Source organism: Ferdinandcohnia sp. QZ13 (genome assembly GCF_031324165.1).
GTDB lineage: Bacteria > Bacillota > Bacilli > Bacillales > Bacillaceae_L > Ferdinandcohnia.
The window spans coordinates 2076034-2191376 of record NZ_JAVIVW010000001.1; the positions used below are offsets into that span (position 1 = coordinate 2076034).

Consider the following 115343-nt stretch of genomic DNA (forward strand, 5'->3'; position numbering starts at 1 on the left):
AATAAACTCGATATCTTCTTGAGTTAAATCGTATTCAGAGTTTCTTTGTTTATCGACGGCACGATTCGTAAACTGTTTCTTTAAAAATTGGTGATAAAATTTCATAGTATCATGAACTTCGATACTATGAATAATCTGGATATGATCCCCGTATTGCTCTTTTAAGTTTACGATTTTCGTAGAAACGGACAGTTGCGTACTATAGGAAAACTTATAATAACCGTTTGGAATTTTAAAAATTATGATATTCCCGTTTACCGGAAGTCGGGCTTCTTCCTTTTGTTTTTGCCTTTCTTGTAATTCTCGTTTTCTTCGTTCAGCTTCTCGCTCCTTTCGTTCTTGAAGCCCTTTATTATATTTTTCGATATCTTCATCGTCGTAATGATTGACAAACTCTATTATTTCATGCGCTAATTCTTTCATCATTTTACGATTCCAGATAAAACCTTCGTTATCTTGGATACAAATCCCTTTTTCAGTATTGACTCCTAGCTCTACCATACCCATATGAGGAAATTCACCATATCCTCCCATTTGATAAGATTCTCTTTTCGCCCGTTTGATTCGTTCTATAAGGCTCATAGCCTCACGTTCTGCACGATTTAAAGCGTAGTAAAGTTCATCTAACTGGATCATGTATTTTTCATCTAAAGGTAACTTCTCACTTTCGACTAATAAGTTTAAAATACTATTTACTTCTTCGATTGTTTTACTGGTCGTTTGAGCTATATTTTCGACTGTCTTTCGATGATTTAAATTATTATTAAGGTTCGTTAAAAGTCCATTTAGCACTAAAAATTCGTCAATCGATAAATCATAGTTTTTGAAATTACGTGCAAGTAAAGTAATTACGTCGCCTATATAAATCATTTTTAATCCTCCGTATTTTCGTTTATAAGCTGGTATGATAGCAGACATATGCTTCCTTCATTAATTTGATTTCAGTAATATTTATCATAGGAACACGTACTTCCATAGTTATTAATTTGTCACGGAATTGCAAAATCCTCTATTAATCTACAAAAAATGATAAATAATTATTACAAAAATATGACATTAAAAATCCCTTTAGATCCTGTAAGATTTTAGGCTTTAGAAATCAGTGACTTCTGGAGATATTTTGCGCATGTTTTAAGTGTTATTTTGCACTCCAACTTTTAAAAAAGCTATATGCAAACTTATGTAAGCATGATAAAAGGCAGCTGTATTTGCTGCCTTTTTTAATGGTTAATAAAACCGTGTCCAAATCCATAGTTCCTTGACATGTATGGAATAATAACCCCGACTATTTCAAAATCAACTTCGCGACCGCTTCCACATGGCTTGAGTAGTGTTCGCAGACATATTGATGTAGTAGTGTTTACCTTTGAAATTTACCACCTTAATATTTTGATCTATTTTTTACGGATAGACAGTTCAATATTGGAACCAACATTATCTTCCATAAAATTTTTAAATAGAAAACTGTAGCAGAGAAATTACTCTGCTACTAGTAATTAATTTAAGCATTCTGAAATACTCCCGTTTCTTCTTCCTTCAAAATACTTTGACTTTGACGGTACTCTACTGCTTTCATAGTAGTTGTAAATTCAACTGTAGGATCGATTTCCTGAACTAGTTCTTGTAACTCATTCACATTGGTATAAAAGAATTCTTTCCTTAAGTTAATTTTATTAACTCGATTCTTATCTAATATCTGATGAAGTCTTTGTTCTAAATCTACTGCATTGTCACTAAATACCATGGCGTGTACATCAAACTTAAATGGTACTGATGCATCCCCCAATTCATCAATCCGGTCTAGAGGATTTAACCGTCTAGTCATTCCAATTTTAAATGTATTATCTCCAAAGGATCCTAAATTCGAAATCACATAAACATAACCAGCTTTTCCGTTCGCCCTTTTCACAATTTCTTCTTTTTGTTCTTCTAGTTGGTCAATTTGTCCCTGTAACTCTTCAAGTCTTGCTTGGAGTGCTGCAATTTTACCTTCATCAGTTTCTTTTTCTAACTGTTCTTTGTTTTTGGCCATTTCATTCAGGTATTTCTCTTCTTCTTTTTCAATCTTTTTGCGTTCTTGTTCTAGTAATTTCCGTTCCTCAGCTTCCTGGCGCATTTGCTCTTTAATTCGACGTTGTTCTTCTTTCTCTTTTTCCTTTTGAATATAATATTTATACTCAATTTGGATCGCATTTATAAAGAGTGGCTCTAGTTCTGATAGGAAACGTGTGACAGTAGGTAGGATGCTCGCATTCCCCTCTGCGCATATTGCTAAATATTTGTTAATAAGTGCTTTAGCGTTTTCCTCTGCTTTCTCTACATTTGAATAACTAAGAGTGTATAGTATGTTCTGTAGCTCAGCCTGTAGCCCAATAACCATCAGATTGTATATTGTTAGATTGGCCTTAGTTGTGTATCTAGATTGATAGGTTTTAAGTAGGTTTCTTATCAGCCTGTTATTGGCGGTCATATCCTGTCGAAGCAACTTAGAATCTTTATGATGAAGGTCTAAGCTTACAATTGTATCTAATACGCCTTCTTTAAGTGACTCTTCTAGGGTTTCTAATTCTTTTTGTATCTCTTCATAGTTGATAGCATTAGGAAACCTTTCAATTAAATTCTTAATTCCTAAGCTTTCTGTACTAAACTTCTTTGTGTTTTTTAACAGCTTAGCAAGTTCAGTCTGTTTAGTAGTCACTTTATCATCTAGATCTGATACACTGTCCTCAAGTACCTTTTTCTTTTCTGTGAGGTCACCTAGTTCCTTCTCAGTATTTGCAAGTAAATCTGAAGCTTTCTTCTTTGCTTGTGAAAGGATCTCTTCTCTTTCACCTTGCATACTTTTTTTAACCTCAAGTGTGATTTCTTCTATGAGTTTTTGTTTATCCTGTATTTTTACTTCAAGGTTCTTTAACTCCTGTTCTTTTACTGGTAGTACCTTATTTACTGCTAAGAGTTCTTTAATTTTCTTAAACATATTTACCTCCAAATAATTTCCATTTTATAAAATAACTATAAAAAATCTCTAATAATAATGTAATCTTTTACTTTTTCCCAAATTAATGTTTTATTTGCATTTCTATTTACTTATAACAATTTTTTATCGCCTTAACAATATCCATTTTATTGGAATTTTGTTTTGTTCCTCACTAATAGTATTAAGTTTTTTTAAACAAAATAAAGTAGGATGAAACTGTTATGGTTCATCCTAATGACATCGTGGGGTATTATGTTTCTTTATATGGTGTAAAAATAATCGAACTCAACATATACCTGCAATAATTGAGTTGTGGTAATGTGGTTTGTTTAGAACAATTAAATAATATTAACTAGGTAAAATGTATAAGAAAAGCAAATAACAATTTACTATTCTTCTATCTTTGTAGCTGCTACCAGTGCCAATGTTCCATTTATTTCTTCTTCAATTAGTAATTGGAGAACATCTTTATATAGTTGCTTTAAATGGTAGTCAGACAAATCGAGAATGGGTTCAAACATAAATGAATTAAGATGAATATTTTCAGGGGTCATTATATTCACTCTCTCAAGAACCTCTATACCTCTACTATCTTCAGGAAAACGTTTTTTATATTCCCCAAATAATTTACCTGTTTGATTTTTAGTAATGCTAGAAGTGAAATCAGTGTCATTAATTTTATTAATCATATGCAATTCTACATTCAATCTGATTGCAATTGATAATACCACTTTATTTTCAAGATTAGCTATTGATTCTGTTTCTGATTCAACAATTTGATCAGCAACTTCAAAAATCATATCATAAATTTTTTTATCGCCATTAACTAATGCTAAATCTTCTGAATCTTTGAAAATACTTTTATAAATTTCTTCTAAATCCTTAAAAGAAAGATCCCTTGTTAACTCTTTTAAATGTAGTATTGACGTCAACTTATTAAAGCTTTCATTATCTCCAATATACTCAGCAATATTCCTAGCAAATGTAACGGAAGCAATTAACTTTGTTCTATCTGAAAGATCACTTTTCCAATTTTTTAGTGGATTACTTATATATTTATATTTAAGTTTTTCTAACCTTATTTCATCTTGCTCCTTTATCGCCATATAAGACCCTAAATATTTGCCATTTCCACTAATTCTTTCTTGTACTGTTCTAAAAAAGTCAAAATTGTGGGTCAATATAATCGAAAAAAAGTTATTATGTTCGGAAACATCCTTTAAATATTCAATAATAGCGTATTTATTTTTATAGTCGAAAGAATCTGCAATGTCATCTACTATATACAGGGTTTTAATTTCTTGTTTTTTTCTAGACTCAATTTCAAAAATAATATTTAATAAATATAAAGTTCTCCTTTCTCCCTGACTTAACACTTTTATCAATAAATCCTCATCTACGTTATCAGAACGGTCCTGAAAATAGTACTCAACAGATGGTGCATCGTCCTTTAATATTGAGTCTTCCTTATTTTTTATTCCTAGCCTATATGGTACATAAAATCTTCTGTTAAAAATTTCGATAACATTCTCCCAATCTGTGACCTCATTTTTAGCTTTTTCTATGATTTCTTTTAATTGCTCCTGCCCTTTTTTGTATTCTAGTAAAAGACTTAAATATATGTCCTTATTTTCTTTTAAATATGAAGTCCATACTCTTTGCCTAAAATTATTTAGATCCTCTAATTCTGTTAAAATATCCTGATTTTCAAATAAATAATCTCTAAACTCTCTTAATTGGGCATTAGAAATTTTTTTATCAATATTATTAAAAATATTCTGCAATTTAACATCTTTTAATATCTCTTCCTTAGCACTGTTAAGAATTCTTAAGAATTCCGCTTGTGTTGTTATTTCTTGTTTCGTTCCGTTAATACTTAGATTGATAGAATGTTCTGCTTTAAAAAAACCGTTGTCTTTTAAATTTTTGTGAACTGTATTAGCATGATAGTGGGTAAATTCTTTTCTGAAAATTGGTGATTCCCTTATCAATTCATCATATTTCTCTATGTATTCTTTTATTTGATTTTTAATATCATCAGTTTCTAAAAATCCTACGACTTTATCATTAAATATTTTTTTAAAATCTAAATTACTAAATTGAGGTAAACTACTATCATTAACGGCTTCTTCAAATCGCTTTAAGACACTTATGAAATTCTTTTTATCTTCACTAAATGTCTCACAAAGTGCTTCTTCAATATTATTTTTAAGTCCTGATGAAATTTTTAAAGCACGAATTAGCTTTTCTTTTTCAATATCTATTTTTTCATGAATTTCTTCATATTGTTTTTTTAAAGCTTCATTAACTAATAAGGTCGATATCTTATTTGTTTTAAATGACTTTTCATAGGGTCTAATTACAAATACGCATTCAGGTATTACTTCTTCACCTAAATTATTTATTATTTTTCTTGTTGATTCTTTATAAGGATAAATAAGATCTTTTGATTCAACACCTTTACTATAATCATCGAATACATTTGCAAAAGAAGTTTTCATTACTCCATTTGGAGCATAAATTAATTGTGTTCTTTTATTACTTGAAAAGTCAAACTCATTCACAAGCCTATCAATTCCATAGCAGTTTCTAATATCTACGCTAATTTTATCCATTATAACCTCCTAATTACTATATTCGTTTATCATCTTTCTTCTAATTTCGACAAAATTGGATATATTTCCTATCTAATTTCAAAATTTATAATAATATAAAAACGTATAACATAGGTGTAGCTAAAACCGAGTAACACACTTATTAAAAATTAATTAAATCCAGTTTATGTATCGGCTCAAGATGAAATAGTTCAATTAAAAAAGCACCCCCTAAGGATGCCTATTCTAATCCTAATAAACTTTTAATTTGTAATTTAGCATATTCTTTCATCACCTCAAGCGGAACAGAGCTAAGTTCAAATCCTTTATCTTTTATACCTTCTATTGTTTTGCTCCAAATTGTATTATTTTTAATTGAATCAAGAAATTCATGTCCGTCCCATGTTAATGAAGCGATTATCCACATTGGTTGATTGCCTGCCCATTTAGTATGATTCTCTATAAAACCAGCTTGATCCAATATCTTTAAATGATAGGCAACTACTTCCCTATCCCACTCTTTTGGAATCGGGAGTTCTCTGCTGTCATCATTTTTTTCAATAATAAATAGCAAATCTCTTACTAAATCCATATCTCTTTCCATTTAACAAATCCTCTCCTTTACTTACTCCTTTCGACAAAAGGAGATATTTCCCTTCATTTTTACAGGAAATCCCTTTCTAGTGTTGAATCAGTAAATAGAGGGGAGGTGGTATAAATGAATATGGTTCCGGTCGTATCATCTAATTTAGTTGCCGTGGGATATGATTCTATTTCTTTAACCTTAAGGATAAGGTTTCATAATGCAACTTATGACTACTTTGATGTTCCTAGTAATATCCACCAAGGCCTTATGAATGCTGGCTCAAAAGGGAGTTACCATGCACGTTACATCAAAAATTCATATCGATATAGAAGAATTTAATCTTGATTAACAATAATTATTGCCGGTCCAGTGAATTTCCGTTCTCCTTGACCGGTAGCAATTTTTATTTTCTCATATGGCTCCACATTAATGTGTGTGATTCCTTCACGAGCAATTAGCTCCTTTGTTAACTCATTCGTTGAAAAGATCACTTTTCATCAGTCCTTTTTTATTTATTTTCTCTAAAATTAAATTTTTTATAATAAAAAAGTACTCCATAGGAATCAAAAAACTAACCTCTTAATACAAAATTTTTACTCTTATAGACTTTCCCAATACCATCTGTAAAAAATGTATACGTCTTAAACTTTTTTTCACCAATTTTAAGTAAATATTCCTCGATTGGCTTATAATCCAATGTATGCTCATATTATTCACCTGGATTGAGAATTTATTAACATTGTGGCAACCGTCCTTATAATCATCCTTTGGTTTCTACCGAATTGAATAGTTCCTTCTGATAATCCTTCTGATAAGTTTAGATACTATTAATTATTTCCCTTTCCAATCCATATATACTGTTTATTTTTTCAGCCTTATTATAGTTAGAATTTTTCTATCAATCATCGTATTCCTTTAATTAATGCTACAGGAATTCCTTTACAAAACGCTTTTTACTAGAAAGGTAATATGTACCGTCTTAGATAACTCGCTTTTAATCTGTTTTGGTTTGTTAAGAACAAAGCAAAAAATTGGTTCATATAATCCATGTAATAAGAACCTATGTATACTAAATAAGACCATGATTTTGCAATGTTTTTTTACAAATTCAGGGTTTTTTGACTTTTATTTTTTTGAAATAAATTTATTCACAAAATCGATAACACTTTGACAAATCCAGAATAAAATCCCAAGACTATTTCAACACTAGCCTTGCAACCGCTTCAACATGTGTGGAGTGTATGTGGCAACACAAGGGTGCTGGTGGGTTTATCGTAACTTTTTATGATTTTGACTAAATACTTTATTCATAAAAAGAGCGTTAAAATTATCCAATTATTTCCTCCTACATCTTTATACAAGACACTTCATACCGTTTAATAGGAGTAAACATTGGTCGACTCATAGGAAGTAAATAAAGACCACACATGTTTTGTTAGCCATTTTCTGAATAAGTAATGAGCAATGAATCCCATTCTTCTTTGGGTAGATAGATTAATAAACAGTTGGATTGGGATAATGCTCTTCCAACTACCCAAATGGATCCTATCTAAAAACGCCTCCACTATTATGTAGAGACGCTAATTTAGTTATTAATTTGAACAATGGTAGATCTAATTATAAGGTCATCCAGAATTTGTATTGATTTTGATATGTAAAACCACCGAACCCATCACGTTAGAATTCTAATATCTTTTCCAAATCATCTACACCTAATGTAATTACAGTGATTCTTTGGTTGTTAAACGAAATCAACCTGCTCAACTCATCCTCTAGTAGCCATAAAAAGCATCTTTTTTAATATTCTTTTTTGAAATACTATTATTTTGTAAGTAACTTGAGATTGAATCAACCATTGACTTTGGTCCTGCAATCATATATTGACCATTGTTCTGATAAAGATTAGAGAACTTATCTATCTCCTGATGTAATTTATCCCTAGAGTCAAGATACATTGTACTTATTGAGCCATTTATAGCATCAAGTTCATCTTTAAATATATAAGACTTTTCACTATCCATATAGAGTAGATGTATTGGCTTTTTATTACCATCTCCTTCTGCCTCAATTTGTTTTACGATGGAGCGAAACGGAGTAATTCCAATCCCTCCAGCAATAAGGATAGTAGGACGTTCATCGTTTACATTTAATGACCCTAAAGGTCCAGACATACCTATTGTCATTCCCTGTTTTAGTTCTACCATTGCCTTCTTAAAATCACTTGGGTTATCATTTATTTTCATTGTTAACCTGACAACATTTTCACTTGGAGCAGATGCTATTGTAAATGGTTTAGTAGGGTTTTTAATTTTTTTATGTGTAATACTAAACAAACCATGCTGACCTGCTTTCCAGGTTAAATCTTTCTCTTTTTCAAATACAAAGGTATATACATCTTTTGATTCTTTGTAACTTTCTATAAATACTAATTCTCTCTTTTTAAATACTGCAATCATATCTTGGAAAAAGCCCATTTCATTATCTCCTTTAAGCTTCTGAAGCCCTTATACAATGTCAAAGGACTACCTTATATTTTTCTATTTCCTCCAGAGAGTTGTACAGTTTGCCTTGTCCTTAATATTAAAATCAATCATTTTCTCAAGTAGTGTATAGTCTACCGGAGTTTTCCAAGGGATACGTATAATCTCCTTTGTGTATACATAACCAGCCTTTACAATATCATCTTCTACATGAGTAATTGTTACACTTTCAGGAGCAACAGCTATATGCTTTTTAGATACGCTAAAGCCAACAATGTATGTGCCATGGTTAGTAAACATTGGTTGATTCCATTTAATTTCTTTCTTTAAATTTGGATATTTATCTGTTATCCAATCAAATACTTCTTCCATTCTTTCTCTGTGGAAAGGGTCATCAATCCCAAAAATTCAGAAAAAACTTCCACGTTTCTCCTCCTAAGTCTTTTCTTTCAAAGGTTGTCTATGATTTCCTCTAACACCTTTTTAAGCTCTTCAATCTTATATGCCCAACCATACTTCGCACCATTGAACGCTTGAACATTCTCATTTTCAAATCCAGTTTGTTCAAGATGTAAATAGGTTGTTCCATTCTCTTCTTTTAATGTCCATGTGACTATAGTGTTTATCGGTCCACCTACCCATGTGTAAGATAGCTTATTAGGCTCGTCTACAATCAATACTTCACTATCCACGAGTAAATCTATTTCTTTATTTCGAAACTGACATTTATATCCTACAATTGGTTTAAAATTATTTTCCATTACCCATTTTGCAAGAGTATCTGAATTTGTTAATGCGTCCCATACCTTATTGATCGGACTTTTAAATTCAAAATCCAAAGATAAATCTGCCATTGTCTATTCCTCCAATATATTCTTTAGTAATATCGCTCTTTCATTCCAAAACTTTTCATAAAAGGATAACCAATCTTTCACTTCCTGTAAGGGAGCTGGATTCAGTCGGTACTTTGTTTCTCTACCAATTTTACGGTTAGTAACTAAATCTACTTCTTTTAGTATTGCCAAATGTTTAGAAACAGCAGTACGACCCATTTGAAAATGAGGAGTTAATTCATGAAGAGGCAACTCATCAGCACCAGCCAATAAACGTATTAATTTACGTCTAGTAGGATCTGCAATCGCTACAAAAACATCATGCTTTTGGTAAGTAGTGTTCAATATCCTCCACCCTCTTAAATAAAAACGACACTATTTGGTGTCCTAAATTATATGACACTAGATAGTGTCTAGTCAATATTTTAACTAAGAAAAATATGCTCCATGGAATCCTTCTAATTATTCTTTCTCATTTTCTATCTAAAAACACGCAGCTTTATCGATCAAATATCAGACTTTTAAATAAAGTAGATTCTTTTGATTTGAGGAACAATAAATTTATCAATTATCCCATTCTCAGGGAATGCGAAGAACGCAGCTCAATAAGTTTTAGAGAAGGTTGAATGATATTGGTGAGGGATAATACATAAAAAAGCACAAAATATAATGATATGGATTTATACAGTGAGGATACCCACTGGATTGGATAAGGGACGATTATACCGTTATTGGGTAAGGTGTTGGGGAATTATGAGTAAAGAAAAATATTTTTGAGTTGCCTGATTGTTAATCAAAACTAATGCGATCATAAAACTAAACTGTACCGCCAGTCCAATAACTTCAACTAAATATTTTATAATCCTTTATTATAAAATCAAGAAAAGAAGAACGAATTCCTAGAATTCGTTTTCTTTCATTAAACTAACTCCAGCCTAGCGACCGCTTCGCAATGCGCCGTATGCGGAAACATATCAACAGGCTGCACATACTCCACCTTGTAAAGCTTCGACAACACCTGAATATCCTTCGCCAGTGTAGACGGATTACAAGACACATACACCATCTTCTTAGGCTTTACTTTTAGAACTGTTTGTAAGAATTGATCGTCGCATCCTGTTCTTGGTGGGTCGACTACAATGACGTCTGGACGCCAGCCTTCGTTTACCCATTTGGGTAGGAGCTTTTCTGCTTTTCCTACTGCATAGGTTGCATTATCAAAGCCTTGTTTTTTCGCATTTTTTCTTGCGTCTTCGATGGCTTCTGGGATGATTTCGATTCCACGGATTTCTGCCGCACCGTCCGCAAGCCATAACCCAATCGTTCCGACTCCACAATACGCATCAACGATTTTTTCCTTACCTGTTAATTGAGCTGCCTTCTTTACTTCGTCATATAATTTAACGGTTTGCTCTGGGTTTAGCTGGAAGAACGCACGAGCAGATAACTCGAATGATAGGTCTCCAAGTGTCTCTTGGATAACCTCACTTCCGTGTAGATGAATCGATTCGTCGCCAAAAATGAGTGATGTTTTTTGTCCATTGATGTTTTGGATAATCGACCTTACTTCAGGCAAACGTTTTGTAATTTCGTCGATTAATAAGCTTTTACGTGGGATTTCTTTTTCGGCTGTAATTAAGACAAGCTGTACTTCTCCCGACTGAACACCGACTCTTGTGACGATGGTGCGGACGAGCCCTTTTCGATTTCGTTCATTATAGATTGATATTTTTAAATCCTGAAGGATCATTTTTACCGTTTGCGTGACTTTGCTTGTTGCTGGATGTTGGATCATACAGTCGGCGATATCAATCAGTTTGTGTGAATTCAGTCCATAAAGTCCCGCTATCACCTTTGTCTTTTCCAATCCGACCTGGAACTGACTCTTGTTTCGGTAATTCCATGGGTTTTCCATACCAATCGTTTCTTTAATATTGAGCTTTTCAACAGGTGTTTTGCTGTAGCGTTCGAAGGCTTGAACGACAATGTCCCGCTTCTCTTTTAATTGCTGACGATAGTCTAAATGCTGCAGCTGACAGCCGCCACATAAATCGTAGATTGGGCATGGTGGCTTTACCCGGTGCTCTGATTTTTTGCGAATTTTTTTAATCCTGCCTTCAGAGAATTTCGGATGAACCTTTGTCGCTTCGACGACTACCTCTTCACCAGGTAGCGCACCCGGTACGAAGACGACCTGCCTTTTAAAATAGCCAACGCCTTCTCCGTTGATTCCGAGTCTTTTTATGGTAAGGGGAAAGGTTTGTCCCACCTGTAATTTTGCTTGGTTTTCTTTTTGTTGTTTCATCATTACACACAACTTTCTATTCGATGCTTCGCCATAAATACAAGGAGGCATAGCTTAAGTAAGGCTCCCAGGGCTTGCTGTATTCTTCCATTTGTTCATAGGTTGGCTTTTTTTCCAGATTGTATAATTTTTTGATGGCATTTTGGATTCCGATATCTGCCATTGGAAAGAGATTTGGTCGTCCCAATGCGAATAAAAGAAAATTTTCTGCGGTCCATTTTCCAATTCCGCGGATTTTTACGAGCGTCTCCATGACCTCTTCATCGATTTTTGATTGAAGATCCGGAAGGGTTAGCTCTCCAGAGGCAATCAATTTCGATGTATCGATGACATATTCCGCCTTCCGACCGCTGAACTGCAAGTCCCTCAAGTCTGAAACTGACAACTTTGCTATTTTTTCAGGGCGAGGATGGACCCACGTTCCCTCAATTTCTTCGCCGAATGTGGTCACAAATCTCGATGTCAGTGTGTGGGCGAAATTCATATTGAGCTGCTGATGAATAATACACTTCATCAAGGAAAAATACGGATCGAAATCTAAGACCAATGGCGTTCCACGATGCTCTATGAAAATATCTCGAAGGTCTGTTTGTAAAAAATGGTCTTGGATTTCCTGCAACGGTACGTCCCATTGAAAAATGTGAGACACATGCTGCAACGCATATTCCATTGAATCTTTATGAGAACCAGTTACTACAATGCTTGGCTCATCCGTTGTGCCTGTTGCCTTCACCGTGACAACCACGGGTTCAATTTCAACATAAAACGGTACCTTCACCAAGCGTTCGTCTTTATTTAATTTTATAAGTGGATTTATCGATAGCCGGTCTAGGACGCGATCAAAATTGTATGGCGGCTGTACATGCACTGTTTTCTCCCACATGGTACCAACCTCAATTCATAAGTGTTAATACACATTATACCATTTGAGCGCAAAAAAAATCCCCCTGCACGCAAGAGGATCCTTATGTTTATTTGTTTAATAGATCTTCGCGAAGCGGTGTAAAGGTATCTAGTAAAATACCTTCCTCTAACGCTACAACACCATGTTTATGGTTTCCTGGAATAAAAATGGTTTCTCCTTGGGAAACCGTTGTTTGTTCCCCTTCAATGGTGAACTGGAAGCTTCCCTTCATCACGTACGTGAACTGCTCATGTGGATGGCTGTGTTGATAGCCTTCTGCCCCTTTTTCAAAGTGAACTTCCATCATCATCACCGATTCACCCGGTGGAAATATTTTTCGTTTTACGCCTGGTTCAGCATTTTCCCATTCTCCAATCATGTCCTACTCCCCCTTACTATGTATACCCTTTCATTATATAAAGAAATGCGCCTTTATTAAAGCGCATTGGCTTTCGGATTTTTTTCCACTTCCTCTTTTTTCGAAGTGTTTAATAAAATGACTCCACCAATAATTAAGACGATACCCGCTAGTTTAAGAGCGGAAAATACCTCATCCCACACAAGCGCTCCGATGATGGCCGTTAGTGCAGTTCCTACTCCAGACCAAATGGCATATGCCAAACTTAGTGGAAGAGTTTTTAGACACAAGGATAAGCAATAGAATGCGAGTCCATATCCCACGATGACACCGATTGACGGAAATAGAACGGTAAATCCATCGGACATTTTTAGCATGGCGGTTGCAAAGATCTCACATATAATCGAAATAGCTAATGCTAGATATCCCTTCATTTAATGACCGCCTCCAATATTGAGTAAAATGACTCCACCAATAATTAACAGGAATCCAAGGATTTTTTTCATATCAATCATTTCTTTATAAAAGATGATTCCGACTAATGCGGTTAGTGCTGTCCCTACTCCGGCCCAGATTGCATATGCCACACCGAGTGGCAATGTCTTTAGTGTTAGTGATAAAGCATAGAATGCTAGAGCATATCCGACCATGACTCCCATTGAAGGCAGGAATTTTTTGAAGCCATCTGTTGCTTTTAGCATTGAGCTACCGAACACTTCACTCACAATGGCTATTAGTAAAAGAATGTATGCATTCATGGTGATTCCCCCTACAATCAAATGCGCCTTGGCGTATTTGCGCCCGATTTTTTTCGAGCCCGCTCGAAAAATTTCCTTTGAAAAATCGTGGCATCCGCCGGAGGCTTTAACTTTATTCAGCTGAATAAAGTTAAAAGTGCCTTTCTCCATTTTACCTTCTATTTCAATTTTGCGGAATATAGGACCTCAGTTGTAGCGAAAATTACATCTGTAGCACATTTTTCAATGATCCTCCTCAGCGTAAAATAAATGTTGCTGGTCAGATAACATGAGGAGGTAATGAAACATGAAAAAAATCGGACCTAAAGGGATGAAATGGTTAAAAATTATCCACGTATTTCTAGTCGTTTTATTTTTCGGAGGAATTTTAAGTTCACTTTCATTAAATCTTTATCTTGATTTTACTGAATTTAATGAGTCCTATTTGGGATATAAAACCATCGTCATTATCAGTGATCATATTGTTCGCTAGGGTGCAATTGGAACGTTAGTAGTGGGACTCATCTATGGATTTTTTACAAATTGGGGATTCTTCAAGCATCGATGGGTTGGCACGAAATTCGTGCTCTATCTCATTCAAACGATTGTCGGGATTTTTATTATAGACAAGCTAATGATCACAAATATGGAGTTGCTTGAAACACAACGAGAATTAGCCCTGACCAATCCTGAATTCATTCAAAATCACTTAATCAGACAATATGCAGTCTATTTTCAGATCGCTGTTACCATTTTTATTTTCATCATTTCATATGTAAAACCTTGGCGGAAGGAAAAGGTAATCCCTAAAAAGAGCTGAATCTACAGCTCTTTTATTGTTTTTAGGCTATAATTTGAAGATAATGTTAAATAGTTATACATAAGGACAAAATGACAAGGAGTTTTTACAATGAAAAAGTTAGTACTGTTGACTATTTTGTTCGTGTTGTTGGCAGCCTGTGGGAAACCAGATAAGGAGACTAGTTCTCAGCCGGAAGAACCAGCTAAGAGTGTGGTAGCTGAGGCGGACCCTGAAAAGGCAAGTGACAAGGCTGATGTAGCGGAAGAAAGTAAAGAGACAAATGCTTCAGATGAAAGCGCGGATACCGAGTCGCCGGATACCAGCGTTGAAAGGTCAGCAGAAAATAGTGCTCTTAAGGAGCAATATTTAAATGAACTCGCTGCGATTGAAGAAGAAATTGAAAACAAGCCTGAGGGCGAAACACAAATCGAGATGGAAGATATCGCTTCAGGTGTCTATGAAATATGGGACAATGAACTTAATAAAATCTGGAAAGAACTTGAGAAACAACTTCCAACTGCAAAAATGAATAAACTGCGGGAAGAACAACGCCAATGGATTAAAGAGAAATACCGAATCGCAAGTGAAGAAGCCGCTCAATACGAAGGCGGTACAATGGAACCTTTAGTAAAAGTAAACACACAAGCACGGGTGACCAAAGAAAGATGCTATGAATTAGTTGAAAAGTATATGTAATAGGAAAAGGACTTAGGGAACCCTAAGTCCTTTGTTTGTTAGTCTAGGTCAAATAACAGCTCTTCCCTAATCGTTTTTTCGGCCATTAACTGATCTAAGCTTCGGAAGTTATAACCTTCTTCACGTAAGTCATCAATTACCTTTCCAAGTGCTTCGGCATTGTCTCTCGATACAGTATGTAGCAAAAGAATCGCACCTGGATGAATTTGCCTCATGATGTTGTTGTACGCATACTCCCACCCTTTTTGGCTGTTAATGTGCCAATCGACAAAGGCGAGCGACCAGAACACATTTTGATAGCCAAGATTGTTGGATAAAGCTAATGTTCGTTCACTAAAAATGCCTCGTGGTGGACGAAGATAGGTCACATCCTGACCCGTAAGCTTTTTTGTTTCCTCCCGAACGGAATCTAATTCTTTTCGAAGTCGGTCGTCACTTACTCTTGTTAAATCCGGATGATACCATGAATGATTCCCAACGATATGCCCTTCTTTTGCCATTCTTTTTACGAGATCAGCTTGATCTTTAAGATAATGCCCTGTGACAAAGAATGTCGCGGGAACCTTTTTCTTTTTTAGTACATCAAGAACTTGTTCGGTATAGCCATTTTCATATCCGTTATCAAACGTAAGGTAGATGTCTTTTTTTGAAGTATCCCCAATATAAAAAGCGCCATATTTTGCGAGTAGTTTATCATACTCCTCACCTGCTGAGGCAGGTTCATGGTTTTTGCTCTTTTTGAAGCCCCAATGGATCGGTGCATTTGAATAAGCTGCTGCAGCCTGTGGTGCCACAGTCAATGAAAAGGTAACAGTCAAAAGAAGAAGTATGCCACAAAGCCTTTTCAAAAATAAAACCTCCTAAAACTCCGTTAGTAGTAGAGTTAGTTTTTACCACATTAAGGGAGTTCATGCAGGAATAGATTGGCAAAAAGGTTTTGTTAGAGACTTGCTTGGTTATATCGGACACAAATAAAAAACCCGCTACGCCAAAACGTAACGGGTCATAATCATTTTTAAACAAATACACGCTCTTTGAATTGTTCTAGTTTTTCTAATGAAGATTTGTCAACATCCTCGTGTAGGCTGTTTCCGTGTGAATCCATTGTCACAACGGCTGTGAAGCCTTCAACAGATAGATGCCACATTGCTTCAGGAATACCAAATTGCATGAGGTCTACGCCATCAACAGACTTGATGCAATCTGCATAATACTGGGCAGCTCCACCGATTGCATTTAAGTACACTCCACCATGCTCTTTTAGTGCAGCAAGTGTCTTAGGTCCCATTCCACCTTTACCAATTACCGCACGGATTCCAAACTTTTTCATGATATCGCCTTGGTAAGGCTCCTCACGAATACTCGTTGTTGGACCAGCCGCTTTCACGTGCCAGTTGCCGTCTTCATCCTTAAGCATAACCGGGCCACAGTGGTAGATGATATGGCCATCTAAATCAACTGGTGCATCATTTTCTGAAAGGTGCTTATGGATGGCGTCACGACCTGTGTACATGCGACCATTGATTCGCACTACATCTCCAACTTTCAGCTCACGAATTTGTTCTTCAGTGATTGGTGCTTGAAGCACAACTTCAGGCGTTTCTGATTTTACTTCTTGCACCTCTTCCTGTTCTTTAGAGAAGTCGATTTCTTCTCCATCCTGGTATAACCACTCATTAATGTCACCTGTTTCGGCATCAAGAGTGACACCTAGACGGCGGTATGCCCAACAGTTGTACGCAACAGATACGAAGAAGCTTGCTGGGATACGGTGCATAACGCCCACTTTACAACCAAGTAGAGTTGTTTCACCACCGAAGCCCATTGTTCCGATTCCAAGCTTATTCGCATTTTCCATGACATATTCTTCAAGCTTGCGAAGATCTTCATTTGGATTTACATCTTCAACTGAGCGGAAAAGCTGTTCTTTTGCTAACTCGTAACCAGATGTACGGTCTCCACCGATTCCAACCCCGATGAACCCAGCACTACAGCCTTGTCCTTGGGCTTGATACACAGAGTGCATGATACACTTACGAATTCCATCTAAGTCACGACCAGCACGACCAAGTCCTTCTAATTCACATGGTAAGCTGTATTGAATGTTTTTATTTTCACATCCGCCACCTTTTAAAATAAGGCGAACATCAATGTAATCCTTTTCCCATTGTTCAAACTTAATTACTGGCACACCTTCGCCAAGGTTGTCCCCACTGTTTTTACCAGTTAATGAATCAACTGCGTTTGGACGTAGCTTCCCGTCCTTTGTTGCTTCGACAATCGCTTCACGAATGGCTGCTTTGATTTTTAATTGGTTCACCCCAACTGGCGTTTTCACTTTAAAAGTAGGTAGACCTGTATCCTGACAGATTGGTGATACGTTTACGTCTGCCATTGAAATATTGTTGGTGATGGTTGAAAGAGACATAGCAGCACGAGTACCGGCACTTTCACTCGCCTTTGCACGAGCAACCGCTCTACGTACATCCTTTGGAAGTCTTGTTGATGTCTCTACAATTAACTTGTACATACTTTGTTGTAGCTTATCCATCTGTATTCCCCTTTCCCTTATATCCCCGATATTATCTATAATCACAATTTTCATTATACTCCTAGAAGTTTTTTTCGGAAAGGGATTTGCAAACGATTCCAGTTTTTATTCATGGCTTTCTTTTATTAAGTTCACCCCAATTAAACCCGCAATCGAAAAAATCAAGGGAATGATAAAACCGAAATAGTATCCAGATGTAAAATGGTCTAAAACAAATCCAAACATGGCAGGTAGTAGGACCGCACTTAAAAATCCACCCGTGTTCGCAAATCCAGACACCATGCCTGATTCGCTTATCGGAAAGGTTTTGCGCACTGTTGCAAAGGTTAAGGAATTGGAACCAAACGCAAATCCAATCATAATAAAAAGAGTAATGAGCAAGAATAATGGAGGTCCCTCACGAAAGAAAAGGAAAGTGGACCAACACAAAACAGTAACCATATGAAAAAAGAGATACGGTTTTTTAATCTTGCCTAATCTGCTTGAAATCCAACCAATCAATGGAGCACCCAATAGTGCCCCGATTAAACTATACATAATGAGCTGACTTGCTTCTAAACGGGTCAAGCCGTACACCTCCATCCCGTAAGGCACTGCCCATGAACCGATAAATCCTAAATACCCTCCAACAAGCCCGAAATGACAAAGAAACAATGCCAATGCTTGACGACTCGTAAATATTCGACGCAGCAATACCGATGTTTTTTCACGGCTGACTTCATTTTTCTCAATCATTGGGTGGTTTGGCTTTTTTACGAGGACAACATAAAGAAAAATTCCACACAAGCACAACAGGATTCCCCCTGAAAGAAAGGCTCCACGCCAGCCAAGTAAGACAATCAAAGCTGAAAAAGGAACAGTTGCCATTAGGAATCCTAGGCTCCCAGTCATTCCCGCAACTCCAATAAGCCGGGTGAACTCTTTTTCGTTGAACCATCTGCTTAAAATGAGGACTAAATTCACCCAAATTGTCGCATCTCCTATTCCTGTTAGGATTCTTGCAAAAAAAAGGATAAATTCATGGGTTCCAAGGCTATACATAACCGTTCCAACACCTGTTAGGATAGCACCGATAATGAGGAAAAAATTAGGGCCGTAGCGATCTGCCAAGATTCCCATCGGCATTTGCAAACCTGTGTATACGAAAAATTGGATGCTGGTTAAGAGCCCAATTGTTGTTGCGGTGACCTGAAAGTCCGTCATCAATTGGTCTGTAATCAATCCAGGTGCGGTGCGTTGGGCTGACATCACTACATATGTAAACAATACAGAAGCAAAAATAACCCACCTAAATTTACTATATTGAATACCCACTGATATCTACCCCTGTTTGTTTTTTATGTTATGTATATGGGTTTGTGGCTCAGTCGTGCTCATACACCTGGTAAAAAATCAATCATTACAATTTTGAACTCATACATGTATAATCAGAAAATGGGAGTTGAGATTAATGAATAAAAAAGACATCGCAAACATCCGCAAGCAATTTAAATTAAATAATCAATACTTACACATCAAAGAAATTTTCAATGTGTATGTTAAAAAAGAATCCAATGAGATTTATCACCATATTTGTCAGCCGTTCGAGCTATTGGAGCAGGAAGCCCAGGAACTATTTTTAGATAACTTTAAAAAGACATTGGCTGGACAGCTCGATACGAAATTATTTGAATTGAAATTCCAGCACGATGCTGAGAATAGTACACGGGACCTTTTGTATGATGGGCTGCAAATGGAAGACACCGAAGATTGGATCGAGCAAATGCTGCAAATCGTGGAGAAAATGTATGCTACTAAGGTTTATGAGTTTGACACAGTGGTTACATTCATCCGTGCAGAATACCGTAAGCCAACACGCAAACGTGACCCTGAATCTGAACAAGGCGGCTCTGATGAGGTTTATTTTAGCCCCCTCATTCTATGCACTTTAAATAAGATTGATCAACCGAAAAAGACATTAGTGTTTGATTATATTGAGCGAACTTTCAAATCAAATACTGTGTTGGACCCGGTTATTAACTTGACCGCTCCATTAACAGGTTTCCTTTTCCCAGCGTTTAACGACAATGCAGCAGACGTGAATCATATTCTTTATGCTGCCGGGAAAGCAAACGAGCCTAGTTATAGTTTCATTTCCGATGTGTTAAATTGTGAAGATATCATGACCGCAGAAGATGATAAGATTGGTTTCGAGATGATCTTGAAAAATGTCATCGGCGAAACAGTAGAATCTGAGGTTATTTCGAACGTGTACGAGGAAATCGACCGTTTTGTTCAAGAAAAAGAAGAAGAGGAACAGGAAGAAAGCGAGCCACCAATGATTAACTACCAGGACGTCGAACGCATCCTGAAGGTGAGCGGCGTAGAAGATGTGGACACGGCAAAGGTGGAACATGCATTTAAAACCGTAATTGACGATGAACACCATGAATTCAAAGCAGCTAACCTCGTTCCAAAATCAATCAAAATCAACACAAAAGTTGCCAAACTTACATTAAGTCCAAAAGAATTACGATACGTCAAATACATCATGTACCAAGGCAAACGCTGCTTGTTGTTGGAAATCGATGAAGACGTCGTAGTCGAAGGCTTAACACTCGAAACAAAGAATCAAGGCGACCACGTGGATCGTGGTGACCATGTTGATCACGGGGACGGTTCTACTGGTTCCTTTTAAGGAACATAGGGGCCACAGGGACGGTTTTTGTGGTTTCATACTAGAAAAAACAGTGGATTCCAAAACGGAATTCACTGTTTTTGTTTGGCTTGGCAAACCTTCAAACAAACAAAAAACGCCCAGCACAATCTGAGCGTCCGCCAAACCTAATTATTCCTTCCAATCCTTCTTAAACCGTTCGTATTTACCTTCCAAGTCATCAATCATCTCAATGAGGCGGTCGATGTCCTCTAAATCAGTGGATTCAGGATCCATCGAATCAATCACCTCTAAAAACATATTTAGGCGATTTTTCAAATAGGATATTTGTGAGTCTTTATCATGTATCGCGTTTCCCAAGCTACAACGTTCCTTTCGTTTTTCAATCTTTTTTTATTATATTATACGGAAATAAAATAACATAATAAAATTCGGGCGCTCACTTAACACCCGAATTTCTTTTTATTTCGGAGTTTCTGAAACGAGGAATGCATATGAAACGTGGTCTTGGACGGGTATCCAGGCGCCAATTCCTTGGTGGGTTACATTTTTCACAACGATGGACTTTTTGCTTCCTTTTAAAACAAGGTAGACTTCACCATATGTAACCTTCCCTTTTTCATTGACTGCCGGCGCATAGGCATATAAATATCCTAGCCTTTTCGGTGGTACATTATAAACTTGATCCTTTTTCGTTGCACCACCAATGATTGTTGTAAAGGAAAGTGGAAGCTTGGTCTTTTTCGTCGCTTCGATTAACATCATTTTCTTTACTTCATCTGCATCCTGAATTTCTGCAGTTAATCCACCTCTGACAATCTTCTGCATTTCTTGTTTGTAATGGATTTTAAAAGGGGACTTTCCACCACGATTGTCATAGTAGTTTGTATTGATTTTTTCATACTCCCAATTCGTGCTTGTTTCAGACGATTCATAGTTAAGCGGCCACTGACCTAGGTAAATGGTGGCGCGGTATCCAAGCGCAAGTGGTGTCGTTTGGATGGCCGACTCATTTAATATACGAATAAGGTCTGGATTTTCTATTTCTACATCAGCCGTATTAATAAGCTCTTTTGTGAGCTTACTTGGCTGGAGATATGGTAAATCCTGTGTCGGGTTCGGATAGGTGTTATCCTGTGAAATGTCTAAAACAGAACTAGGAATTTTGAACTTATCTGCTTTTACACCCTTCGATTTACCGGTACCTTCCGCCATTACGTTTCCTGCAAGTAAACCAAACATCAGCATGACGGCAACTATAAAAACTAATTTTCGTTTCATAGACGGTACTCCTTTCCTTGGCTTTGTGCTTAGTGTTTTCGAAGATTTTGCAGATTATCCATCCTTTTATTAGTAAATTTTTGAGGGGTTTGGTTAAAAAAAGAAATGCCAGAGGGCTTCTGGCATTTCTTAAGCTCAATTCATGTAGTTTTGGATGGTCTATCGGTTTTATTTTAATTCTATCGACTTTATTTACGTTCTATCGATTTTATTTTCATTCTATCGGTTTTATTTCGGTTCTATCGATTTTAGCCCATTTCCCCTGCTACCACGAAGTCCCTTTTCCATCAACCTCTCGCAATATGGAAAAAAGAACTGGATAATGGGACCAATCCCGAATGTAACGACCAAAGTTCCAATTCCGATTGGACCTCCAACCAAAAGCGCCAAAATCAGCCCTGTTGCTTCTGCGATTGTTTTTGAAATCCCGAACTTTAGTTTAAATCGTGAACTGATTGCAAGCATAAAGTTATCGAGTGGTGACAGTGGAAACTTTGCCTGTAGATAAATGGCGATTCCAAGCGAGGCAACCACTAATCCCCCTAAAAACGTAAGGACTTTTACCACAAAGCCTTCTAAATTCCACTCGTCCAACGCAATTAATAACCAAAAATCAATAAAAAAGCCAATTAAAATGATGGTCCCAATGGATAAAAAGACAGGACGTGCGCGAAGCAATAGTGCATTTACAAACATGACTAAAATGCCGACTATCATAACCCAGTTGCCTACAGTGAGGCCAACGGTTTCAGATAACCCCACATTAAGCGCATCCCAAGCCCCGGCACCGATATCCGCCATTATCATTAAACTGATTCCCAGCGCCAAGATAAACAACCCAATACAAAAAAAAGCAATTCGTCTCGTCAACATAGAGGTGCTCCCTTGAATTCCATATAATTAAAACATTGTACTTAATTATAATTGACCCCAAAAAATTAATCGATATTTTTATTTTAACTGAATATTTTTAATCTTAGGTAAATATAATGAAGTATACCTTACTTGAAGGAGGGATAAAGAGACCATACCTTTAATGACAGGGGGTATGCTATCGAATTGACGGACGGAGAAAACACCATTGAAAGTTATCCCTTAAAAAGTACTTAGAAGAAAGCCATAAAAGACAAACGACTCTGTGTAGATGATGTCTGCACAGAGTCGTTTTTTGTTCTTATAAAAGATAAAAACCAATCCCCATAATGGCGTATGCAGCTAACAATGTACCACCTTCAAACCAGTTTGTTTCTCCGTCATTCGTTAATGAAATCGTTAAAAATACAGCGGTAATCATTGCTATCAATTCTGGCATTGAAAACACCAGCGCCATTTGAGTATCGAGGAATAACGAAATTAAGACTAACAGTGGTGCCACAAACATAGCAACCTGTAAGGTAGAACCAATGGCGATTTCGATCGCAACATTCATTTTATTTTTATAAGCCATCATAACAGCAGAAGCATGTTCAGCTGCATTTCCAACAATCGCCACAATAATGATCCCAATAAAAATTTCACTCCAACCAAAGCTTTCCGCCACTACTTCAAAAGTATGTACGAGATTTTCGGACACATACCCGACAGCAACTGTCGCTAACGCTAAGATAAGAAGAGCCTTCCATTTCCCCCATTCAGGTTCCTCATGCTCTTCATTTTCCTTTTCCACCTGTTCGGAGTCCTGTTGATAAATGCCGCGGTGGGAAACAAGCTTAAAGAACAGCCCAGCTAAATATAACAGTATTAAAATAACCGAGATACCGATACTTAACGTAAATGTGTCCTGATCATTCATCTCCATTGAAAAAACCTCTGGAACAACAAACGCTAGGATGATCGAAAAAATCAGTAGCCCTGAGTTATGGCGGGCATCATGGACATTAAATTTCTGTCTTTTAAACTTAATACCCCCAACAAAAAAGGAAAGTCCTGCAACGAGCAAAAGGTTACCAAGTACTGACCCCGTAAGCGAAGCAAGTACTACTGTAACAAGCCCAGCCTTTAATGCAAAAATAGAAATAATAAGTTCAACTGCATTCCCAAAGGTAGCGTTTAACAAACCACCAATCCTTGGTCCAGCAACTATCGCAAGACTTTCGGTCGCTCTTCCCATAAATCCAGCCAAGGCAATAATGGTTAAACAGTAGACAACAAACATGATGACAGCTGGCCAATGGAGGAGGCTTCCAATCACTGAAAGGGGAACACCAATCACAACCATAATCAAAAAGAGACGATTCATCGTGCCACAACCTTCCTTTAACCTAAAAAAACTACGCCCAGAATTTGCGTAGTTTTTATCTCTATAAAAATTATGTTCTTTTATGGTGTTTTTATGCATCCATGATTTCAAAAGTCTCAGTAATTTCAATGCTTCCCTTAACGGATTGTGCCATTGGACAATTGCGAGAAGCAATCTCGATGGAACGCTCTATTTTTTGTTCATTTAAATCTGCACCTTTTATGAGGTAATGGAGATGAATTTTTTCAACTCGATTCGCTTGCGCCTCATTTCTTTCCACCTCTGTATGAATAGTGATATCCTCTACCTGCATTCTCTTTTTTTCTAGAATTTTACGAAGAGTGCCCCCACTACAAACTGCAATTGAAGACACTAAAAGCTGATAGGGTCTAAAGCCATATGCTTCATCCCCTGCAACATGTAATTCCCCGTATTCCACGTCTGTGTAGAAGCCAACTTCCTTCATTTTAAAAATCATGAAAATTCCCCCCATTCTCGTAAGTTATCATTAGTTTACTCTTGTTCTACCCCGATGAAAAGAAAATCAAAAGGTTCATGGTATTTTGAGGTATGAGGGACCCACAACATATGCAGATTGAGTGGTCTGCTAAGAAGGAGTATTATCAAAAATTAATAAATAAGAGCAATGTCTGGCCTGACATTACTCCCAAAGAACATTAAACAGATTCACGTAGCGCTCTTTGAGCCTCCGACATTGCGCAGCTGACGTTTAAGGATTTTGCCACTAGCGTTTCGTGGCAGTTCGTTCACGATCTCGACTTGTTTCGGGACTTTGAAGCTGGCTAAATTGATCCTGACATGCTGGAGAATCTCCTCCTCAGACACTGGAGCTTTGATGACTACAAAAGCAGTAACTGCCTCGATCCATTTTTCATCCGGTACACCGACAACTGCAACCTCTGCAACTTGAGGTAGCTCATAGATACAGTCCTCTATCTCACGGGAGGCCACAAGCACACCGCCAGTGTTGATGACATCCTTCACTCGATCAATTACCTCGATATATCCATTCTCGTCCTGCTTCACGAGATCTCCGGAGTGGAACCAACCGCCTGCGAATGCCTTTTCCGTAGCTTCACTTTTGTTCCAATAACCAAGACAAAGCTGAGGTGAACGGTATACAACTTCTCCGAGTTCACCAGTGGGCACAGGATTACCCTCGGCATCCACGACGCGCGCCTCAACGAAGAGCATCGGTCTTCCTGCGGAACCTGGGTGGTCCGCGTGTTCCTCAGGACGCAGGACCGTGCAGGCAGGACCCATCTCAGATTGGCCGAACACGTTGTAGAAACCGAGCTCTGGCAGACATTTCTGCAGTCGTTCGAGTATCGGTCTAGGCATGATTGAAGCTCCGTAATAGGCCTTCCGTAGATTCGCGAGATTTCGAGCGGTTAGCTCAGGGTGATTCGCGATTGAAACCCAAACGGTTGGAGCGGCGAAGAACGACGTAATTGCGTCCTGTTCCATGGTTTCAAGCACAGCACCAGCCACGGGAGCAGGAAGCACTTTGTTCCAGCCACCCACCAACAATGCCGGCAGCAAGAACACATGCATTTGCGCCGAGTGGTAGAGTGGCAAGCAGTGGAGCGCACGGTCTGACTCCTTGATGTCCAGACCATGGATGCAGCTCATGTAGTGGTGCATCAGGGCACGATGTGTCATAATTGCTCCCTTTGGATCTGAAGTGGTACCCGAGGTGTAGAGTAGCTGAGCGACATCCGTGTCATCAACATTGAACTCATCATCTTTTAAGGGACGGTTATCGTTACTGGAAACCCACTCCATAAGTTCGTCTTCAAATTGCAGGACCTTGCGATGACTATTTGACTTTGTCTGAGAGATAGCATCCGCTAGTTCTCGGTCAGCGATGATGAGAGTTGGGTCGGAATCACTTAGAATGTAATCGAGTTCTCCGGCTCGGAGCTGGAAATTGACCGGAACGTGGATGGCTCCCATACGTGAAGTAGCCAAAAACAGCAGCACATACATATCAGAGTTTTTACCGTAAGCGGCCACTCGGTCCCCCTTTTCCACCCCAAGTTCACGCAGTTGGCGCGCGATACGCGTGACCGCCATGTCGAGTTCACGGTAACTCCACTCCCGGTTATCAAATACAACGGCAGTATTACGTGGTACACGTGCGGCCGTACGACGAACCGCCTCGGCTATAGTGCTTGTTCGCATATTCATTTCAGTCCTCTCTTTTCAATTTAGGTTGGAGCACAACACTTGTAAAACCAGGACGTATGCATCGATTTCTTCGACAAATGAATTAGGATATTATGTAACTCAAAATAATGTTCATAAAATTATGAATATTTACTTTAAATATAAAACTTCTCTCACTCAGCTGTCAATGTAATTATGAAGTCTCTTTATCGCTAAACTTGCTTAGAATTTGCCCATCTGAATATTGTTAAATCTTTTCAATTCCCAACCCTAGATTATTTTTGTATGATTAGATTGGAAAATGAACTGGGGGAAAAACAACATGAAATTGCGATTTTGGATATTAGTGAGCATAGTAGCTGTCTCGGGGTTTAGTCAGGGCATGCTGTTGCCATTGATTGCTGTTATCTTTGAAAATAGCGGACTATCATCCACCTTAAATGGATTAAATGCAACCGCCCTTTATATAGGAATCTTATTTGTATCACCTTTTATGGAGTACCCATTGCGAAAATATGGCTATAAACCTGTTATTATGTTTGGGGCATTGCTCGTAGTTGTATCCCTTGCCCTATTCCCATTATGGAAATCGTTTTGGTTTTGGTTTGTATTGCGACTCTTGATTGGAATCGGGGACCACTCCCTGCACTTTGGAACTCAAACATGGATTACTTCATTTTCACCAGAGGCAAAGCGCGGAAGAAATATTTCATTATACGGATTGTTCTTTGGAATAGGCTTTGCCACAGGTCCATTAATGACACCATTAATCTATATCAATGAAGCATTACCATTTATCCTGTCTTCTGTTCTATGTTTAATTGGCTGGTTCTTTTTATTCCTATTAAAAAATGAGTATCCTGATGCGGAATTGGGAGTGAACTCATTTAGAGAAACAATCAACCGGTTCTCTAAAGCATTGAAATATGCGTGGGTTGCCTTTTTACCGCCAATGACCTTTGGATTTTTGGAATCATCCTTAAACGGAAGCTTCCCAGTCTACGGATTACGAATTGATTTAGATGTTACATTTGTATCAATTTTACTAACTTCGTTTGCACTTGGTAGCATCATCACCCAGCTTCCATTGGGTGTTCTGAGCGACAAATATGGACGAAGAAATATTTTAACGATTGTCCTATTTTTAGGATTTTTAAGTTTTACTGCTGCAAGCTTTCTCGAACACTCTCATGTCGGACTTTGGCTCTGCATTACGTTTGCGGGGATGGCGGTTGGTTCAACATTTTCACTCGGTATCTCTTATATGACAGATTTAATGCCAAGAAATTTGCTTCCAACAGGTAACCTCCTTTGCGGCATCTTTTTTAGCATCGGTAGCTTGATAGGACCTTTTTTCGGTGGTCTATTCATTCAATACTTTGAAAGCATTAGCTTTTTCAATGTCATTGGAACCATTCTACTTGTCATCTTTATTGTGATTACTGTTTTCGGTTCGAAAACAGCTCCTAAAGCAGTTGAAAGTTGAGACTTCCTTTTGTAAGGGAGTCTTTTTTGTTGACTAGCTAATCGCTATAGAAGATAAAAAAGACCTGGCGATCCGTGAACACTTGTGCTTTTCTTCTTTTCCTATGATTTTTTGCCTATTTTTCAGAATTTTGTTGACGTTTTTTCAAAATCTGTTATATAATACAACTAATATTAATACACTGTATTAAAACAGATGTATAGAACGAAAATGAAAAAGGGAGAGGATTATAATGAGTAGGCAAGAACGCAAAAACATGATTGAGTTTATTGAAAAGGTTAAAGGTATCGATAAAATGGAGCTTATGTATATGACAGATGCAGATATCGAGCATATCTATGACACAACGTATTATCACTTTGAGGAAACTGCAGAATAATTGTATTGAAAAAACTCGCCGTTTGGCGAGTTTTTATTCTTGTTCATCTGGTCTGTATTCTAAAATGTCTCCAGGCTGGCAGTCCAGCGCTTTACAAATCCCTTCTAAAGTAGAAAATCGAACCGCCTTTGCCTTCCCATTTTTTAAAATGGACAGATTGGCCATCGTGATTCCGACTCTCTCAGATAGCTCAGTTACACTCATTTTTCGCTTTGCAAGCATTACATCTATGTTAATAATTATTGCCATTATAGTCACCTCAAACCGTTAAGTCATTTTCTTCTTGGATTGCAATGGCGTTTTTCAATAGCTTTTGAAGAACGGCCGCAAAAACCGATACAACAAAACATGCAAAAATAATGACCAATGCAATAAGCAGGACACCTGGATTCCCTGCATTTTGTGAAATCACGAAAAAGAAGCCAATGACGTACCATGCACTAATAATCGCCGCACAATATTTTATGATAGTTAAAGATTGGACCGATTTATGAGTGAAGGCATTATTTTTATCAATATAGCTTAGTAGTTTAAAGCCCTGATAAAGTGCAAATAAATATGGGATCAAGGTCACTTCGATTCCAATTAACAGAGGATATTTTAAATACGCAAATTCTACATTTTTGACTGCTAAATCATTTGCAACCCATGGTAGCCAAAAAATACATAAAGCCAACACAACGATTCCCATAAAAAAGATTGCTACTTTTAAAAAGAGTGTATTCCCTCGCTCTTTCAGCCTCATGATTCCCTCCATCAAAAACACCTCACCTATTTTTTCTCTTTGATTAGTGTACCTGATTGTTTATTGTTTTTCAATAAATTGTTATCTTTTCCCGTTATTTGTGAACTTATTTAAACTAATTATAAAAAAGACTTTTAAAATTTGAGTGTTGTGTTATAATTAATAATAATTATAAAGTAAAAATGACTAAAACGAAGTGCTGCTATCAAAACGATCGCAGTTTTCTTGTTTAAATGGCTTAGTGAATGTGATTACCTTTCTCAATTAGCAAAAAGAAGTTGATTTTGATTCTCAATTAGATATCGATAAATGATTATTTTTCTCAATTAGAAAACGGAGGCGAATGAAATGAGTACAGAAGTAAAAACGGCTTCAGGGCAACAACTATATAAAACAGAAAAAGAACCTTCTCCTTTCCTTGAAAAAGTAAAGCTTCACGGAGAATTGATTGCTGCATTAACGAGTGGTGTAATGATCGCAATTGCATGGACATTAGGTCATTTCGAACAGAATACAGCTTCGATCGTTTTGTACCTTCTTGCTTTTATCATTGGTGGTTATGCAAAAGCAAAGGAAGGCATTACAGATACAATCGCTGAAAAAGAATTAAATGTGGAAATGCTTATGATTTTTGCCGCAATCGGCTCTGCCATTATTGGCTATTGGAATGAAGGGGCCATTTTAATATTCATCTTCGCTTTAAGTGGTGCCCTTGAAACTTATACCATGAACAAGAGCCATAAGGAAATCTCTTCTCTCATGGGAATGCAACCTGAGGAAGCAACCCTTATTCAAAACGGAATCGAGCGAGTTGTACATGTTTCCTCCCTTCAAATTGGGGATACCATTTTGGTTAAACCAGGGGAGCGAATTCCAGCAGATGGCAAGCTTTTAAAAGGCGAGACCAACGTGGATCAAGCAGCTATTACCGGCGAATCGATTCCCGTCCAAAAATCCCTTGGGGACGAAGTATTTGCAGGTACGGTTAACCTACGCGGTTCTATTACCGTTGAAGTGACAAAGCCAAATGAAGATTCGTTGTTCCAAAAAATTATTAATCTTGTTCAATCCGCACAAAGTGAAAAGTCACCTTCACAGCTTTTCATCGAAAAATTTGAAGGTAGATATGTAAAAATTGTTTTAATCGCGGTTGGTTTCATGATGTTCCTACCTCACTTTCTATTAGATTGGACATGGACGGAAACCTTTTATCGGGCTATGGTTTTACTAGTTGTCGCCTCCCCATGTGCCCTTGTTGCTTCGATTATGCCAGCAACCCTATCGGCGATTTCAAACGGAGCAAGACGAGGAATTCTTTTTAAAGGAGGCGTACACCTAGAGCAACTTGGTAATCTAAAAGCAATTGCACTTGATAAAACCGGAACATTAACAAAAGGGAAGCCGGTTGTAACAGATATCATTGTGGCAGATTCAATCGAACAAACTGAATTTTTACAGGTGGTTGCTTCGATTGAAAATCAATCGACACATCCATTAGCAGGAGCCATTGTGGCACATGCCAAATCGAATGGCCAGGAGTTGCTTTTGGTCGATGGAATCGAGGATATACCTGGTTATGGAGTAAAAGCAACTGTTCGTGATGCCAATTGGTTCATTGGTAAAGCTGATCTTGTCGGGAAAGAAGCAGCCGTTGCTTTCAAAAATGGGGTTGCGAAACAATTGGCTTCTGAAGGGAAAACGATTGTTTATGTAAAATCAGGTGACGACATTGCTGGAATTCTCGCGCTTAAAGATGTTGTCCGTGATGATACAGTTTCAGCTATTTCCGCTTTACAAGATCTAGGAATCTACACCGTTATGCTGACCGGTGATGGTGAGAAAACAGCCGAAGCCATTTCGAAGGAAAGCCATGTTGACCAATACATTGCCGAATGTTTACCAGAAACAAAGGTTGATCACATAAAAGATTTGATTTCGAAATACGATACCGTTGCGATGGTCGGAGATGGAATCAATGATGCGCCAGCTTTAGCAACGGCTAACGTCGGGATTGCGATGGGTCAGGGAACAGACGTAGCACTTGAAACCGCTGATGTCGTTCTTATGAAAAACGACCTGCCTCGAATTGCAGAGGCCGTAAAGCTTTCAAAACGCATGAATCGGATTATCAAACAGAATGTTGTTTTTTCAATCGCTGTGATTATGCTATTAATTGTGTCTAACTTCTTTCAAATCATTGACCTCCCCTTTGGAGTCATCGGACACGAAGGAAGTACAATACTCGTTATCTTAAACGGCCTTCGATTATTGAAGTCGTAATAGAAGGAAAGGACTTGACCCTAACGGTCAAGTCCTTTTTATTGTGTATCGGGGACCAGTGGAACCGTCCCTCTGGTCCTAATGATAGCCGTTGCTGCCGTTAGCAGAACTGCTTGTTTTTTGTTTTGGGCTATTTTTCTTTCCTTTTTGTTTTGTGCCGCCGTCTTTTTTAGACATAATAGAGGCCTCCTTGTTTTGTACTTACACCCTCTATTATCTCTCGATCCCCCTTTTTCCATGAAGGTAACTTCCGGAAAAAATCAGCGGCCATCCCTAATCCGATGGCAATTTAAAATTGCGTTAATTTCACCACCAATGATGATAATCATCGCCGATAAATAAAACCAAATCATCAGCACAATAATGGCTCCTAAACTTCCATAGGTCGTGGAGTAATGCCCAAAGCTGTTCACATAATAAGAAAACGCAAGGGAAACAAACATCCACCCAAAGGTCGCAAAAAAGGCACCAGAAATAATCTCTTTTATCTTTAGCGGGCGGTTAGGCGCGACCCAGTACAAGAAGGTAAACACGATAAAGAGAATCGCTGCACTCACTATCCAACGAATTCCGTTCCAAATGTCTAAAAATTCATCAGACAGACCAAACGATGAAAAGATAAAAACCCCAATTTGTTTTCCAAAGACCGGTAATAACAATGCCACAATGATGACAAAAATCATCCCAAAAGTTAATAAGATCGAGATTCCTCTCGTGAAAAAGAAGTTCCGTGTTTCCTTAACATCATAGGCTTTGTTAAACGCACGAACGACCGCATTAATTCCATTGGAGGAGGACCATAATGTACCGATGATCCCAATAGATAACAGCCCGCCTTTTTGCGAACCCACAATGAAATTTAAGTTTTCTTCAATCAGAGCAACAGTACCCTCGGGTGCGTACTGCGCTACAAACTCCAACACATCGATTTGGGAAATGGGCAAATACCCAACAAGTGTCACTAGAAAGATTAAAAATGGGAATAGAGAAAGCAAGAAAAAATAGGCAAGCTCAGCTGAAAGACTACCTACTTCATCTTCCTTATATCGCAAGATTAATTCCTTAATAAACCGCAAATCTAACGTTCGAATTTGGGTCATCTTTTCACCTCTCTATACTATCGTCCCTCATACCTTCCGTTTTATTAGAAATTGCGTCTTTTGTTTCTTTCACGGCTTCAACGATTTCGGGCGTCGTTTCGACGATTTCATTTACCCTTGAGGTCACGATGCGAACGTCCTCCGCTACCTGCTCAATTGTTGTACGAACCGTGTTAAATCGGTCCTTAACAAGCTCTGTGTACTCCTGCGGATTTTTCATCACATCTACTGCTTTTCGACTAACTCTTTTACTAGTATGTAAAAACTGCTCTCTTGTTTCCTTATCGAATAAAGAAATCGCTGCTCCAAGGACAGCCCCAACGACCATGCCTTCCACCATCTTATTGCGTTTTGCCATTTTGGATTACTCCTTCCCAACGAAATTTTCTTTTTTTATGACGTCTAAAAGACGTTTGCATCCATCGCTTACTAGCTCGTACGTTTCATCAAAATTCCCCGTATAATATGGGTCAGGTACATCGGTGACCTTGCTGTCTTCTACGAAATCGAGAAGCCTTTTAATCTGACCCGTTTTGGCTGTACCAGTCATTCTTTTTAGATTCTCTAAATTGTCAGAGTCCATCGCGATAATATAATCAAATTGTTCAAGATCCTCACGGATTACCTGGCGCGCCTTAATCCCTTCAAAAGACACTTTATATTTAGTTAATATGGTTTGCGTGCCTTTATGTGGGGGATGTCCAATATGCCAGTCACCAGTACCTGCTGAATCTACTTGAATGTCATTGGTGAGCCCTTCCTTTTTAACCATATCTCGAAAAATGGCCTCCGCCATCGGTGATCTGCATATATTCCCTAAACACACAAATAATACTTTAATCATTATGTAAATTCTCCTTCATGTTCTTTTTTCCGTATGCTACCATAATCAAATACGCCTTGGCGTATTTGCGCCCGATTTTTAGGCCCACAGGAAGTGAGTCATAAAGACGTTGCCACAGGAAGTGGGGTACTTAGTCTTTGATCTTTTGCTCGAAAAATTTCCGCTGAAAAATCGTGGCATCCGCCGGAGGCTTTTAACTTTATTCAGTCACAGTTTACCACCCCCACGGATTCGTTACAATTATTCATTGTCCCCCACTTAAAAAGAAGAGGTTTTCTACTGAATAAAGTTAAATAATAGCAGAAACGTGATACAATAAGAATACACTGAAAATTGAAAGGATGAAAACATGGATCTCTCACAAAAGTCGGTCGAAAATGTAGAGTTTATGATTGAAAAAATCAAAGAAAAGCTGAAAGTGCTTAACATCGGTGCCATTAAACCTTCTCATTTTGATGAAGAAATGTACGAGGAATTAAAGGACATCTACGACCTCACCATGAAAAAGAACTCATTTAGCCCGAACGAAATGCAAGCACTCGTCGAAGAACTCGGAAGCTTACGCAAAAATAAATAATACATAGAATGGCGGCCATGTCGGTCGCTTTTTTTGTTTAGGTTGTTTTAAAGTGATGCAGATATTGTTGGTGCCGCATATTTGGGCAGGTTGACGCAAATATCCCTGCTAGGAAGCATATAACCGCGAAACGACGCATATCACCAGCACTCTCATCACTAAATTTCAAACATTTCAGTCAATAACATCATACCCCTGCATATACGTATACAAAGGGGCATATTTGTATCACGGGACGGGTGTCCCACTGTTACTTTCTTGTTCTACCGCCTTATAGCCCCAATCTAAAGGGGGGAATACACATGTTAGGACTATGGCTAACGCTTATTGGAATAGCTGTATTGTATTTTATCTCCGCTGGATTCTGGTTTTACTTTGTTGCAACCTCGATGGACAACGATGATTCCACAAGAATTGACCCGCTGCCCAAAGATCAAGATTTGTAAAAAAGCCACACCCAATCGCGGGCATGGCTCTCACAGTGTAGGCTAACGTCTACACTTTTTTATTTTGCGGTTAAATGAAACACCACGGATTCATACGGACGTAGGTTGATTCCGTTTGAAATATCAGTTTGGGAGTCTCCATAGTTGGAAATGAGAAGATCCGTTGTGTAGTTTTCTATCTTAATATTTTTAGGAATTTCGAATGTAGCTTCCTTCCCGTAAAAATTATTGACAACAAGCAGCTTCTCATTTTCTCCGTTTCTTACATATGCAAAGATTTGCGGATCTTCTTCGAGTAATAGCTCGTAATCCCCGTACGTGATAATATCGTATTCTTTGCGTAGCTTAATCAGTTTTTGATAATGATATAAGACGGAGTTTTTGTCCTCTAATGCCTTTTCCACGTTAATGGTTTTGTAGTTGTCAGCTACATTAATCCACGGTGTTCCACTTGTGAAGCCAGCATGCTCAGATGCATCCCATTGTACAGGTGTACGTGAATTATCACGTGATTTATGCTTTAAAATTTCAATGATTTGTTCCTTGCTCATGCCCTGTTCTTTTTTAATGTTGTACATATTCAGAGACTCGACATCGCGATATTCTGAGATATCCTCGAATTTCGGATTGGTCATACCGATTTCTTCTCCCTGATAAATATAAGGAGTACCTTGCATCATATGGATCGTTGTCGCAAGCATTTTCGCTGATTCTGTTAAATACTTACCATCATCACCATATCTCGATACAATACGAGGTTGGTCATGGTTGCACCAAAATAGCGCATTCCAGCCCCCACCATTATGCATTTCCACCTGCCAGGTCGAAAGGATTCTTTTTAACGCTTGGAAGTCAAAATCGGCAACGGTCCATTTATCCCCGTTTGGATAATCGACTTTCAAATGATGGAAATTAAAGGTCATACTTAGCTCTTCGCGTTCAGGATTCGAGTAATTGATACAATCGTCAATTGTTGTTGAAGACATTTCACCAACCGTCATACTATCGTATTTCGAAAAAACCCTTTGATTCATTTCATGCATGAATTCATGGACACGAGGACCATCCGTATAAAACTTTCGTCCATCACCTGGAGGCACTGAACCATCGTCATCAGGGAAGCGCTGGTCTTTTGAAATTAAGTTGATAACATCTAGACGGAAGCCATCTACCCCTTTTTCAAACCAGAATGTCATCATATCATAGACTTTTTGACGAACCTCTTCGTTTTCCCAATTCAGATCGGCCTGTGTCACATCAAAAAGATGGAGGTAGTATTGACCCGTTTTTTCATCATATTCCCAGGCATTTCCACCAAACTTAGACTCCCAATTATTTGGCGGTTGCCCGTCTTTAGGGTCCTTCCATATATAAAAATCTCGATATGGATTATCCTTTGATTCACGAGATTTCTTAAACCATTCGTTTTCAGTTGACGTATGGTTGACAACGATGTCCATAATCAGTTTAATGCCGCGAGAATGAGCTTCTTCAAGCAAGCGGTCAAAATCCTCCATCGTGCCGTATTCTTCTTGAATTGCAAAATAATCACTAATATCATACCCGTTATCACGCTGCGGGGATTTGTAAATTGGCGTTAACCAAATAACATCAATACCTAATGCTTTCAAATAGTCGAGTTTTTCGATGATCCCTTGTAGGTCACCAAGACCATCACCAGTTGTATCATTAAAACTCTTTGGATAAATTTGATAAACGACAGACTTCTTCCACCAAGGCTGTTTCAACTGTTACACCACCATAAATAGTAATTTCTTGTAGTATTTCATAAATAAAAATCTTTATTTATAATAGTAGTGTAACTTGTATATACAAGTTGGTCAAATTTATTACTGGTGTGTAGAACAGGTACCTAGTATGTCGGACTATGGTTCATCATTTACTGCCGCTAATGTAAAAATACTGCCATTATCTGAAATTTACTGCCACTATTCTAAAAATACTGGCGCTAAATAATATTTACTCCCACTAACCCATTTTTCACGTTTATTGTTCCAATTTACGCTCCAATACTTCCTTCAAGACAACCGCCTGGTTATGCACTTCATCCTTTGCACCAAAAAGCAGAGTCACTTTTTCTTTCTCGATCATGCGTAGTAATTCCACGATTGCCAATCTTTTCTCGTCGTCTTCCTGTAATTCTTTTATGTACTGCTCTTTAAACTCTTCAAATCGTTCAGGTTTGTGGTTAAATTCCTTGCGAAGCTCCGTGCTTGGGGCAATTTCCTTCATCCACAAATCAAGTTGTGCTTTGTCCTTTGAAATACCTCGTGGCCAGATGCGGTCCACCAATATCCGTTTACCATCCTCCTCACTAGCAGGCTCATAAATCCGTTTTAACACTAAATTTTCGATCATCACTTTCTTTCACTCCTAAAAGAAAAGGGCAAAACGCAATGTTTTGGCCCCCGCTACTTTATTTAAACTTGTTGTGCAATTTCATTTGATAGTCTTTGAAAACCGCTGAATGCGAGGTTTTTCTATTTTTTAAGATTTGATTTAAGCGAAACTGTTTTTCATTTAGCTTTTTCTGATAGATAACTCGTTGCTCCTCATCTTCACAATTATCAAGTAAATTCTCGATGGTGAGTAGCTCTTTTTTAATCTCCGTTTCCTCATTAATGAAGCCGGAGTTTTTCATGACGCGATAGGCCATGCGAAGATCCTCCGGAATCGCGGAATCATCATCAAGCTTAAGCGGCTTTCCGTATCCAGGAAGGTTGTCAAATTCTCCATCCTTATAGGCCTTGCGAATTTTATCCTCTGATACAATACTTGAAAAATCCATTGTCTTCGCCCTCCTTTTTGGAGTGTTTCATCTATTACTATTTTACGTGTATTTTGAACAAATTGCCATTCTTCACATATATTTCTCCTATGTTTCATTTTTTACAATATGACAACAACCCCCAAAAATCGACATATTTTCATGAATCCTTATAAGGTGAAGTGGGTTAATATAACTACTCATCAATTTTAAAAGGAATAGCTTAAATATTCCGGACGAATGTTTCATGGCTATTAGTATATAACACCAAACTCTTTGAAGGATGGAGATAATATGTTTTCAAATACGGAAATAGGAATTGATTTAGGAACTGCAAATATTTTGGTATACACTAAAAATAAAGGCATCATCATTAATGAGCCATCCGTTGTGGCTATTGACACGGAAACTAACAATGTCATTGCTGTTGGTACAGATGCAAAAAGAATGATTGGAAAAACACCTGAAAAAATCGTGACAATTCGCCCTTTACGAAAAGGTGTGATTGCAGACTTCAACGTGACAGCTGACATGCTTCGCCATATCATGAAGAAAGTTAGCCAAAAAATTGGGTACTCGATTCGCAAACCGAATGTGGTCGTTTGTACACCTTCTGGGTCAACCTCTGTTGAGCGACGTGCGATCCAGGATGCGATTAGACAATGTGGCGCTAAGCAAGTTTACTTAATCGAAGAGCCAGTAGCTGCTGCAGTTGGTTCAGATTTACCTGTTGATGAGCCAGTGGCCAATGTAGTCGTTGATATTGGCGGGGGTAATACAGAAGTCGCAATTATTTCCTTTGGCGGCGTAGTAACGTGTAACTCCGTGCGAATTGGTGGCGACCAGTTTGATGATGATATCATTCAATATGTACGAAAAAAATACAATGTTCTAATTGGGGAACATACCGCTGAACAGATTAAATTTGAAATCGGATATGCCCTTATTGATCATGAAGTAAAAACACTGGAAATCCGAGGTCGTGACCTTGTTACAGGTCTTCCTAAAACCATTACCTTACGTTCAACCGAAGTGCAAGAAACATTAAAAGAATCATTACTTCATATTTTAGAAGCAATCCGAGCAACATTAGAGGATTGCCCACCTGAATTAAGTGGTGACATTGTGGACCGCGGAATCATTTTAACAGGTGGCAGTGCGTTATTAAATGGTCTGCAGGAGTGGCTAAGCCAGGAAATCTTTGTTCCTGTCCACCTTGCTCCAAACCCGCTTGAATCAGTTGCCGTCGGAACAGGCCGTTCCCTAAGCATCATCCACAAACTTCACAAAATTGCAAAATAAAGACCAAGGGGACGGTTCTACTGGTCCCCTTTTCAAGCATTAATTAGGAGCCACAGGATCCGTCCCTGTGGCTTCGATTATGTAATAGAAAAAGGCCAAATCAGTACTGATTTGGCCTTGCGTTTTATTATGCTGTGTGTTGTAATGCTTCTCGTTTTGCTGCGATTTTTTTGTTTTTTGTATATCCAAGTCCTAGGACAAGAATGGTTAATACTGCTGCGATTAGGTATGTTACGGGTCCATGTTCAATGTGTAGGAAGTTTGTTAGCCCTTTATCCTTCAATACCATTTCTCCTGCGGTCCAAGCAAGAATGCCTGCACCAATATAAGCAATCCAAGCAAATCTGTTCATGGCTTTTACAATGAATTTAGAACCAAAGATCATAATTGGAATACTGATTAGAACACCAAGTGCAATCATCCCAATATGCCCGTCTGCAGCACCTGCTACCGCAACAACATTATCAAGACTCATTACCGCATCCGCCATGATAATCGTACCAATAGCTGCCATAATGCCATTTGAAGACTTCACATGTGCATCTCCCTCTTCTTCAACCAATACCTTGTAGGCGATGAATAGAAGCAACACTCCACCAATCACATTCACAAATGGAATTTTTAATAAGTAAACAATGACTGCCGCAAATAAAATACGTAAAATAACAGCCCCTGCTGTTCCCCAAAAGATTGCTTTATTTTGCTGATCTTTCGGAAGGTTTCTAGTTGCCATTGCAATTACAACAGCATTGTCTCCAGATAGTATAATATCAATTGCTATGATTTTTAATAAAGCGATTGTCGCTCCAGAAGAGATAGCTAGTCCAAGAATTGTTAGCATATCCATAGGGAAATTCCCCCTCAATTAATATAGTAAAATAGTTAAATTTTCATTACATAATCTAGCATACTCCTATTTTTTGTCACTTTCAATATTTGAACTGAGAATCTTGCTTACAAAACCGCCACAAATATCCAACGTTTGATTTTTTAAAATTGCACATACTATTGTAATATAACCTTCTTGACATAACACCTTTTGGTTTCATATAATCAAAATACGAAACCAAATGGTTTTATTTTATTTTAAAAGGAGAATGATTTATGGCAACTGTACCTGATATAAAACAAACAGTAGTAATCGAAGCACCGATTCAAAAAGTATGGGATCTTGTGTCGACCGGAGAGGCAATCGGAACGTGGTTTATGCCAAATGACTTGGTCGCTAAGGAAGGACATGAATTTCATATCCAATCTCCCTTCGGCCCTTCTCCTTGTAAGGTGTTGGAAGTCGACCCACCACATCGCCTTACATTTTCTTGGGATACTGACGGCTGGTATGTGGAATTCCTATTAAAAGAAATTGACGGTAAAACGGAATTCACCCTCATTCACGGTGGCTGGAAGGATTCTGAAGAGATCATTGGAAAAGCCAATCGAACAGCTGCTGAAGTTCGTGAAACAATGAATGGCGGTTGGGCAGGAATTGTACAAAAACTGCGTCAGGTGGCGACAAATTAGTGTCAGAATCAGCTCAAAAATATGATGTATTCCAAGCGATTGCTGACCCAACACGCAGAGAGGTACTTCGTCTCCTTTCTAAAAAAGAATTGCCTATTTCGGAAATCACTAGTCACTTTTCAATGAGCCGAACGGCAGTAGCAAAGCACCTCCACATTCTGTCTGAAGCAAATTTAGTGAGTGGACAGAAAGTTGGACGAGAAAAACGCTATCGCCTTCATCCTGAATCTTTTTCAGAGCTACATGAATGGCTTGCTTATTTCGACCAATTCTGGAACAACAAGTTATCAATGTTGAAGCATATTGCTGAGAATGGCCCAGATGGTGGGTTAAAAGTAGTAAAGTTGTTAGAATCAGATGATAAGTGAGTTAGAAGATCCGATGAAGAACACTCATGTGGGATGCAGGTGCGTTTTGGTTAGGGACTCATAGACTTGATAAAGAGGGTTTTGAAGAAACGCTTAGTTCGATTTCCTCTTCATTGCCACTATGAAAAGGACTTTAATAAAAGGCTAAGTTCGAATTCCTCTTCATTGCCTTGATGAAAAGGATTTTGATGAAGGGCTAAGCTCGGTTTCCTCTTCATAGCCTCGATGAAAAGGATTTTGATAAGGGGCTGAGGTCGGTTTCCTCTTCATTGCTTTGATGAAAAGGATTTTGATAAGGGACTGAGTTCAGTTTCCTCTTCATAAATGAGATGAAGGACTTTCTGCTCAAGCCCAGGTCGTGTTCGGTCCTTCATCCCACCAATGAAAAACTCTGAGCGCACTATCTCCACGCTATCTCCACCCACATTCGCCCCTTTACACCCAAGCCCTTCCTCAACCAACATTCCCAAAGCAACGCAAAAAGGTCTTCAGCTGATTTGAAGACCTTCTTCGATAATAGGCAATGATATTTCTACGGTTGTTCCTTCGTGTTCGACACTGTCGACCACCATTTGACCGCCGTGTTCATGAATGATGTTTTGGCAAATCATGAGGCCAAGTCCGGTCCCTTTTTCCTTTGTGGTAAAGAAGGCCTTACCAATCTTCGAAAGCTTGTCCGCCGGTATTCCAGGACCATTGTCAGAAATTCGAATCATCGCATTTCCGCCTTTTGAATACAGTGAAATATCGATGTGCCCCCCGCTTTCAATCGCTTCAATGCTATTTTTTAAGATGTTAATAAACACTTGTTTCAGCTTATTCTCCTCACAATGAATGAACGCGCCTTTGAGATCATGATAGGCGGTCTTAATTTGGATATTGTGGAGAATCGCCTGGGTGTCTAATAAAAACACAACCTCGTTGAGCACATTTGTGATTTTTTGCTTTTGTAATTGCAGCTTTTTCGGCTTTGCGAGCAATAGCATCTCATCAACAATCGTATTAATCCGATCAATTTCAGATACCATAATCTCGGAGTAAGCGTTTGTTTTTTCAGCCTGTAAAAGCTGCGCAAACCCTTTTAAGCTTGTGAGTGGATTTCGAATTTCGTGGGCGATACCAGCTGCCATCTCCCCCACCATTGAAAGCTTATCCGTCTGTTGAATGAGTTCCTCACTCTTTTTTACCTCTGTTATATCCCGGATGACTATGTATTCACAGCTTTCTCCCTGAAAAGTAATTGGCATCATTTTTATTTCCACAACTATTTCGCCCAATACAGGATGGTCCAGTTTCCCCTCGGTTATCTTCTTAAATTTATGTCCTTTTTCAACTTTTCTCGTCGTTTTTTCAGGGTTGTATTGAATAAAATCATACAATGAATGCCCGATGACCGACTTCTCATCATCAGCACCAATTAAAAATTTACCTGTATCATTGATATAAATGATGTTCCCATCGCGTTTTAGCAGAATCGCATAGGGTGCATTTTCTACCAAAAAGCGGAACTCTCGATTTTTTCGTGATTCATAAATCGATAAAAGTGAACCAATGAGTATAGTCAGTAACAGATAAGGTTCCAAGCGATTCAACATCCCTACGTAAAAAACTTTACCCAAAATCAAAATTACACAACATAAGAAAACTGCAAAATTTAACGCTTTCCATCTTCTAACTCCCATTTATTTCCCAACCTTTTCTTTATTTTTCCTAAAAAAATAAAAAAAGCCTAACTTCAATAGAAGTTAGGCCATGACGAAGGCGTGTCCAAAAACATCCTCACATTTACCATCTTTATTTTAAAACAAAACAAATTATGCTGTTATCATTCTTAAAATTCCAGTCAATAAATATATCGGTAACTGGTCGATGAAATAGTTGATCAAATTTTCCATAGCGGTGGAAATAGCTTTTTTCAAGTTCATCCTTTGTAAAATGGAGTTGATTTTCAAAGCCTGCCTCGATTAACGCTTTTTCAATCGGAACTAGGATGCCCTCACGCTCCACGATAAATATTTTCGGAGAAATTTGAAAACTAAATGTAGCCTCTGGCTTCTTTTCAACAAGAAGACTGATCCGACTGACTTCAGATTCAAGAAGTGAAAAATTGACTTCTTCATTCTTTTCCATTGGCATTAATGAATCAACCAGCTCTGCGATAATGACACCTGTATTATTCGGAAAGTTCCAATCATGAAAAAAGGTTTTTACCTCTGTTTCAAGAGTTACCTGGAATACGCCCTTTAATTCAGCTAAAATGCTTTTGATCACAACATCTCTGGCATGATCAACTTGAATGAACTGATTTTCCTGTAAAAGAACCTCCTCCATCGGAGATACAAAACCACGTATATTCAAGACTAAAAAGCGATCGGCTGTTGCCGCAAAACAGGACTCGGGACCCCTTCCGAATTTATTTCGGAGAAGTTTGCTTGTATAACTGCTTATGTATTTCAATTTTTCTTGTAAATTCAAGTGATTCCCACCTTTAGAGAATTCACCACAATAACCAATGACTTCATATTCATCAGCCTTAATTATTGTAGCATTGTTTCCCTTTCATTTCCATGTTCACCTATAGTTTGGCTATTTTGGTAGGAATTATGAAAACAACCTTACTTACAATAAAAGATTTTATAGTTTTCATCTTTATCATAATCCCAAATCATAAAAATATCATGAATTTCATTGTTGATGATTTTATTAAATCGATGTCTATTTGCATGGTACTTTTTTCGGATATTATTTTCTCTTTCCTTAAGGATGTGCATACCTTTTTCGATAAGAATTCTTTCGATTGGCAGTATATAGCCAGCAGTTCGTATGATATAAATCTTTTCACCAATCTTTGTTAAACTTTGTTCGTATGGTTGATATTGATAAAATTCACTTTGCTTACTGATTTCTTTCCGAAGCAGCATAAATTCAAGTGAATTTTCCACTTTTCTCTGCTGTTCTGAGTTCACGACAGCAAGCAATACCCCAGAGTTTTTTTGGAAATTCCAATCTTGGTATAGGTTCGTGATCGGATTATCACATATTTCTCCCAACGTTTCCTGTATTGGGTCCAAAAGTTCCTCCGTGATACGTGTTCGAATCTCTCCTGCAGTCGCAAAATCTTCTTTCTTTACAAGTTCATGTTCAATCTTTGTCATAAACTTTTTAATATGAATGACAATATATTGATCTGAAATGGACGTAAAACAAGTTTCCGGTCCTTTTCCAAACTTTGATTTTATTAGTTTACTCACATAGCTGCTAATGTGCGTTAATTCTTCCTGTTTAGTAATGTTTCTCATTGACATGCGAACCATATTCCTCCTAAAACACAATAAAAAAGGCCTAACTTCTACACAAATAGAAGTTAGGCCATGGTTAGACTTATTCGTATTCTACCATTTACCAATCTTTACGAAATGTATTATTAAATTTTACTAGTCAAATTTACTCATAAAAAAACGTGATTAATGACTGCTAGACATTAATCTTGCTCATTATATCACGAAGCTACTTGAATAACAAACAAATTAAATTATGCCGGAGTCCCCAAAAATTTTGTTGAAATCACGGAGACGCCAATCTTTCTACAAATGGTGACGTAATGCATCAGAGCAAGTAACACAGCACCCATATTCATTCCGATAATGATCCCTTCCATTTGGAGTGTTTGGAGAGAACCTAGAGCGAACATGATACCAAAGGACACCACGGTTGACCAAACATTATGAATGAATGCATCCTTCACTAATCCTAGTCCGATTAAGTATGCCTGCATTGGAATTAAGAAGAAATGGAATAAGAAATAAGGCCATAGCATCTGCAGATAAACAGTCGCCGACGATGATTCAAAGAAAATATGGGTGAGCGGCTCCGCGAAATAGTAAAAAATGACACAAGCTGGAATGCCGTATAGAAAGGTGATTCTCATCACCTGCTGGAGCAAGGATTGTAACATCGACATGTCCCGCTTTGCATAAGCTTCAGACACCGTTGGGATTAACACAATGAGTAATGAATGTGCGATGAACGCAGGGAAAAAGCCAATTGTTAAGGCGACCCCTGTCATTAATCCAAAATGCTCGGTAGCCACATCGATAGACATACCTGCTTTTAGTAAAGCCGCTTTGATTAGAAATGGCTGAACTGCATGTGAAATAGCATGAAATATTCGCATCCCGGTAGTCGGCAAAGAAACAGCTAGTAAATTTCGCCGTACTACTTTTCCACTTAAAGCTGATGTTGGTCCATGACCCAGCCTACGGTAGTGAACCATATACTCAAGGCCTAAATATCCAAACACGATTAAATCACTTGCGACAATGGTACATAGAGCGATTAAAATGGAAGTTTGTATTTCAAATTCAAGTAATTGATAAATAAACACTAACAAGATTAATTGTACAGCCTTACGCAGGAAGTTTGCGAAGGCGATGTGTCCCATCGATTGAATTCCCATAAAATAACCCCTGGCAATCGATAAAAATGAAACAATCGGGATAAAGATAATGACTAACCATTTGACGAATGGATGGTAATCATTGAACAAAGGTATGATCGGTAAAATGATAAATGCCAAGGACATAATAATGGCTGTAAATACCGTTGTTAATACGGTCGCATGTTTTAACATGCTACGGTGGTACCTGTCCTCTTTCTCGGCAATAAATTTTGAAATCGAAACGGGCAGCTCAAGACTTGCCAATATGACAACTAAAAAAATGGATGGCAGGATGGTCATATATAATCCCATTCCATGCCCACCAAGTTCCTTTGCTAGAACGAGATTGATTAAAAATTCAACACACTCTCCTATAAATGCTGCAATAACCAATAACAATGTCCCTTTAAAAAATGTCTTCATCCTATAGCCCCTTATTTATTTATTTCAGTACTATATGAATATGAGACAAGTCCTCAGATTATTTGACGAAAAGAAAAATTTTACTTTACTTCTAATTAAAGTACCCTTCCCAACCCCTTCATTTCTCGTTTATAATCGGTATATGCGAACCACAGGGACGGTTCTATTGGTCCCTATTTATTTTAATTTTTTGAAAACAAGGGACCAGTGGTACCGTCCCCCTGGTCCCTAGAAAAAGGTGTTAAATAGATGAGTATATTGACAGTTTCTAATGTGAGCCATGGTTTTGGTGATCGTGCGATTTTTAATGATGTTTCGTTTCGTCTTTTGAAGGGTGAACATATCGGGTTAATTGGGGCAAATGGTGAGGGTAAATCAACGTTTATGAATATCATCACCGGGAAGCTTGAGCCTGATGCAGGTAAGATTGAATGGTCAAAGAATGTACGTGTTGGATATCTTGACCAACATACTGTTCTTCAAAAAGGTATGACGATTCGAGATGTGTTAAACAGTGCTTTTAAGTATTTATTTGATATGGAAGCAGAAATGAATGAGCTTTACGGAAAAATGGGTGATGCCACTCCTGAGGAGCTCGAAAAGATGCTTGAGGATGTTGGAACAATCCAAGATACCCTTACAAACAATGACTTTTACGTCATCGATGCAAAGGTTGATGAGATTGCCCGTGGATTGGGTCTTGATGATATCGGTCTTGAGCGTGATGTTCAGGATTTAAGTGGTGGTCAACGTACCAAGGTCCTACTTGCGAAGCTATTGCTTGAGAAGCCTGACATTCTATTACTAGACGAGCCGACTAACTATTTAGATGAACAGCATATTGTTTGGTTAAAACGTTATCTGCAAGAATATGAAAATGCGTTTATCCTGATTTCACATGATATTCCATTTTTAAATAGCGTCATCAATCTGATTTACCACATGGAAAATCAGGAGCTTACTCGCTATGTTGGGGATTATGATAACTTCCAGAAGGTGTACGAAGTGAAGAAGCAACAGCTTGAGTCTGCATATAAAAAGCAGCAACAAGAAATTTCTGAACTCAAAGACTTCGTTGCCCGTAACAAGGCACGTGTTTCCACTAGAAACATGGCAATGTCTCGTCAGAAAAAGCTTGATAAAATGGAAGTCATTGAACTGGCAAAAGAAAAACCAAAGCCAGAATTTAACTTTAGAATAGGGAAAACATCAAGCAAACTTATTTTCGAAACGAAGGATCTTGTCATCGGGTATGATGAACCACTTTCAAAGCCGCTTAACCTTCGCATGGAAAGAGGTCAAAAGATTGCATTAGTTGGAGCGAACGGTATTGGGAAAACGACGCTGCTCCGAAGCATTCTCGGTATGAATAAGCCACTTTCCGGAACAGTTGAGCTTGGAGAAAATCAAGAAATTGGCTATTTCGAACAAGAAATCAAACAAGCAAACTATAATACATGTATTGAAGAAATTTGGAGTGAATTCCCATCCTTTAACCAATATGAGGTTCGTGCTGCACTTGCTAAATGTGGTCTTACAACAAAGCATATTGAAAGTAAGGTTGAAGTGTTAAGTGGTGGCGAAAAGGCGAAGGTACGTCTTTGTAAGCTAATCAACAAAGACACAAACATCCTCCTTCTTGACGAGCCGACAAACCATCTTGATGTCGACGCGAAGGATGAGTTAAAGCGTGCGCTGAAGGAATATAAAGGAAGCATCCTCATCATCTGCCATGAGCCAGAATTTTATCAAGATGTCGTAACAGATGTGTGGAATGTTGAATCTTGGACAACTAAAGTATTTTAATGAAAGAAACGCAAAGCACCTAATCAGGTGGTTTGCGTTTCTTCATACAATTCCTCATTCACTTTATCTAACAGAAAACTGGTGAGGTCAGTCCCGACAAAATGCAATCGGTGTAACGGTCGAGTCATAGATACGTAAAGGAGCTTGATGTCAATTTCATTGTTATAAAATTTCTCCTCATTTGAAAAGACGATCACTGCATCGAATTCTAACCCCTTCGACAGATGAGAACTCACGACCACGACTTCTTCCCTTTTTATCTCTTCATTTTCTTTTAAAAGCTGAACTGGCAGGTCACTATATTTTTTAAGGGCTTTTGCTACCTTCTGACACTCATTATTTGTCTTTCCGATGATCGCCACTGTTTTCATATTTTCATCGTAAAGATTTTTTATTATCTCTGTGAGTGCATTCACGGTTTCTTTTTCTGTACCGCTTATTTGATGAAAGGACGGCTTCTCACCATGTCGTACAACCGGCTCAACCATTGGTAAATCTAGTCCCAACAACTCTAGCAACTGATTTGCCGTGTTCATAATTTCAATGGTGGTCCGGTAGCTTTTTTGTAAGGTTTTATAGGTCGCTCGAGGAAAGATGTTATCAAGAACCGGCTGCCAATTGTTAATCCCTCGATAGGAATGGATTCCTTGCGCTAAATCGCCCACTATCGTGAACATATCCGTTTCGAGAGCTGTTTTTAAGGCCGCTAACTGAAAATAGCTATAATCCTGCGCCTCATCAATGACGACATTGCGGGCCTTAAGTTCCTTCTTCACTCCGTACAATTTTGCCTTTAAATATAGAAGCCCTGCTAAATCCTCAAGCTCGTATTGCTTCGATTTTTGGAGCTGTTTTTGATAATCCATAAAAAATTGAATTTGCTCGTCGGTCAGGAACCCGGAAGCATACGTAGGAAAAAGCTCCGAAACAAACCTATTAAAATAATAGAAGACATCGTGGTGTGGTAGCTTTTTTATATAGGTATTCACCGCTGTACGAGATTGCTTGGCGATCTCTTCGATAAGTTCCGCTTTTTTATCAAGAGCTTTCGTCACATAACGACGACGTTTTTCCGCATCAATTTTTGTTTTAAACAAGACGTTATCAAGCTTATCATCATAAAACTTCGTAACCTTATGAAGCATATTCTTTTTTTGGAGACGAACCGTATTTTGAAGCACCTTTTTCACCTTATCAATCCGTTTATAATAAGGAAGATAGCGATATTCATAGGTCATTAAATGGTGAATATCCCTCGCTTTGTACAGGCGAAACTTTGAGACAAAGAAATCCTCCTGCGGCAGCAAGGAGCTTAAAATATCCTCCACATAATGTTCAAGCATATCCCGGTATTCAAGTGAACCTTTAAATGCCGAAATCCACTTAATCATGTCAGGATTTTTAAATTCTTCATGGATAAAACCAAGCAGTTTGCCTTCTGGCTTTGTGAGCTTTATCGGCTTTCCAAGGCACTTTTTCACATAGTCAGCATAGGTTGTCTGTTGAATATGATCCACCCCGAGCTCTGGCAGAACCTCTGAGATATAATCGATAAAAAGTCTGTTTGGTGCAAGAATCATCAGTTGGTCTGGTGAAAAATACTCCGCATAGGTGTAAATAAAATACGAGATTCGGTGCAGGGCTATCGTTGTTTTCCCACTTCCTGCTGCTCCCTGAACAATAATTGGCTTGTTCAGATCAGCACGGATAATGTTGTTTTGCTCTTCTTGAATGGTGGACACTATGTCAGTTAGCCGATTGCTTGCACTTTCAGATAATGACTTTTGAAGAAGTTCATCCGTCGTTGTTAAATCAACATCCCGAATTTCCGCAAGCTCTCCCTCTTCAATGATGAGCTGACGCTTTAAGGATAAATATCCCTTATATTCCTCACCCTCGGCTTCATACGAGACTTCCCCAAGGCGACCATCATAATAAATATTCGCCACCGGTGAGCGCCAGTCTACAATAATCGGAAGCTGGGTCTCCTTGTCAAAAAGTGAAACTTTTCCAAAGTAAAGAATTTCTTCATTTCCCGTTTCTTCCCGTTTAAAATTAATCCGGGCAAAGTAAGGCTTGTTCCTGTTTCTCTTCAGGTTTCGTACCTCTTCGTTGGTCCTTCTTAGCAAGGTTGAATTCGTTAACATGTTTAAGTAGCTCAAACTACTATCTTTGAAGTCAACACCATCAAGGGCACCCTTCAAGTTTTCGCGAAAGCTTTCCTCGGTTGACTCTGAAGCCTGAATGACAATATCCATATACTTTTTCGTAAAATCTAACCGCTCTACCTCTACCTCAAAGTCTGGGTGCTTCTCTTCCGTCATCCAACCACCTCCATCCTATACCCTATTGAATATGCATAATCAAAATAACATCTAAAATTAAACACTCTTCCAAATGTTGGATATCATTCAATGAATTCAACCTCTACCCACTTTCTTACGCTATTGATGAACCATACTTTTTTACTTCTTTTAATGTCTTTAATAGTTAGGACTTTTTCATGGATTTTTCCCTGTTTTATTTGGCTAGCACGGTAGGTACCAGCTAGAAGACCACTTGTTACAGGTGGGGTCCAAAGGTGCCCATCTATTTCCACCACAACATTCCCATTTGTAAACTCAGTTATTTCTCCAGCTTCATTCCAAAGAAGCACATCAAATGCCTCTGGTGGTTTTATAAATTGATAACCCTCGTAAATTGTTCTATTTGTTGTTTTGTGGTATAGAAAGGGGCTGTTCCTATCTATAGGCTGATCCGCAAGTATCATTTTTACAGGAGCCATTAGTGGATCCGTGGGACTACCTTCAACTGTAATGTCACCAGTTTTAGCTAAGAGAAGTCTTACTTTGTAAAGACCTTCTGTGTGTTGATGAGCAAATTCACTTAATAAATCTTTAATCTCTATACGATCAAACGGAAAACCGAAGTAGTGAGATGTTTGTTTTAGACGACTAATATGCTCTTCTAACAAGAAATATTGGCCGTCTTCCAACAATAAACTTTCAAGTATTTGAAACTCTGGGCGATTTTCTTCAAGCACCTTAGCTTTTGCAAGAATTTCATTATACTCACCTTTAGAGGTGGAATCCCAAGTGATACCTCCCCCCACTCCATATGTCGCTTTCCCTGTTGAATGTTCAATCCATACCGTTCTAATAGGGACATTAAATACAGCTTCTTTTTCAGGAGTAATAAAACCGATTGCTCCACAATAGACTTCTCTCGGTGATGTCTCAAATTCTGCAATGAACTTCATCGTGTTGATTTTAGGAGCACCTGTAATTGAACCACATGGAAATAACCCTCTGAAAATTTCAAAGAGCGTACGATCTTTTGACACCTTCGCCTCAATAGTTGAAGTCATTTGAAGAACGGTTGGGTATCGTTCAATCTCAAATAGCTTGGGTACACGCACCGAACCGGGTTCAGATATAGTATTCAGGTCATTACGAAGCAAGTCTACAATCATTAAATTTTCTGCTCGATTTTTTTCAGAATGATAGAGCCATTTTGCATTTGCTTCATCTTCTTCGAATGACCTGCCTCTTTTTACGGTCCCCTTCATTGGTCGAGTTATTATTTGTTCTCCTTCTTTATGGAAGAACAGTTCTGGCGAAGCTGACAATATACTATGGCTCCCTGTATTGATGTAGGCACAATAATTGGAGGCTTGGGAGTGTTTTAATTTTTCAAAAAAGCTGAGATCATCACCATCAAACTCTGATGTAAATCGAATCGTATAGTTTGTTTGATACGTATCGCCAGATTCAATAGCATGTTTAATGGAATCAATCGTTTCTTGATATTCACTCATACTTACATTAGGTTTCCACCTAGTCAGCGTATAAGTTTCACTACCACTAAGAGTTTGGTGATGACTTTCAGAAAATATTCCAAACCATAGCAATGGCATGGTGTTTCCACTTTTAACTGTAAAGGAAGAATCAAACGCAGGAGCACTTTCATAGGATAGATACCCAGCGGCGAAATACCCGTCAGAAACAGCTTGTTGTATAAGCTCTAAACAGGGAAACACTTCTTCAATTGTTGTAGCTACTATCACTTTAATTGGTTTCTTAAAGGTGTGAGGTATATTTCCTTTAGATGTAACAAATTCAAAAGATAAAAGAGGTTCATTCACTATCATTTTGTTGTATTCATCCTTTTTACTCTTTAAGTTAAATACATTATATACAACTTAATTAGTAGATAATAGACACAGCATTGAAATTCATAACAGACAATCAATCAGGTCCTAGCGATAAATTATCATTAATTTTAGCGCTTTCATCTTACGTATCATCCAAAAGTAGTGTATAATTTTAGTAAGTTCACAAATTATCCACAAATCGTGGATACATATAGATCAGAAAAAATCAATAAAGGGGGAGTATGACATGATTCGTGCAGGGGTAGCCGCATTTTTAAGTGTTTTTTTGTTGCTCTTTGAAGGCTTTATTGTAATCAAATTAAAAGGGTATACTGGCATTTATTTTGGAGATATCCACCTTTTGGTAAGCGTACTTGCAATGAATTTCTTTTTTGCATTCTCCATTTTAACACATATCAAGATTTGGATTGAAAACAAAGGCATTGAGGAAACAGAGGCTGGAATGAAATAAAGAGGATTTTAAAAACAGGACCATGCGATCCTGTTTTTTGTTTTCCTAAAAAAATAAGCCAGCTCTGTTGAGCTAGCTTACTGGGTAATTGGCAATAGTATTTCAACTGTTGTTCCTTTTCCTTCTTTACTATCGATGGCAATTTTTCCATGATGGTCTTCAATGATTTTTTTCGACACCATTAGGCCTAGCCCTGTTCCATAGTCTTTTGTTGTATAAAATGGTTGAAATAGCTTTTCTTGTACATCCCTAGGAATTCCACAGCCATCATCGCAGATCTTAATAGACACTTGATTATCGTCCACTTGACTACCTTCAATTGTAAGTGTCCCGCCTTCTGGCATGGACTCAAACCCGTTTTTAATAAGATTTAAGAAGACCTGTTTCATTTGTTTCTCATCGCATTCAACGAGTGGAAAAGACTCATCCATTTTCAAGTCAACCTCAATATTTTTCCCTTGCTCAGATTGCTCAATGATGGAAATGACATATCCAAGATGTTCTTTCAAATTGCAAGGTGCCACATTGATTTGTCTCGGCTTCCCAATCACAAGTAAATCAGTCAAGATGGAATCAATTCGATCGATTTCTTGTTCCATAATCGAATACTGTAGATCATCCTCTTTATGCTTTTCCCGTTGAAGCTGTGTGAACCCTTTTAACGAGGCTAAGGGATTCCGAATCTCATGTCCGATCGTCGTTGCCATCTGCCCGACAAAAGCAAGCTTCTCCTTATCTCGCAGTTCCTCGTGTGTTTCCGTTAATGCCTTCGTGTATGAGTTAAACCGGGCTAGGAGGATGTAGGTTATAAGGGCAAACACAAAAACGAGTACAATCGGAGCCATTACCATACCATTTCCTAATAATAGGCCAATCAAACTATATTTCAAAATAATTGCAATTGTAACTGTCAAAAAGAACTTGTTATTTATAAAGATTGGCGCGAATAATAAAAGGGTAATTTCTGCTACATTGCCATTTTTATAAGATTCCGGTGAAGTTCCCATGAAGGTAATAACATCATCAAAAGTAGTTACCACATAATATGTCATGACGTACATGTATTTTATGAGATAAAGTTTATCTATTCTCCGTATATAATACGAAATAGGAATAAGGATAATCATAATGAAATAAATCCAAAAACCCATTTTAGTAGGAAGCCCCGTTTTCACATGGACAAAAGTTGGAAATAAATAATAATAGATAAAATCATAAATAAACAAAACAATATAGAACAATAGTAAATATAGACGTAAAGATTTCTTCTCTTCATGTAAAAGAAGAGAGCTATGATTTAGGTAAGACATATCAATCCTCACTTAGCAGATTCATTATATGTTTTATTATATATTATTTTCCTCACCTGAGTATATAGTCCTATATTTTTTCCTATTTCCGTATTTTTTCGACAATGAATAGAAAAGTAATAATATTAGGATCAAAAACTGTGCACAAAAAACGGCAGCATCCCAGAATTGGAGTGTTGACACCGATTCAGAAAACCCAGGTAGTACACTCGACATCATATAAACTAATTGAGGTATATAGTAAAATCCAAACATAGTGAAGGTCAATAAAATCCCTACCAAAAAGAGAAATGAATAGAAAATGGTCACCTTATTTTTTTGTTCTATTTGTTTTTTTGCAAAAAGGCCTTTTATAAATTCAATTCCACTTTCCATCAAATTATAATTTCCAGTGCTATTTTCAAAAACATAATAAAGGTCTGTTTTCATATAAATACAGCATTGATATATAATTCGTATAACAATATCAAACGTAATTAGTCCTATAATCCCATCCATCATTCCAGAAGAGAGTGGATTGGCCATTTTTAATATCAATACAATAAAAAGAAGAGCACTATCAAAATAGATACCTGCTAAAAATAAGAGATTTCGATCCTTCGAAGAAAGACTCCATGCTTGAGTAAGATCTGTTTCCAATACGACAAAGAACAATCGATTTCCAATTTGTAATTGGGTTGGAAGGTTGAACGAGCGAATCGCCAAAATATGCCCACTTTCGTGAATAAAGATTAAAACCATTGAAATTCCTGCATACAAAAGAATATTAAACATCATCGTATCAAAAACAAATAAATCCTGGTATCTCGGAAAAAGATCGGTATGACTAATAAAAAGCATGATATTTACTAATAAAAGTAATGGATAGAAAAAGCGAGTAAACCGATTAAAGAAAATCTTCCCTATTTTGGGCGAAATCCATGTAAGGCCTAAATCTTCATGAATACGTGCCTTTTCTACACTTACTTTTGTTCCATCTACCATATCTACTAAATCTAAATCTAGTAATTGTTGTCCAAAGTCTAGTAAATCGACTTCTTCATTTGGATATTTTTCTTTAAGTAGGTGTTCTATGTCACCAAGCGAAAATCCGTTGTTAATCAACTCAATTGCATCAACACAGACTACTGGCATTTCATAAAATTCGTGAGTTACTAAATCTTTAATAATGTAATGTTTTTTATCTTTTTGAATCTCTAACTCATGTAAACTTAAAATAGATTCTGTAGTTAATTGCAATCTTCACACCTACCCTTTACGCATAATAAAAGGATGCTTTAGTTGATTTACAAGCATCCTAAGTTTTTATATTAATATTTTGGACCACCAGGTACAAATCCACACCACCAGCATGTAGCTTTAAGTTTATTTAACTTTTTGATTTTCATTGTATTCACCTCCTAAATTTGAACTATTTCTATGATTCTTTTTGAATATCAATCCATTGTGGATATACTTTTTTAAATAATTCCACAAGGTTTGGATCAAATTGAGTTCCTTGACCTTGAACAATACGATTATAAGCTTCTTCAACTGGTAAGGCTCCTCGATAGGAACGTGATGAAGTCATTGCATCAAAGGCATCTGCTATTGCTACCACTCGAGCATTTAATGGAATATCCTCACATTTAAGTTGATCAGGATAGCCTTTACCATCCCATCTTTCATGATGTGATCTAATAATACTTAAACTTGAACCTAGGCCTTCCACATTCTTAACTGCCTCTTCTCCTACAACTGGATGTGTTTTAATTACCTCATATTCTTCATTTGTTAACTTTGCAGGTTTCATTAAAATTGAATCAGGAATATTCACCTTTCCAATATCATGTAACAGGCAAGCATAGTTAAATGATTTTAGTTCATCATTTGCGAAAACTCCCAGCTCCTTAGCCAGTACCATCGCATATTTTGCTACGCGTTCACTATGACCTCTTGTATAAGGGTCTTTTAGTTCAAGGGCTGCAATTACACCTTTAACAATCCCTTCCATTTGTTGATCATATGAGGTGCTTAAAGCAGTAATATAACTCTGAAATCTATTTAAGATAATATACGCTATTATTGCAAGTACAGTTGTTAGTACAATTGGAAATGCGACTAGTGTATTTGCAAGTATTCCGCCTAATAGTAAGTATTTAAAAATCAATCCTATTACAACTGTCCAGTAAAATCTTTTGTTTACAAAAATTGGAGAAAATAAAACTAAGAAAACTTCTACTGCATTACCACTTGAGAACAATTCTGGCTTATCCCAGTAAGCGATAAGTTCGCCAATGAAACTTAGAGTCGTATAAGTAAAGAAGAAATAATACTTTGTTAAGTATTGCTTGTTTTTTCTATTGTTGATAAATAATATAGGTAACAATAATAAAAGAAAAATATACATTACATAGCTAAACAAGCTCGGGAATCCAGAAGGCATTCCTGGTACATAACTTGGATATATATAGTAAAAAAAGATATCATAGCCAATTAGTATTATAAAAAATAATGTACTAAACCAGGTTACGGTCCTTTTTTCTTCATATAAAAATACCGATTTTTTATTCATCTTCTGCATCTCTTTTTCTCCATTTTCCCTTATATTTCTATATATATATGCAAAAATCCTTTTTAAATTACAAAAAAGGTACTAAAGTCACAGACGAAATTCGTCAATTATCGACTTTTCAATTATATACCATCTGTCCTATAAACTAAATAGTAGTATAGGTATAAAAATCTTCCTTTATCGTATAAAATTTGGTAATCACAAAATAGGTCTTTTTACCCAAAAGAGGTAAAACGACTTATATCTCATTTATATATATTACCAAAAAATAAAAAACACAGGTAGTAATCTGTGCTTTTTTGTCGAAATTTATATAATTTTGTCTTATTTTACAAGAGAATGTTTAAAAGCATATATAACTGCCTGTGTCCGATCTTGGACTTCAAGCTTACTTAAGATGTTGCTTACGTGTACTTTTACTGTTTTTAGTGCAATAAATAGTTCATCAGCGATTTCTTGATTTGTTTTCCCATCAGCAATTAAAAGTAGAATCTCCATTTCACGGTTTGTTAGCTCTTCATGCGGAAGGTGTGTATCCTTTTGTCTCATCCGAACCATCATTTTGCCTGTAACCTCTGGTTCTAGAACCGATTGTCCATGGTATGTTTTTCGAACCGCTTCGGCAATTTCACTTGCCTTTGAGGTTTTCAGCATATAGCTTGTTGCGCCTGCCTCAAGCGCTGGGTATACTTTTTCATCATCAATAAAACTTGTAACGATAATGATTTTAGCCTCAGGCCAACTCTCGATAATTCTTCTAGTTGCTTCAATTCCGTCCATTTCCTTCATCACGAGATCCATTAGAATAATATCAGGTCGAAGCTCTAATGCAAGCTCAACCGCTATTTTCCCATCGTCTGCTTCTCCAACAACTTCAATATCTGGCTGTGCTGATAAGTAGGATGAAACCCCAATCCTTACCATTTCATGATCATCGACAAATAGTACTTTAATCATTTTCTTCACCCTCTAGCATTGGTACTTTCACTTCTATCCGAGTTCCTTTTTCTTTAAGACTAACAATCCGCATCGTACCGCCAATTTCAACTGCGCGTTCATACATATTCTGTAGCCCATAGGAGCCTGTCTTCGCTTGTTCGACATCAAATCCAATTCCGTCATCCACAATACGTAAAATCACAAAATCATCCCTTTTAATTAACAGGACTTCTAACTGATTTGCTTTCGAATGTCGGAGGGTGTTTGAAACTGACTCTTGTAGGATGCGGAATAAGTGGTCCTCGACCCCTTTATCAATTTGAAAGTCCTCAATTTTCGTTTCGATGGTGACTGGTACTTTTTGCACGAGTTCGACTAATAGCTCCTCGATTCCTTCCTGTAGCGTCTTTCCTTTTAATGCGACGGGTCGTAAATGAAGCAATAGCGCACGCATTTCTAGTTGAGATTGATGAATCATTTCCTCAACGAGCTTAAACTGTTTGGTCTCACGTTCATTCGTACCTGTCCTTGACTCATTAATTGCGGACATCATCATCGATGCTGCAAAAAGCTGTTGACTTACGGAATCATGGAGTTCACGTGCTAGTCGATTGCGCTCCTCGGAGACGATTTTTTGAATGCGCTTTTCCTGGTCCTCCGCTTTTTCATTTGCAAGTTTTTGCGATAATTTTGTTTGTTCTGCAATATGGGTTTGAACTTTTTTTATTCGTTCCCAAATCGTCGTGAATTCAGCGGTTTGGTTTTCTGGAATATCAGGAAGCGCCCTTCCTTGTTCAATCTGATAAATTGCATTAGATACAGAAAGTAGTTGTTTTCTCCATATCATTCCCGAGAACATACCAAAAACAAGTCCACCTAGTAAGCTTAGGCTTATGGCGAGAATGATATAAGGTAAATCCATCAGTTGTGTTTGCCAAAGTGCAGCCCAGTTAGCTAACGGATATGCCATAAAAACGATGACATGTGCTAGTATAAATAAAAACACCGAGACACAAATACCAACAATAATTTGCCGTTTTACGGTACTCATGCTCGTTTCACCTCAAGATCTCCGACGCCGACTGTGGTTACTATTTTAAGCTTATGTTCGGCATAATCATATTGTTCAGTCTGATAATGAAGTGTTTGATTAAGCGTTTTTGCATCATGATTTTCGAATATCGTGGTTGCCCCATAAAGAACGGAGTGATGTATCTTCACTTCAATCTCATATGGTACAAAGACCTGAACATTTCCAATCACATTTCGAATAAATATGACTGATTCACCTTTAGGTAGGACGGTGTAACTCAAATCGATAATGGTATCTCCAATTCCAGACTGAATGTTGACATCGTTCCATTCATACACATATTCCGGTGTTTTTTGTTGACCAAAGATGTTGTTACAGAACAATGGCTGACGCTTTAAAATTGGTTCCTGTGCAGATGATTTTTGTGCTTCATTTATTTCCGGTTTTATATATTGAGGGTTTTTCTTTGATTGAAAAAATTGAATGAGAAAATAGATCAGAACTGCCAGTATTAAAAATTTGACTGTCATCATTCCTACAATGGTAAGAGCTAAACTAATCCACCCAAACCAAAACAGGATTTTCCCAAAGGTTCGTGGCAATTTTTTACGACCAATATAAATACATCCAAACGATATGATAAAAGAGAAAATGACCCCGCCATTAAAAAATGTAATTTCAATGATTAATAAAATAATTCCAAAGAGAATAAATGCATTAAGATTGTCTGATTTTATTTTATCTAACAAGGTTCGGAGCCTCCCTTCCATTGAATGCATTGAATTATTCGTAAATTGGGATAAGAAGACGTAGATTGTCTACGTCTTCTTTAGAATACCATGTTTTCACTATGAAATAGAATGTGTTTCTTCATTTTTTACTTGTTTTTCGAGCTGAGCGATTCTTGCATCAATTGTGTTGCGATGATAAGAGGAATTTACTTGGTTTTCAAGTCGATCCAGATAAGATTCCATCTCTTCAAACGTTCTTGATGATTTATTTGTATATGCATTTGTGTCAAGCACTTGATTCATGCGATGGTTGGCACGTGCAATGTTTTCGCGTCCCATTAATTCCATGCGTTTAATATGCATATCTTTCAGCTTATGTTTCATTTCTTCATATTTTTTCTCAAGACCAATGAGTTCTGCTCCTGCATTTTGTAAAGCATCCTGTAATTTAGCAGCGCGTTCCTCATATGCAACCTGCTCCTGAACAGCGAATTCATATAATTCTGTTTCTCCGGCTTGCTGTGCCACACCCGCTTGGTATTTACGTTTTTCAGCAAGGGCAGCTGCCTCACGATGCTCTCTTGCAAATTGATCCTTTAGGGAATGCTGACGCTCTACAAGCTTGCGTACCTTTTCAACCTCTGCCTCACATTGACGTAAGTACTGATTAAGCAATGCGATCGGATTTTTCTTTTCTTTTTCATCTAAGATGCCGTGAAAATCTGCTAAAATTGTGTCCTTTATACGAGTTAATAAGTTTGCCATTTGTATCATTCTCCTTTTTCATTTGGTGGTTTGCTTTAGATATTAATGTTTGTTTAATTCAGCCCATTGTTTTTCAAAGTTTGTGAATGGGTCAGATGATTCAGTCACGACTTGGTGCTTTTCTCTTTTCCAGTTTTTAATGACAACATATAGGATGTATGCAGCCACTAGCCCTAGAATCGCAGGTACATTTGAAGCGGACGCTGTTAGTGCAAGAACTCCGATAATCGCCCAAATCACCTTACCTACTGTTGAGTCAGTTTTCATAAACTTTTTAAATGCAAAATACAGAATCGCTAAGCTAATTGCTAGGCCTATCATCGGGCCAACATGTGATAAAAGCACAATCGCTGCGATACCTCCAAGAATAAACAATCCGAACTTTTTCATGTTTACTTCCTCCTTTCATGATTCAATCTTATCCTGATTCTTGTTTTGCTATAATGAGCCACAGTTATATTTTTCACTAGGACCAGAGGCTTAGAGGCAGTAAGATTCAGATGCAAAAAGGGTCTGCTCCTTGTAAGCAAACCCTTATCTTTTGCGGGATACATAGAGATTGTCCGTGACCCAAAAGCGCCATGGATACTCCTTTGCCTCTCCTGTATTTTCGATTCCAATTCGGGGACCAGTAGAAATGTTTTCCGGTGAATAGCCCTTTGCTATATATATGGGGGGCTCAAAAAATGGGCGCCCATAATCCTCCATTGTAATTCCTAATGCCTTTGTTAGTTTTCCAGGGCCGTTTGTTAGGTTCTTAGCTGGCATTTGCCCACGTCGTTCATACATCAGGTCAATTCCGTCAACTGGTTCAACAGCTCTAATTAAAATGGCTTCAGGTTTGTCGATTTCGTTGCAAACAACATTTACAAGACAATGGGTATGCATTTGGTAAGTGTAGACATATCCAGGCTTGCCGAACATCACCTCTGTCCGCTTTGTCCGCCTGTTTTGATATGAGTGTGCCGCTCGATCTTCCGGACCTTTATAAGCTTCCGTTTCGACGATGTAGCCCGATGTGATGCCTTGGTCGCTGTGTTTTACTAGCTTGCAGCCAAGTAGAGCTTTGGCAAGTTCTAATGTAGGTTGCTGAAAAAATGATTCGTCTAAGATTTCGGTCATGATAACTCCTTCTCGCTTTTTGTATTTAGTATGAGGTTTGGGTGGTGGGTGTATTCTTTTGGGGTGTTGGTTTGAACGATTGGGATGGATAGTTTTGTTCGGTTAGGGTATGGTTACAATCTTGTGCACCCACACTGAACCTGCTTTTTTGAGGGCGATTGCATAGGTACGCCTTTTTCGTACCGTCACTGAGTTTACTTTTCGCGTGTAAGGGTATGATTACTCCTTTTTCATACCATCACTGGGTTCACTTTTCACATGTGAGGGTACGATTACGCCTTTTTCATACCATCACTGAGTTCACTTTTCAAAGTGATGGTACGATTACTCCTTTATCGTACCATCACTAGGTTCACTTTTTGCAATTGAGGGTACGATTACGCCTTTTTTTCGTACCACGGCCGGTTCAGTTTAATTAAGAAATGGACAATCATTGGGGTTTCCGATGTGGCTATTGGCGATAAATTTGATTCTATCGGCGTTATTTTCATTCTATCGACGATAATTGGTTTCTATCGGCGTTATTTTCATTCTATCGACGATAATTCGTTTCTATCAGCGTTAGCAACCACGAAACAAGGTAGAGTAAAAAAAATTACTCTATAACGAAATTGCCCATTGCACTCCAACGAAATTTAGTTTACTCTAAAAAGTAACAAGAGGTGAAAATTTTGGAAGATATTCGACTTAATGTATCGTTGCTTCGCAGAAGAGTACCGAATTTAACAACTGCAGCTCGCTCGGTGGGATTACGACCGGCCACTGTCTCAAATCTGTGTACTGGAAAGATTCCCGTTGGTCGTGCAGAAGTGCGCACGTTAGTGACACTTGCTGATTTAGCTGAATGTAGTTTGGATGAATTATTAATTCGAGGGGAGAAAATTGAAATGATTGAAACTGGGATTAAAACGCTTGATGTCTTTGCTCCATTAGCAAAAGGTGGGACGGTCGGTCTCGTTGCTCGTCCTGGAATGGGTCAGCTTGTAGTACTCGCAGAGTTATTTCATCGTTTACGCAACAATGACTTTGCAACCGTTTTACTTTTACCGGAAGGAGATCATCCAGAAGTAAACGATATTCTAGATGAAGTTCAAATTCAGGTTAGAACCATTAAAGAAGCATATGAAGAAATTGCAAAGCTAGGTAAGACAAAAGAAGTTGCTTTTGCAGCAGATCGCTCCCATGTCATCACTGGAGAAATTCAAACCCTACAAGAAAAATTGCATTCAATCGGAGTTGATTCTGTCACGACCATCCTAGTTGATTTAAAAGGGGACGTTGTCGATGAAGACGTGCCATTTGGACCGCTTGAAACATTATGGCAATTTGACGCTGACCTCACTGCTAGACATCAATTTCCTGCCGTTAACCCAGTATACTCTACTTCTTCCGTTCTTGAAGGGGCGCACCTAGACCAAACTCATTTCACGATCCAACAGCGTGCCAAAAAGCTACTTCGTAGATACCGAGAACTACGATCACTTGTGACCGTGCACGGACTTGAGAAACTTCCGGAAACAGAGGTTCAAACTTACAAGCGCGGTGAGCGCCTTGAGGCGTATTTGACCCAGCCTTTTTATGTAGCCGAAGCTTTTACCGGTAAAAAAGGGGAAACAATTAGTTTGCAGGATGCCCTCCAGGACATTCGAAAAGTCCTTGATGGCTCCACCGACTCAAACGAGGTTTCAGACTTGGCCTATATCGGGAAACTACACTAAATAGCTAAAGGCAGGAATTCACTTCCTGCCTTTTTTCATATACAACCATATTACACTCAAGCCGAAGATTAATGCTTGTGAGATAAATAGAATAATCGCTCCGTTCTTTTGTTCACTTATCGGTGGATATGGGAGCAATGTTTCTAATAAATCTGGTGGAATCTCTTCACCGAAAGGCATGCATAAAGCTAATGCTGCAAGCATTTGACTTGTGTCGCTGTAGACTGAGTATAACTCGGTATTTGATAGCCATAAAAAGAGTGTCACTGGTACAAACAACACAATATTGACCACTATATATATAAGCTTTTGTTTGAAGGTCATCTTATCTTCTTGTTTAATTGGACCGACGATTGGCCACCACAAGAGCGCCGCCGCCAAAATTAACCCCACCAAAAAGAAATAGTTTGTAAAATACCCTGTTCGAATCCAGTCAAACACTACCGGAACATGGTATAAAATAAACAAACCATGAAATAAAATAATCACGAACACTGGATGAGTGAGAAAACGATATACTTTTTTCACACCATTGTTTTTTAACATTTTTTCAAGTAGGTTTGTTTTTATTCCAATCACGAGTAACGGTGCCGCAATAAGAAGGACGACGACAATCTGGATGATGTGGGCACGAAACAGCATGCGTCCTAATAGATTCAACGGACTCCCGACAGAAAAAAGAATCAATAACATACTTCCTGCAAACGCAATCGATTTAAACTTTGGGTGATCCTTTGGAGTTGGTAATAGGAACATATATAAGACAATTAAAATCAGGGTAAAAAAGATGACTCCCCCGTTCCATTGGGAGTGAAAACTAAAACCATCTAAAATTTGACTAATCACCATATCACCAGCTTTTTGGATATTGGTTTGTTCAGAAGTCACAATCACATTCCAAACAGACTCTTCTATGTTCATTGTAATTCCTGGCCCACCCCATGGAATATGATTTATATCACATGTTGGTTTTCAGACAAATTTCAGACAAAAAAAGTCCATATTTAAACCGTGAAAGATTTAAATACGGACCTATTTTTATAATGGTAATAATGTAACAGATTCTTTTTCCTTTAATCCGTTCACCATTTCAAGCCATTCAGCAGGTTTGTTTGGAAGAACGGTATAATACGTTGTTAAGAAATCCACCACTAATTGGCTTGGAAGTTCATTGACGTCTTCATCGCTTGGCATGAAGCACAAATCAAGTCCCTTTACTGCCTCTCCATCATTGTTCCAAGATGGGTGAACATAATCAAGATCTATCCGCTTATAACCAAGGTGAGATAGAACCTCACGACGAACGAATGGGTCCATTGGCTTCACTGTTCCAAACTCATAATGAGCAACTTTGTATGGATCATAGATTTCAGCAAACATGCCAAAAAGTTCCTTTCCATTTACCTTAGCTAGCTCCTGTAAATCCTTGCTGCGTTTTTGCGCTAAGAAGCGACCAATGCTTAAACCTGGCTGGCCAATGATTGTAAAATCAGTCATGGCAATATTCCAATCTGGGTAATAACGGTATTCAGTTGCTCCAACAACCTCATTATCATGTACCGCAACAAAGACGCGAATGCTTGGGTCTTCAAGAGGCTCTTTCCAAAGCTCAAAATCTAGCACTTCTTCTTTCGGAAACACATTCTTCATTAATTCATGCATTTTAAAAAATAACGGGTCGTTGATGCTTGTTATTCGTTTATAGTCCATATCATTCACTCTCCCTCTTTTTATTTCCAATCAGTGTAAAGGTCCGTTCTTCGGTCGCGCCATGTTGTAACAGAGCCTCGTTCACGCACTTCATATAGAAGGTCTAAATCAAGATCAGCAGTCACGATCATGTCGTTATTCACTTCACCCTCGACTAAAATCCCTTTAGGTGGAAACGGGATATCGTTCGGTGTGATTACCACTGCTTGCCCAAAGTTGGCACGCATAAAATCAACGGTTGGCAAAGATCCAACTGTACCTGTTCCCACAACATATACTTGGTTTTCAACTGCTCTAGCATGACTTGTATAACGTACACGATGGAAGCCGTGACGGTCATCCGTACAAGACGGACAGAAGATGACATCAGCACCCTTTGCCTTTGCCATTCGAACAATTTCAGGGAACTCAATATCGTAGCAGGTAAGCATTGCAATACGTCCCTTTTCTGTATCAAAAACTTGGAAATCCTCACCTGGTGACATATTCCATTCGTGGACTTCCGTAGGTGTTATATGCAGCTTCGCCTGCTCCGCAACCCTGCCATCTGGATAAAATAAATGAGCCACATTGTTGAGGTGGGCACCTTTCCGGATAACATGTGTTCCGCCAATGATATGCACATTATATTGTTTGGCAAGCTGTGTAAAAAGGGATCGATACTGGTCTGTAAAGTTTGGTAGGTCTGTAATTGTTAGGCTTGTGCCATCCTCCCTACCAATCGATAAAAGCTGTGTTGTAAAAAATTCAGGGAACAAAATAAATTCTGCGTCAAACTCCATTGCTGTTTTTATATAATGCTCACATTGAGCAGCGAATTCGTCAAAGGAACGAATTGTGTGAAGATGATATTGCACGGCTGAAACTCTTACTTTCAAATCGAGATCCTCCTTCAAACTAAATATGCTTATAAGTGGATTATTAACTATTTTACTGTTAAGAACAAGTTTTATATTAGCCTATGAGCTTTCAATTCTCAAAAACCTTTTTTTGCCAGTTTTTCTTCTTTCCTACAACCATTCCTTATGGTAAGATAGTCCTTGTTATTGTAAAAATGTTGTAATAATATTGAAACCTTTCTGAAACACAAGACGTCATATATAGTGAAGAATATCACAGCAAAGAAGGTATGCTTAATGGCGAGTACAAAGAAAACGGGGAAGGGCAGCATTGTTAAAATTATTGCATTGTTTGGCTTTATTGTGTTGTTACTCTTTTATTCTTTTTTTCTACTAAAATCAAAATTTTTACTGGAAGCAAATGCATCTGAACCGGCTATTGAGACAAAAGTACCTGTTGACGCTCCAGAAAAAACGGAACCAATAGATGATGATTTAAAAGTAGATGACAAACCGAAAAGCAATAGTGATGAAGAAAAGCCCACTGAGGAAGAACCTGCACCTACAACTGAACCTACAGTCGAACCAGCTCCAGTTACAGTGAATCCAACAACTCCCGAAGTAGAAGATGAACAGGAAGTCGATGAAGAACAGGAAGCACCAAAGGAAACACCAGCCCCACCATCTAGGGCGGTTTATCTTACATTTGACGATGGTCCTCATAAGGTTTCAAAGGATATCCTTGCTTTACTTGATCAATATGATGCGAAGGCAACTTTTTTTATGCTAGACAACAATATTAAACATTATCCGGATGCTGTCAAAGAGATGGTTAATAAGGGGCACAGTGTTGGCCTCCATGGCGTAACCCATGATAAAAATAAATTCTATCAATCATCTAAATCTGTTGTTGGGGAAATGGATCAAACGCAACAGACGATTTTAGAACTCACTGGGATTGAAACAGATCTCATTCGGACTCCTTTTGGAAGTTCCCCTTACATGACGGACGGTTATAAAGCTGCTGTTGAGACAGCAGGTTATAAGATGTGGGATTGGAATATTGATAGCCGTGATTGGCAATTTCGAGATAGCCGGTATGTGGATAGCGTGATTGAACAGTTAAATAAACTGAATCGAGCAAATCAGCCAATCGTGATATTATTGCACGAACGACCTGAAACACTTGCGCATTTACCAAAACTACTAGACTATTTAAAAGCACAAGGCTACGAGTTTAAAGCACTAGACTCCTCCATGCACCCCATTCAATTGTTTTGAGTGGGTCAGAGGGACAGGTACACTGTCACCAGAAAAATATGGTGGGACGATGTACCTGTCCCCTTGTCCCAAAAAGATGACTCTTGAGGTCATCTTTTTTTTGAAGATAAATTCTGGAATCTAAGGTAAACTAAATGAACAAATAATAAATGGAAGGATTTTTGGAATGAATGGGCAAAATCGTGCAGATATAACACCAGGAGTTGAGGTGCAAATCGTGTTAAAGAAAGACCAACGAACAGGTATACTGACAAAAGGTACTGTCAAAGATATTTTAACAAAGTCTAGCTTTCATCCTCACGGGATTAAAGTCCGTCTCGAAGATGGACAGGTTGGGCGCGTAAAAGAAATATTACAATAGAAATGAGGACATACATATGTTATCGTTCGAGGAAAAACTTAAAATCGTTGAATCATTCCCAGAATTGGAACGCAAAAATGTATCATTAGGAAGAGTAAATTTTCATTATAACGACAGTGTCTTTGAGAAAAAGATTGTTGTTCAGCATCTTCATCCAAATGGCAATGGGTTTGTATATGCCGGAAACCTTCAAAATTATGAGGTGGATGAAAAAGGATTTGTTAATATTCGCGATTTCTCTGAAGCTGAGTTACGAAAAATTGTGAAGGAATCCATTCAATCCCTCTCAGCCAATTCCCCTCTAGCAAGGGAAAATGCCATCATAGGCGAAGGGCAAGAGGAACGCTGGGTGAATGATGAGGGACAAACACTGCTACTCGTGTTTGAAGACGAGTGGTGGAATATATACTCCGGATTAAATCTAGAAGAAGCTTTTGGCTCCTATGACGAAGCTGAAGATTATCTATATGACGAAGGATTTAAACTACAATAAACAAAATCCAACCTCCTGTTAAAATGAGGTTGGATTTTTTCATATCATTATTGTATTGGCATAAAAGATACCTTCCAAACGCCGTTTTCGTCCTTTACCATTTGGAAGCCCATGTCTCCATTTTTATTACGGAAGGAGATATAACCTTCATATTCACTTTGTTGATGAAAGGTTCCAGAACCTAACCCGTAATAAGCTTTATTGTCTTTTTCTACAAACATTGGATCTTGTTCCCAGTATTTCTTATCCTCTTCTTCTGACCACATGACTCTGTCCTCTCTCGTTGTATACAGGGCATAGGAGGTTTCTTGATCACCGTCTGCACTAGCTTGGAGATATATTTTTGCAACACTGATCGGTCCAAGATTTCTTAATGCCTCAGGATCATGGTCAACTTTGAATGCATCGTACGCCGCCCTTTCCTGCTCATTGAGTTCAAGATCATTTTCGATTTCAGGAACATACTCATCAAGTGGTGCATAAATTTCTGTTTGATCTTCTTCCCAGTAATTAACATGAATGTGGTGCAGCTTTTCCTCATTATTCTGTGTATATGAGAAAATTATTTCTACACTAGGTTCAGCCTGACTCTCCTTAAACGAATTAATAGTTAGTGATTTCACGTCGATTCCCCTGTAAAAGTCGAGTAACACATCAACTTCCTTTTCGGGATTCGCCACAAAAAATACATTTTCCTTAAGGAATTCCTTATCTTCCACATGAAGTGCCTCGAAAAAACTCACAACTAACCTGCTAGCTTCTTCGATCGTCGTTACCTTTAAGACGGAATCATACATTTGTTGGTACGCAGGATTCTCTGCTAACAACGTATCAAAATCTGGGTTAACTACATTTGAAGTTTCCTCTATTTCGACCGGCTTCTGCCCTTGTTTTTGATTACTCGTCACATAGGACACTGTGATGATGGAGAACAACATGATGGCCATTGCTAGTGGAAGCCACATTTTTAACGCTGAAAAATTTCTTCTTTTGGTTTTGTTTTCTTTCAGGCTTTCTTTCAGTCGTTTCGCAAAAACTGGATTTGGTTCAAGGTCAGGACGGATTTTTAACGGTTGTAACCACTTTTCATCATTTCGATTTTTCATTCAGTCCCCACCCTTCCTCATATACTTCAACATGCTTTTTCATTTGTTGAATCGCTCTGTGATAGTCGACGCGTACTTTTCTTTCACTGCATCCCATGACTTCAGCCGTCTCTTTGATAGTCAATTCCTTTAATCCTCGTAAAATGATCATAGACCGATAGGTAGGCTTTAATTTTATGAGTGCTTGTTGTAGTTCTTCCCAATCATTCTTTTGAATGGCTTTCTTTTCAGGTGTTGCTTCCCCGGATTCTTTTTCATAAATCCAGTCCGGTAAAAATTGAATAAATTTTTGTTTTCGCTTCAGGTCAATTGCCGTGTGCTTTGCTATCGAAAAAATCCATGTTTTCATTCGTTCTGGATTTTGTAGGCTGCCTATATTTTTCATGACCTTAATAAAGGTTTCCTGTGTGATGTCTTCCGCTTCCTGACGGTTGTTTGTATAAAACAACGCAAAATGATACACATCCCGGTAATAGATGTCGTAGATTTTTTCTATATCAAATGACATATTCTCCAATGCCTCGCCCCCAATCAAGAATAAGTCGTATCAACTCCAAATTTGTTTCAACTTTTTTTAAAATCTTTTATACAATTCGTTCTCAGCACTGTATTTCCTTCTTCGGGGTAAAAATGGCAGTGGAAACGATCATTGAAACACAAAAAAAGAGAGCATGAAATTCAGACAAATGATTTCATGCTCTCAACTTTATTAACCTATTAGTATTCTTTCTGCGTTTTTGACACGTTCTTCGGTTGGGGGCTCGACATCCTTAAGTTTGTATTCAAGACCAAGGCTTTCCCATTTGTATATTCCGAGCTTGTGATACGGAAGAACCTCAACTTTTTCTACGTTTTTTAAGGTCTTTATAAACGCTGATAGATTCGTAAGGTCCTCGTCATTATCACTTATTGTTGGAACTAACACATGGCGAATCCAAACCGGAACATTTTTATCTGATAAATACTGTGCAAAATCAAGGATATGCTCATTGCTCAGACCTGTTAATTCCTTATGCTTCACCGGGTCAATTTCCTTAATATCTAGTAAAATCAAATCGGTTAGTGGGAGCAACTTCTCTAACCGCTCCATGAATTGTGGAGAACGAGAAAAGCATCCACCAGAGCTATCGATCGTAGTGTGTATCCCAAGCTTCTTGCATTCTGTAAAAAGTTCAATTAAAAAATCGAGTTGAAGCAAGGGCTCACCACCACTGACGGTCACACCGCCACCTGACGCCTGGAAAAAAGGAAGATAGGTTTTGATATCATTGATAATCTCTGACACATTTAGTTCCTTCCCCCTTTTTAATTTCCAGGTATCAGGGTTATGACAGAACTGGCAACGGAGCAAACACCCCTGAGTGAAAATGACATAACGTAGTCCTGGTCCATCTACAGTGCCGCAGGTTTCTATGGAATGAATGCGTCCGTTCATGCTTTTCGTCCTCCTTGTTTCTTACATACTTTCGTGGAATGTCCGATTTATCACATCAATTTGTTGTTCTCTTGTTAGTTTGATAAAGTTCACGGCATAGCCTGATACACGAATCGTTAATTGTGGATACAGCTCAGGATGCTCCATTGCGTCTAGTAATGTTTCGCGATCAAAGACGTTCACATTTAAGTGGTGGCCTTTTTTCATGGCATATCCATCGAGTAAGCCGGCTAGATTGCTGATTCTCGCATCTTCCTCTCTTCCTAGTGCTTTTGGAACGATAGAGAAAGTATTAGAGATTCCATCTAAGGCGTACTCATAAGGTAGCTTTGCAACAGAGCTTAAAGATGCAAGTGTACCCTTTGTGTCACGGCCATGAAGTGGGTTTGCACCTGGTGCGAACGGTTCCCCTGCTTTACGACCATCTGGTGTGTTTCCTGTCTTTTTCCCATACACGACGTTAGATGTGATTGTTAAAATGGATTGAGTGTGAACAGAGTTGCGATATGTTTTATGCTTCTTAATCTTCGTCATAAAACGTTTAACAAGCTCAATCGCGATGTCATCGACACGGTCATCGTTGTTGCCGTATGTCGGGAAGTCTCCTTCAATCTCATAATCGACGACAATTCCATTTTCATCACGAATTGTTTTGACTTTTGCATGTTTGATCGCACTTAGTGAATCCGCAACGACAGATAGCCCCGCAATTCCACATGCCATGGTGCGTAAAACTTCTTTGTCATGGAGTGCCATTTCCAAACGTTCGTAGCTGTATTTATCATGCATGTAGTGAATGACATTTAATGTGTTAACATAAAGCCCTGCAAGCCATTCAAGCACGACATCATATTTTTGAAGAACTTCCTCATAGTCCAAATACTCGGAAGTAATCGGTGAGTAGCTTGGTCCGACTTGAATTTTTAGCTTTTCATCGATTCCACCATTGATTGCGTAAAGTAATGCTTTTGCGAGGTTCGCTCTTGCTCCGAAAAACTGCATTTGTTTACCGATTGCCATTGCGGATACACAACATGCGATGCCATAATCATCACCATACGTTTCACGCATGATATCATCGTTCTCATATTGGATAGAGCTTGTTTTAATAGACATTTTTGCACAATACTTTTTATAGTTTTCAGGTAGGTTGACAGACCAAAGGACCGTTAAGTTCGGCTCTGGCGCTGGTCCAAGATTGTCTAATGTATGCAAAAATCGAAACGAGTTTTTCGTAACTAATGGACGACCATCAAGCGCTACACCTGCAAGTGATTCAGTCACCCAGGTTGGGTCACCACTAAATAATTCATTGTAATCTGGTGTTCTCGCAAACTTCACGAGTCGTAGTTTCATTACAAAATGGTCAACAATTTCCTGTGCTTCTTGCTCAGATAAAATTCCGTTTGCTAGATCTCTATCGATATAGATGTCTAGGAATGTAGACACACGCCCTAAACTCATCGCAGCTCCATTTTGTTCTTTTATAGCCGCTAAATAAGCAAAGTATAGCCATTGAAAAGCTTCTTTCGCATTTGTAGCTGGTTCAGATATGTCATAGCCATAGGAAACAGCTAACTCCTTCAGTTCTTGAAGAGCACGAATTTGCTCAGAGAGCTCTTCTCGGTCACGAATAATGTCATCTGTCATGGCTCCGTTTCCGGTTTCAAGAAAGTCTTTCTTTTTATCTTCAATGAGTCGGTCAACACCATAAAGGGCCACTCTGCGGTAATCGCCTATGATTCTACCACGACCATATGCATCTGGAAGTCCAGTGATGATTCCTGCTTTTCTTGCAAGCCGCATTTCTGGTGTATACGCATCGAACACACCTTGGTTATGTGTTTTTCGATACTCAGTAAAGATTTTGACAATCTCCTCATCGATTTCAAACCCATAGGAATTTGCAGAATCGACTGCCATTCTAATTCCACCAAACGGTTGAAGAGAGCGTTTAAATGGTTTATCGGTTTGAACACCTACCACTTTTTCCTTTCCCTGATCAAGGTAACCAGGTCCATGTGAAGTAATCGTAGATACAATTTTGGTATCCATATCCAGTACTCCACCATTTTCGCGCTCCTGTTTTGTCAATTCCATGACCTGTTCCCAAAGAGCGTTTGTTGCTTCAGTTGGTCCCTCTAAAAATGCTTCATCCCCGCTATATGGTGTGAAATTCTCTAGAATGAAATCTCGTACATTAATTTCCTTTTGCCATTTTCCTTCTTTAAAACCTGCCCATGCTTTCATTATCAATGACCTCCATTACAAGGTTTTCAAATGTGTTTTTGATTAAGATTTTATTTGAGTTCGATTGCTCACTACTGAACAAACTTCCTTACACCTTCATGATACAACGTGTAGGGTTGGTTGTCATGTGAAATATTTCACAAATTAAAGAAGTTACTATTTTAGCCACAATTTCAACAAAAATTAGTCAATATTAGTGGGACGAGAAACTGATCGTTACTTATTTCTAGTACTAGGAAAAGATGGCAGCCGAGTGCACATGAGCTCCAAGTAACTGGAAAGTGGTGTCCTTCGTGATTTTGGATGGAGAACCATCATCCTCCGTCTCCCACCTGCTTGACACAGTTGTTCTGCATCTCCCCATTCCAATGCTGGTAAAGCACTCCAGTCTGTATTATTATAAAATTAAATCAATTCTGGGATTGGGGGAACACCATGTCAAAGCTAGTTATTACACAAGATATTGAGCAGTCTCATCTAGAACAAATCCAAGCAATCATTCCTAGCTGGGAGATTGTTGCTGGGCGTGATTCGTCTGTTTGGTTAGACCATTTAAAAGATGCCGAGGTAATTGTCGGCTGGAAAAAGGAGATTGCGGATCGCTGCATTTTTTCCGACTCTAAGCTTCGTTGGCTGCAAAGCTGGAGTGCGGGTGTTAACAGCATGCCTCTTTCGGACATGGAGAAGAAACAAGTTCTTCTCACAAGCGCAAATGGGGTTCATGCATATCCGATTTCAGAAACCATTTTTGCATTGATGCTCGGATTGACGAGAAAAATTCATACATATGTGAGAAATCAGCAGGAGAAAAAATGGCACCATTCTGATATGAAGCTTGAGATTCATGAAAAGACAATTGGAATCATGGGCGTGGGCCACATCGGTAAAGAAACGGCCAAGATTGCAAAAGCATTTGGCATGACAGTTCTTGGTGTGCGCCATTCTGGCCGTGAAGAGGATTACGTCGATGAAATGTATACGACAGACCGGTTGTCAGAGGTTCTGCCAAGATGTGATTATGTTGTTGTGACATTACCTTTGACGAATGAAACTCATCATTTATTTGGAGCAAACGAATTTAAGCAAATGAAGTCTTCTGCATTTTTCATTAATATTGGGCGGGGCGAAATTGTCGTTGAAGATGAGTTGATTGAGGCACTTCGTTCTGGTGAGATTGCCGGAGCTGGGCTGGATGTATTCACGAAAGAGCCGCTAGATGAGAACAGCCCACTATGGGATTTTGAAAATGTGATTGTGACACCACATACCTCTGGTTCGACTGAACATTATACAAAGCGTGTGATTGAAGATATCTTTATCCCCAATTTGAAGAGCTATGCCCAAGGTGGCGTACTTCCGAAAAATGTGGTGGATTATAAAAAAGGATATTAGGGACAGTGCTCTGCCCCTTGTAAAAATTGATTGGGACGCGGAATCCCGTGTCCCAATCAATCCTCGTCCTTCACATCGATATCCTCGGGAATTGGTTCGTTGAGCCATTCTTCATAAAGCTTTTTGTATTTTTCTAGCTGTTCAATCGTGGTATTAAATTGGTCTTTATTCAATAGGTAATGATTGTATATTATAATAAATCATGAGATAAAACTATTAAACTATTGATACCACTCTATTCTTTGATGGGATAAAACTTGAAGAAAGACAAAACCCCTTAAAATAGTCGAATTGGTTTGTATAAATATTGTGATAAAACCTATTTATCACTTTCTAATTGCTTTTTAATAAGTTTCTCCTTTGCTCATTTAATCATCAATAAATTATATTAATATAGTTTTTAGCGAATCCATCAGTGAAATAGTTTTAATCATATTGCTACTAAGTATTTAAAAAACGGTTCTGTTTTTGTATCGGAATAACTGCTTGTTCAGTCACTTAGCCTTTAGGTCAAATATATCTATAATTTCAATGATAGTAAACTCTTGAACATGATAGATAGTTTCACTGTTTATAAGTGCATTATTCTGGAATTCAGATCGAGCTATAATACTTAACTCAACTACCTTATAATCTTTATAATCTTTAAAATCCCTTTGAATACCTTGTAATTTAAAGCCATTAATAAAAAAGAAAAAAAAATCGTGATCTTTTCTCACGAAAGCAATATGCTTATTAATATCTCTATAGAATTCTCTATCTCCCCTAATCTCTTCTGATGTAATTATTCTTCCTCGGTTGCTTATTTTCCTTAGTTGTACAGATGATTTAATAATATCAGTAATGTATTGATGAATAACCATTTTATTTAGTAATAGTTTTACTTCTAATTTTTTCTTTTTATAGTCCATCGAGAACTGCCATTTGTCTCTGAAAAGCAACTTATTCACTCCAATTGAAATCTTAAAACTTAATTTCCATTCGTAATCAAAAAATTGATTTGTTGTTTATAATCAAAATATAATTTTTCATTGTATATTTCTATAAGCTCTATAAATTTTGTATTTATTAACTCTTTCATTTACTTTTTTAAGCCCCAATTCAGTAATATTTTTATTTAGAAAATCAAATTTTTATTTTTGAACAGACATAGAAAATGTAATAAATGATGTTTTTATTAACATCCTTCATACCTCTTCCCTTATAAATTGATTACTTTGATAAGTATAATCATTTTTTTATTGAATGTCACTTATAGTCTGTAGATATATAGTCTACACTTTTTTAGATTGAACTTATGGAAGATAAACTTATCACAACGAAATTTGGTCTGACGGTAAAAAAAATCAGAACATCAAAAGGCATTTCCCAAGAAAAATTTGCAGAGATTGCAGGTCTTCATAGAACTTATATTAGCGAGGTGGAGAGAGGAACCAGGAATGTTTCTTTAATAAACATTGTTAGAATAGCCGAAGCATTAGAAATAAAACTCTCGGATTTTTTTAAGGAAATGGAAAATGAACATTGATTTATAGCATATATTTAGTAAGTAGAAACTGAGTTTTGTCTTGAAATACAATAAATCAGAACAAACAGTTCTATGAACAAATTCCAAAAAGGAACATAAAAATAGAGAGGTTTGCATCAACTGAACGATGCATCCTCTCTTTTTTAGTACATTTTAATAATAACTGCTCCTGCTCTACAAAAGCCGTTTTTATCTTTATTTGATATATTTTTTTATTAGAATATCCCTTACCTCGAACAGCTTTTCATTTTCTTCTCCTATCAGGTTGATTCTGTCAAAAAGGACTTCTGCAAATTGGTTGAATTTTTCTGCTACATCAGCAGGGGGGAGTACAATACGAAAATTGTTTAGCAAGCTCTCAACCGATATATTCCGTATATTCGTACTCGCTGTATATTTTAGCAAAACCTTTCGCTCATACAGATTTTTTAAAAGTAAATATAAGAATGGAGCATAAGGTTCTTTTGCTTGGATGACCTTGGAAAAGTTTGAAAAATAGATGGGTTTATCCAATCTTTTCATTAAGCTATTCCGAATCAATAGTTGCCTGCCAGGATTGCTTGCGTGCGAAATTTCTAACACTATATTATTGTGAAAGAGTTTTTTTTCATTCGCATCAGTTGGTTTAATGTATCGAATTGGAGTTTCTCCTATTTCTCCCTGACCTAATGTTTCAATATCTATTCCCCTAATACAATACTGTTCAATTGCTCCATCTTCAATATCCTCTTCTCCCCAATCGCCATTTTTGGTAGATTCCACAATTGCTTTTATTCGGTTTCTTGTCCATCCTTTTGGAATCATTTTATTATCTACTTCCTGCATTTCTCCACCACTTGAATGATAAGGATTTCCTAATTCATCAGGAAAATCATACTCTACAAACCACTTTCGATAGGTTAATTGAGCATATTCTAAGAGTTTTTTTCGCAACTCCTTGTTACTATCAACTTTTTTCTGGATTGCTTCAATCTTCTCTATATCTTCCTTATTGATTTTGTCCAAGTCTGGAAGCTCTATGTTACGCAAAAAACCAAGCGTCAAATAGGACTGAATAGAACCATTTAATCGCACTTTAATCAATCGCTGAAAGTAAGGACTCTTCAAAAAATAAAACAACTTTAATGCTTTTTCCTTGTTTCCACCCATTTTGAATAGTCCAATATTCTTAATGGCGAAATCGCAGTTTTCATCTCGGTGAAGGTAAACTTCTCCTACTGTACCAATCATACTAAAGAGAATATCCCATTGATCCACCTTACTTCTTCGATTAACCTGTTCATAATCTTCGGCTGAAATGAGGTATGTGTCTTCTAAATTCAATTCCCCATTCATTATATTTTTGGATGTAACTAATGGATACCCCTCTTTTGTAGGTTTAGGAGTGTCATGGGTTCCGTCTGTCACACGATAGCAATAGACTTCTGCTTTAATCGTCATTTTTATCACCATCCAAAAAAGCCTTAATTTTTTGGTCTAATGTCCTTTGTTCTTCTGCAATTTTCGAAATATCAGCTCCTATATTTTGTAGACGTTCATCAAGGTCAAAAGCGAGTACATCTTCTTTAATTTCGACATATTGCCCTGCGGATAGATTGTATGCATTTTCTTTAATTGTTTCATATGACACCATAGCACTAAATTCGGGCTTCTCTTTTCTTTCTTTAAAACTATCAATTAATTGTCGCCGTTCTACTTCACTTAAAATGGTTCGTTGGCCTTCATCTAATCTAACTTTTGTTCCAAAGTCCGAGCCATCAACTAACATTATCTTTTCATCAGTCTTATTTTTATCAATGAAGACTATGGATACTGAAGTTCCAGTGTTCGCAAAGATATTACTCGGCATATGGATAACGCCCATTAACCAATTGTTATCAACAATCTTTTTCTTAATCGCTTGTGGAATGCCTGCACTTGCGGAAACAAATCCAGTTGGAACAACAACAGCGGCCTTTCCGTTTTCGTTTAACGAAGCCAATATATGTTGCAAAAAGGTTTCATAGATTGCCATGCTGTCTTTCTTCTTTTTCGGGATATTCGGAAGTCCCGCAAAGAAACGGTCATATTTATCTGCTTTTAATGCTTCAATGCTACTGCTAAAATCCGTTTTGAACGGCGGATTACTAACAATGAAGTCAAACTTCATTAGTTTATCAGGGTTTTCTGTGTCTAAATGATCAGGTCTTAATAGTGTATCTCCTTCAACAACATTTGGTAAGGAATGCACCAATTTATTTAGGATTAAGTTAATCCGCAAGAATTGTGTAGATTTCTGCGAAATATCCTGGCTGTATATGGTACAGTTGTCTGTTCCGATTTTGTTTGCCATCGATAACAATAATGTACCTGAACCCGATGCTGGGTCATAGACCGTAACATTCCGTACAGGCGTATCGTTATAGAGAATTTCACTGATAATATTAGCTACAGCCAATGGAGTAAAGTATTCAGCGTATTTACCGCTGTCCTTGTTATAATCTTTAATCAAGTATTCGAAGACAGTTGCAAAATAGTCAAATCCGTCCTCGTAGATGTCAGTGAATTTATGTTCTGCCATGATGTTAATAGCTCTTTTTGCCAGTTCTAATTCTTTATTGCCGTCACGAATATAGGTGGACAGAGGTTCAAATAGCTTCTTCTTTTGCCCTGTTACCGTTTCAACTGTATAGATGTCCTTGTTAAGTTCGTCTACTTCAATAAACGCTTGATCTAAAATCAGGTTAAAATTGTCTTTATTCTGTTGCTGATACAAGCTGTCAACCAGGTGCTCTTTACGCATTTTTGCAAGATTGATTGGTGCAAAATCTACAAAATCTTCGAATGTTTCACTTTGGTCTTCTCTTTTTTCAAACTCATACAACAATTTATCATTTAAAAACTTGTAGGTGAATAGCTCGGAGATGATTTTGTATTCATCTCCTGTGTTCGCTAATCCAAGATTTGCACTCATAGCTTTTAGATCATCAATCATCTTCTTTATTTGATTCACAAATTCTTCAAAACCCATTTTCTGTCCCCGTTTCTAATTGAATTTATCGTCAGTAAATAATCGGATAACATCAACCACCTGACTTTTTCCAAGTCGCAGACCGTTATTTAGAAACGCATTCCGCACAGGCCGCATCAATTGTCGTGTCATAATTTCAACAGTTGGATGAATACCACCCAGTAGGTTGTCCATTTCTCCGATAATTTCCATCATGATGGCGTAAACAGTTACATCATCTAAATCGCTGTAATTGTCCAATAACTGTTTGTGGATACGCATGCAAGAATCGTCTCCTCGATACCTTGCCATAATTGCATTGTTATCGATATTCAGCTTCCTTATCTTAACATGAAGCTCTTTTAATTCGTCAATAATTTGTTTAACCCTTTCACTGCTGTCTCCCTCATGCTTCAATTTTAGCATAAGGTCTTTAAATGCCTGTTTCATATTAATGTAGGCTTGGTCTTCTTTATCTAAATTTAAGTGAAATTCATTTTGGATGTTATTGACCGTTTCCAGTACATCATTTTCAGTGGTAAAATCTAAATCGACTTCCCCCATTTTTAAAAATTCTACGACCAAGTTACTAAAATCAATATCCTCCACATCGGTATCGGGATCATCTAAGCGTTCTTCATCTCGTTTGAACTTAATCCTATTGGATACTTCCTTGAAGGCTTCTTTAATGTGTTCAATTGGCATATGGGATACATCTTCCCTTGCCATTCGAAGCTCGTTGTAGCATTCCTTATACATATTAAGGTTCGCCCGTAATTCCATCAATTCGGTTTGCTCCATGACTTCGATTTGCTGTCTGAAATCCTCCAAGTTTTGTTCGATGTTGCCCATATAACGGAATAACTTGTTGTTCAAGGATTTTAACTGCTTCTTGACTTCCTCTACATCCACGAAGAAATCATCGATATCTGCTTCATCGTCTTCATCAGCAATGTCGTTTCGAAGTTCCTCTAAATACCTGCGGTTCGTTTCTTCATATTCTTCGGTGATATCTACAAAATCAACAACATAGCCATATTTCATGTTATTATACGGTCGATTCACTCTTGCCAATGTTTGAAGCAGTGAATGTTGAGTAATCCTTCTTAACAAGTATAGACGTTTTAATCTTGGAGCATCAAAGCCTGTCAACAGCATGTTATACACGACTACTCCTTGATAATCGCTTTCAACGACCTTCGGATTTTCTTCGCTTCTTTTCCCTCTAAATTCTTCCTGTTTGTCCTTGTTGTAATCTTCATCAAAAAGAACTAAGGCAGTCTTTAAGTCACTGTTTTCCTTGAACCATTCTTGAATGGCTCTTGCCTGTTCACTGGATGATGTGACAATCATATAGCCCAAACTCATATCTTGATAAATCTCATTACGGAAAATATAAAAATCCTCTTCAATGTATTCGCAAACCTTTTTGACAAAGTTAGGTTGCTTTCCGACCAACTCCCATTGCTGAGAAGAAATTTTCTCATTTTCCTTTAGTTCAAATAATCCACGTACTTCTGTCTTAAATTTAGTGGAGATATTCTCCTTTTTGATTTTTAGTGTATAACCGTCTGCGATCGATTTATTGTAGTAATACTTATGGATATAACCTGAAAATAAATCAGTAGTTTTGAATTCTTTTTTCAAAATAGGTGTTCCTGTAAGCCCAATAAAAATACCATTTGGGTCAACTCCAAGCAAATTGGAAAGGAAAGTGCCTTTTGGTTTATAGCTTCGGTGTACTTCATCCAAAAAGTAAATGCGCTGAATTTTCTTATCTAATGTGGTATCAACAGTTGCTTCATCTGAAAACTTTTGGATATTGACCACATTCATCGTTTCTTTGTATTCACCTGTGTTTCCAACACTCGATACAATAACGGGTGATTTAATATTTTTTGTAAAGTCTTCTTTGCTGTCAATCGGTGCAATCGTCATACCTCTTGATGAAAATTCATCTGATGATTGAATCAAAAGATCTAATCTGTCTACGACAAAATAAAATTTAGTCACGATATTTTTATTTTGGTAATAATCTCGAAGGATATTGGAAGCAAAGTACGCAAGTCCTGTTTTTCCGCTTCCTTGGGTGTGCCAGATGACTCCCCTTTTCATGCCTTGTTCCAGCTTTTCAATTAGAGCTTCAATAGCAAAGAATTGCGGATAGCGAATAATGTGCTTATGTAAGCCATCCCGCATTGAATCAACATATACCAACCCGTATCTAATAAATTTTATGAACCGTTCTATTGAGAATACGGAAGTAGCAAAACGATTGCAGGCACTTGTTGGTTTTAAATTTGTTTTAAACTCATTCATTTCTTTGATTTCCATGATGTTGTTATCCTGTAACACAAAGTCAATATCGCTTTCTGCCAGATAATCGTTAACAGGTATTTGCCGTTCCTCTCGGAAATGGTTAAATGATGGTCTGTCTCCATTCGGAGTCGTATAAAAACTACCTGACATTTTTTTACGTTCACTGTCGTTATACTCGGTATTGTTGCTAAATCCTAACACCTGTAACTGGTTAAAATACGGAATAAAGGCTTCGACTTTTGCTCTTTCGTACATTCGCTCAAACTCCGCCTGAATCCCTTTAGTGTTATTTGGTTTCTTTACCTCCAAAAAGCCTAATGGAATGCCATTGATTAAAATCGTGATGTCAGGTCGAAAATACTCCCCATCACGCCCAAAGGGAAGCTCCGCTACCACACGAAAATCGTTTCTCAATGGCTCTTTCAAATCTATGAGCTTGATGCCCGTTTGATTGACCAAGCGTTTAAAAAAGGCTTTTCCTTTGTCCCTTTTATTGTCGGTCAATGTATCAATTTCCTTAATTAGCTCTTTGATGCGAATATCGGTGTAAGTTGTCTGATTTATATGAGAAATGGCTTCCTTGAAAATATCAACGAATATGTTATTTCGTTCGTCAATTGTGACTCCACGTTTCGTTTGATACGTATAGCCTAACCTTAAAAAGTGAAGTAAAGCAGGAACTTTAACTCTGGAATCTTCATTGTGAATCATCAAATTATCCCCCTTTTTATCTTTTTAAATTTATTCGATTAATCCACGCATGCTACTTAGACTATAAACAACAATTATATAGTTTAATTATAGCACTTATTTCCCATAAAAAAGGAAGAAGTTCAGAAATGTTCGGGTAGTATTGACCTGCTTACTATATAGAAGTGAATAATACATATATTAAATTTTGAACATTTTGTTTCGACTTTGTGACATTGAAGGATTGACTTTTCCTTTCGGCGAATTTTGTAAATAAAGGGGAGTCTTTTTTACACAACCTCACGATTTAACCTCATTCTTATACTTCCACTGTTAACTTCATAAGGGGATTGTTTTTTGATGATAATAACAACTAATCGAATTGCCGAAGCAATAACAGTAATTAATCAATATGCAAAATTAACATTTGATTTTCCTGATTTTTATAAACTGAAAAATGAAGTTTTTAAATTACTAATTATAAGGGGGCAAGCAAAAAAAATAGGATTAGATATTTACCGTTATCACTACCCTAAAAAGGGTAAAAAGCGAATATTTACTATCATTCAAATTGGCGATCATTATTTTCATACAACTCCAACAGAAGCTGATATTCGAAATCTAAAGTTATTAAATCTAAGACATCGTAACCCAAAAGCTCCTATGGATCTTGAAGATGCGAAAACCATAATCCTCACTTTTCTTAATTCCGAATCTATTAAAAAGTCCAGTAAACAAAGCAAAATAAAGTCTAAGATACAATCAAATATTTATACAAAAACACCGATTAAGAAGCTTAGGGTTTCACATGAAATGAGAGGCGTATCTCAATGGATCGAAAGGTAACTTAAAATCTATTCTTTATTCTTTAGTAGGACTATGCTGTAATTTTTATATTTTCATACATGCAAAAAACAATGGAATCGCATCCGAATATTAAACGGGATTATATTATCTTGAATCATATAGTGTGCGGCCTCCCAAAAATAAAAAAGTCACTCAAAAAACATTTGCGTTAATCAAGTGAATTTTTTACCCAATGATTCTCATTTCCCTTCCCGTTGAAAAATCTTTTATTATAGATTAATATTCCGACAACTCGATAGCAAAATACTTCCTAATTTCCTTGTTTGTATAAATTTAACAATTTAATCAATTTTTCATTCTCTTTACTAATTTGAGATTTATAATTGTCAGGAAACTTTGTGATTTTTTTTGCTCTTGTTTTTGTCACAACGGGCTTTTTTACAACGTCAAATGTATCTTCTAAGGAGTAATACCATTCATATCCTTGCTCCTCTGCTTCTTCTTCTGTCTTTAAATCAAACATATTATACATTTCACCAAATAAACTTCTTGTTTGCTCTTTTGAGTAATTTAACTGCTTACACGCTAATAACATATATCCAATTGCTTGACGATTATTCATTCTTTCCCTCAACCTTTCTCTCAACAAACATCATTGCTTCGTTTTTATTTAACGAACCTACAGGTATTCCTCTCTCTTTACAGTAGTTATATAAATCTCTGACTCTAACCCGATAAACTCCTGGTTCGGCATATACTCCATCATCAAAATCAAGCGATTTAATTTCTTCAATTATTCGTTCTTCTCTTATTCTTGCCATTTCTCCTTCTCTTCGCTTATACTCATTTTTAACTTCCTGGTCATCACTTAGCTTTTTTAATTTCTCGGCCGCTTTTTTAATCATTGGATCTAATTTATAAAGTTCTTCCGAGAGTTCATCCCGATATTTTCTCAACTAATTCTCCCACCTTTGTTAGCGTTTTTCCTACCTCGTTATGTATTCAATTATTACTTCGGTAAAAGATAATTTACCAAAGTAAAAACAAAGCACTTACCAATCGCTATTTCAACGTTTGATAAGTGCTTTTTTAATGTACATATTGAATAGACATATTTTCAAAATTACACACCCTTTTATTTAAGATTTTCACAAAAATGGTTTCTAATTTTTCATTATAAGATCAAAACGTGTAACCGTTCTCCATTGTCAATATGTCTTAAAGAACGGGACACGTTTGAAATATATACTTTTACCCAATTATTAAAGTCTATTACCGTAGTTATTCTTTTCGAATTCCTGTCTAAATTTATTTACTTTTACAAAGTCTACTTTTGTTTTATCGGCTATAACACCCACAGCAAGAGTATCTACTAAGTTTTTAGCAATTTCTTCTGATATTTTCCTTTTTATATCCTCTTCTTTTTGCGAACTTATCTGAGTACCTAAATGATCATATCCAAAAGATCTTACTATCTCGTCACCATTTAACTTTAAGGCTTTCGCTAATGCACACACAGTAGAGAATCCTGGGTTGTCTCTGTTTCCCTTCTCCAAACGATTTATGTAGGAGGCCTCGATATTTGACATTTCAGCAAGTTCTCTTAATGATAATTTTTGCTTTTCTCTTTCTTTTTTTATTATTTCTCCAAATGTAAATTGTTGAAGGTTCACAGTAAAACTCCCCTTTACTTGTAAGTAGTTTTTCTTGCATCTTTCGATAGAATCAATTTAACAGTTATTTTGACATTAGTCAACAAAAAATGAGTATTTTTACTAAATATCTATGAAATCGTGAATTTTCATTGCTTATAATCAACAGAAATTGTCTATAATCAATGAAACACTACGATGCACATAAAAAAACACCTTGATGAAAAGTAACGGGTTTACTTCAGAGGTGCAAACATAGTAAAACGCATAGCAAAACGCACTTGAATTCACAGTAAAATTCACAGTGCGTTTTTTATTTATTTATCAACATTTTGGCGAATTTCAATCGCTCATTTCATCTTAATTCACATAGTGAATCACAGGGTATGAAATTATTATTGGAAGGGTGTGAATTCTTTGTGATTTAGTGAGTGAATTATGTTGCAATTAACGAAGGTTATTGGATATTTATGTTAAAATGGCATTATATATATTGAAGAGTTTGTGAAATGATGTACTTACGCTAACGGGGCAGTTTAGTGGAAAATAATAAGAGAATTTGGAGGGAGATAAAGTCAGAATGAAAATAAAAATATTATTTTTTCTTTTAGTGTTCGGCATTGGATTTTCATTTTACTATTTTAATGAATATAAAATTGAAAATAATAAAGAAGCTATCCAATCAAGTTTAAAAGTTTGGCTAAATAGAGGGTATAGTATGGAAGTTTATGAACCTAATATCCTAAAAGTGGTACAACTTGATGATTCAAAATCATATGTATCATTATTTCAATTCCATGAAGGGTATGGGTACGCTCACCTTGTTGAAGGAATAAATGGTAAGTTGAAAATAGTTACGAGTAGTCATGGCGGGAGTTTAATTAATAATCGGTTAATAGAAACAAGTAAAGGTAAGTACATAGTTTTATATGGGAAAAACCCTAATTTGAAAATTAACACTATCTTAATTAATTCAAAAAATAAGATACATGACCTTAAATTGAACATGCCTGATGACGAATCATTACTTATATACGAAAAAGTACCTGACCATTTTGAGAACCCTCTTCCTGATGAATTTATACTATTAGATGGAAACGATAATGAAATTGAATTAGTCCATTACTTCAACTAACGGGTGGGTTGATCCAAGAAGGATTAATGATATTTTTGTTGAACTTATTGTATTAACTGTGCAGGTTAGTGGTACAAGACTGTGGATTCTATGATGAAAATAGGTGATAAAATTGAATAGCAAGAATGGGTTATTAATATTTTTTTCAATAATAATTTTAAGTATTAGTATTATAATATCATCTAAGTCTATCTCGAATGCTATTAATAATGTTGGTCTTAATTTGGTAGATTCAAGTTCAATCATTTCATCAAATGAAAATTATGGGAACTTTGAATTAATTGTGAACGATGGTTGGATATATTTATATGATACAAACAACGGACAAATATGGAAAAAAGCAGATAATCCCGATTCCTCATGGGAATTAGTGAAACATTATACTGAATAATACTTTCTTAGTTATTCAACTATTCAACTAAAGGGTAGCTTTAGTGAAATCAGATAATACCAAAAAGGCTTAGGGTTGAAAATAACTCTAAGCCTTTTTGCCTGTGAAATATACTGTGATTTGTGTTGTGAAATTTTTGATAATTGTCGTGTGATTAGGTCTGTGATTTAACGTTTTGCACCTCACAAGTGAACCCGTTAGATGAAAAGTAAAGGGTTCCGTTTTCAGGTACTTTTTAGATAAATGACATAAGAAATGACGTGTGAACAGGCACACGTCATTTTCCTTGTTTATTAAGGTTTTCAACCTATTTCATCGTTATTGGCAACATATTTCCTAAAAAAACATAATTTGCCTATTCGAAAGATTTATAAGACAATAGTTATAGGATATTAATATCCATAATTGGCAAGGTTATGACGTAACAAATCAAATTAGCAGTTAAGATTAAAACTATTAATATAACAAAAAAGAAGGTGCTTTTTTTGGTATCAGTTACTCGGAGAATTTCCCAAGTTAAACAACCAAGAGGTGGCTATATTAAACCGAAAGATTTTGTTGTTACAGATTTATCAGATGATTATACTTTAAACGAAAATGAAAATATCAATGGTAGCTTAGTAGGAACAGCAGTAGATTATTTAACAAGATTTTTAAATGGTACACCCAAAAAAGAAGTGTTTCGAGTTTCATTAATGGGAGCATTTAATGTTAAAGAGCCTTTCTTAGCAGATGACCTATTATTCGACATAGAGGGCTTAGATGATACTTCAATAGAAAGTGCATGTAAAATGGTGGGTTTTGATGTAGCCTATCGGGCAGGAGTGATGGGTTATAAACCAGTAGATCTTATTAATCCTGATAAGGAAACTATTTCAAATATAAGAATTATGGTGAATAGAGGATTGAATTTTCTAAAACTCTATGGGCCTATTGTAAAAAATGGTTTTACTTTTGAAGGTGGATATACGTCTACTATTGATACTGGTGATGGCGATTTTTTAACAGAAAATACCTTGTGGGATTTTAAAGTTTTAAAATCAGCACCGACTAACAAGCACTCTTTACAGTTACTCATATATTATTTAATGGGTGTTCATTCGAACCATTCAGAATTCAAAAAAATTGAGAATTTAGGGATATATAATCCTCGTTTAAATAAAGTCTATTTGTTACCTATAAACAAAATATCTAATGAGATTATCAATGAGGTTAATACTACTGTTATAGGTTATTGACGAATATTTTTTTGTATTCAAGAGTTACTGAAGCAGTTAGTATAGGTGGCATATGTAATTACGGTGCGGTTCGAAGGAATATTTAGCGGTTTATTCAGGAAAAATACCTACAAAAAATACAGTTATAGAAAGTAGGTATTTATTTGAGAAAAGTAATTATGATTAGCTGTCTCTTTCCCTTTATTGCTATTACTCCTGTTCAAGCTGAGACTAATGATAAACGCTACGAGATGATGCTTGAAGATATTATATATTTATTTTTATCGCCGTTGGAATCAAAAGCAATTAAAGATTATTTTGGAGAAATATACCTATCTGATTTTTGTAAATTTGTAGAGGTCAAGACAAAACCTGACCAAGCATATAGATACGAGATAACCTATCAATTTATAACCTATGAAAGAGCAATAATGCCTCCGTATCATTTGTTTACTTTAAAAGCGGAAAACAAATCTCCCACAGATTGATTTTTAAAGATGTAAAAGTAAGAAAATTAGCTGAGAATGAAGATTATACAAAGATGTGTAGAAAACCAATACAAGTACAGTAAAATCTATTTAAGCTAAAGGGTGCGTTGATCTAAGAAGGATTAACCACCTTTTTTGTAGAATTCCTTATTGAACAAACGGGACAGTTTAGTGGAAGTAATATTATAATTACAGTTAGTATTAAATGTAAATGGCAAAGGTGTTTTTTATGAAATCAAAGTTGAATTTATTATTATGGATGATTTAGATTAATAAATTAATTGGGAGTACGAAATAATTTCTCTCGACAAACAAAACAAGACCAATATTTAAGCCACCCGAAGCTCCGCAAAAGCAAAAAGGGTGGCCTTTATTCTCGCAAATATTTGTTGTGAACCAAACCCAAAGGTTCGGACACCTTTATTATACCAAATTATTCTAAAGCTCTTCAAACAATCTTGCAAATATAAAAGAAAAACTAACTTTGCCTATTTACTTGCGGGATTTACATTTGCCCCTATAGTAAATGCCACGCTCCAACACCTCTATAAATTACCAAATGAGCCACGCCCAGCCTTGATTATGCATGTCTAACAACATCATTCATGTGGTCAACTACAACTTAAATATTTCAAATCATTTCTTATTCTTAGTCTTCATCTTTAACATCAATATCGTCTGGAATTGGTTCGTTTTCCATATCCTCAACTAACTTTTTATATTTTTCAAGCTGTTCAAAATGTGTCTTGAATTGTTCCTTATAAACCAATGCTGTCCCTTCTTCATCATATAAAACTCTGATTTTCCCCTGCAAAATTAAGTTTTGAACATATTTTACAGACACCGATAGATATTCAGCGGTTTCCTCAACTGTTAAATACAATTATTTCGTCACTCCTTAATTAATTTTTATTTAAACAAATCTGCTAATTCATTTTCTGTTTCGCTTATTTGGTTTTCTCTTCTTTCTTGGTAGTATTTTTCCAAATCAAGTACATTTTCTTTTAAGCCATTTTCCTCCCTACCTTTTATCGTTGTACTATGTACCGTCATTTCCTTGTATTTGTTTTTGTAAAATTCTACTTCTTCTTTTAGATTATCGATTTCTTTTTCTTTACTATATAGATTTTTCTCTAATTCTTCCACTTTCAGTGCCTTATCGAATGTTGATTGATAAGCATTGAGAATTTGATGCACTGCATTTATTAGCCTTTTTTTATTGTTGTAATTGTTATTTACTAAGTCTTCCGCCGAAGTGATAAAAGCCTGTTCTTTTAACAAACCAACAACTTCAATTGGTGTTTTATTTAACCTTTCTATGTCTTTACGGATATTTTTATTGTTTTTCCATACGTATTGGGGATATTTCGTTTCACGCCCTAAATCTGCAAGTGTGATTTGTCCTCCAATACGCTTATGAGCATATTCAAGTAAGGCTTCCCTAAGTTCTTCATAGGTATATTTTTTAGGTCTACCACCTTTATTTTTTTCTTCCGTCATTCCCCTACTAAACCTCCTGAATCTTTTTAATGTGAGCTTTTACCATGGCTTCTCGGTTCATTAAAATTTCTAAGTTATTTGCATTACGTTCAAGTTCCTTCCTGTCCTTTTCAATTTTATTGACCAAAGAACCTTGACTTTTGAAAGCTGTACTATAATATTTCTTAATAAAGTTTAACTTTACTTGAATTTCATCTTGGATTTTTGTTATTTTATTTTTCAAATTATTAAGTTCCTTCGCAGAAAGACTTGATAAATCTATCTGAAATTTGTTGCAGAAGATACAATCCTTCACAAAGCACTCGAAAGGAAAGTTATTTGAATGACAAAATCCATAATCTACTTTTCTCGCCTTTGAATTGTCTTCAAAAGCATAGGAAAGTAATTGTCTTTGTCTAAAGGTAAAAGAATTAAAACCTGATTTATCACCTATATTCATTTTCTGTAGTATATCTTTTTCTAATAGCCCTGAATATGAACGTTGAAAATCATCAATATGTGAAGAGTAATGAGCTTGGGTTTTAATATTTGTATGACCTGCCATCTGAGCAATAGTGAGTTCACTAAAACCCTGCATCATCATCAAACAGATAGACATATGTCTTGTATCACCTAAATTAAAACGCTTAATTGATTTGTGTTCATTCACAATGTCTAATTCATCTCTATTTTGGACTACTTTAATATAATATTGAGAATCAATTATTTCATCAAAAAATCCATCTAAGAGAAGCGTCATTTGTGCATAGCCCATATGTTCAGTATAGTGAAGTAGCATGAAGCTTATTTTTTCATTTTTTAAAAACCGAGTGTAAACGGATAATGGAAAAAGATATTTTTCATGTTCAATATTTGCCACTTTTCTATAATCGCAGATAATATCATACATTTCCTTTCCCATTTTCAATTCATGTTGAATAGCTACACGATTATATTCATTAATCGGATCAGGCTGTTGCTTTCTTCTCGGAATCAAAATGTAATATGCATCCTCTTTTTCTTCATATCTTATGCCTTCGTTCAATATTTCTATAAATTCAATTGGGCGTATCGGGATGACCGATGTAAGTTTCCACCAAATAAAGACTGGATAATATTTTTCACGTAAATATGATGTTGTATTTGACATGAAATCGTGAATGATTTGATCAAACAATATAAAGTTTGAATATGTAGGTATTTCTCTTACACCCTTGGAACCTTTAGTGTCACTTATTGTAAGCAAGATTTCAACGTAATCTTTGGAGTCATTAATTGGGTTAAAATATAAAAAAGATAAATTTGGATTTTTAAAATGAGATAACGCTCTCTTAGTCGTTAGATCTTGTTGTTCTACATATTCAATGAATTCTTTTAAAAATTGCTTATCATATCCATTAGTCATCCTTATCATTTTCAATATATACTTTAGTCCTTGTATAACAGAATTGACTACTAACCTTCTATCGTATAATTGTAAAATCACAAAGAATTTTAAAGCATTATATAATTTTTGATTGTATTCAATTTCTGTAAAATCAAAAATCATATAGTTGTTCCTTCCGTAAGCTACCCATATATGGTCTTCAAATAAACATTTATCTTGAAATATTCCTTCACCGATTAAATCATTAAATTTATCCATATATATTGATTTATCCTTTTTTTCATAACGGATATACTTTTTCTCTGCTAAGGATATGGATGTATCCTCATAAATAAATAATCCTCTGTCCAAACTTCCTATTGAAGCTCCCATGTCATGCATTCACCTCACTAATAGATAAAAACTTCGTGAACTCTACCTCTTGATACTGTTTTTTTAGTTTATCTATATCTATAAAACTTCTAATATAATTTTCATCATATTTATCGTAAGCCATCCTAAAATCAAATAGAATGTAGGTTAAAGTCCTAATCATATGAGTGTATTTTATTCTTGATGTTTCATCTGATAGGGATGTAGCTTTTAATCTATCAATTAAGGAAAACAACTCTACATTAATGATGTCTAAAATATAATTGGTATCGATACGATTTTTACAACCCAAACATGGTGTTTCAAGGTTATATTCGACCCCCATATATGGACAGTTTTTCACTCCAACAAGGCATTGTGAATGATCAAGAAGTGAAGGAGATTGTAATTTTGATATTTCTTCAAGTTTTTTCTTCAAATCATTCTTCGGTATGCACATAAGCTGTTTTAACAACGAAACTGATTGTTCATGTCTTGTTACAGCATATTTTGATAAACTATCCACCATCATTGGAGAATACTTTTTATTTACTTCTGTAATGGTGTAACTGCTAAACTAAAATCAACAGTTTCCGCCAAATAGAAATGAACACTTTTCGCCAAAACATTCAACAGTTAAGCTATCATGATTTTATATCATAATTGTTTAGCTGGAGGATTTGAAAGGTGGAAAAAATACTATTGTATGTTGAAATACATCAACTTAAACAACAAGGATTTAAAATAGCAGCCATTGCAAAAAAATTAAATATTTCAAGAAACACAGTTTATAAGTATCTGAATATGGATTTTGACGAAGCATCTGAATGGGCTATATCCACGAAGAGTAGAACCAAAAAATTAGATTCACATCAAGATCTAATATTAAGTTGGCTTAAAGAACATCCAGATCTCTCTTCTGCACAAGTGGAGGACTGGTTGAAAGAACGATATCCTACTATAAAAGTTGGCGGCAGTACAGTCCGCGGGTATGTCAGTGAATTAAGGAATATTTACCATATTCCAAAGGTAGTTCGTGTTCGAGATCATGAAGCTGTAGAAGAACTGCCTATGGGACATCAAGTCCAGGTTGATTGGGGGGAAATAACCGTAAAGAATCAAGATAAAAAGCCAGTTAAATTATACTTTATTACTTTCGTACTCTCTCATTCTCGTTACAAATATGTGGAATGGATGGACAGACCTTTTACTACAAAGGATACAATTCGTTGTCATGAAAAGGCATTTCAATTTTTCGGGGGAATTCCGAAGGAAATCGTCTATGATCAAGACCATTTAATAACAGTCAGTGAAAATGCCGGAGATATTATCTTAACGGGAGAGTTTCAAGCATACAAGCAAGAACGTGGTTTCCGAATATATCTTTGCAGGAAGTCAGATCCACAAAGCAAAGGGAAAGTTGAAAATGTAGTGAAATACGTAAAAATGAACTTTGCAAAAAATAGAGTATTTCCAAATCTTGAAGCGTGGAATGAGAAGTGTTTAGCGTGGTTAAAGAGGACGGGAAATTACAATATTCATCATACAACTAAAAAGAGACCGGTAGAAGTGCACGCCCTCGAAAAGCAACACTTAACCAAAGTCTCCTCCATGCTTTCTTTCGAAAGCAACCATAAAAATAGTATAACAAGAACTGTTCATAAGGACAATGTTATCAAATATAAATCCAATCGTTATTCTCTTCCATTAGGGACATACCGACCAAGGGGAGCTAATACGGTATATCTTGAAATACAAGATGAAATGCTCATTATTAAATCAGACTTTCAAGGGGAAATATTAGCAAAACATCAAATATGTCACGGAAAAGGAATATTGATAAAAAACAGGCAACATACGAGAGATCGTTCAAAGGGAATTCAAGCCTATAAAGAGACAATTATTCGTCAATTCAAAGATCAAGAAAAGGCTATAAAGTTTGTGAATGAAGTATCCGCTCAATATCCGAGATATGTAAGAGATCAGTTGCAGATCATTCAATACGCTATTACCCATTTTCGCCCTCAAATCGAGGAAGCCCTCGCTGTTTGTCTAAAAGAACAGCTTTGGAGTGCAAACGACTTACGTGATATTGCACAACACTTAACTAGATTAAAAGAAGGAAAAGATGTGTCCCCAACTTCTTTCGAAGCTAAACAAGATAACCTCGCAACAAAAGCTACAGCAGCAAAAAGGGAAATAGAATATTACACAAACATAATCAGAGGTGTTTCATAATGACTAGCACTGTACAGCTTTTACAAGAGCATTTTCGCCATCTTCGGATGGCGGAAACGGCGGATGAGTTGCCAGTATTACTACGAAAAGCGGAGAAATCATCTTGGACTTATCAAGAGTTTCTGCAGGAACTTCTAATGTACGAGGTGAAGAAACGGGAAGAAAAGAACGTTGAAAAGAGATTAAAATGGGCTAAATTCCCGTATGTCAAAACACTTGATGAGTTTAATATCGAAGAACAAACTTCTCTGAGTACACGTCAATTAAGTCAGTTAAGTGAGCTAAACTGGCTAGAACAACAATATAATCTAATTTTATTGGGACCGCCAGGTTCGGGTAAAACCCATATTAGTATTGGGCTAGGTATAGAGGCCATTCAAAGTGGCTATAAGGTTGCCTTTTCAACAATGGGTGAACTTGTACATTTACTAAAAACAGAAGAGTATATTAGAAAATCTCAAATTCAGTTAAAACGCATAAAGGATTCCGATATGGTCATTATCGATGATTTAATGTATATGGCAATGGACCAAAGAGAAGCTAACCTCCTTTTCCATTTAATTAATTTCCTTTACGAGCGTAGTTCTATAATTTTGACTTCAAATAAAGGCCCGGAAGAATGGGGAGAACTTATAGGAGATCAGGGAATCACGACAGCAATCTTAGACCGCATCCTCCATAGAGTAGAAGTTATTCAACTAAATGGAAATGACAGCTATAGAATAAAACATCGTTCGACCATTTTTGGAAAAGAAAGTGTTCAAAATTAATTAGCAAAAAGTGTTCAAAACTACTTGACGGTTACAAATGGCTTTAGTCATTTCATCCAAACTTAATGGTTCATGATTATTTATAGCATCTATCATTACTTTCACTTGCCAACCAAATATTCCCCTTTCAAATGCATGTAGTGCCATTTCTTCTACATCCGCATCCGTATTCTTCGTGACAATATAAACCTGTGTAACTGGATTAGGCATGTTTATATTATGCGTATGGGAGCGTGCGAAGCCACCAAGCCAATAAGCTAATGCTCCCTTTCCTTGCTTAACAGCAGTCTCCCAACCGTAGGTGGTCAAAGTTTTAGAACATCTTCGATTCGAAAATACAGGTAAGTCCTTCCCAAAAAACATTCTTAAATCATATGTTTGAATACGTGATGTAATTAAATACTTTTCTTTCTCACTCATTTGTCGTCTATGCAATTCACACAAAGTAAGTGCCAATGCAGTAGGCATTTCAAAAATAAAGGGAATTACAAATACGAGATCTTTATTATTTTTACTTGCCTTTTCACCTTTCAAACTCCGTTCAACAAGATTCAAAATGGTATGTGACATTTCCAGAGTGAACGTATTATATTCAAACCATATAAAACTATCAATTCCAACAACATCCAAATTGATAGGTTTAAATATATCTAAATCCACCTTTCGCCAATCTAAAGAAAAGTGGAGCAATGTCCAAAGCCAGGTTTCGGCATACTTTTTTCTTTTAATCGCTTTGTTAAAATGCTTGTCTATATCTAAAACATTTAAGGTTAAATCCCTCCATTCTTTCTTTGTGTACGGAACGTCATCCTTCTTATTTTTTTTCTCATTTTTCCATAAATAATCTCCTTCGTATAAACACTCCCTTTTACTTTTACAATCATTTATAAATGGATATAATAATCTAAGTTGATTGTCTGACAAATTTTGAAAAAGTTGTTTTAATTCCTTATCTGTGTAATTAATTATTTCTTTCATCAATACATTTAATAAATTCATAAATATATTTATTAATGAATACACAAGTTTCACTTTTTCTTTCGAATTACTCTTATCGATTTTCTTTTTTGCCCAAACTTCATACAAGTCTACTGTGTCCTTATATTGACTATTATCTCGACAAAAATCTATTGCATCTTTAAATAACTCTTGATAATTGTTAGTATTGAAATGTTTTATTTTAAGACCTGTATATGAATTTTTGAATTCGTCTGCATCTTTCCTTCTAACAAAATGCTTGTTTTTATCCTTTCTTATGGTTTTCAATTCTCCGTTTCTAATATATATAGGAAATATATTTACATTTTTACCCATCTCCATAGCCAATTGTTCCAATGGAATTTCATTTTCCCATAGATATTCCTCTAAATATTGTTTACTTGTTCTCAATCCCAATCCTTTCACATTGAATGATTGTATATGCTTTTTTTCTATCAGCATTCTGGCTATTTCTTCAGAAAGGTTTAAAAACTTCGAGGCTTTTTCTATCGAATAATCAAGACATTTTTTAAACTTGATGTAACTATCTTTTTTAACATAGAAACTATTACTTACCAAGTTCGCCTCTAATTGTGGTTCATTATTAATTAATTTTAAGGCTTGGTAAGTTGATAAATTTAATTCATCCTCGATAACACTTCTTGAAATTGTATCCTTAGTAAGCTCCTTATATTTATCAATTTCATTTTTTGAAATATAACTTCTGCCACAGAAATGTAAAACATCTTTAAACAACCCCTTTCCAACTGACTCGGAAAGTGACGTTTCAGGTCTTAAAAGGATATGTGACGCTTCTTTATATGTATAATAATTATCCCTGATATTGTCCTGGAACAATTTTTGTTTAGTAAGGTAAGAACGGTGAATGAAGTGAAGAGTATTCACTCTTTCATACTCGAATTCAGGTATTTCATTTTTTTCAATCCTATTAAAAAGCCACATAGTAGATAAATTTAGAAATTCGGCGGCCTCAGTGAGTGAGAACCACTCTTTTTCATCTACATTTAGGCATCTATTGATATAATTTTTATGAACATAATAAATACCTTTTTCTTTTTTATATTCAGTTTCTAATATTCTAATTGTTGGTGTATCAGTAATTTTAGTTATCCTATTTCTAATTGAGTGAATACTTATCCCTAATATTTCAGAAGTTTCCTTAATGGTGTACCATTCTTTTTCCAACGCAACATTCAAATCATTTCTCCCCCTTATGATTGTTATTTTCTCTTTCTTGCAGTATTTCATCTTTCGTTTCTAACAATTCAACATACATGTTGTTATAATTATTTTTTAGAATATCTAACATTTTTTTTGTACCATTTAAATAGGGGAGAGATGCTAATGGATCTTTGTCAGCTCTTGCACTCATAACTTGCAGAACATTCTCTGCATCTTCAGCAATTAAATTAGAGAAAATCCCTCGACATATATGGGTATCCCACTTGGCACTACTTAATTCAATTGCGTAATTTCTAACAAGTGAACTTTCTGATCCCCCTAATAGCTCAATGAATTTACGTTTTAATTTTTCAAAATAATACTGATATGAGAATTTCTCCATTGCCTTTCCATTTGCATTCCCAAATAGTGCGTTACTACCATCTGTTGCAATATAATTTTCTATATGATTTTTATAAAGTATTTGAAGTAGTTTACCATTAAAAGGAAAGATACCTTGTCTTCTTATCTTTTTGGGCGTTCCTCTACCTGAAATGGACTTTAACTCAGGTCGAAAATTCCTCTTCTGCAATTTCACTTTAAATCCATATCTGCCGAATTCCCCTGATGGTGTTATTCCTGTGGTGCTGATATTTACAACTTCTCCAACCCTTAATCCACCAAAGCATTGAAAAGCTACACCGAGGGCTATTCTTGGAGTGTAAGAAAGAGCAGTTTGAATAAACAGTATAATTAGTTCTTTAGGAATATCATGTATAAGGTTTTTTTCTATATTAGAATTGTTGTCAGGATACACAACACCATAGAATGGACTTTCTGGAACACGATTCAAACTTAAATCTTCATATGTAAATTCCTTAAATTCAAAGTCTTTTAATGTTATGTATTTAAGCACATTTTTTTTAGCTAAAAAATAATATAATTGAGTTAAATACCCTTCACAACGTTTAACTGTCCCTTTTTGAATCGAAGTGCAATTTTTTTGCCTTCCTGTTTGTCCATATGCTGTTAAATACTCTGTACCATGTTCAAAGGTTAATTCTGAAATACTATTAAGCATATAAATATGGTGTTTTTCAATTAATATAAAATTTAAAAAGTTAATTAAATAGTTTGCTATTTGAGATTGTGTCTTGATATCTGGTATCCCCACTCTTTTTAATGGTCTATGTATAAATTCCGTTATCGGATGGACTATTCTCTTTTTGATACCATTTTCTGCTTGTTCTAACATTACAAGTGTTCTTTCCTCTATAAGCTCTCTATCATTCATTAAAGTTTTTTTAACTTTAATGCTTTCATGAAAAAACTTATATTTATCACTCCTCTTATTAAATTCCACAACTTTCTTTTTATTATCCCCTCTTAAATTATCATCCACCATAAATCCCCCTAAAATGTTATGTTGTTTGTTTTTCAAAGTAATCAAACACCTTAAATAATGTTTTTAGTCAACCAAGAATAGTAATGTAAATATTTTTTTACCTTATTCTCAAACTAAAATATAGTAATAAAAAAAGGGTATTCTATCCCTAATCAGATAAAATACCCTTTAAAAATCCAAATATTAAAATAGCTAAACTTACTTAACACTCCCATAAGTTTTACCTCACTATTAATCTTGTAATTATACATAATAATTATATCCTTTATTTTTCCAAATGTCACTTATCCCCTTCCTCTACAACCCCATAAATTCTTAATACTTTATTTTATGAAAATAGTTTTACAATCTAAATTTAATCAAATCACTATTTATGAACTACAATAATATCATCCTCTGTACCATTGTCGGGAATACAATAACATATACCCTCGTAATATATTCATAATTGGGTTTTATCTTATTTGTTAAAAAAAAGACAAAACTCCCCCTCCTGAAAACACACACATATCAATGTATGTAAAAGTTTTCAAAGTTATCCACAAGTTATGTCTAAAATTTATTATATACCTGTTCACCATCAAAAAGGGCGCGCACCTTTTTTTCTTGAATCAGCTTTTTTACTAATTCTTCTGGAATTGATAAATATTCTGCTGTTTCCTTTACTGTTAAGTACAACTTCCTTCATCCTTCTTTACCTTCGAATTTTGTATGCTCGTCGTTCTGCGTATTCTGAGCAAGGAATACATACCTTTATTGTATTCCCTTTATCATCGACATACTTTCGCAGAGGCTTTATTTTTCTTTTACAAATCGTACATTTCGCACCAAAAAAAGAAAACATCGACACCCTCCTTTTGATTTTAACATGGGAGAGAGGCTCAGGCTAACTTTCATAATTCAGTGAAATAAAATTAAAAGTGATCAAAAAAAGCCTTAACTCTAGTTGAGGCTTCATTTACTATTGTTATTTTTACCAAGTTTCTCGTTTCCGCGTTTAAAGTTGCCTGTTATTTTAGCTAACAATACTTGTATTTTTATTTTGTCATCTTCAACTTCTTTTATCTTTGTTATAAGACGTTCAGCATCCCGACCATTTACCATTTTAATTTGTTTTCCTTCAAAATAAATCATAACCATTCCTTTTTTCGTAATTTGATAAGTAAATGGTTCTTCAGTTAATCGGTTTCTTTTGTCTATTTCGCTCATTTTACGGTCTCCCTAACTATTTAAAGTAAACTGCTAGTCAAAACCGATTCGTTCGATAAACATTCATTGGGGGACAAGGCCCCCAATGACTAAAGTTTCACATTATTTCACTGCAACAAACTGATCGACAAAATGCTGTGGATTTAGTTTCTCTCCAGTGGCTCTTTCGATTTTTTCATTCCAATTATATAACGTACCTGGCTTAAAGAAATCATTCATCAGGAATTCTCCCACTTTTTCTGTGAAGAGATCTGTTGAGATGTTCTTCTCAATATAGCGCTGAAGCTGGGAAGTTGTTAACTCACCAAGTAGATAGTTTTGGTAATACACTGGCACTAATGTAAAATGAATCTTCGCAGCCCAATGCGGATAATCCTGGTTTTCAGGTGGTGTCAAATATTGAATTTCATTCACAAGCTTCCACCATAAACGGTTCAAATCTTGATCAGGATTTTCGTAAAGCTCGCGTTCAAAGAACACAAAAGTCATAATCCAGCGACCCGCAATTAACATTTGACGGCGTAAAGATTTATCAATAAGTGGCTTTAATTCATCCACCTTCTCTTGGTCCAACCCTAAAAACTGGTGAAGCCATTCAGGATTTTTACCGAAGCGACCATATAACATTGCAATCGCCTCAGTTGTTAATGTATGTGCCGGACTGCGCAATAAGAACGGGAGACTACGATCGATATATTTAAAATAGACCGCATGCCCGTATTCGTGGAGCATCGTATTGGACCAATAATCGGACGGCACATTATTACTTAAGACACGAACATCACCCTCACGGTCAATATCGGTACAAAATGCATGCTGGTTTTTCTTTTCTCTTGGATACAAATCACTTTTTTGAAGCATATCTGTAATATCCATGCCCATTTTTTCGAAGGTTTGAATGGATAATTGCTCGAGATTCTTCTCCTCATAGAACGGATCTAAATCCAATTCCTTAGATGGAGGCGCCTCTTGGAAAAATGGATCGGCATAATGCCATGGTCGAAGGTCTTCAACCTTAATACCAAATCGTTCTGCAAGCTCTTCATCCATCTCCTGTTTTACCTGACGGAATGGCTCATCAGAAAGTTCCTTTAGCTTTGTAAATATCGAAAAGATTTCTTCACGGTCAAGCTCCTGTGATTCGAAGCTCATCTGATGAAAATTTCCAAATCCTAGTGAACGTGCGGCCTCATTGCGTTTTTTCACAAGAGTGAGTAATTTTTCTTCAACTTCTTTCGCAATTTGCTTGCTTGCATGCCATGCTTGTTCCCTTAGTTCAAGATCATTGCTTTTGATTAAAATCTGACGGACATCGTTTTCTGATACTTGCTTTCCATTTAATGTCGCGCGGAATGTGTTAAACACACCAACTAATTCAGTTGATAGTTGAACCATTTCCTTCAGTTTATCTTCTGGAAGTTGGTTTTCTAGCATGTGTGAATATAAAAGTTCAAGCTGGCGTTTTTGAACCGGATTCTCTGTTTGCTCCAGATATTGTTTTACTTGCTCAAAGCGTTCCGCATTTGAAAAATAAACACTATATGCAGTGTCCGCTTCTGCCGATTTCGCATTCCACTCGTCCTCCCCAGTGGTCGCAGCCATCCATGAAGCTTCAGCACTATTAATATGCAATTCACGAATTACTTTATTTTGATCCTCTAAAAATTGTTCAATTGACATTGGATTACCCCCTCATACCCTATAATTCTAGAAAAATAGACAATATCCTTTATCCTCTCATTCTCTCAAACCCTAAATATCGCGTTCCTTGAAATGTAAGTTTCCCCATATCCCCTTCAGCAAGCTGACCATATTCACCACCAGAAACCTTAAACTCTGAGCGATCGCCACTCTCGAACTCAAATGTAACATAGTAACTCGTGGATGATGTGACATGATCGTGATGATGTGGTTCGGTTTGATGGTGGGTATGTCTACTCACATGTGTGCGCTTTGTTTTTACAAGTGCAGGAACACTAAGTTTGGGTGAATCTTCATTCTTTTTCCATTGACTGATTCCTTTCCCCATATTAAAAATAATGAGTCCAATCACAACAATGAACATAATCATTACAAAAATCGGGACAGCATTGAACATAGCATCTCCTGGATACATTAACCTTCCCCCTTTTTAAAGGAATCTATATTAAACAAATACGCTTTAAAATACATAAAGTTTCAATGTTCGAAAAATTTTTTCGTAAAAAAAGAGACGGTTGGGACAATAAACCTGTCCCCCCGTCTCCAAAAAAAGACCTTCATTAGGACAGTAAGTCTGTCCCAAGGTCTTCGTTTGTTAATTATTCACCTAGATCGACGTTGTGGTATACCTGACGTACGTCTTCAAGGTCTTCTAATGCATCGATCATTTTTTCGAATTTTTCTTTTGCATCGTCTGGAAGAGTTACATCGTTTTGTGCAAGCATCGTTAATTCAGCTACTGTAAACTCCGTAATTCCAGCGTTTTTAAAAGCTTCTTGAACTGCGTGGAATTGTTCTGGCTCCGCATACACGATGACAGCATCTTCTTCTTCAAGAATGTCGCGTACATCAACGTCTGCCTCCATTAACAATTCTAGAACTTCATCAGCCGTTTTTCCTTCGATACCGAAAACAGCAGTTGCATCAAACATATAAGCTACAGAACCACTGACACCCATGTTTCCGCCATTTTTACCAAAAGCGGCACGTACATCTGAAGCTGTACGGTTAACGTTATTTGTTAAAGCATCCACAATCACCATTGATCCATTTGGACCAAAGCCTTCATAGCGTAGTTCATCGTAACTTTCCTCTGAACCGCCTTTTGCTTTTTCAATGGCGCGGTCAATGATGTGTTTTGGTACACTGTATGTTTTTGCACGCTCAAGAACGACTTTTAAATGTTGGTTTGACTCAGGATCAGGCTCACCTTGTTTTGCTGCTACATAGATTTCACGTCCAAATTTTGCGTAGATTCTACTTGTATTCGCATCCTTGGAAGCTTTTTTTTCCTTGATATTATTCCATTTACGTCCCATCTTGAACACTCGCTTTCAACTTATGAATCTTATCTAATTATAATGTAAGTGTTGATCACTACAAAACGCTACCGTTTCACAACTTACATTTTGAACAAAATATATTATACTCCAACATTTAGCGCTTTTCGAGAAAAAATTAGAAGAAAATGTAACCAAAAAAACGCCTAGACATTAGCACCTAAGCGTTTTGACTTTTCTTTTAAACTAAAGTTAGTTGCCAGGAAACGCCGAAACGGTCGTTTATCCAGCCGAATTTTTTGCTGAATCCATAATTACCTAAAGGCATGAGTTCTCCTCCGCCTTCTTTCAGCTTATGATAAAGACTATCGATTTCTTCTTCCGTACTGCATGTTAGATAAATCGAAAATGAAGGAGTGAACGTAAACTGATGCTTGATATTACTATCAATGCACATAAACTCCTGTCCTTTTAACGTAAAAGTTGCATGCATGACCGTTCCTTCATCGCCAGGTCCATTCGCCCCATACCGAACAATATTTGTAATCTCAGAATCCTCAATGAGTGACGTATAAAAATTCATCGCTTCCTCTGCATTGCTATCCTGAAACATTAAAAATGGTGTTACTTTTTCCATAATCAAATTCTCCTTTTTTCTTTTTCATTTTTAGTATATCCCTACTGAGCTTGATCCAAATCTCTTGATACGTTAATACGGTGTTCTTGTCTACTTTTACTATTTACAAACCATATACCTACTAATACTAGCAAAATTCCCGCTAACGTTACCACACTTAAGCTTTCATCCAAAAATATGTATCCAGAAATGACTCCAACGATGGGTACAATTAATAAAGAAGTCGACGCTTTGCTTGCTTCTGTACGCCTTAAGATATGATTCCACATCACAAATGCTAAGGCAGAGGCAGCAACTCCTGAAAACAAAATATACACTATAGGCATGAATCCCCAATGTGATTCACCCGTTTCAAATGAAAGAGTATATACCAATAATCCCACCGCTCCGATCGTCATCTGCCAAGTAGTAAATTGAATGGTATCACAATGTTTTAATTTCAGTTTAAATAGCAAACTCGCAATTGCCCAAGATATAGCGGAGCTTAAGGCTAGTAAAACCGTCCAAATAGATCCTCCAAAATGGATATTCATCGCAAGAAATAAACCCAGAATGCCTACCACAATCCCGAAACTCTTTCTAACTGTTAGCCGTTCACCAGGAATCCACCTATGCGCCATGATTGATAGAAAAAGTGGCATACTGTATGTAAGAACAGAGGTAAGTCCTGCACTTATGTGGTTAAGTGATATTTGAATCGCAATGTTAAAATAGGTGGTTTGGAGGATTCCACATAGAATGAACCACTTAAGATCTGACTTATTAGGCAGTGGTATTCGTTTTAAAAAGCACAAACCTAGGAGTACAATGGATCCTGTTAAAAACCGCCATGCAGCAAATTCCCCAGGAGGAAAAACACCGTTCCCCAATTTCATGACAACAAAATTAAATCCCCAAATCAGACATAAGATGACCATAGACATGTACATAAGGAAGTTTCTCCTCCTCTCCGTTTAGCTAGAAAAAGAACAGCCAAGTTTGATTTATTCTTCGATTTTTAAATACTCGAGCTCTTCTTCCTGTATTTCTCCCACAGGCTGCAAATCCACACTGCCACCCCATGAAGCCCCACCAACCATGGTAGCACGGGAATCTTGCCTCTTGTGTTCATTGTTGTATGGAATCCAACCAAAATACACGTCCTGAATGACAGGGAACATGTTTTGAAAAATGGAATCTGGTTGTTTCGTTTCCTCCACTTTGATCGAAGCCATTATCACGCTCTGCCAATCCTTAGGAAGATCCATTATCCCGTACGGTTTTTCTTCAAAATCAAGGATGGTCTTCATTTGAAGCCTTGGGTTATAATTGCCAATTTCATCTGTAATCCGATAATTTCGATCCCTCAGCAAATAAAATTCTCCATAACTTATTTGATCCCTTGGGTGAATATTCCAAAATACCTTATAGGAACTCGGATCCGTACTCTTTAACTTGATGACCATAGGACCACCTACTGTGCTATCAAATTCCATATTCCATTTATGGTTTTTCCACAGCCAAAGACTCATACCATATTCGTTTTCATTTGTAACAATTGGTACAAAAACACGGCGTTCATCTATCTCAATAACATCCAGGACCTCATTTACTTCAGAATACCTTTTAAAAGTATCAGTTTTAGTGAAGGTAGTTGGCTTAGCTAGGTAAAAATAATAGATCAAGAAAAGAAGAACAACTAAACCTAACAGCCCTATTATCCTTTTACGCTTCATTTATTTTTCACCCCTTTTAAAAAGACAACATCGGAGCGAAAATAATATTGTTTTTTAGGTGTTGCAATTAATAGGCCTTTCCCATCTTCTTCAATGAAAATGGTTGTAGGTACATTGCTTCCCCATTTTCCTTGTACTCCAATCACTTGATATGGAAATCGTTCTTTCCTCGTATTAGGTTCTCCATACATATATGTTTCCTCGTACCACTGATCACTAAAAAATTCCGTTTGTTTCATGGTAGACAGTTGTTTCATTACTATATCCTTTTGCAAGGTAACATCCTCTGCGACTGGATGTGTATTGATAACTGTTGCACGTTCGACATCAGAAATATAGGTTGCTATATTGCTTGGAGGATAGATTACATACTGTAGGCCAACCGAAGCCAAAGTCAACATGACAAAAAGAAAGTTTGCGAGAAAACCAAGCCAAGCATATTGGCGATACCTCTCCCAACGCCCGTCCTTTGATCTCAGAATAAAATAAAGAATCCATACACCTAACGGTAAAATGGGTATCTTCATAAACGTTTCAAATAGGTTCATATTAAAAGAAAATGTAAAAAATCCAACAAATAAAACAAGAATAATCTTCCACATCTTTGGTTTCTCTTCTTGTTTTTTATAAATTCTATATGTAAAAAAAACAATTGTACCCCATCCAACAAGGAACGTCATCATGGATATAAGGCTTATATCAAAATCAAACCGAAATGTAATGAGAACCACCCCTTTTTCCTTTACCTTACTATATATTCGTATTGATGTGCCTGATTCCCTTTTTCAGGCAAATAAAAAGTGCAAAGCCAATTAGGCTTTGCACGTTCTTGATGCGATAACTCTCATCTATACAACCGCTACTTCATTACTCTGCAGGATTTTCTTCTGTCCATACCTGCTGAAGTGCACCAAGGAAAGTGGACGTCGGCTGCGCACCAGAGATTGCGTATTTTTGATTGATAACGAAAAACGGAACACCGGTAACACCAATTTGTTGCGCAAGCGATTCATCAATTCGTACATCATTCGCAAATTTCTTTTCATCCTTTAATACGTCAAGGGTAGCTTGGCGATCCAAACCTACAGACTCTGCAAGATCAGCTAGTACCTCATGGTCACTAATGAGTTTTCCTTGTTCAAAATAGGAGTGAAGGAGAATCTCAGTCATTTCTTTTTCTTTCCCTTCAGTTGCCGCGTATTTTGCAAGGCGGTGAGCATCAAATGTATTTGTGTGTTTCATTGCATCAAAATCATAGTTTAACCCGACATCTGCTGCTTGCTGCCCTACACTTTCATTCATTTGCTTTGCCTGTGCAACGCTTGTTCCATATTTGGAAGCAAGCAATTCATGGATGCTTTGTCCTGAATAGGGCTTTGCATTTGGATCTAATTCAAAGCTTTTGAATTCTACTTCTACTTGGTCACGATGTGTAAATTGCTCAAGCGCTTGTTCTAAGCGACGCTTACCTACATAACAAAACGGACATACAAAATCCGACCATACTTCAATTTTCATACTGACACCTCATTTAGGTATTTTTCACTATGGTAACATATACATTTTGTAAATGCTCATTGAACGACTTTGGTATAAAATTTCCACTTTTGAAAGCCAAATACATTAGAATGCCGTAACGGTAGATGGTTGGGTTGATTGGGGTCGAGCGTGTAGTGCAAGACCATTGTTGCGGGACATGCTTAGGGGGATTTTTGCCACAGCTTGTACCGCTAAACCATCCTTGCGGCACATACTTGGGCGATTTTTGCCACAGCTTGTACCGTTAGATCATTCTTGCCGGACATGCTTGACGGGATTTTTGTTCCAGCTTGTACCGCTAGACCATCCTTGCGGCACATACTTGGGCGATTTTTGCCACAGCTTGTACCGCTAAACCATCCTTGCGGCACATACTTGGGCGATTTTTGCCACAGCTTGTACCGTTAAATCATTCTTGCCAGACATGCTTGACGGGATTTTTGTTCCAGCTTGTACTGCTAGACCATTCTTGCGGCACATTCTTGGGAGGATTTTTGCCACAGCTTGTATCACTAGACCACCTTTGCGACACATACTTGGGTAAAATGACTCCGAGCATGCATCGCAAGAACTCTTATCCACCTATTTTCCCCGCCCAAAATTCCAACTTTTGAACATTTAGTGAAAAGTATTTGACAATTTTGTGAACAAAGTGAATAATTTATAGTAGGAGGATGAGGAAAAATGAAAACTACTATGCTTGAGGCTGTTAAGTATTTTGGGGGAACAGTGCTTATTGCCGGTATCATTATTTTTTGTCTAGGATTTTTCGGAAGCGGTTCCAGCGTATTAACGCCGATTGGAATCGGAACAGTTATGGGAGCCATTTTTGTCTTTTTAATGGGGCTGTTTTTAATTGCATCTGAAGAAATGTTACTGAAGGCACAGGGGACAAAACAAGACTAAATAATTCATACATTAACTATAGGCTTAGCCGTTCAAAATCGGCTAAGCTTTTTATTTGCATAAAAAAGAGTGCCCCTAAAGGACACCCTCGATCTTTACATATCCCAAACTAACAGGAATAGTGTACCGAAAATTGTAACAATCGCGATAAAAATCATGAAATAAACATTTGCGTAAATAGCCCAACGATCCTTTGTTTCACCTGCATGCATGAATACAACTAGTTGTACCAATGCTTGCACAAATGCTGTAACAATGAGTATTGTTAACCCTACTGTAAAGGATAGATCAAGGAAGTACACGGAAAGAGCAATAACTGTAAGAAGCAATGAAAAGACAAAGCCATTTATTTGTTTTGCTGGAAAAAGTTCTCTCATATTACATCATTCCTTTCAAATAGATGAAGCTGAAGATGAAAATCCAAACTACATCTAGGAAGTGCCAATACAATGAAAAGATGAACGATTTTCCAGCAGTTTCTGCAGTTAAACCTCTTTTTCTGATTTGGAGAAGAATCATCACTCCCCAAAATAATCCAAATGTAACGTGAAGTCCGTGTGTTCCTAAAGTTGTTAACAACATCGCAGTAAATGCGCTTGTTTGTAGACCTGCTCCAACATGGACATAGTGTACAAACTCATAGATTTCAACACCTAGGAAGGTTAAACCTAGAAGCAATGTGACCGCGAAGAAGCCCATCATTGCCTTCACTCTGCCAATACGCATTGCATGAACCGCAAGACCGATTGTAAAACTACTAGTTAAAAGTAATAATGTTTCAATTAAAACAGGTGTGATTTCAAAAATCTCTGCACCTGAAGGACCGCTTCCGATACGGTTCTCTAATGTAAAATACGATGTAAACAATGTTGCGAAAAGCATAATTTCAGCACCAAGGAAAACCCAGAAGCCAAAAATATTTAATTCATTTTGGTGCGTACTATATTCAAGAGGTTGCGAGTGTCCTAGTTTCATAGTTTAGCACCTCCAAGTTTTTCTTCTGTTTCTTTAATCTTTTCAACTGGAATGTAATGTCCAGGATCCTTTTCAAATGAACGGTATGCCATACATACAAAGATACCAATTGTTGAAGCAATCAACAGTGGCCAAATCGCAAATACGAATGAGAAGCCCCATACAAAGAAAATGCTACACATGATGAACGGAAGTCCACTATTGTTTGGCATATGAATTTTTTCAATTTCACCTGGGAATAGCTTATGCTTTTTCTTTTTGTCATCCCAGAATGGTTCGCTAGAGTTCACACTTGGTGTTAACGCAAAGTTATACTCAGGAACTGGTGTATGTGTTGCCCACTCTAAAGTACGTGCATCCCATGGATCGCTGCCGATATCTCTAGGTGAGTAACGGATACTGTAATACACGTTATATACAATTAGAACAAATCCAATTGCCATAATACCCGCACCGATGAACGAAATCATATTCAATGGACCAAAACCAGTTGCCTCAGAGTATGTGTACATACGACGAGCCTGACCATCTAATCCAGTGATGTACATCGGGAAGAATGCTAATACAAATCCAATTGCTAGTGACCAGAAGGTCCATTTTCCGATTCGTTCATTTAACATAAATCCAAACATTTTTGGCCAGTAATAGGTGAGTGCAGCAAGCATCGCAAACACAACACCTGGGATAATTGTATTATGGAAGTGTGCTACAAGGAACATTGTATTGTGGTACTGGTAGTCCGCTGCAGACATCGCAAGCATAACCCCAGTTACCCCACCGATTGTGAATAATGGAATAAATCCAATTGAGTAAAGCATTGGAACTGTAAAACGGATTTTACCTTTCCATAATGTAAACAACCAGTTAAAGATTTTCACACCTGTTGGAACAGCAATCATCATGGTTGTAATTGAGAAGAAGCTGTTAGATGCAGCCCCCTGCCCCATTGTAAAGAAATGGTGTGCCCAAACTAGACATGAAAGGACTGAGATGATAACCATTGAACCAACCATTGATTTGTACCCATATAGGTTTCTTCCTGAGAAGGTTGAGATGATCTCACTGTAAATACCGAACGCAGGTAGGATTAAGATATAAACCTCAGGATGTCCCCAAACCCAGAAGAGGTTGGCCCAAAGCATATCCATTCCACCGTTTGTGCTTGCAAAGAAATGTGTACCGAAAAGTCGGTCCATTGTTCCCATTGCTAATGCAACTGTTAAAACTGGGAATACTGTTACGATAATTAAGTTCGCAATAAGAGTTGACCATGTGAACATAGGCATTTTCATCAATGTCATGCCCGGTGCTCTCATTTTTAAAATGGTCGTGATCATATTGATACCTGTCATTAAGGTACCAAGACCCGATATCTGCAACGCAATCATATAATAGTTCGTACCAACTGATTGACTGAAATCATTGCCTGCAAGTGGGAAGTATGAAGTCCAACCTGCATCAGGTGATCCACCAATTACGAAAGAGATGTTAAATAGCATTGCCCCCATAAAGAAGAGCCAGAAGCTGATTGCGTTTAGACGTGGGAATGCCACATCGCGCGCTCCAATTTGTAATGGTACAACATAGTTCATAAAGCCCATAATAAACGGCATTGCCATGAACATGATCATGATAACACCATGTGTTGTAAAAATCTCATTATAGTGCTGTGCGTCTAACAGCTTTGCTTCCGGTGTAGCTAGCTGTGCACGCAGCATAACTGCATCCACTCCACCACGGAACAGCATGATTAAGGCGGAGATTAAATACATGATTCCAATTCGTTTATGGTCAACGGTTGTTAACCATTCGCGCCATAGATAACCCCATTTTTTAAAATAGGTTAAACCGGCGACTATTCCGATTACGGTAAGTCCAATTGCAACCATCGCTGCATAGATGGCGGGACTAGGATGTGGTATGGCAAAACGTTCGAAGAATTCCATCCGTTGTTACTCCTTTCAAATGAAGTGAATTCGGCGTTCAAAATTTATTAGTTTGAATGTTTAAAGACATTCTTTAATGAATAGTTCGTTTTTGTCTTCGAGATATCGTATCAGGGACATTTATTTATTTTTATCCTCGTGATTTGTCCGTGAGAAGCTCTATCGGAGACATTTTCCGGCATCACACCGTTTGTTTTGTCCTTGATACGTGGTATCAGAGACACTTTTCTGCTTTACACTGTTTGTTTTGTCCTCGAGACACTGTATCAGAGACAATTCAATGACTTTCCCTGAAAGTCTTGTCCGTGAAGAGCAGCATTCCTAAATATTAATGCCCATCATGCTCTGAATGAGCTTCGTGCTCGTCATGACCTTCCTGGTGACCTTCCTCAGAATCTGCTGAGCCATGATCATGCTCTGGTGGCGGTGCAAATTCTAGATGAGTTCCAGTAAACGTCATTTGACCAAGATGGCCAGGTTCTAACAGCTGATCAAATTTTTCTTCGGTAAGAGGCTTAGCAGTTTCTTTAACCTCGTCTACCCATTCCTCGAACTCTTTTTCAGGAACAGCCTTTACACTAAATGTGTTTTCTGCAAATCCTTTACCACTGAAGTTTGCGTTGCGTCCCATTAATTCACCCTGCTCATCGGCAGCAAGATGCAACGTCGTAATCATGTCGGCCATGGCATATTTTTGCCCGCCAAGCTGTGGAATCCAGAAGCTTGTAATTGGTCCGTAAGAATAAAGTCTGAATTCAAGTGGTCGGTCTGTTGGAACATATAAGTAATTGACTGTTTCAATGTCCTCTTCCGGGTAGCTAAAATGCCATTTCCAATCGGAAGATGATGCATAGATTACCAATGGTTCTTGGTCTTCGTAGCCTGTTGGTGCAGATTCGACAATGTAGTTACTTTGTACAGATACAACTGAGAGATAACCAACGATTAAAATTGGGATTCCGATACAAATAGCTTCAACCCAAGGATTTCCCTCAATATGTGGTGGTTCGTAATCCTCTGGCATTTTTGAAGCTCGATATTTAACAAGTATATAGACTAATAATACGAAAACGACAATGACTACTACTGACATGATTCCAATTGAAAGTAGGATATCTTGGGCTTGCCTCTCAGCTTGTGGACCCTTTGGATCAAGGACCATTACTGGTTCACAGCCTGTTAGCACTGTGGCAATAGTAAAAACCATTGATAAGAAAAACCATTTGATTTTCATAAAAGTACTCCTTTCCGAATGGATGCTCTTATTTCACAACTATGAATGTCATACTGAAATTGTGTACAACTTCACAAAGTTGTCAAAAATTTTTTAGCTACTTGTTTTTTTCGTAATATATTGAAAAACTGCAGCTAAAACTTTATTTTTCCAAAATAATTTCTTTAGAATTTTATCACTGTGTAAATGATAATAACATCAAAACTTTAAAAAGTTGTTACAGAATCAAGAAGGAAGTTTTTGGAAATTATAAATTTCTTTAACATAAATATCGCAAACCTTGATGTGACGCATATCACAGGTGTTTTTTTCGAATTTGAACATTTTGTTACAATCTTAAACCAAAAAAAATTCCCTCATTATTAATGGAATCTCATCTAGCAATCCATACTATAAAAAATGATGTTTCGTAAAGGTGGTGGGGATACTGAAATTATTGTGGACGATAATGCTTTTCTTTTCTGTTCAGCAATTCCAGCCTCAAGATCATGTATACATAACCTATGAAGGAAATCCGATTGCGACCGTGAATCGGGCTGAATATTCTCTCCCATTGCTCGGTGTTCCTACATTGAACACCAAAAAATTTACAGATTTTCTAACTTATTTAGATGAGCAAGTATACGAAGAACCAATGGACGCGAAGATCAGCAAATCAGGTGATATCGTCAAGGAACATGTCGGAGTGAAATTAAATAAGGATAAATTCACAAAGTTATTCTACTCTAGCTTTTTCGGAAAAAAGGATTTCATTGAGGTCCCGATTGAGCGAATTTATCCACGTGTAGATAGTGAGCTTTTATCAACGATACGGGTCAAAAAGATTGGGCAATACGTGACGCATTTTAATTCTTCTAATAAAGAACGTGCCACAAATATTGCTCTTTCCGCCGCATCCATTGATAGTTATGTGCTGTTTCAAAATGAAACCTTTTCATTTAATAAGGTCGTTGGCAAACGAACAGCTGCCAGAGGATATCAGCCTGCGCCCGAAATCATTAGAGGTGAATTGATTGAAGGAATCGGTGGTGGGATTTGCCAAACCTCCTCAACCCTATTCAATGCCGTCGACCTTGCCGGAGTTGAGATCGTTAAGCGCTATTCCCATAGCAAACGTGTAGGTTATGTACCTCCAGGGCGCGATGCAACAGTGAGCTGGTATGGACCAGATTTTCTTTTTAAAAATACATACAATCAGCCGATTTTAATTCGAGCGAGGGTGAGTGGAGGAACACTTATCGTTTCGGTTTATTCATCTGAGGATATCAATTACAAGCCACGAAAAATTATACCTAAAAAGGAAAAGAGAGACCAATCCTAACTTACTTTGGTCTCTCAATTTCAAATATGTTTCCTATTTTCGCATAAAAATTGCCTGCCAAACGGCTTACCGCTCCCAGTCCTTCTTGGTCAATCCGGCCGTTGCTATATAGTTCCTTATCAACATGAAACTGGACCACTTTTCCAATGAGCAAATCACAACCAGGCTGTTCCTGCCCGCCTAATTCGATTGCCTGCTCCAAAACACATTCAATACGAATTTTGGCTTCCTTTATACCCGGCACTTTTATGCTTGTACTTTCGACCGGAGTTAGTTGGGCTAGCTCTATTTCACTTTCATCTGATGGAAGACTCGCTGCCGTAATATTAATCTTTTCTACATTACTCTCATCCACGATATGCACAACAAACTCTTTTCCTTCTATACTATTTCGAGCCGTGTCCTTCATGACTCCCTCTTTCCGTTGAATTGATAATGAAATGAGGGGTGGATTGGATGATACTATATTAAAATAACTAAAAGGTGCACCATTTAGCGTACCTGTCCGCGATAGCGAAGTTACAAATGCAATGGGCCTAGGGATAATGCTGCCAATTAACAGCTTATAATTATCCCTTTCTGAACTCTTACTTGGATCGATTGAAATCATTTATAATCTCCTTTTAATCCAGACTTCTTACTTCAAATGGTAACACGATATTTTCTATTTTATGACGATGTGGTTCATATTGTGGAGGTAGTTTCAGTTCTGAACCCATTTTCTCATATTCTTCATCGATGCCAAATCCCGGAGGATCTGTTGCAATTTCAAATAAAATTTCACCATGCTCTCTAAAATAAATGGCATTAAAATAATTTCGGTCGCGCACTTGTGTCACCCCATAGCCATAATTGGCAATGTATTGTTGCCATTGTAATTGCTCCTCATCATCCTTCGCACGCCATGCGATGTGATGTACGGTTCCCACACCCATTTTGCCTTTTTCACCAGGAGTTCGTTTGACATCAATCACATTTCCAATGTCACCTTCAGCTTTAAAGCGAAGAAAATCTCCTTCCTCACCTATGCGCTCTAGTCCCATAAGTGTTAGAAGCTTTTCTGTCTCTTCAGGCTGTGAGGAAAATAAAATCGCACCACCAAAGCCCTTTATTGCCACATTAGAGGTCACGTCTCCAAATTCCCACTTACTGTTTGCCCCTTCTTCTCGTTCTACAAGTTCAAGATGCAGTCCGTGGACATCGTTAAATTGAAGATATTGTTCTCCAAAACGTTCTGTTTTCTTATAAGAAAGATTGAATTTCGTTAACCTTGATTCCCAAAAAGGAAGTGCTCCCTTCGGAACTACGTAAGTTGTTACTCCTACCTGGCCATCGCCAATTTTTCCTTGATACGCATCTGCCCATGGGAAAAAGGTAATGATGCTACCTGGATTGCCGACATCATCTCCAAAATAAAAGTGGTACGTACCTGGGTCATCAAAATTGACTGTTTGTTTCACAAGGCGCAGTCCTAGAACACCAGCATAGAAATCGACATTCTCTTGGGGATGTCCAACAATGGCAGTAATATGATGTATGCCTGCTGTTTTCATAGTTTCTATCTCCTTTTATCATTCGTTAATTTAGTTTCCAACAATTAGATTGGAATATTCACTTCAAAAATTACCTTTAATTGAATTATCTTGAATTCAAGATAATTTTATATCATGATTTAGAGATTGTCAATTTTATATCGTCAAACCATTAGTTTCACCTATTTAAAAGCCTTCCGGTTCGTCCGGAAGGCCTGTATCTAAAATTAATTTCACGAAGCGATTAATTTTTCGGCAAATTGTCTGCCAAATTCTTTACATACTATTTCATCTTTTTCGGTTGGAGTCAGTTCGATTTTCAATGGCTCTACAATAACATCTGCTCCATTTTGTTTCAGTTTTTCCACTAATAGGTCGACGGCACCGCCGTAATTCGAGTATAAAGTGCTACCTGATCCGAACACCGCACTCTTTTTCAAATAAAAATCAAGATGATCCATTTCGTCGTAAAAATCTAATAACTCATCAGGGAGCTCACCTTCTCCCCAAGTGTAGCTTCCAATGATGATCCCATCGTAGTTTACTAGTTCTTCGGGGTCTATTTCAAAGCATTCTTTAACGTCCAGTTGGATTCCTTTTTCCTTCACACCTTCTGCAATATATGTTGCCATTAATTCTGTATTACCCGACATGCTTGCATATACGAGAATGGCATTGGTCAACGTTCTCACCTTTTCTTCAGTTGTTCGCTTTCTTCCTTAGCTCTTCTAGTTGTTTGATGATGATTTTTCTTTGTCCTTTTAGCTCAATGAGACCTTGGTTTTGAAATGCTGAAAGTCGCCGACTGAGTGTCTCCTGTGAGGTACCAAGATAGGATGCGAGGTCTCCTTTGCGAATGGGCAGGTGAATGGTCATGGAGTCATCTTCCTGCCCTTCAATAAGCTCAACTAAATAGCTTGCTACCCGCTTTTCCACATCCTGTGAGTTTAACTTTTCAATGAGTGATTCCGTTTCATGGAGTCGACTCGTAAATTCCTCTAAGATTTTCAATGAAATGGTTGGGTAGCGTAGGAGTAATTGATGAATGTCCTGTTGCTGGATGGTGCATACCTCCGTATCTTCCATTGCCTCTGCAAAGCTTGTCGTCATTGTTTTTGAAAAAAGAGATAGCTCGCCAATGAAGTCACCTTCTTCAACAAAACGGATAATTTGTTCCTTCCCGTTTTCCGTTATTCGATACATTTTTACCAAGCCTTTATGAACAATAAAAAGTTGCTCAGAGAGTTCAACTGAATGGAATAAAAGCTCACCTTTTTTGAGACGTTTGCTTATTGCGACTTGTGAGATTTCAGCCATTTCGTTTTCAGTCAAATGGTTGAAAATCGGTACCCTTGAAATACATGAATTTTTCATGAGATCATCGTGATTACAAGAATGACAGGACATTTTCATCTTCTCTCCTTTATTAATCGATCAATTAACACCCACTGTTGGATGGAAGTACTTCTCTAAACATACCAGATACTAGGAGAAACTACCTTGTTAAAACACCCATGATTCCTAGAGTTGCGACTGCAGTTATTTTGCTACACCATTATTTTAAATGAATGAGTGAAGAGAAACTTTGACGTGGGTCAAAATTGGGGATGAATTTAAATTTGAGGAATAAAGAAGAGGAGGTTAGCCCTCCCCTTAGTTTTGACGAGTATTTTTCGAATAGCCATCGCGCGAACGGTATTGCTGTGGTGCTCTTGCTGGGTAGCGCAGTGGAAAACTGAACATATGGACCAGTTTTGTAAAGGGAATCGATGCAAATAATAGGAACGACAAGATGACGTGAATTTTAAACAGAGTGGGAACTTTGAGCATTAATTCAGGCTGTGGATTTAATGTGAATAAGCTACGGAACCATGGCCCTATTGATACCCGATACTCGTATGCCGCAACTGTTGTGTTGTACACCAATGTCATATACGTCCCCAAACCAGCAATGATTAGTAGCAGAATGATTGTAAAATAACTGCCTGCCGACGTATGGACATGAACGCGCTCAATTACAAATTTACGAATTAAAAATAGAACCAATCCGAGCACCACCATAAGCCCGGCAACACCCCCTCCGGCTATGGCAAAAAGGTGATATGTATGGTCGTCGATTCCGATTGCATTGTAAAACTCAAGAGGAATTAGCATCCCCATCACGTGACCGACAAAGGCGAAAATAATCCCATAGTGAAAGATCACAGATGCATAGCGCAGCCACTTTTTCTCAAAGATTTCTGTTGATGGTGCAGTCCAGCTTTTGCCTCGGAACACAAACCGATAAAATGACCCTACGACAAGGATTGCAGCGCATATATAAGGATATGCTGTCCACCAGAAATGTAATTCCATTCAATGACCTCCTTTCAAATTCATGAAGCAAAATAGGAAAAACGCAAGGCGCCCACTTATCAGCGACATGCATAAGACAAGCACTGAAAGAAGGCGTCGTTGGCCTTCAGAAGCGATTGACTTATGACCTCGAGCCGGTGGTGCCTGGAGCTAGACATTAACACTAAGTACAGAAATTATACTTTCCGTATTTTAAAAATCATCAATTTATCCACATAAGAACATTTGTTTTCCACAGCCTGTGGATCCTTTTGTGGATAGTGTTGACAGATCACCCATTTTCTTTTTCCACAATATCCACGTTATCCACATAAAAGCATCCTTTTTATCCACATTGTCCACATTATCCACAGAGTTATGAACATTTCCCCGCTATAACTGGCAGTAAGACTCCTTGTAGAAATGCAAGCAGTGTAAGTGGGTGTTCAACTGCCAGTAAAAGCCCAATTAAGAGAACAAAGACTATAAGCGCCACGTCCTGTGGCAACGTCTTTGTGACCTACATCCTGTGGACCTCAACTAACATTCTGTGGAGGATGAACAAAACCCCCACTGAATGAAGTTTCACTTTATTGATAAAACATCGGATATGGGAGGTCTTCTAAATCGGCCTTTTCACGCTGATTTTCTAACAATGTGATTTCTTCTGCTTCTGGTGCTTCAAAGACAAACATCATTAATAGGTCCATAATCCGGTGATATGGATTCGAATCAATAAGGTTCTTATGAATTCGATCAACCGCAAAGGCTAAGCGGCGGTATAACCGTTCAAAGTTTTCGCCCTCCGGTGCATGTGCTAATAACTCAAAAAGCATGGGGATATAATCTACAATTTCCTTACCGTTATATTCAAATCCACCTTCGACAATTAACTTTTGAAGCTTAATTAGTGCTGCTCCTCGTTTTCGGCTATCCCCTAATTCATGTGCTGTTAAATATAGTCCTGTTTTATCCTTATAATCGAACGTTTCTACGTAAAGCTCCTGTAATTCAAGCAATGGCATCTTAAAGAGAGGTGAAATTCTTTCTAAAATTTCATTTCTCATTTTTACAGAACCCACTTCATCATTCACATATTCTTCGATATCCGGATACCCTTCAAGAAGGGTTTGATCCGGATAGTCAAGGATGCGGGACATGATCATTAATATCGCTTTTGCTTCATTAGTCATTGATTTCCACTTCTTTCAAATGGATATTTCACCATTCCTTCTGGCGGGGCTAAATCCTCAATACTACATGCGCCTTGTTTATAATGAAGGTCTTCGTCCATTTCGCGGCGACCAGTTGGAATCACAAAACGTTCATTGTATTTGGCAACACCTAATAAGCGCTGCATTTCTTCTAGCTCTTCTGGTGTTGTATTTGCTTCCTTTAACAGTTTGTTCATTGACTCGCCATCAATTCCTCCGACCGTCTTAGCCCGCATGTGAACACGCATGGCAGCCATTTTTAGTAAGACACGACGAATAACGCTCGTATCATCTGCTGATAAAATCGATGCCAAGTACTCCATTGGAATTCTCATATCATCAACGGCTGGAATATAGCCATCTGCACTTAATGACTGCTCATTTGTGATATGGTTCATGATTGGACTGAGTGGCGGAACATACCACACCATTGGCATT

Annotated in this window: 118 protein-coding genes and 2 pseudogenes (2 of these 120 only partly in view); 30 read left to right on the top strand and 90 right to left on the bottom strand. The window is 37.1% G+C overall.

Annotated elements, in window-relative coordinates:
* The 4 genes from RGU12_RS10065 to RGU12_RS10080 form a co-directional block, all read right to left on the bottom strand.
* On the bottom strand, positions 1-918 hold the 5' portion of the coding sequence (locus tag RGU12_RS10065) for a hypothetical protein (RefSeq protein ID WP_309535963.1). 81 nt of this gene lie to the left of the window's left edge; the window shows 918 of its 999 coding nt (coding positions 1-918); it begins with the start codon at positions 916-918; the stop codon falls past the left edge of the window.
* Positions 919-1501: 583 nt separating this feature from the next.
* Complete coding sequence (locus RGU12_RS10070) at positions 1502-2977, bottom strand: GIY-YIG nuclease family protein (RefSeq protein WP_309535964.1); 1476 nt, start codon at positions 2975-2977, stop codon at positions 1502-1504.
* Between the two features lie 389 nt (positions 2978-3366).
* Complete coding sequence (locus RGU12_RS10075; protein WP_309535965.1) at positions 3367-5592, bottom strand: AAA family ATPase; 2226 nt, start codon at positions 5590-5592, stop codon at positions 3367-3369.
* 220 nt (positions 5593-5812) lie between these two features.
* Positions 5813-6175, bottom strand: coding sequence for a DUF2513 domain-containing protein (locus RGU12_RS10080; protein WP_309535966.1), 363 nt, complete (start codon positions 6173-6175; stop codon positions 5813-5815).
* Positions 6176-6289: 114 nt separating this feature from the next.
* Between RGU12_RS10080 and RGU12_RS10085 the strand changes: the two genes are divergently transcribed.
* Positions 6290-6496, top strand: a complete 207-nt coding sequence (locus RGU12_RS10085) for a KTSC domain-containing protein (protein WP_309535967.1) — start codon at positions 6290-6292, stop codon at positions 6494-6496.
* On the opposite strand, the gene RGU12_RS10090 is transcribed toward RGU12_RS10085, so the two are convergent.
* The 10 genes from RGU12_RS10090 to RGU12_RS10135 form a co-directional block, all read right to left on the bottom strand.
* Positions 6493-6648 (bottom strand): BC1881 family protein, encoded by a 156-nt coding sequence (locus RGU12_RS10090; RefSeq protein ID WP_309535968.1) that lies wholly within the window; start codon positions 6646-6648, stop codon positions 6493-6495. The genes RGU12_RS10085 and RGU12_RS10090 overlap by 4 nt on opposite strands.
* A gap of 1281 nt (positions 6649-7929) precedes the next feature.
* Complete coding sequence (locus tag RGU12_RS10095) at positions 7930-8631, bottom strand: FAD-dependent oxidoreductase (RefSeq protein ID WP_309535969.1); 702 nt, start codon at positions 8629-8631, stop codon at positions 7930-7932.
* A 63-nt stretch (positions 8632-8694) separates the two neighbouring features.
* On the bottom strand, positions 8695-9009 hold the full coding sequence (locus tag RGU12_RS10100) for an iron chaperone (protein ID WP_396232321.1): 315 nt from the start codon (positions 9007-9009) through the stop codon (positions 8695-8697).
* 77 nt (positions 9010-9086) lie between these two features.
* Positions 9087-9491, bottom strand: a complete 405-nt coding sequence (locus RGU12_RS10105) for an SRPBCC family protein (RefSeq protein ID WP_309535970.1) — start codon at positions 9489-9491, stop codon at positions 9087-9089.
* Positions 9492-9494: 3 nt separating this feature from the next.
* Positions 9495-9815, bottom strand: a complete 321-nt coding sequence (locus RGU12_RS10110) for an ArsR/SmtB family transcription factor (protein ID WP_309535971.1) — start codon at positions 9813-9815, stop codon at positions 9495-9497.
* Between the two features lie 574 nt (positions 9816-10389).
* Positions 10390-11778, bottom strand: coding sequence for a 23S rRNA (uracil(1939)-C(5))-methyltransferase RlmD (gene rlmD, locus RGU12_RS10115; RefSeq protein WP_309535972.1), 1389 nt, complete (start codon positions 11776-11778; stop codon positions 10390-10392).
* A 13-nt stretch (positions 11779-11791) separates the two neighbouring features.
* The gene (locus RGU12_RS10120) at positions 11792-12658 is read right to left on the bottom strand and encodes a DNA-3-methyladenine glycosylase family protein (RefSeq protein WP_309535973.1); all 867 of its coding nucleotides are present in this window, start codon (positions 12656-12658) and stop codon (positions 11792-11794) included.
* Between the two features lie 88 nt (positions 12659-12746).
* A complete protein-coding gene (locus RGU12_RS10125) occupies positions 12747-13058 on the bottom strand; it encodes a cupin domain-containing protein (protein WP_309535974.1) in 312 nt (103 codons plus the stop codon).
* Positions 13059-13114: 56 nt separating this feature from the next.
* Entirely contained in the window at positions 13115-13471 is a 357-nt protein-coding gene (locus RGU12_RS10130) for a DMT family transporter (protein ID WP_309535975.1), read from the bottom strand.
* Positions 13472-13795, bottom strand: a complete 324-nt coding sequence (locus RGU12_RS10135) for a DMT family transporter (protein WP_309535976.1) — start codon at positions 13793-13795, stop codon at positions 13472-13474.
* Between the two features lie 286 nt (positions 13796-14081).
* Here RGU12_RS10135 and RGU12_RS10140 point away from each other — a divergent pair, with 286 nt between their 5' ends.
* The 3 genes from RGU12_RS10140 (at position 14082) to RGU12_RS10150 (ending at position 15272) form a co-directional block, all read left to right on the top strand.
* Complete coding sequence (locus tag RGU12_RS10140) at positions 14082-14267, top strand: hypothetical protein (RefSeq protein WP_309535977.1); 186 nt, start codon at positions 14082-14084, stop codon at positions 14265-14267.
* 21 nt (positions 14268-14288) lie between these two features.
* Positions 14289-14594, top strand: a complete 306-nt coding sequence (locus RGU12_RS10145; RefSeq protein WP_309535978.1) for a hypothetical protein — start codon at positions 14289-14291, stop codon at positions 14592-14594.
* 90 nt (positions 14595-14684) lie between these two features.
* Entirely contained in the window at positions 14685-15272 is a 588-nt protein-coding gene (locus RGU12_RS10150) for a lysozyme inhibitor LprI family protein (RefSeq protein ID WP_309535979.1), read from the top strand.
* A gap of 38 nt (positions 15273-15310) precedes the next feature.
* On the opposite strand, the gene pdaA is transcribed toward RGU12_RS10150, so the two are convergent.
* The 3 genes from pdaA to RGU12_RS10165 all read right to left on the bottom strand — a co-directional run bounded on the left by pdaA (position 15311) and on the right by RGU12_RS10165 (position 19137).
* Positions 15311-16090, bottom strand: a complete 780-nt coding sequence (gene pdaA / locus RGU12_RS10155; protein WP_396232340.1) for a delta-lactam-biosynthetic de-N-acetylase — start codon at positions 16088-16090, stop codon at positions 15311-15313.
* 197 nt (positions 16091-16287) lie between these two features.
* Complete coding sequence (locus RGU12_RS10160; RefSeq protein ID WP_309535980.1) at positions 16288-17823, bottom strand: fumarate hydratase; 1536 nt, start codon at positions 17821-17823, stop codon at positions 16288-16290.
* Between the two features lie 105 nt (positions 17824-17928).
* Positions 17929-19137: an MFS transporter gene (locus RGU12_RS10165; RefSeq protein ID WP_309535981.1), complete on the bottom strand. Its 1209-nt coding sequence runs from the start codon at positions 19135-19137 to the stop codon at positions 17929-17931.
* Positions 19138-19273: 136 nt separating this feature from the next.
* On the opposite strand from RGU12_RS10165, the gene RGU12_RS10170 reads away from it, so the two are divergent.
* Positions 19274-20500, top strand: coding sequence for a DUF4317 domain-containing protein (locus tag RGU12_RS10170; protein WP_309535982.1), 1227 nt, complete (start codon positions 19274-19276; stop codon positions 20498-20500).
* Positions 20501-20650: 150 nt separating this feature from the next.
* On the opposite strand, the gene RGU12_RS10175 is transcribed toward RGU12_RS10170, so the two are convergent.
* The 6 genes from RGU12_RS10175 to RGU12_RS10200 all read right to left on the bottom strand — a co-directional run bounded on the left by RGU12_RS10175 (position 20651) and on the right by RGU12_RS10200 (position 26210).
* Positions 20651-20839 carry an SE1561 family protein gene (locus tag RGU12_RS10175; protein ID WP_116353654.1) on the bottom strand — a complete coding sequence of 63 codons (189 nt, stop codon included), beginning with the start codon at positions 20837-20839 and terminating at the stop codon, positions 20651-20653.
* A gap of 102 nt (positions 20840-20941) precedes the next feature.
* Positions 20942-21760 (bottom strand): YfkD famly protein, encoded by an 819-nt coding sequence (locus RGU12_RS10180; RefSeq protein WP_396232322.1) that lies wholly within the window; start codon positions 21758-21760, stop codon positions 20942-20944.
* A gap of 228 nt (positions 21761-21988) precedes the next feature.
* Positions 21989-22633 carry a YczE/YyaS/YitT family protein gene (locus RGU12_RS10185; RefSeq protein ID WP_309535983.1) on the bottom strand — a complete coding sequence of 215 codons (645 nt, stop codon included), beginning with the start codon at positions 22631-22633 and terminating at the stop codon, positions 21989-21991.
* A gap of 301 nt (positions 22634-22934) precedes the next feature.
* Complete coding sequence (gene cax / locus RGU12_RS10190) at positions 22935-23999, bottom strand: calcium/proton exchanger (RefSeq protein WP_309535984.1); 1065 nt, start codon at positions 23997-23999, stop codon at positions 22935-22937.
* A 91-nt stretch (positions 24000-24090) separates the two neighbouring features.
* Positions 24091-24477, bottom strand: coding sequence for an OsmC family protein (locus RGU12_RS10195; protein ID WP_309535985.1), 387 nt, complete (start codon positions 24475-24477; stop codon positions 24091-24093).
* A 209-nt stretch (positions 24478-24686) separates the two neighbouring features.
* Positions 24687-26210, bottom strand: a complete 1524-nt coding sequence (locus RGU12_RS10200; RefSeq protein WP_309535986.1) for a fatty acyl-CoA synthetase — start codon at positions 26208-26210, stop codon at positions 24687-24689.
* A gap of 301 nt (positions 26211-26511) precedes the next feature.
* Here RGU12_RS10200 and RGU12_RS10205 point away from each other — a divergent pair, with 301 nt between their 5' ends.
* Positions 26512-27675, top strand: a complete 1164-nt coding sequence (locus RGU12_RS10205) for an MFS transporter (RefSeq protein ID WP_309535987.1) — start codon at positions 26512-26514, stop codon at positions 27673-27675.
* Positions 27676-27907: 232 nt separating this feature from the next.
* Positions 27908-28054 carry a BH0509 family protein gene (locus RGU12_RS10210; RefSeq protein ID WP_116353638.1) on the top strand — a complete coding sequence of 49 codons (147 nt, stop codon included), beginning with the start codon at positions 27908-27910 and terminating at the stop codon, positions 28052-28054.
* Positions 28055-28087: 33 nt separating this feature from the next.
* Here the strand turns inward: RGU12_RS10210 and RGU12_RS10215 are convergent, their stop codons facing one another.
* Both RGU12_RS10215 and RGU12_RS10220 read right to left on the bottom strand, forming a co-directional pair.
* Complete coding sequence (locus tag RGU12_RS10215) at positions 28088-28303, bottom strand: helix-turn-helix domain-containing protein (RefSeq protein WP_136379025.1); 216 nt, start codon at positions 28301-28303, stop codon at positions 28088-28090.
* Between the two features lie 10 nt (positions 28304-28313).
* A complete protein-coding gene (locus RGU12_RS10220) occupies positions 28314-28799 on the bottom strand; it encodes a DUF2975 domain-containing protein (protein ID WP_309535988.1) in 486 nt (161 codons plus the stop codon).
* Between the two features lie 348 nt (positions 28800-29147).
* Here RGU12_RS10220 and RGU12_RS10225 point away from each other — a divergent pair, with 348 nt between their 5' ends.
* A complete protein-coding gene (locus RGU12_RS10225; RefSeq protein ID WP_309535989.1) occupies positions 29148-31079 on the top strand; it encodes a heavy metal translocating P-type ATPase in 1932 nt (643 codons plus the stop codon).
* 260 nt (positions 31080-31339) lie between these two features.
* Here RGU12_RS10225 and RGU12_RS10230 read toward each other — a convergent pair whose 3' ends face one another.
* The 3 genes from RGU12_RS10230 to RGU12_RS10240 are packed head-to-tail and all read right to left on the bottom strand — an operon-like array spanning position 31340 to position 33023.
* Positions 31340-32179, bottom strand: a complete 840-nt coding sequence (locus RGU12_RS10230) for a YihY/virulence factor BrkB family protein (protein ID WP_309535990.1) — start codon at positions 32177-32179, stop codon at positions 31340-31342.
* Positions 32180-32183: 4 nt separating this feature from the next.
* Positions 32184-32537, bottom strand: coding sequence for a YtxH domain-containing protein (locus RGU12_RS10235; RefSeq protein WP_309535991.1), 354 nt, complete (start codon positions 32535-32537; stop codon positions 32184-32186).
* A gap of 6 nt (positions 32538-32543) precedes the next feature.
* Positions 32544-33023 carry a low molecular weight protein-tyrosine-phosphatase gene (locus RGU12_RS10240; protein WP_309535992.1) on the bottom strand — a complete coding sequence of 160 codons (480 nt, stop codon included), beginning with the start codon at positions 33021-33023 and terminating at the stop codon, positions 32544-32546.
* 349 nt (positions 33024-33372) lie between these two features.
* Between RGU12_RS10240 and RGU12_RS10245 the strand changes: the two genes are divergently transcribed.
* Complete coding sequence (locus RGU12_RS10245) at positions 33373-33600, top strand: DUF1128 domain-containing protein (RefSeq protein ID WP_099361144.1); 228 nt, start codon at positions 33373-33375, stop codon at positions 33598-33600.
* Between the two features lie 302 nt (positions 33601-33902).
* Positions 33903-34046 (top strand): hypothetical protein, encoded by a 144-nt coding sequence (locus RGU12_RS10250; protein WP_189655291.1) that lies wholly within the window; start codon positions 33903-33905, stop codon positions 34044-34046.
* 59 nt (positions 34047-34105) lie between these two features.
* Here the strand turns inward: RGU12_RS10250 and treC are convergent, their stop codons facing one another.
* The 3 genes from treC to RGU12_RS10265 form a co-directional block, all read right to left on the bottom strand.
* Positions 34106-35794 carry an alpha,alpha-phosphotrehalase gene (gene treC, locus RGU12_RS10255; RefSeq protein ID WP_309535993.1) on the bottom strand — a complete coding sequence of 563 codons (1689 nt, stop codon included), beginning with the start codon at positions 35792-35794 and terminating at the stop codon, positions 34106-34108.
* A gap of 259 nt (positions 35795-36053) precedes the next feature.
* Positions 36054-36425 carry a DUF488 domain-containing protein gene (locus tag RGU12_RS10260; protein WP_309536300.1) on the bottom strand — a complete coding sequence of 124 codons (372 nt, stop codon included), beginning with the start codon at positions 36423-36425 and terminating at the stop codon, positions 36054-36056.
* A gap of 58 nt (positions 36426-36483) precedes the next feature.
* Positions 36484-36855: a DnaJ family domain-containing protein gene (locus tag RGU12_RS10265; RefSeq protein WP_309535994.1), complete on the bottom strand. Its 372-nt coding sequence runs from the start codon at positions 36853-36855 to the stop codon at positions 36484-36486.
* A 273-nt stretch (positions 36856-37128) separates the two neighbouring features.
* Here RGU12_RS10265 and mreBH point away from each other — a divergent pair, with 273 nt between their 5' ends.
* On the top strand, positions 37129-38136 hold the full coding sequence (mreBH, locus tag RGU12_RS10270) for a rod-share determining protein MreBH (RefSeq protein ID WP_309535995.1): 1008 nt from the start codon (positions 37129-37131) through the stop codon (positions 38134-38136).
* A gap of 127 nt (positions 38137-38263) precedes the next feature.
* Here mreBH and RGU12_RS10275 read toward each other — a convergent pair whose 3' ends face one another.
* Positions 38264-38983, bottom strand: a complete 720-nt coding sequence (locus RGU12_RS10275) for a TerC family protein (RefSeq protein ID WP_309535996.1) — start codon at positions 38981-38983, stop codon at positions 38264-38266.
* A 257-nt stretch (positions 38984-39240) separates the two neighbouring features.
* On the opposite strand from RGU12_RS10275, the gene RGU12_RS10280 reads away from it, so the two are divergent.
* Positions 39241-39657 (top strand): SRPBCC family protein, encoded by a 417-nt coding sequence (locus RGU12_RS10280; protein ID WP_309535997.1) that lies wholly within the window; start codon positions 39241-39243, stop codon positions 39655-39657.
* The gene (locus tag RGU12_RS10285; RefSeq protein ID WP_309535998.1) at positions 39657-40025 is read left to right on the top strand and encodes an ArsR/SmtB family transcription factor; all 369 of its coding nucleotides are present in this window, start codon (positions 39657-39659) and stop codon (positions 40023-40025) included. The genes RGU12_RS10280 and RGU12_RS10285 overlap by 1 nt, the downstream gene beginning before the upstream one ends.
* Before the next feature lie 266 nt (positions 40026-40291).
* Here RGU12_RS10285 and RGU12_RS10290 read toward each other — a convergent pair whose 3' ends face one another.
* From RGU12_RS10290 to RGU12_RS10310, 5 genes are all read right to left on the bottom strand, one after another.
* The gene (locus tag RGU12_RS10290) at positions 40292-40435 is read right to left on the bottom strand and encodes a hypothetical protein (protein ID WP_309535999.1); all 144 of its coding nucleotides are present in this window, start codon (positions 40433-40435) and stop codon (positions 40292-40294) included.
* 78 nt (positions 40436-40513) lie between these two features.
* Complete coding sequence (locus RGU12_RS10295; RefSeq protein ID WP_309536000.1) at positions 40514-41608, bottom strand: ATP-binding protein; 1095 nt, start codon at positions 41606-41608, stop codon at positions 40514-40516.
* Positions 41609-41819: 211 nt separating this feature from the next.
* The gene (locus tag RGU12_RS10300; RefSeq protein WP_309536001.1) at positions 41820-42500 is read right to left on the bottom strand and encodes a Na-translocating system protein MpsC family protein; all 681 of its coding nucleotides are present in this window, start codon (positions 42498-42500) and stop codon (positions 41820-41822) included.
* A gap of 140 nt (positions 42501-42640) precedes the next feature.
* Positions 42641-43330, bottom strand: coding sequence for a Na-translocating system protein MpsC family protein (locus RGU12_RS10305; RefSeq protein WP_309536002.1), 690 nt, complete (start codon positions 43328-43330; stop codon positions 42641-42643).
* A gap of 227 nt (positions 43331-43557) precedes the next feature.
* Complete coding sequence (locus tag RGU12_RS10310) at positions 43558-44886, bottom strand: polysaccharide biosynthesis protein (RefSeq protein WP_309536003.1); 1329 nt, start codon at positions 44884-44886, stop codon at positions 43558-43560.
* 249 nt (positions 44887-45135) lie between these two features.
* On the opposite strand from RGU12_RS10310, the gene RGU12_RS10315 reads away from it, so the two are divergent.
* Positions 45136-46692, top strand: coding sequence for an ABC-F family ATP-binding cassette domain-containing protein (locus RGU12_RS10315; protein ID WP_309536004.1), 1557 nt, complete (start codon positions 45136-45138; stop codon positions 46690-46692).
* 23 nt (positions 46693-46715) lie between these two features.
* On the opposite strand, the gene helD is transcribed toward RGU12_RS10315, so the two are convergent.
* Together helD and pabB are read right to left on the bottom strand one after the other, a co-directional pair.
* Positions 46716-49016 (bottom strand): RNA polymerase recycling motor HelD, encoded by a 2301-nt coding sequence (gene helD / locus RGU12_RS10320; protein WP_309536005.1) that lies wholly within the window; start codon positions 49014-49016, stop codon positions 46716-46718.
* 83 nt (positions 49017-49099) lie between these two features.
* Positions 49100-50842, bottom strand: coding sequence for an aminodeoxychorismate synthase component I (gene pabB / locus RGU12_RS10325; protein WP_309536006.1), 1743 nt, complete (start codon positions 50840-50842; stop codon positions 49100-49102).
* Between the two features lie 250 nt (positions 50843-51092).
* Here pabB and RGU12_RS10330 point away from each other — a divergent pair, with 250 nt between their 5' ends.
* Positions 51093-51317 (top strand): hypothetical protein, encoded by a 225-nt coding sequence (locus RGU12_RS10330; protein WP_309536007.1) that lies wholly within the window; start codon positions 51093-51095, stop codon positions 51315-51317.
* 77 nt (positions 51318-51394) lie between these two features.
* On the opposite strand, the gene RGU12_RS10335 is transcribed toward RGU12_RS10330, so the two are convergent.
* The 9 genes from RGU12_RS10335 to RGU12_RS10375 all read right to left on the bottom strand — a co-directional run bounded on the left by RGU12_RS10335 (position 51395) and on the right by RGU12_RS10375 (position 59771).
* Positions 51395-52627, bottom strand: coding sequence for an ATP-binding protein (locus RGU12_RS10335; RefSeq protein WP_309536008.1), 1233 nt, complete (start codon positions 52625-52627; stop codon positions 51395-51397).
* A gap of 36 nt (positions 52628-52663) precedes the next feature.
* On the bottom strand, positions 52664-53866 hold the full coding sequence (locus tag RGU12_RS10340; protein WP_309536009.1) for a hypothetical protein: 1203 nt from the start codon (positions 53864-53866) through the stop codon (positions 52664-52666).
* 178 nt (positions 53867-54044) lie between these two features.
* Positions 54045-55190: an HD-GYP domain-containing protein gene (locus tag RGU12_RS10345; protein WP_309536010.1), complete on the bottom strand. Its 1146-nt coding sequence runs from the start codon at positions 55188-55190 to the stop codon at positions 54045-54047.
* Between the two features lie 315 nt (positions 55191-55505).
* Positions 55506-56138, bottom strand: a complete 633-nt coding sequence (locus tag RGU12_RS10350) for a response regulator (RefSeq protein WP_309536011.1) — start codon at positions 56136-56138, stop codon at positions 55506-55508.
* Positions 56131-57171 carry a sensor histidine kinase gene (locus RGU12_RS10355; protein ID WP_309536012.1) on the bottom strand — a complete coding sequence of 347 codons (1041 nt, stop codon included), beginning with the start codon at positions 57169-57171 and terminating at the stop codon, positions 56131-56133. Before RGU12_RS10355 ends, RGU12_RS10350 begins: the two co-directional genes overlap by 8 nt.
* On the bottom strand, positions 57168-57902 hold the full coding sequence (liaF, locus tag RGU12_RS10360; protein ID WP_309536013.1) for a cell wall-active antibiotics response protein LiaF: 735 nt from the start codon (positions 57900-57902) through the stop codon (positions 57168-57170). Before liaF ends, RGU12_RS10355 begins: the two co-directional genes overlap by 4 nt.
* 99 nt (positions 57903-58001) lie before the next feature.
* Complete coding sequence (locus RGU12_RS10365; protein WP_309536014.1) at positions 58002-58649, bottom strand: PspA/IM30 family protein; 648 nt, start codon at positions 58647-58649, stop codon at positions 58002-58004.
* Between the two features lie 42 nt (positions 58650-58691).
* Positions 58692-59039, bottom strand: a complete 348-nt coding sequence (locus tag RGU12_RS10370) for a lmo0954 family membrane protein (protein ID WP_116353591.1) — start codon at positions 59037-59039, stop codon at positions 58692-58694.
* A 144-nt stretch (positions 59040-59183) separates the two neighbouring features.
* Positions 59184-59771 (bottom strand): DNA-3-methyladenine glycosylase, encoded by a 588-nt coding sequence (locus tag RGU12_RS10375; protein ID WP_309536015.1) that lies wholly within the window; start codon positions 59769-59771, stop codon positions 59184-59186.
* Positions 59772-60442: 671 nt separating this feature from the next.
* Between RGU12_RS10375 and RGU12_RS10380 the strand changes: the two genes are divergently transcribed.
* Positions 60443-61489: an ATP synthase beta subunit C-terminal domain-containing protein gene (locus tag RGU12_RS10380; RefSeq protein ID WP_309536016.1), complete on the top strand. Its 1047-nt coding sequence runs from the start codon at positions 60443-60445 to the stop codon at positions 61487-61489.
* Between the two features lie 18 nt (positions 61490-61507).
* On the opposite strand, the gene RGU12_RS10385 is transcribed toward RGU12_RS10380, so the two are convergent.
* From RGU12_RS10385 to RGU12_RS10395, 3 genes are all read right to left on the bottom strand, one after another.
* Positions 61508-62410 (bottom strand): cytochrome c oxidase assembly protein, encoded by a 903-nt coding sequence (locus tag RGU12_RS10385; protein WP_309536017.1) that lies wholly within the window; start codon positions 62408-62410, stop codon positions 61508-61510.
* Positions 62411-62527: 117 nt separating this feature from the next.
* Positions 62528-63199 (bottom strand): GNAT family N-acetyltransferase, encoded by a 672-nt coding sequence (locus RGU12_RS10390; protein WP_309536018.1) that lies wholly within the window; start codon positions 63197-63199, stop codon positions 62528-62530.
* A 20-nt stretch (positions 63200-63219) separates the two neighbouring features.
* On the bottom strand, positions 63220-64077 hold the full coding sequence (locus tag RGU12_RS10395) for a carbon-nitrogen hydrolase family protein (protein WP_309536019.1): 858 nt from the start codon (positions 64075-64077) through the stop codon (positions 63220-63222).
* Between the two features lie 258 nt (positions 64078-64335).
* On the opposite strand from RGU12_RS10395, the gene RGU12_RS10400 reads away from it, so the two are divergent.
* The 3 genes from RGU12_RS10400 to RGU12_RS10410 all read left to right on the top strand — a co-directional run bounded on the left by RGU12_RS10400 (position 64336) and on the right by RGU12_RS10410 (position 66173).
* On the top strand, positions 64336-65319 hold the full coding sequence (locus RGU12_RS10400) for a polysaccharide deacetylase family protein (RefSeq protein ID WP_309536020.1): 984 nt from the start codon (positions 64336-64338) through the stop codon (positions 65317-65319).
* A 166-nt stretch (positions 65320-65485) separates the two neighbouring features.
* Complete coding sequence (locus tag RGU12_RS10405) at positions 65486-65680, top strand: YwbE family protein (RefSeq protein WP_309536021.1); 195 nt, start codon at positions 65486-65488, stop codon at positions 65678-65680.
* 16 nt (positions 65681-65696) lie between these two features.
* Positions 65697-66173, top strand: a complete 477-nt coding sequence (locus RGU12_RS10410) for a hypothetical protein (RefSeq protein WP_309536022.1) — start codon at positions 65697-65699, stop codon at positions 66171-66173.
* A 47-nt stretch (positions 66174-66220) separates the two neighbouring features.
* Here RGU12_RS10410 and RGU12_RS10415 read toward each other — a convergent pair whose 3' ends face one another.
* From RGU12_RS10415 to pflB, 4 genes are all read right to left on the bottom strand, one after another.
* A complete protein-coding gene (locus tag RGU12_RS10415) occupies positions 66221-67279 on the bottom strand; it encodes a hypothetical protein (protein ID WP_309536023.1) in 1059 nt (352 codons plus the stop codon).
* A complete protein-coding gene (locus RGU12_RS10420) occupies positions 67263-67787 on the bottom strand; it encodes an RNA polymerase sigma factor (RefSeq protein ID WP_309536301.1) in 525 nt (174 codons plus the stop codon). The genes RGU12_RS10415 and RGU12_RS10420 overlap by 17 nt, the downstream gene beginning before the upstream one ends.
* A gap of 201 nt (positions 67788-67988) precedes the next feature.
* Positions 67989-68714: a pyruvate formate-lyase-activating protein gene (gene pflA, locus RGU12_RS10425; RefSeq protein ID WP_309536024.1), complete on the bottom strand. Its 726-nt coding sequence runs from the start codon at positions 68712-68714 to the stop codon at positions 67989-67991.
* 21 nt (positions 68715-68735) lie between these two features.
* Complete coding sequence (gene pflB / locus RGU12_RS10430; RefSeq protein WP_309536025.1) at positions 68736-70964, bottom strand: formate C-acetyltransferase; 2229 nt, start codon at positions 70962-70964, stop codon at positions 68736-68738.
* Positions 70965-71399: 435 nt separating this feature from the next.
* Here pflB and RGU12_RS10435 point away from each other — a divergent pair, with 435 nt between their 5' ends.
* Positions 71400-72356: a D-2-hydroxyacid dehydrogenase gene (locus RGU12_RS10435; protein WP_309536026.1), complete on the top strand. Its 957-nt coding sequence runs from the start codon at positions 71400-71402 to the stop codon at positions 72354-72356.
* A 494-nt stretch (positions 72357-72850) separates the two neighbouring features.
* On the opposite strand, the gene RGU12_RS10440 is transcribed toward RGU12_RS10435, so the two are convergent.
* Complete coding sequence (locus RGU12_RS10440) at positions 72851-73267, bottom strand: hypothetical protein (RefSeq protein ID WP_309536027.1); 417 nt, start codon at positions 73265-73267, stop codon at positions 72851-72853.
* 386 nt (positions 73268-73653) lie between these two features.
* Here RGU12_RS10440 and RGU12_RS10445 point away from each other — a divergent pair, with 386 nt between their 5' ends.
* On the top strand, positions 73654-73884 hold the full coding sequence (locus RGU12_RS10445) for a helix-turn-helix domain-containing protein (protein ID WP_309536028.1): 231 nt from the start codon (positions 73654-73656) through the stop codon (positions 73882-73884).
* A 195-nt stretch (positions 73885-74079) separates the two neighbouring features.
* Here the strand turns inward: RGU12_RS10445 and RGU12_RS10450 are convergent, their stop codons facing one another.
* Genes RGU12_RS10450 through RGU12_RS10460 form a run of 3 tightly spaced genes read right to left on the bottom strand, consistent with a single transcriptional unit; the run spans position 74080 to position 79903 of the window.
* Entirely contained in the window at positions 74080-75324 is a 1245-nt protein-coding gene (locus RGU12_RS10450; RefSeq protein ID WP_309536029.1) for a restriction endonuclease subunit S domain-containing protein, read from the bottom strand.
* Entirely contained in the window at positions 75314-76894 is a 1581-nt protein-coding gene (locus RGU12_RS10455) for an HsdM family class I SAM-dependent methyltransferase (protein WP_309536030.1), read from the bottom strand. Before RGU12_RS10455 ends, RGU12_RS10450 begins: the two co-directional genes overlap by 11 nt.
* A gap of 15 nt (positions 76895-76909) precedes the next feature.
* A complete protein-coding gene (locus RGU12_RS10460; RefSeq protein ID WP_309536031.1) occupies positions 76910-79903 on the bottom strand; it encodes a type I restriction endonuclease in 2994 nt (997 codons plus the stop codon).
* A gap of 339 nt (positions 79904-80242) precedes the next feature.
* Between RGU12_RS10460 and RGU12_RS10465 the strand changes: the two genes are divergently transcribed.
* Positions 80243-80728, top strand: a complete 486-nt coding sequence (locus RGU12_RS10465; protein WP_309536302.1) for a YkyB family protein — start codon at positions 80243-80245, stop codon at positions 80726-80728.
* A 271-nt stretch (positions 80729-80999) separates the two neighbouring features.
* On the opposite strand, the gene RGU12_RS10470 is transcribed toward RGU12_RS10465, so the two are convergent.
* The 3 genes from RGU12_RS10470 to RGU12_RS10480 all read right to left on the bottom strand — a co-directional run bounded on the left by RGU12_RS10470 (position 81000) and on the right by RGU12_RS10480 (position 82362).
* Complete coding sequence (locus RGU12_RS10470; RefSeq protein WP_309536032.1) at positions 81000-81311, bottom strand: hypothetical protein; 312 nt, start codon at positions 81309-81311, stop codon at positions 81000-81002.
* A complete protein-coding gene (locus RGU12_RS10475) occupies positions 81304-81645 on the bottom strand; it encodes a hypothetical protein (protein ID WP_309536033.1) in 342 nt (113 codons plus the stop codon). The genes RGU12_RS10470 and RGU12_RS10475 overlap by 8 nt, the downstream gene beginning before the upstream one ends.
* A 306-nt stretch (positions 81646-81951) precedes the next feature.
* Complete coding sequence (locus RGU12_RS10480) at positions 81952-82362, bottom strand: helix-turn-helix domain-containing protein (RefSeq protein WP_309536034.1); 411 nt, start codon at positions 82360-82362, stop codon at positions 81952-81954.
* 559 nt (positions 82363-82921) lie between these two features.
* On the opposite strand from RGU12_RS10480, the gene RGU12_RS10485 reads away from it, so the two are divergent.
* The 4 genes from RGU12_RS10485 (at position 82922) to RGU12_RS10500 (ending at position 85572) form a co-directional block, all read left to right on the top strand.
* On the top strand, positions 82922-83476 hold the full coding sequence (locus RGU12_RS10485) for a hypothetical protein (RefSeq protein ID WP_309536035.1): 555 nt from the start codon (positions 82922-82924) through the stop codon (positions 83474-83476).
* A 223-nt stretch (positions 83477-83699) separates the two neighbouring features.
* On the top strand, positions 83700-83867 hold the full coding sequence (locus tag RGU12_RS10490; RefSeq protein WP_309536036.1) for a hypothetical protein: 168 nt from the start codon (positions 83700-83702) through the stop codon (positions 83865-83867).
* Between the two features lie 476 nt (positions 83868-84343).
* Positions 84344-85105: a hypothetical protein gene (locus tag RGU12_RS10495; RefSeq protein ID WP_309536037.1), complete on the top strand. Its 762-nt coding sequence runs from the start codon at positions 84344-84346 to the stop codon at positions 85103-85105.
* A 143-nt stretch (positions 85106-85248) separates the two neighbouring features.
* Complete coding sequence (locus tag RGU12_RS10500) at positions 85249-85572, top strand: DUF3888 domain-containing protein (protein ID WP_309536038.1); 324 nt, start codon at positions 85249-85251, stop codon at positions 85570-85572.
* A gap of 649 nt (positions 85573-86221) precedes the next feature.
* Here RGU12_RS10500 and RGU12_RS10505 read toward each other — a convergent pair.
* Genes RGU12_RS10505 through RGU12_RS10520 form a run of 4 tightly spaced genes read right to left on the bottom strand, consistent with a single transcriptional unit; the run spans position 86222 to position 89321 of the window.
* The gene (locus RGU12_RS10505) at positions 86222-86455 is read right to left on the bottom strand and encodes a helix-turn-helix domain-containing protein (RefSeq protein ID WP_309536039.1); all 234 of its coding nucleotides are present in this window, start codon (positions 86453-86455) and stop codon (positions 86222-86224) included.
* Positions 86456-86481: 26 nt separating this feature from the next.
* Positions 86482-87072, bottom strand: coding sequence for a hypothetical protein (locus RGU12_RS10510; protein WP_309536040.1), 591 nt, complete (start codon positions 87070-87072; stop codon positions 86482-86484).
* A gap of 7 nt (positions 87073-87079) precedes the next feature.
* The gene (locus tag RGU12_RS10515) at positions 87080-88810 is read right to left on the bottom strand and encodes a site-specific integrase (RefSeq protein ID WP_309536041.1); all 1731 of its coding nucleotides are present in this window, start codon (positions 88808-88810) and stop codon (positions 87080-87082) included.
* A 1-nt stretch (position 88811) separates the two neighbouring features.
* A complete protein-coding gene (locus tag RGU12_RS10520; RefSeq protein ID WP_309536042.1) occupies positions 88812-89321 on the bottom strand; it encodes a hypothetical protein in 510 nt (169 codons plus the stop codon).
* Positions 89322-89476: 155 nt separating this feature from the next.
* Here RGU12_RS10520 and istA point away from each other — a divergent pair, with 155 nt between their 5' ends.
* A complete protein-coding gene (istA, locus tag RGU12_RS10525) occupies positions 89477-91027 on the top strand; it encodes an IS21 family transposase (RefSeq protein WP_309536043.1) in 1551 nt (516 codons plus the stop codon).
* Positions 91027-91797 (top strand): IS21-like element helper ATPase IstB, encoded by a 771-nt coding sequence (gene istB / locus RGU12_RS10530; RefSeq protein ID WP_309536044.1) that lies wholly within the window; start codon positions 91027-91029, stop codon positions 91795-91797. The genes istA and istB overlap by 1 nt, the downstream gene beginning before the upstream one ends.
* Here istB and RGU12_RS10535 read toward each other — a convergent pair whose 3' ends face one another.
* From RGU12_RS10535 to RGU12_RS10595, 13 genes and pseudogenes are all read right to left on the bottom strand, one after another.
* On the bottom strand, positions 91798-93993 hold the full coding sequence (locus tag RGU12_RS10535) for a hypothetical protein (protein WP_309536045.1): 2196 nt from the start codon (positions 93991-93993) through the stop codon (positions 91798-91800).
* 1 nt (position 93994) lies between these two features.
* Positions 93995-95359, bottom strand: coding sequence for a site-specific integrase (locus RGU12_RS10540; RefSeq protein ID WP_309536046.1), 1365 nt, complete (start codon positions 95357-95359; stop codon positions 93995-93997).
* A gap of 573 nt (positions 95360-95932) precedes the next feature.
* Positions 95933-96040 (bottom strand): annotated as a pseudogene (locus RGU12_RS10545) (excisionase family DNA-binding protein); the annotation flags it as partial.
* A 276-nt stretch (positions 96041-96316) separates the two neighbouring features.
* Positions 96317-96571 (bottom strand): hypothetical protein, encoded by a 255-nt coding sequence (locus tag RGU12_RS10550; protein WP_309536047.1) that lies wholly within the window; start codon positions 96569-96571, stop codon positions 96317-96319.
* A 102-nt stretch (positions 96572-96673) separates the two neighbouring features.
* Positions 96674-98251, bottom strand: coding sequence for a M2 family metallopeptidase (locus RGU12_RS10555; protein ID WP_309536048.1), 1578 nt, complete (start codon positions 98249-98251; stop codon positions 96674-96676).
* Between the two features lie 49 nt (positions 98252-98300).
* Positions 98301-98687, bottom strand: a complete 387-nt coding sequence (locus RGU12_RS10560) for a DUF2500 domain-containing protein (RefSeq protein WP_309536049.1) — start codon at positions 98685-98687, stop codon at positions 98301-98303.
* Positions 98688-98871: 184 nt separating this feature from the next.
* Positions 98872-99591, bottom strand: coding sequence for a YebC/PmpR family DNA-binding transcriptional regulator (locus RGU12_RS10565; RefSeq protein WP_116353563.1), 720 nt, complete (start codon positions 99589-99591; stop codon positions 98872-98874).
* Between the two features lie 202 nt (positions 99592-99793).
* Positions 99794-100189, bottom strand: coding sequence for a VOC family protein (locus tag RGU12_RS10570; protein WP_309536050.1), 396 nt, complete (start codon positions 100187-100189; stop codon positions 99794-99796).
* Between the two features lie 41 nt (positions 100190-100230).
* Positions 100231-101118 carry a DMT family transporter gene (locus tag RGU12_RS10575; RefSeq protein WP_309536051.1) on the bottom strand — a complete coding sequence of 296 codons (888 nt, stop codon included), beginning with the start codon at positions 101116-101118 and terminating at the stop codon, positions 100231-100233.
* A gap of 54 nt (positions 101119-101172) precedes the next feature.
* Positions 101173-101904: a hypothetical protein gene (locus tag RGU12_RS10580; RefSeq protein ID WP_309536052.1), complete on the bottom strand. Its 732-nt coding sequence runs from the start codon at positions 101902-101904 to the stop codon at positions 101173-101175.
* Positions 101901-102506 carry a hypothetical protein gene (locus RGU12_RS10585; protein WP_309536053.1) on the bottom strand — a complete coding sequence of 202 codons (606 nt, stop codon included), beginning with the start codon at positions 102504-102506 and terminating at the stop codon, positions 101901-101903. The genes RGU12_RS10580 and RGU12_RS10585 overlap by 4 nt, the downstream gene beginning before the upstream one ends.
* A gap of 271 nt (positions 102507-102777) precedes the next feature.
* Positions 102778-103422, bottom strand: a pseudogene (locus RGU12_RS10590) (DsbA family oxidoreductase); the annotation flags it as partial.
* A gap of 372 nt (positions 103423-103794) precedes the next feature.
* On the bottom strand, positions 103795-103956 hold the full coding sequence (locus tag RGU12_RS10595) for a hypothetical protein (RefSeq protein ID WP_309536054.1): 162 nt from the start codon (positions 103954-103956) through the stop codon (positions 103795-103797).
* 171 nt (positions 103957-104127) lie between these two features.
* Between RGU12_RS10595 and RGU12_RS10600 the strand changes: the two genes are divergently transcribed.
* Positions 104128-104349: a hypothetical protein gene (locus RGU12_RS10600; protein ID WP_116353552.1), complete on the top strand. Its 222-nt coding sequence runs from the start codon at positions 104128-104130 to the stop codon at positions 104347-104349.
* 95 nt (positions 104350-104444) lie between these two features.
* Here the strand turns inward: RGU12_RS10600 and qoxD are convergent, their stop codons facing one another.
* The 4 genes from qoxD to qoxA all read right to left on the bottom strand — a co-directional run bounded on the left by qoxD (position 104445) and on the right by qoxA (position 108504).
* Positions 104445-104726, bottom strand: coding sequence for a cytochrome aa3 quinol oxidase subunit IV (qoxD, locus tag RGU12_RS10605; RefSeq protein ID WP_309536055.1), 282 nt, complete (start codon positions 104724-104726; stop codon positions 104445-104447).
* A gap of 1 nt (position 104727) precedes the next feature.
* On the bottom strand, positions 104728-105324 hold the full coding sequence (gene qoxC, locus RGU12_RS10610; protein WP_116353546.1) for a cytochrome aa3 quinol oxidase subunit III: 597 nt from the start codon (positions 105322-105324) through the stop codon (positions 104728-104730).
* Positions 105321-107270: a cytochrome aa3 quinol oxidase subunit I gene (gene qoxB, locus RGU12_RS10615; RefSeq protein ID WP_309536056.1), complete on the bottom strand. Its 1950-nt coding sequence runs from the start codon at positions 107268-107270 to the stop codon at positions 105321-105323. Before qoxB ends, qoxC begins: the two co-directional genes overlap by 4 nt.
* Positions 107271-107598: 328 nt before the next feature.
* Entirely contained in the window at positions 107599-108504 is a 906-nt protein-coding gene (gene qoxA / locus RGU12_RS10620; RefSeq protein WP_309536057.1) for a cytochrome aa3 quinol oxidase subunit II, read from the bottom strand.
* 427 nt (positions 108505-108931) lie between these two features.
* Here qoxA and RGU12_RS10625 point away from each other — a divergent pair, with 427 nt between their 5' ends.
* Complete coding sequence (locus RGU12_RS10625) at positions 108932-109825, top strand: VanW family protein (RefSeq protein WP_396232341.1); 894 nt, start codon at positions 108932-108934, stop codon at positions 109823-109825.
* Position 109826: 1 nt separating this feature from the next.
* On the opposite strand, the gene RGU12_RS10630 is transcribed toward RGU12_RS10625, so the two are convergent.
* The 7 genes from RGU12_RS10630 to narH all read right to left on the bottom strand — a co-directional run.
* A complete protein-coding gene (locus tag RGU12_RS10630) occupies positions 109827-110435 on the bottom strand; it encodes a flavin reductase family protein (RefSeq protein ID WP_309536058.1) in 609 nt (202 codons plus the stop codon).
* A 13-nt stretch (positions 110436-110448) separates the two neighbouring features.
* On the bottom strand, positions 110449-111378 hold the full coding sequence (locus RGU12_RS10635) for a ring-cleaving dioxygenase (protein WP_309536059.1): 930 nt from the start codon (positions 111376-111378) through the stop codon (positions 110449-110451).
* A 212-nt stretch (positions 111379-111590) separates the two neighbouring features.
* Positions 111591-112040, bottom strand: coding sequence for a flavodoxin (locus RGU12_RS10640; RefSeq protein ID WP_309536060.1), 450 nt, complete (start codon positions 112038-112040; stop codon positions 111591-111593).
* A 16-nt stretch (positions 112041-112056) separates the two neighbouring features.
* Positions 112057-112731: a Crp/Fnr family transcriptional regulator gene (locus tag RGU12_RS10645; RefSeq protein WP_309536061.1), complete on the bottom strand. Its 675-nt coding sequence runs from the start codon at positions 112729-112731 to the stop codon at positions 112057-112059.
* A gap of 279 nt (positions 112732-113010) precedes the next feature.
* Positions 113011-113712 (bottom strand): respiratory nitrate reductase subunit gamma, encoded by a 702-nt coding sequence (gene narI / locus RGU12_RS10650; protein ID WP_309536062.1) that lies wholly within the window; start codon positions 113710-113712, stop codon positions 113011-113013.
* 569 nt (positions 113713-114281) lie between these two features.
* Positions 114282-114884: a nitrate reductase molybdenum cofactor assembly chaperone gene (gene narJ, locus RGU12_RS10655; RefSeq protein ID WP_309536063.1), complete on the bottom strand. Its 603-nt coding sequence runs from the start codon at positions 114882-114884 to the stop codon at positions 114282-114284.
* On the bottom strand, positions 114881-115343 hold the end of the coding sequence (gene narH, locus RGU12_RS10660) for a nitrate reductase subunit beta (RefSeq protein ID WP_309536064.1). The gene runs 1040 nt beyond the window's last position; only the last 463 of its 1503 coding nucleotides appear in the window; the start codon falls outside the window, past its right edge; it ends in the stop codon at positions 114881-114883. The genes narJ and narH overlap by 4 nt, the downstream gene beginning before the upstream one ends.

Coding starts and splice junctions, on each gene's coding strand:
- pflB (WP_309536025.1), bottom strand. CDS start 70,964: ATGAAAGCATGGGCAGGTTTTAAAGAAGGAAAATGGCAAAAGGAAATT.
- RGU12_RS10345 (WP_309536010.1), bottom strand. CDS start 55,190: ATGCAGAAGATGAATAAAAAATCGGTATTTTTATATGAAGAAAAAAGG.
- RGU12_RS10550 (WP_309536047.1), bottom strand. CDS start 96,571: ATGAGCGAAATAGACAAAAGAAACCGATTAACTGAAGAACCATTTACT.
- RGU12_RS10185 (WP_309535983.1), bottom strand. CDS start 22,633: ATGTTGACGAGACGAATTGCTTTTTTTTGTATTGGGTTGTTTATCTTG.
- RGU12_RS10355 (WP_309536012.1), bottom strand. CDS start 57,171: ATGAGTACCGTAAAACGGCAAATTATTGTTGGTATTTGTGTCTCGGTG.
- RGU12_RS10600 (WP_116353552.1), top strand. CDS start 104,128: ATGAAAACTACTATGCTTGAGGCTGTTAAGTATTTTGGGGGAACAGTG.
- RGU12_RS10470 (WP_309536032.1), bottom strand. CDS start 81,311: ATGAATAATCGTCAAGCAATTGGATATATGTTATTAGCGTGTAAGCAG.
- RGU12_RS10555 (WP_309536048.1), bottom strand. CDS start 98,251: ATGTCAATTGAACAATTTTTAGAGGATCAAAATAAAGTAATTCGTGAA.
- RGU12_RS10465 (WP_309536302.1), top strand. CDS start 80,243: ATGATAATAACAACTAATCGAATTGCCGAAGCAATAACAGTAATTAAT.
- RGU12_RS10150 (WP_309535979.1), top strand. CDS start 14,685: ATGAAAAAGTTAGTACTGTTGACTATTTTGTTCGTGTTGTTGGCAGCC.
- RGU12_RS10100 (WP_396232321.1), bottom strand. CDS start 9,009: ATGGAAGAAGTATTTGATTGGATAACAGATAAATATCCAAATTTAAAG.
- RGU12_RS10400 (WP_309536020.1), top strand. CDS start 64,336: ATGGCGAGTACAAAGAAAACGGGGAAGGGCAGCATTGTTAAAATTATT.
- RGU12_RS10085 (WP_309535967.1), top strand. CDS start 6,290: ATGAATATGGTTCCGGTCGTATCATCTAATTTAGTTGCCGTGGGATAT.
- helD (WP_309536005.1), bottom strand. CDS start 49,016: ATGACGGAAGAGAAGCACCCAGACTTTGAGGTAGAGGTAGAGCGGTTA.
- cax (WP_309535984.1), bottom strand. CDS start 23,999: ATGAATCGTCTCTTTTTGATTATGGTTGTGATTGGTGTTCCCCTTTCA.
- qoxA (WP_309536057.1), bottom strand. CDS start 108,504: ATGAAAATCAAATGGTTTTTCTTATCAATGGTTTTTACTATTGCCACA.
- RGU12_RS10160 (WP_309535980.1), bottom strand. CDS start 17,823: ATGGATAAGCTACAACAAAGTATGTACAAGTTAATTGTAGAGACATCA.
- RGU12_RS10275 (WP_309535996.1), bottom strand. CDS start 38,983: ATGGATATGCTAACAATTCTTGGACTAGCTATCTCTTCTGGAGCGACA.
- RGU12_RS10070 (WP_309535964.1), bottom strand. CDS start 2,977: ATGTTTAAGAAAATTAAAGAACTCTTAGCAGTAAATAAGGTACTACCA.
- RGU12_RS10200 (WP_309535986.1), bottom strand. CDS start 26,210: ATGAATATGCGAACAAGCACTATAGCCGAGGCGGTTCGTCGTACGGCC.
- qoxD (WP_309536055.1), bottom strand. CDS start 104,726: ATGAGAGAACTTTTTCCAGCAAAACAAATAAATGGCTTTGTCTTTTCA.
- RGU12_RS10405 (WP_309536021.1), top strand. CDS start 65,486: ATGAATGGGCAAAATCGTGCAGATATAACACCAGGAGTTGAGGTGCAA.
- RGU12_RS10445 (WP_309536028.1), top strand. CDS start 73,654: ATGGAAGATAAACTTATCACAACGAAATTTGGTCTGACGGTAAAAAAA.
- RGU12_RS10095 (WP_309535969.1), bottom strand. CDS start 8,631: ATGGGCTTTTTCCAAGATATGATTGCAGTATTTAAAAAGAGAGAATTA.
- RGU12_RS10280 (WP_309535997.1), top strand. CDS start 39,241: ATGGCAACTGTACCTGATATAAAACAAACAGTAGTAATCGAAGCACCG.
- RGU12_RS10215 (WP_136379025.1), bottom strand. CDS start 28,303: ATGGCAATAATTATTAACATAGATGTAATGCTTGCAAAGCGAAAAATG.
- RGU12_RS10170 (WP_309535982.1), top strand. CDS start 19,274: ATGAATAAAAAAGACATCGCAAACATCCGCAAGCAATTTAAATTAAAT.
- RGU12_RS10195 (WP_309535985.1), bottom strand. CDS start 24,477: ATGATTTTTAAAATGAAGGAAGTTGGCTTCTACACAGACGTGGAATAC.
- RGU12_RS10105 (WP_309535970.1), bottom strand. CDS start 9,491: ATGGCAGATTTATCTTTGGATTTTGAATTTAAAAGTCCGATCAATAAG.
- RGU12_RS10585 (WP_309536053.1), bottom strand. CDS start 102,506: ATGTGGAAGATTATTCTTGTTTTATTTGTTGGATTTTTTACATTTTCT.
- RGU12_RS10560 (WP_309536049.1), bottom strand. CDS start 98,687: ATGTATCCAGGAGATGCTATGTTCAATGCTGTCCCGATTTTTGTAATG.
- pabB (WP_309536006.1), bottom strand. CDS start 50,842: ATGATAGTGAATGAACCTCTTTTATCTTTTGAATTTGTTACATCTAAA.
- pflA (WP_309536024.1), bottom strand. CDS start 68,714: ATGAACGGACGCATTCATTCCATAGAAACCTGCGGCACTGTAGATGGA.
- RGU12_RS10350 (WP_309536011.1), bottom strand. CDS start 56,138: ATGATTAAAGTACTATTTGTCGATGATCATGAAATGGTAAGGATTGGG.
- RGU12_RS10330 (WP_309536007.1), top strand. CDS start 51,093: ATGATTCGTGCAGGGGTAGCCGCATTTTTAAGTGTTTTTTTGTTGCTC.
- RGU12_RS10265 (WP_309535994.1), bottom strand. CDS start 36,855: ATGGATTTTTCAAGTATTGTATCAGAGGATAAAATTCGCAAGGCCTAT.
- RGU12_RS10645 (WP_309536061.1), bottom strand. CDS start 112,731: ATGAAAAATTCATGTATTTCAAGGGTACCGATTTTCAACCATTTGACT.
- RGU12_RS10230 (WP_309535990.1), bottom strand. CDS start 32,179: ATGACCCAAATTCGAACGTTAGATTTGCGGTTTATTAAGGAATTAATC.
- RGU12_RS10570 (WP_309536050.1), bottom strand. CDS start 100,189: ATGGAAAAAGTAACACCATTTTTAATGTTTCAGGATAGCAATGCAGAG.
- RGU12_RS10440 (WP_309536027.1), bottom strand. CDS start 73,267: ATGGACTATAAAAAGAAAAAATTAGAAGTAAAACTATTACTAAATAAA.
- RGU12_RS10575 (WP_309536051.1), bottom strand. CDS start 101,118: ATGTACATGTCTATGGTCATCTTATGTCTGATTTGGGGATTTAATTTT.
- RGU12_RS10135 (WP_309535976.1), bottom strand. CDS start 13,795: ATGAATGCATACATTCTTTTACTAATAGCCATTGTGAGTGAAGTGTTC.
- qoxC (WP_116353546.1), bottom strand. CDS start 105,324: ATGAAACTAGGACACTCGCAACCTCTTGAATATAGTACGCACCAAAAT.
- RGU12_RS10210 (WP_116353638.1), top strand. CDS start 27,908: ATGAGTAGGCAAGAACGCAAAAACATGATTGAGTTTATTGAAAAGGTT.
- RGU12_RS10630 (WP_309536058.1), bottom strand. CDS start 110,435: ATGATTTCAATCGATCCAAGTAAGAGTTCAGAAAGGGATAATTATAAG.
- RGU12_RS10310 (WP_309536003.1), bottom strand. CDS start 44,886: ATGAAGACATTTTTTAAAGGGACATTGTTATTGGTTATTGCAGCATTT.
- RGU12_RS10375 (WP_309536015.1), bottom strand. CDS start 59,771: ATGACCGAAATCTTAGACGAATCATTTTTTCAGCAACCTACATTAGAA.
- RGU12_RS10410 (WP_309536022.1), top strand. CDS start 65,697: ATGTTATCGTTCGAGGAAAAACTTAAAATCGTTGAATCATTCCCAGAA.
- RGU12_RS10245 (WP_099361144.1), top strand. CDS start 33,373: ATGGATCTCTCACAAAAGTCGGTCGAAAATGTAGAGTTTATGATTGAA.
- RGU12_RS10205 (WP_309535987.1), top strand. CDS start 26,512: ATGAAATTGCGATTTTGGATATTAGTGAGCATAGTAGCTGTCTCGGGG.
- RGU12_RS10510 (WP_309536040.1), bottom strand. CDS start 87,072: ATGACGGAAGAAAAAAATAAAGGTGGTAGACCTAAAAAATATACCTAT.
- RGU12_RS10385 (WP_309536017.1), bottom strand. CDS start 62,410: ATGAACATAGAAGAGTCTGTTTGGAATGTGATTGTGACTTCTGAACAA.
- RGU12_RS10365 (WP_309536014.1), bottom strand. CDS start 58,649: ATGGCAAACTTATTAACTCGTATAAAGGACACAATTTTAGCAGATTTT.
- RGU12_RS10225 (WP_309535989.1), top strand. CDS start 29,148: ATGAGTACAGAAGTAAAAACGGCTTCAGGGCAACAACTATATAAAACA.
- RGU12_RS10460 (WP_309536031.1), bottom strand. CDS start 79,903: ATGATTCACAATGAAGATTCCAGAGTTAAAGTTCCTGCTTTACTTCAC.
- mreBH (WP_309535995.1), top strand. CDS start 37,129: ATGTTTTCAAATACGGAAATAGGAATTGATTTAGGAACTGCAAATATT.
- RGU12_RS10370 (WP_116353591.1), bottom strand. CDS start 59,039: ATGAAAAAGTTCGGATTGTTTATTCTTGGAGGTATCGCAGCGATTGTG.
- narI (WP_309536062.1), bottom strand. CDS start 113,712: ATGGAATTACATTTCTGGTGGACAGCATATCCTTATATATGCGCTGCA.
- RGU12_RS10450 (WP_309536029.1), bottom strand. CDS start 75,324: ATGACGATTAAAGCAGAAGTCTATTGCTATCGTGTGACAGACGGAACC.
- RGU12_RS10580 (WP_309536052.1), bottom strand. CDS start 101,904: ATGAAGCGTAAAAGGATAATAGGGCTGTTAGGTTTAGTTGTTCTTCTT.
- RGU12_RS10565 (WP_116353563.1), bottom strand. CDS start 99,591: ATGGGACGTAAATGGAATAATATCAAGGAAAAAAAAGCTTCCAAGGAT.
- RGU12_RS10260 (WP_309536300.1), bottom strand. CDS start 36,425: ATGATCGAAAATTTAGTGTTAAAACGGATTTATGAGCCTGCTAGTGAG.
- RGU12_RS10220 (WP_309535988.1), bottom strand. CDS start 28,799: ATGAGGCTGAAAGAGCGAGGGAATACACTCTTTTTAAAAGTAGCAATC.
- rlmD (WP_309535972.1), bottom strand. CDS start 11,778: ATGATGAAACAACAAAAAGAAAACCAAGCAAAATTACAGGTGGGACAA.
- RGU12_RS10250 (WP_189655291.1), top strand. CDS start 33,903: ATGTTAGGACTATGGCTAACGCTTATTGGAATAGCTGTATTGTATTTT.
- RGU12_RS10080 (WP_309535966.1), bottom strand. CDS start 6,175: ATGGAAAGAGATATGGATTTAGTAAGAGATTTGCTATTTATTATTGAA.
- RGU12_RS10390 (WP_309536018.1), bottom strand. CDS start 63,199: ATGGACTATAAACGAATAACAAGCATCAACGACCCGTTATTTTTTAAA.
- RGU12_RS10125 (WP_309535974.1), bottom strand. CDS start 13,058: ATGATTGGAGAATGGGAAAATGCTGAACCAGGCGTAAAACGAAAAATA.
- narJ (WP_309536063.1), bottom strand. CDS start 114,884: ATGACTAATGAAGCAAAAGCGATATTAATGATCATGTCCCGCATCCTT.
- RGU12_RS10635 (WP_309536059.1), bottom strand. CDS start 111,378: ATGAAAACAGCAGGCATACATCATATTACTGCCATTGTTGGACATCCC.
- RGU12_RS10180 (WP_396232322.1), bottom strand. CDS start 21,760: ATGAAACGAAAATTAGTTTTTATAGTTGCCGTCATGCTGATGTTTGGT.
- RGU12_RS10305 (WP_309536002.1), bottom strand. CDS start 43,330: ATGTCAATGAGAAACATTACTAAACAGGAAGAATTAACGCACATTAGC.
- RGU12_RS10455 (WP_309536030.1), bottom strand. CDS start 76,894: ATGGGTTTTGAAGAATTTGTGAATCAAATAAAGAAGATGATTGATGAT.
- qoxB (WP_309536056.1), bottom strand. CDS start 107,270: ATGGAATTCTTCGAACGTTTTGCCATACCACATCCTAGTCCCGCCATC.
- RGU12_RS10515 (WP_309536041.1), bottom strand. CDS start 88,810: ATGGGAGCTTCAATAGGAAGTTTGGACAGAGGATTATTTATTTATGAG.
- RGU12_RS10435 (WP_309536026.1), top strand. CDS start 71,400: ATGTCAAAGCTAGTTATTACACAAGATATTGAGCAGTCTCATCTAGAA.
- RGU12_RS10240 (WP_309535992.1), bottom strand. CDS start 33,023: ATGATTAAAGTATTATTTGTGTGTTTAGGGAATATATGCAGATCACCG.
- RGU12_RS10120 (WP_309535973.1), bottom strand. CDS start 12,658: ATGTGGGAGAAAACAGTGCATGTACAGCCGCCATACAATTTTGATCGC.
- RGU12_RS10315 (WP_309536004.1), top strand. CDS start 45,136: ATGAGTATATTGACAGTTTCTAATGTGAGCCATGGTTTTGGTGATCGT.
- RGU12_RS10420 (WP_309536301.1), bottom strand. CDS start 67,787: ATGTCATTTGATATAGAAAAAATCTACGACATCTATTACCGGGATGTG.
- RGU12_RS10075 (WP_309535965.1), bottom strand. CDS start 5,592: ATGGATAAAATTAGCGTAGATATTAGAAACTGCTATGGAATTGATAGG.
- RGU12_RS10235 (WP_309535991.1), bottom strand. CDS start 32,537: ATGGCAAAACGCAATAAGATGGTGGAAGGCATGGTCGTTGGGGCTGTC.
- RGU12_RS10485 (WP_309536035.1), top strand. CDS start 82,922: ATGAAAATAAAAATATTATTTTTTCTTTTAGTGTTCGGCATTGGATTT.
- RGU12_RS10130 (WP_309535975.1), bottom strand. CDS start 13,471: ATGAAGGGATATCTAGCATTAGCTATTTCGATTATATGTGAGATCTTT.
- RGU12_RS10520 (WP_309536042.1), bottom strand. CDS start 89,321: ATGATGGTGGATAGTTTATCAAAATATGCTGTAACAAGACATGAACAA.
- RGU12_RS10415 (WP_309536023.1), bottom strand. CDS start 67,279: ATGAAAAATCGAAATGATGAAAAGTGGTTACAACCGTTAAAAATCCGT.
- RGU12_RS10140 (WP_309535977.1), top strand. CDS start 14,082: ATGAAAAAAATCGGACCTAAAGGGATGAAATGGTTAAAAATTATCCAC.
- istB (WP_309536044.1), top strand. CDS start 91,027: ATGACTAGCACTGTACAGCTTTTACAAGAGCATTTTCGCCATCTTCGG.
- RGU12_RS10335 (WP_309536008.1), bottom strand. CDS start 52,627: ATGTCTTACCTAAATCATAGCTCTCTTCTTTTACATGAAGAGAAGAAA.